91 protein-coding genes and 2 pseudogenes (1 of these 93 cut by a window edge) are annotated in these 115,343 nt (G+C 37.9%); 33 read left to right on the forward strand and 60 right to left on the reverse strand.

Going from position 1 to position 115,343, the window contains the following annotated elements:
* The 4 genes from J2Z23_RS05575 to rlmD form a co-directional block, all read right to left on the reverse strand.
* On the reverse strand, window positions 1-578 hold the 5' portion of the coding sequence (locus J2Z23_RS05575; protein WP_209973429.1) for a zinc-dependent alcohol dehydrogenase family protein. The gene continues 424 nt to the left of window position 1, outside the view; only the first 578 of its 1,002 coding nucleotides appear in the window; its start codon is at window positions 576-578; its stop codon lies beyond the left edge, outside the window.
* A 148-nt stretch (window positions 579-726) separates the two neighbouring features.
* On the reverse strand, window positions 727-1,233 hold the full coding sequence (locus J2Z23_RS05580; protein WP_238482626.1) for a sugar O-acetyltransferase: 507 nt from the start codon (window positions 1,231-1,233) through the stop codon (window positions 727-729).
* On the reverse strand, window positions 1,223-1,360 hold the full coding sequence (locus J2Z23_RS05585; RefSeq protein ID WP_209973431.1) for a hypothetical protein: 138 nt from the start codon (window positions 1,358-1,360) through the stop codon (window positions 1,223-1,225). The genes J2Z23_RS05580 and J2Z23_RS05585 overlap by 11 nt, the downstream gene beginning before the upstream one ends.
* A gap of 240 nt (window positions 1,361-1,600) precedes the next feature.
* A complete protein-coding gene (gene rlmD / locus J2Z23_RS05590; protein WP_209973433.1) occupies window positions 1,601-2,995 on the reverse strand; it encodes a 23S rRNA (uracil(1939)-C(5))-methyltransferase RlmD in 1,395 nt (464 codons plus the stop codon).
* 396 nt (window positions 2,996-3,391) lie between these two features.
* Here rlmD and J2Z23_RS05595 point away from each other — a divergent pair, with 396 nt between their 5' ends.
* The 3 genes from J2Z23_RS05595 (at window position 3,392) to J2Z23_RS05605 (ending at window position 5,652) form a co-directional block, all read left to right on the forward strand.
* Window positions 3,392-3,949, forward strand: coding sequence for an RNA polymerase sigma factor (locus tag J2Z23_RS05595; RefSeq protein ID WP_057994503.1), 558 nt, complete (start codon window positions 3,392-3,394; stop codon window positions 3,947-3,949).
* The gene (locus J2Z23_RS05600) at window positions 3,915-5,360 is read left to right on the forward strand and encodes an anti-sigma factor (RefSeq protein WP_209973435.1); all 1,446 of its coding nucleotides are present in this window, start codon (window positions 3,915-3,917) and stop codon (window positions 5,358-5,360) included. The genes J2Z23_RS05595 and J2Z23_RS05600 overlap by 35 nt, the downstream gene beginning before the upstream one ends.
* A gap of 82 nt (window positions 5,361-5,442) precedes the next feature.
* The gene (locus J2Z23_RS05605) at window positions 5,443-5,652 is read left to right on the forward strand and encodes a hypothetical protein (protein WP_057994504.1); all 210 of its coding nucleotides are present in this window, start codon (window positions 5,443-5,445) and stop codon (window positions 5,650-5,652) included.
* A gap of 123 nt (window positions 5,653-5,775) precedes the next feature.
* Here the strand turns inward: J2Z23_RS05605 and J2Z23_RS05610 are convergent, their stop codons facing one another.
* Window positions 5,776-6,660 carry a LysR family transcriptional regulator gene (locus J2Z23_RS05610; protein WP_064468755.1) on the reverse strand — a complete coding sequence of 295 codons (885 nt, stop codon included), beginning with the start codon at window positions 6,658-6,660 and terminating at the stop codon, window positions 5,776-5,778.
* 137 nt (window positions 6,661-6,797) lie between these two features.
* On the opposite strand from J2Z23_RS05610, the gene J2Z23_RS05615 reads away from it, so the two are divergent.
* A complete protein-coding gene (locus J2Z23_RS05615) occupies window positions 6,798-7,988 on the forward strand; it encodes a coenzyme F420-0:L-glutamate ligase (RefSeq protein WP_057981763.1) in 1,191 nt (396 codons plus the stop codon).
* 58 nt (window positions 7,989-8,046) lie between these two features.
* Here the strand turns inward: J2Z23_RS05615 and glgA are convergent, their stop codons facing one another.
* The 6 genes from glgA to cidR all read right to left on the reverse strand — a co-directional run bounded on the left by glgA (window position 8,047) and on the right by cidR (window position 16,446).
* Complete coding sequence (gene glgA, locus J2Z23_RS05620) at window positions 8,047-9,495, reverse strand: glycogen synthase GlgA (RefSeq protein WP_209973437.1); 1,449 nt, start codon at window positions 9,493-9,495, stop codon at window positions 8,047-8,049.
* A gap of 12 nt (window positions 9,496-9,507) precedes the next feature.
* Complete coding sequence (gene glgD / locus J2Z23_RS05625) at window positions 9,508-10,611, reverse strand: glucose-1-phosphate adenylyltransferase subunit GlgD (protein ID WP_057981761.1); 1,104 nt, start codon at window positions 10,609-10,611, stop codon at window positions 9,508-9,510.
* Window positions 10,612-10,744: 133 nt separating this feature from the next.
* Window positions 10,745-11,902 (reverse strand): glucose-1-phosphate adenylyltransferase, encoded by a 1,158-nt coding sequence (locus tag J2Z23_RS05630; protein ID WP_082881481.1) that lies wholly within the window; start codon window positions 11,900-11,902, stop codon window positions 10,745-10,747.
* Complete coding sequence (gene glgB, locus J2Z23_RS05635) at window positions 11,892-13,838, reverse strand: 1,4-alpha-glucan branching protein GlgB (RefSeq protein ID WP_209973439.1); 1,947 nt, start codon at window positions 13,836-13,838, stop codon at window positions 11,892-11,894. The genes J2Z23_RS05630 and glgB overlap by 11 nt, the downstream gene beginning before the upstream one ends.
* 496 nt (window positions 13,839-14,334) lie before the next feature.
* Window positions 14,335-15,357: a glycoside hydrolase family 15 protein gene (locus J2Z23_RS05640; RefSeq protein ID WP_057981759.1), complete on the reverse strand. Its 1,023-nt coding sequence runs from the start codon at window positions 15,355-15,357 to the stop codon at window positions 14,335-14,337.
* Window positions 15,358-15,549: 192 nt separating this feature from the next.
* Window positions 15,550-16,446: a cidABC operon transcriptional activator CidR gene (gene cidR, locus J2Z23_RS05645; RefSeq protein ID WP_057981757.1), complete on the reverse strand. Its 897-nt coding sequence runs from the start codon at window positions 16,444-16,446 to the stop codon at window positions 15,550-15,552.
* A gap of 116 nt (window positions 16,447-16,562) precedes the next feature.
* Here cidR and J2Z23_RS05650 point away from each other — a divergent pair, with 116 nt between their 5' ends.
* Both J2Z23_RS05650 and J2Z23_RS05655 read left to right on the forward strand, forming a co-directional pair.
* Entirely contained in the window at window positions 16,563-16,967 is a 405-nt protein-coding gene (locus J2Z23_RS05650; RefSeq protein WP_064468753.1) for a CidA/LrgA family protein, read from the forward strand.
* Window positions 16,933-17,613: an LrgB family protein gene (locus J2Z23_RS05655; RefSeq protein WP_057981755.1), complete on the forward strand. Its 681-nt coding sequence runs from the start codon at window positions 16,933-16,935 to the stop codon at window positions 17,611-17,613. Before J2Z23_RS05650 ends, J2Z23_RS05655 begins: the two co-directional genes overlap by 35 nt.
* Before the next feature lie 267 nt (window positions 17,614-17,880).
* Here J2Z23_RS05655 and J2Z23_RS05660 read toward each other — a convergent pair whose 3' ends face one another.
* The gene (locus J2Z23_RS05660) at window positions 17,881-18,390 is read right to left on the reverse strand and encodes a DUF3231 family protein (protein ID WP_057981754.1); all 510 of its coding nucleotides are present in this window, start codon (window positions 18,388-18,390) and stop codon (window positions 17,881-17,883) included.
* A 196-nt stretch (window positions 18,391-18,586) separates the two neighbouring features.
* On the opposite strand from J2Z23_RS05660, the gene J2Z23_RS05665 reads away from it, so the two are divergent.
* A complete protein-coding gene (locus J2Z23_RS05665) occupies window positions 18,587-19,165 on the forward strand; it encodes a TetR/AcrR family transcriptional regulator (RefSeq protein ID WP_057981753.1) in 579 nt (192 codons plus the stop codon).
* 78 nt (window positions 19,166-19,243) lie between these two features.
* Window positions 19,244-20,173, forward strand: coding sequence for an SDR family NAD(P)-dependent oxidoreductase (locus J2Z23_RS05670; RefSeq protein ID WP_209973441.1), 930 nt, complete (start codon window positions 19,244-19,246; stop codon window positions 20,171-20,173).
* 43 nt (window positions 20,174-20,216) lie between these two features.
* On the opposite strand, the gene J2Z23_RS05675 is transcribed toward J2Z23_RS05670, so the two are convergent.
* Entirely contained in the window at window positions 20,217-20,768 is a 552-nt protein-coding gene (locus tag J2Z23_RS05675) for a GNAT family N-acetyltransferase (RefSeq protein ID WP_209973443.1), read from the reverse strand.
* Between the two features lie 172 nt (window positions 20,769-20,940).
* Between J2Z23_RS05675 and J2Z23_RS05680 the strand changes: the two genes are divergently transcribed.
* The 4 genes from J2Z23_RS05680 (at window position 20,941) to J2Z23_RS05695 (ending at window position 25,517) form a co-directional block, all read left to right on the forward strand.
* A complete protein-coding gene (locus J2Z23_RS05680) occupies window positions 20,941-22,053 on the forward strand; it encodes a LytTR family transcriptional regulator DNA-binding domain-containing protein (protein ID WP_238482627.1) in 1,113 nt (370 codons plus the stop codon).
* Window positions 22,054-22,202: 149 nt separating this feature from the next.
* Entirely contained in the window at window positions 22,203-23,051 is an 849-nt protein-coding gene (locus J2Z23_RS05685) for an ABC transporter ATP-binding protein (protein WP_057981868.1), read from the forward strand.
* Entirely contained in the window at window positions 23,048-23,755 is a 708-nt protein-coding gene (locus J2Z23_RS05690) for an ABC transporter permease (protein ID WP_057981749.1), read from the forward strand. Before J2Z23_RS05685 ends, J2Z23_RS05690 begins: the two co-directional genes overlap by 4 nt.
* A gap of 391 nt (window positions 23,756-24,146) precedes the next feature.
* Window positions 24,147-25,517, forward strand: coding sequence for an aldehyde dehydrogenase (locus J2Z23_RS05695; RefSeq protein ID WP_057981748.1), 1,371 nt, complete (start codon window positions 24,147-24,149; stop codon window positions 25,515-25,517).
* A 164-nt stretch (window positions 25,518-25,681) separates the two neighbouring features.
* Here the strand turns inward: J2Z23_RS05695 and J2Z23_RS05700 are convergent, their stop codons facing one another.
* The 3 genes from J2Z23_RS05700 to J2Z23_RS05710 form a co-directional block, all read right to left on the reverse strand.
* The gene (locus J2Z23_RS05700) at window positions 25,682-26,401 is read right to left on the reverse strand and encodes a hypothetical protein (protein WP_209973445.1); all 720 of its coding nucleotides are present in this window, start codon (window positions 26,399-26,401) and stop codon (window positions 25,682-25,684) included.
* Between the two features lie 626 nt (window positions 26,402-27,027).
* Window positions 27,028-27,519 (reverse strand): NUDIX hydrolase, encoded by a 492-nt coding sequence (locus J2Z23_RS05705; RefSeq protein WP_209973447.1) that lies wholly within the window; start codon window positions 27,517-27,519, stop codon window positions 27,028-27,030.
* Window positions 27,520-27,549: 30 nt separating this feature from the next.
* Entirely contained in the window at window positions 27,550-28,305 is a 756-nt protein-coding gene (locus J2Z23_RS05710) for a class I SAM-dependent methyltransferase (RefSeq protein ID WP_057981745.1), read from the reverse strand.
* A 253-nt stretch (window positions 28,306-28,558) separates the two neighbouring features.
* Between J2Z23_RS05710 and J2Z23_RS05715 the strand changes: the two genes are divergently transcribed.
* From J2Z23_RS05715 to J2Z23_RS05730, 4 genes are all read left to right on the forward strand, one after another.
* Window positions 28,559-29,254: a response regulator transcription factor gene (locus J2Z23_RS05715; protein ID WP_057981744.1), complete on the forward strand. Its 696-nt coding sequence runs from the start codon at window positions 28,559-28,561 to the stop codon at window positions 29,252-29,254.
* Window positions 29,247-30,251, forward strand: coding sequence for a sensor histidine kinase (locus J2Z23_RS05720; protein ID WP_064468749.1), 1,005 nt, complete (start codon window positions 29,247-29,249; stop codon window positions 30,249-30,251). Before J2Z23_RS05715 ends, J2Z23_RS05720 begins: the two co-directional genes overlap by 8 nt.
* A gap of 141 nt (window positions 30,252-30,392) precedes the next feature.
* The gene (locus tag J2Z23_RS05725; protein ID WP_057981742.1) at window positions 30,393-31,154 is read left to right on the forward strand and encodes an ABC transporter ATP-binding protein; all 762 of its coding nucleotides are present in this window, start codon (window positions 30,393-30,395) and stop codon (window positions 31,152-31,154) included.
* Window positions 31,144-33,090 (forward strand): ABC transporter permease, encoded by a 1,947-nt coding sequence (locus J2Z23_RS05730; RefSeq protein WP_064468747.1) that lies wholly within the window; start codon window positions 31,144-31,146, stop codon window positions 33,088-33,090. The genes J2Z23_RS05725 and J2Z23_RS05730 overlap by 11 nt, the downstream gene beginning before the upstream one ends.
* Before the next feature lie 116 nt (window positions 33,091-33,206).
* Here J2Z23_RS05730 and J2Z23_RS05735 read toward each other — a convergent pair whose 3' ends face one another.
* From J2Z23_RS05735 to J2Z23_RS05750, 4 genes are all read right to left on the reverse strand, one after another.
* Window positions 33,207-33,983 (reverse strand): MerR family transcriptional regulator, encoded by a 777-nt coding sequence (locus J2Z23_RS05735; RefSeq protein ID WP_064468746.1) that lies wholly within the window; start codon window positions 33,981-33,983, stop codon window positions 33,207-33,209.
* A gap of 256 nt (window positions 33,984-34,239) precedes the next feature.
* Entirely contained in the window at window positions 34,240-35,061 is an 822-nt protein-coding gene (locus J2Z23_RS22555) for a methyl-accepting chemotaxis protein (protein ID WP_064468745.1), read from the reverse strand.
* Window positions 35,062-35,256: 195 nt separating this feature from the next.
* A complete protein-coding gene (locus J2Z23_RS05745; protein WP_209973449.1) occupies window positions 35,257-38,469 on the reverse strand; it encodes a DEAD/DEAH box helicase in 3,213 nt (1,070 codons plus the stop codon).
* 92 nt (window positions 38,470-38,561) lie between these two features.
* Window positions 38,562-40,844 carry an ATP-dependent DNA helicase gene (locus J2Z23_RS05750; protein WP_057981730.1) on the reverse strand — a complete coding sequence of 761 codons (2,283 nt, stop codon included), beginning with the start codon at window positions 40,842-40,844 and terminating at the stop codon, window positions 38,562-38,564.
* A gap of 174 nt (window positions 40,845-41,018) precedes the next feature.
* Between J2Z23_RS05750 and J2Z23_RS05755 the strand changes: the two genes are divergently transcribed.
* Together J2Z23_RS05755 and J2Z23_RS05760 are read left to right on the forward strand one after the other, a co-directional pair.
* Window positions 41,019-42,107 (forward strand): hypothetical protein, encoded by a 1,089-nt coding sequence (locus tag J2Z23_RS05755; RefSeq protein ID WP_238456219.1) that lies wholly within the window; start codon window positions 41,019-41,021, stop codon window positions 42,105-42,107.
* Window positions 42,108-43,331 (forward strand): amidohydrolase family protein, encoded by a 1,224-nt coding sequence (locus J2Z23_RS05760; RefSeq protein ID WP_057981728.1) that lies wholly within the window; start codon window positions 42,108-42,110, stop codon window positions 43,329-43,331.
* 431 nt (window positions 43,332-43,762) lie between these two features.
* Here the strand turns inward: J2Z23_RS05760 and J2Z23_RS22205 are convergent.
* The 3 genes and pseudogenes from J2Z23_RS22205 to J2Z23_RS05770 form a co-directional block, all read right to left on the reverse strand.
* Window positions 43,763-44,683 (reverse strand): annotated as a pseudogene (locus tag J2Z23_RS22205) (pectate lyase family protein); the annotation flags it as partial.
* Window positions 44,684-44,728: 45 nt separating this feature from the next.
* Window positions 44,729-45,232: pseudogene (locus J2Z23_RS22210) on the reverse strand (RICIN domain-containing protein); the annotation flags it as partial.
* 314 nt (window positions 45,233-45,546) lie between these two features.
* Window positions 45,547-48,639, reverse strand: a complete 3,093-nt coding sequence (locus tag J2Z23_RS05770) for an efflux RND transporter permease subunit (protein WP_209973452.1) — start codon at window positions 48,637-48,639, stop codon at window positions 45,547-45,549.
* 264 nt (window positions 48,640-48,903) lie between these two features.
* Between J2Z23_RS05770 and J2Z23_RS05775 the strand changes: the two genes are divergently transcribed.
* Window positions 48,904-49,743 (forward strand): TetR/AcrR family transcriptional regulator, encoded by an 840-nt coding sequence (locus J2Z23_RS05775; RefSeq protein WP_064468742.1) that lies wholly within the window; start codon window positions 48,904-48,906, stop codon window positions 49,741-49,743.
* Between the two features lie 81 nt (window positions 49,744-49,824).
* Here J2Z23_RS05775 and J2Z23_RS05780 read toward each other — a convergent pair whose 3' ends face one another.
* From J2Z23_RS05780 to J2Z23_RS05790, 3 genes are all read right to left on the reverse strand, one after another.
* Window positions 49,825-50,442: a trimeric intracellular cation channel family protein gene (locus J2Z23_RS05780; protein WP_057981725.1), complete on the reverse strand. Its 618-nt coding sequence runs from the start codon at window positions 50,440-50,442 to the stop codon at window positions 49,825-49,827.
* A 133-nt stretch (window positions 50,443-50,575) separates the two neighbouring features.
* Window positions 50,576-52,030 carry a vWA domain-containing protein gene (locus tag J2Z23_RS05785; RefSeq protein ID WP_064468741.1) on the reverse strand — a complete coding sequence of 485 codons (1,455 nt, stop codon included), beginning with the start codon at window positions 52,028-52,030 and terminating at the stop codon, window positions 50,576-50,578.
* A 284-nt stretch (window positions 52,031-52,314) separates the two neighbouring features.
* The gene (locus J2Z23_RS05790; protein WP_064468740.1) at window positions 52,315-53,841 is read right to left on the reverse strand and encodes a mechanosensitive ion channel; all 1,527 of its coding nucleotides are present in this window, start codon (window positions 53,839-53,841) and stop codon (window positions 52,315-52,317) included.
* Window positions 53,842-54,023: 182 nt separating this feature from the next.
* Here J2Z23_RS05790 and J2Z23_RS05795 point away from each other — a divergent pair, with 182 nt between their 5' ends.
* Window positions 54,024-56,222, forward strand: coding sequence for an ATP-dependent helicase (locus J2Z23_RS05795; RefSeq protein ID WP_209973455.1), 2,199 nt, complete (start codon window positions 54,024-54,026; stop codon window positions 56,220-56,222).
* 98 nt (window positions 56,223-56,320) lie between these two features.
* Here the strand turns inward: J2Z23_RS05795 and J2Z23_RS05800 are convergent, their stop codons facing one another.
* Window positions 56,321-57,361 (reverse strand): LacI family DNA-binding transcriptional regulator, encoded by a 1,041-nt coding sequence (locus J2Z23_RS05800; RefSeq protein WP_209973457.1) that lies wholly within the window; start codon window positions 57,359-57,361, stop codon window positions 56,321-56,323.
* A 26-nt stretch (window positions 57,362-57,387) separates the two neighbouring features.
* A complete protein-coding gene (locus tag J2Z23_RS05805; RefSeq protein ID WP_209973459.1) occupies window positions 57,388-59,844 on the reverse strand; it encodes a beta-mannosidase in 2,457 nt (818 codons plus the stop codon).
* Window positions 59,845-60,115: 271 nt separating this feature from the next.
* Here J2Z23_RS05805 and J2Z23_RS05810 point away from each other — a divergent pair, with 271 nt between their 5' ends.
* Window positions 60,116-62,350: an alpha-galactosidase gene (locus tag J2Z23_RS05810; protein WP_057981720.1), complete on the forward strand. Its 2,235-nt coding sequence runs from the start codon at window positions 60,116-60,118 to the stop codon at window positions 62,348-62,350.
* A gap of 437 nt (window positions 62,351-62,787) precedes the next feature.
* Here the strand turns inward: J2Z23_RS05810 and J2Z23_RS05815 are convergent, their stop codons facing one another.
* The 10 genes from J2Z23_RS05815 to J2Z23_RS05860 all read right to left on the reverse strand — a co-directional run bounded on the left by J2Z23_RS05815 (window position 62,788) and on the right by J2Z23_RS05860 (window position 72,017).
* Window positions 62,788-63,738 carry a glycoside hydrolase family 113 gene (locus J2Z23_RS05815; protein WP_420798612.1) on the reverse strand — a complete coding sequence of 317 codons (951 nt, stop codon included), beginning with the start codon at window positions 63,736-63,738 and terminating at the stop codon, window positions 62,788-62,790.
* A 31-nt stretch (window positions 63,739-63,769) separates the two neighbouring features.
* Complete coding sequence (locus J2Z23_RS05820) at window positions 63,770-64,603, reverse strand: carbohydrate ABC transporter permease (protein WP_057981719.1); 834 nt, start codon at window positions 64,601-64,603, stop codon at window positions 63,770-63,772.
* A gap of 2 nt (window positions 64,604-64,605) precedes the next feature.
* Window positions 64,606-65,484: a carbohydrate ABC transporter permease gene (locus J2Z23_RS05825; protein WP_057981718.1), complete on the reverse strand. Its 879-nt coding sequence runs from the start codon at window positions 65,482-65,484 to the stop codon at window positions 64,606-64,608.
* 305 nt (window positions 65,485-65,789) lie between these two features.
* Complete coding sequence (locus J2Z23_RS05830; RefSeq protein ID WP_209973460.1) at window positions 65,790-67,133, reverse strand: ABC transporter substrate-binding protein; 1,344 nt, start codon at window positions 67,131-67,133, stop codon at window positions 65,790-65,792.
* A gap of 293 nt (window positions 67,134-67,426) precedes the next feature.
* Window positions 67,427-67,564, reverse strand: a complete 138-nt coding sequence (locus J2Z23_RS05835) for a hypothetical protein (protein ID WP_165589558.1) — start codon at window positions 67,562-67,564, stop codon at window positions 67,427-67,429.
* A gap of 226 nt (window positions 67,565-67,790) precedes the next feature.
* The gene (locus tag J2Z23_RS05840; protein ID WP_209973462.1) at window positions 67,791-67,958 is read right to left on the reverse strand and encodes a hypothetical protein; all 168 of its coding nucleotides are present in this window, start codon (window positions 67,956-67,958) and stop codon (window positions 67,791-67,793) included.
* 11 nt (window positions 67,959-67,969) lie between these two features.
* On the reverse strand, window positions 67,970-68,392 hold the full coding sequence (locus J2Z23_RS05845; RefSeq protein WP_209973466.1) for a DUF624 domain-containing protein: 423 nt from the start codon (window positions 68,390-68,392) through the stop codon (window positions 67,970-67,972).
* A 160-nt stretch (window positions 68,393-68,552) separates the two neighbouring features.
* Window positions 68,553-69,566 carry a substrate-binding domain-containing protein gene (locus tag J2Z23_RS05850; protein WP_209973468.1) on the reverse strand — a complete coding sequence of 338 codons (1,014 nt, stop codon included), beginning with the start codon at window positions 69,564-69,566 and terminating at the stop codon, window positions 68,553-68,555.
* A gap of 106 nt (window positions 69,567-69,672) precedes the next feature.
* The gene (locus tag J2Z23_RS05855) at window positions 69,673-70,845 is read right to left on the reverse strand and encodes a glycoside hydrolase family 130 protein (protein WP_209973470.1); all 1,173 of its coding nucleotides are present in this window, start codon (window positions 70,843-70,845) and stop codon (window positions 69,673-69,675) included.
* Window positions 70,842-72,017, reverse strand: a complete 1,176-nt coding sequence (locus J2Z23_RS05860; RefSeq protein WP_057981713.1) for an AGE family epimerase/isomerase — start codon at window positions 72,015-72,017, stop codon at window positions 70,842-70,844. Before J2Z23_RS05860 ends, J2Z23_RS05855 begins: the two co-directional genes overlap by 4 nt.
* Before the next feature lie 528 nt (window positions 72,018-72,545).
* Between J2Z23_RS05860 and J2Z23_RS05865 the strand changes: the two genes are divergently transcribed.
* The gene (locus tag J2Z23_RS05865) at window positions 72,546-73,994 is read left to right on the forward strand and encodes a glycoside hydrolase family 5 protein (protein WP_238482629.1); all 1,449 of its coding nucleotides are present in this window, start codon (window positions 72,546-72,548) and stop codon (window positions 73,992-73,994) included.
* Window positions 73,995-74,330: 336 nt separating this feature from the next.
* A complete protein-coding gene (locus J2Z23_RS05870; protein ID WP_057981712.1) occupies window positions 74,331-75,491 on the forward strand; it encodes a serine hydrolase domain-containing protein in 1,161 nt (386 codons plus the stop codon).
* 127 nt (window positions 75,492-75,618) lie between these two features.
* On the opposite strand, the gene J2Z23_RS05875 is transcribed toward J2Z23_RS05870, so the two are convergent.
* Window positions 75,619-76,326, reverse strand: coding sequence for an MOSC domain-containing protein (locus J2Z23_RS05875; protein ID WP_238482630.1), 708 nt, complete (start codon window positions 76,324-76,326; stop codon window positions 75,619-75,621).
* Between the two features lie 164 nt (window positions 76,327-76,490).
* Complete coding sequence (locus J2Z23_RS05880; protein ID WP_057981710.1) at window positions 76,491-77,117, reverse strand: fumarylacetoacetate hydrolase family protein; 627 nt, start codon at window positions 77,115-77,117, stop codon at window positions 76,491-76,493.
* Between the two features lie 454 nt (window positions 77,118-77,571).
* On the opposite strand from J2Z23_RS05880, the gene J2Z23_RS05885 reads away from it, so the two are divergent.
* The gene (locus J2Z23_RS05885) at window positions 77,572-79,263 is read left to right on the forward strand and encodes a methyl-accepting chemotaxis protein (RefSeq protein ID WP_057981709.1); all 1,692 of its coding nucleotides are present in this window, start codon (window positions 77,572-77,574) and stop codon (window positions 79,261-79,263) included.
* Between the two features lie 180 nt (window positions 79,264-79,443).
* Entirely contained in the window at window positions 79,444-80,808 is a 1,365-nt protein-coding gene (locus J2Z23_RS05890) for an Asp-tRNA(Asn)/Glu-tRNA(Gln) amidotransferase GatCAB subunit A (protein ID WP_057981708.1), read from the forward strand.
* Between the two features lie 54 nt (window positions 80,809-80,862).
* On the opposite strand, the gene J2Z23_RS05895 is transcribed toward J2Z23_RS05890, so the two are convergent.
* The 3 genes from J2Z23_RS05895 to J2Z23_RS05905 all read right to left on the reverse strand — a co-directional run bounded on the left by J2Z23_RS05895 (window position 80,863) and on the right by J2Z23_RS05905 (window position 85,067).
* Window positions 80,863-82,473 carry an ABC1 kinase family protein gene (locus J2Z23_RS05895; protein ID WP_057981707.1) on the reverse strand — a complete coding sequence of 537 codons (1,611 nt, stop codon included), beginning with the start codon at window positions 82,471-82,473 and terminating at the stop codon, window positions 80,863-80,865.
* Window positions 82,474-82,632: 159 nt separating this feature from the next.
* Window positions 82,633-83,961 carry an outer membrane protein assembly factor BamB family protein gene (locus J2Z23_RS05900; protein WP_057981706.1) on the reverse strand — a complete coding sequence of 443 codons (1,329 nt, stop codon included), beginning with the start codon at window positions 83,959-83,961 and terminating at the stop codon, window positions 82,633-82,635.
* A 197-nt stretch (window positions 83,962-84,158) separates the two neighbouring features.
* The gene (locus J2Z23_RS05905) at window positions 84,159-85,067 is read right to left on the reverse strand and encodes a LysR family transcriptional regulator (protein ID WP_057981705.1); all 909 of its coding nucleotides are present in this window, start codon (window positions 85,065-85,067) and stop codon (window positions 84,159-84,161) included.
* A gap of 329 nt (window positions 85,068-85,396) precedes the next feature.
* On the opposite strand from J2Z23_RS05905, the gene J2Z23_RS05910 reads away from it, so the two are divergent.
* The gene (locus J2Z23_RS05910; RefSeq protein ID WP_057981704.1) at window positions 85,397-86,497 is read left to right on the forward strand and encodes a 5-methyltetrahydropteroyltriglutamate--homocysteine S-methyltransferase; all 1,101 of its coding nucleotides are present in this window, start codon (window positions 85,397-85,399) and stop codon (window positions 86,495-86,497) included.
* A gap of 196 nt (window positions 86,498-86,693) precedes the next feature.
* The gene (locus J2Z23_RS05915) at window positions 86,694-88,043 is read left to right on the forward strand and encodes an MFS transporter (RefSeq protein WP_057981703.1); all 1,350 of its coding nucleotides are present in this window, start codon (window positions 86,694-86,696) and stop codon (window positions 88,041-88,043) included.
* A gap of 74 nt (window positions 88,044-88,117) precedes the next feature.
* On the opposite strand, the gene J2Z23_RS05920 is transcribed toward J2Z23_RS05915, so the two are convergent.
* Together J2Z23_RS05920 and J2Z23_RS05925 are read right to left on the reverse strand one after the other, a co-directional pair.
* Complete coding sequence (locus J2Z23_RS05920; RefSeq protein WP_064468730.1) at window positions 88,118-89,098, reverse strand: Gfo/Idh/MocA family protein; 981 nt, start codon at window positions 89,096-89,098, stop codon at window positions 88,118-88,120.
* 160 nt (window positions 89,099-89,258) lie between these two features.
* On the reverse strand, window positions 89,259-90,056 hold the full coding sequence (locus J2Z23_RS05925) for a polysaccharide deacetylase family protein (RefSeq protein WP_057981864.1): 798 nt from the start codon (window positions 90,054-90,056) through the stop codon (window positions 89,259-89,261).
* Window positions 90,057-90,715: 659 nt separating this feature from the next.
* Between J2Z23_RS05925 and J2Z23_RS05930 the strand changes: the two genes are divergently transcribed.
* The 4 genes from J2Z23_RS05930 (at window position 90,716) to pgeF (ending at window position 95,498) form a co-directional block, all read left to right on the forward strand.
* The gene (locus tag J2Z23_RS05930; protein ID WP_064468729.1) at window positions 90,716-91,699 is read left to right on the forward strand and encodes an ABC transporter substrate-binding protein; all 984 of its coding nucleotides are present in this window, start codon (window positions 90,716-90,718) and stop codon (window positions 91,697-91,699) included.
* A gap of 221 nt (window positions 91,700-91,920) precedes the next feature.
* Complete coding sequence (locus J2Z23_RS05935) at window positions 91,921-93,402, forward strand: sugar ABC transporter ATP-binding protein (RefSeq protein WP_064468728.1); 1,482 nt, start codon at window positions 91,921-91,923, stop codon at window positions 93,400-93,402.
* A gap of 24 nt (window positions 93,403-93,426) precedes the next feature.
* Entirely contained in the window at window positions 93,427-94,476 is a 1,050-nt protein-coding gene (locus J2Z23_RS05940) for an ABC transporter permease (RefSeq protein ID WP_057994148.1), read from the forward strand.
* Window positions 94,477-94,739: 263 nt separating this feature from the next.
* Window positions 94,740-95,498 carry a peptidoglycan editing factor PgeF gene (pgeF, locus tag J2Z23_RS05945; protein WP_057981698.1) on the forward strand — a complete coding sequence of 253 codons (759 nt, stop codon included), beginning with the start codon at window positions 94,740-94,742 and terminating at the stop codon, window positions 95,496-95,498.
* A 308-nt stretch (window positions 95,499-95,806) separates the two neighbouring features.
* Here pgeF and J2Z23_RS05950 read toward each other — a convergent pair whose 3' ends face one another.
* Window positions 95,807-96,406, reverse strand: coding sequence for a hypothetical protein (locus J2Z23_RS05950; RefSeq protein ID WP_209973473.1), 600 nt, complete (start codon window positions 96,404-96,406; stop codon window positions 95,807-95,809).
* Window positions 96,407-96,527: 121 nt separating this feature from the next.
* Between J2Z23_RS05950 and J2Z23_RS05955 the strand changes: the two genes are divergently transcribed.
* On the forward strand, window positions 96,528-96,674 hold the full coding sequence (locus J2Z23_RS05955; protein WP_165589557.1) for a hypothetical protein: 147 nt from the start codon (window positions 96,528-96,530) through the stop codon (window positions 96,672-96,674).
* A gap of 189 nt (window positions 96,675-96,863) precedes the next feature.
* On the opposite strand, the gene J2Z23_RS05960 is transcribed toward J2Z23_RS05955, so the two are convergent.
* The 4 genes from J2Z23_RS05960 to J2Z23_RS05975 all read right to left on the reverse strand — a co-directional run bounded on the left by J2Z23_RS05960 (window position 96,864) and on the right by J2Z23_RS05975 (window position 101,636).
* Entirely contained in the window at window positions 96,864-98,468 is a 1,605-nt protein-coding gene (locus tag J2Z23_RS05960) for an FAD-dependent oxidoreductase (RefSeq protein ID WP_338018413.1), read from the reverse strand.
* 72 nt (window positions 98,469-98,540) lie between these two features.
* Window positions 98,541-99,527: a zinc-dependent alcohol dehydrogenase gene (locus J2Z23_RS22700; RefSeq protein ID WP_338018414.1), complete on the reverse strand. Its 987-nt coding sequence runs from the start codon at window positions 99,525-99,527 to the stop codon at window positions 98,541-98,543.
* 39 nt (window positions 99,528-99,566) lie between these two features.
* Entirely contained in the window at window positions 99,567-100,619 is a 1,053-nt protein-coding gene (locus tag J2Z23_RS05970) for a dihydrodipicolinate synthase family protein (protein WP_057981695.1), read from the reverse strand.
* Window positions 100,620-101,636, reverse strand: coding sequence for an NAD-dependent epimerase/dehydratase family protein (locus tag J2Z23_RS05975; protein ID WP_057981694.1), 1,017 nt, complete (start codon window positions 101,634-101,636; stop codon window positions 100,620-100,622).
* Between the two features lie 174 nt (window positions 101,637-101,810).
* Here J2Z23_RS05975 and J2Z23_RS05980 point away from each other — a divergent pair, with 174 nt between their 5' ends.
* The gene (locus J2Z23_RS05980; protein WP_238482631.1) at window positions 101,811-103,214 is read left to right on the forward strand and encodes a GTP cyclohydrolase IIa; all 1,404 of its coding nucleotides are present in this window, start codon (window positions 101,811-101,813) and stop codon (window positions 103,212-103,214) included.
* 225 nt (window positions 103,215-103,439) lie between these two features.
* Here the strand turns inward: J2Z23_RS05980 and J2Z23_RS05985 are convergent, their stop codons facing one another.
* The 10 genes from J2Z23_RS05985 to J2Z23_RS06025 form a co-directional block, all read right to left on the reverse strand.
* Complete coding sequence (locus J2Z23_RS05985; RefSeq protein WP_057981692.1) at window positions 103,440-104,246, reverse strand: carbohydrate ABC transporter permease; 807 nt, start codon at window positions 104,244-104,246, stop codon at window positions 103,440-103,442.
* Between the two features lie 31 nt (window positions 104,247-104,277).
* Window positions 104,278-105,210, reverse strand: coding sequence for a carbohydrate ABC transporter permease (locus tag J2Z23_RS05990; protein ID WP_057981862.1), 933 nt, complete (start codon window positions 105,208-105,210; stop codon window positions 104,278-104,280).
* A gap of 92 nt (window positions 105,211-105,302) precedes the next feature.
* Window positions 105,303-106,586 (reverse strand): sugar ABC transporter substrate-binding protein, encoded by a 1,284-nt coding sequence (locus tag J2Z23_RS05995; RefSeq protein ID WP_057981691.1) that lies wholly within the window; start codon window positions 106,584-106,586, stop codon window positions 105,303-105,305.
* Between the two features lie 501 nt (window positions 106,587-107,087).
* On the reverse strand, window positions 107,088-108,059 hold the full coding sequence (locus J2Z23_RS06000) for a glycoside hydrolase family 43 protein (RefSeq protein ID WP_209973475.1): 972 nt from the start codon (window positions 108,057-108,059) through the stop codon (window positions 107,088-107,090).
* A gap of 45 nt (window positions 108,060-108,104) precedes the next feature.
* The gene (locus tag J2Z23_RS06005; RefSeq protein WP_057981685.1) at window positions 108,105-108,998 is read right to left on the reverse strand and encodes a carbohydrate ABC transporter permease; all 894 of its coding nucleotides are present in this window, start codon (window positions 108,996-108,998) and stop codon (window positions 108,105-108,107) included.
* Window positions 108,999-109,038: 40 nt separating this feature from the next.
* Window positions 109,039-109,968 carry an ABC transporter permease gene (locus J2Z23_RS06010; RefSeq protein WP_057981859.1) on the reverse strand — a complete coding sequence of 310 codons (930 nt, stop codon included), beginning with the start codon at window positions 109,966-109,968 and terminating at the stop codon, window positions 109,039-109,041.
* A gap of 479 nt (window positions 109,969-110,447) precedes the next feature.
* Entirely contained in the window at window positions 110,448-111,299 is an 852-nt protein-coding gene (locus J2Z23_RS22220) for a type 2 periplasmic-binding domain-containing protein (RefSeq protein ID WP_238482632.1), read from the reverse strand.
* A gap of 32 nt (window positions 111,300-111,331) precedes the next feature.
* On the reverse strand, window positions 111,332-112,009 hold the full coding sequence (locus J2Z23_RS22225; RefSeq protein WP_238482633.1) for an extracellular solute-binding protein: 678 nt from the start codon (window positions 112,007-112,009) through the stop codon (window positions 111,332-111,334).
* Window positions 112,010-112,348: 339 nt separating this feature from the next.
* Window positions 112,349-113,770: a LamG-like jellyroll fold domain-containing protein gene (locus tag J2Z23_RS06020; protein ID WP_057981684.1), complete on the reverse strand. Its 1,422-nt coding sequence runs from the start codon at window positions 113,768-113,770 to the stop codon at window positions 112,349-112,351.
* A 113-nt stretch (window positions 113,771-113,883) separates the two neighbouring features.
* Window positions 113,884-115,323: a sulfatase family protein gene (locus J2Z23_RS06025; RefSeq protein WP_057981683.1), complete on the reverse strand. Its 1,440-nt coding sequence runs from the start codon at window positions 115,321-115,323 to the stop codon at window positions 113,884-113,886.
* Window positions 115,324-115,343 lie beyond the last annotated feature (20 nt).

Here is a 115,343-nt window from a genome sequence, read left to right on the forward strand (position 1 = left end):
CTTACGACTATTGGAAACGTGCCATAAACTTTCGCCATTTGCAACATCATTAAGCCGATATATCCGCCCCCGATCACTAGAACAGAAGCTCCTGGCTGAATGTTTATTCGAGAAAAGCCATGCAATACACAGCCAAGTGGCTCAATCATCGCTCCCTCTTCAAAGGACATTTCATCTGAAATCAGATAACAATTCGCAGAAGGAACCGCACAGTATTCTCCCATTCCTCCATCTCTCGTCACCCCAATTGCTTGCAAGTTTTCACAAAGATGTTGGCGGTTACTTTGGCAATACGCACATTCCCCACAATAGATATTCGGATCGATCGATACGCGATCACCCGCTTTAAATTTTGTTACCCTTTCTCCAACTTCGACAACTTCACCAGCCAATTCATGGCCTAAAACGATCGGATAGTCTACTGCTGCAGATCCTGGTTGACCGTGATAAATATGCTGATCTGTTCCGCAAATACCACAAGCTTTTACTTTTATAATGATTTCGTCTTCCAGTGGAGTGGGAATGGAAAGTTCCTTAACCTCCATCTCCATTTTGTTCGATAATACGGCTGCTTTCATCGACTATACACCACCCTTTATCATTTATTAAAAAACAATATTTTTGTTAAAAACTATGTTTATGAGAGGCTTTCAAATGAATAGTTCTGCTGTATTTGAAAAACAGATTTATCGCGATTATTATTTTTCCTATATATACTTCAACAAATTAAGTATTTTCAGTAATTTCCAACCCAACTTTATCTTTTTCTGTAATAGACCTGATTACTCTACATGGTACACCAGCCGCGATAACATTTGAAGGTATATCTTTTGTTACAACACTTTCCGCAGCAATAATAGTTTTCTCACCAATCGTCACCCCCGGAACAATTGTAACTGAACCACTAATCCAAACATTATCTCCAATTTTAATGGGCAGTGAACGTTCATAACCTTCTTTACGCTCAACCGCATCAAAAGCATGATTTGGTGTATATAGACTAACATTTGGACCAAATAACACATTGTTTCCAATCGCAACTTTGGCACAATCCAAAATTGTACAATTTGTATTTGCATAGAAGTTATCCCCAATTGAAATATTAGAACCAAAATCACAGCTGAAAGGAGATTCAATCCACGGATTTTCCCCTACAGAATGAAATAGCCTTTGAATAATTTTGCTTCTTTCATAACGGTTTGATGGGTTTATATTATTAAATTCAAATATCAAATCTTTTGCTTTTTCTCTCTCCGCGGTTAACTCCTTGTCCCAGCTTATAGTATTCTTGGTTCAACATTTTATCTTTAGCACTCATAGCAGCTTTTTCCTCTCTATCCTCTTTCCAATTTAAGTGCACTTCTTCACAACCGCTTCCATTTTATCATAAACTTTAAATATTATTTAATTTCTTCCCTGCCAACTTTTCATATTTCCACATCTTTTTATACATATCTGCCACAAGAAATTCCCGCTCAAGCTCATATCAAATAATCTAAATAGGGAAAGAATCGAGAGACATAGAAAAATCCCGGATTCCTGTTGAGGAAAACCGGGAAAAGTATTGGGTAAAATCTAAAATCCGGAATCATTATTTTAATTAGGCACCTGTATATGTCAATAACGCGCAACACTCCACATGATAAGTTTGTGGAAATAAGTCTACGGGCTGGACAGTTTCTAATTTATAGCCGAATGGAATAAGCTCTTTAAGATCCGTTGCGAATGTATCGGGATTACAAGATACGTAGACAATCCTTTCCGGTTGGGATCGACCAATTCGGCGCATGACTTTTCCACCAGCTCCCGAACGTGGCGGATCTAGTAGTAATAGCTCCGGTCTTCCAAAACTCTCTAACACTTGATCAATTCCCTTTCGAGCATCCTTAGCTAAAAAGTAGGTATTGGAAATACCATTATCTTCCGCATTTCGTTTAGCTGATTGGATCGATGTTTCCACAATCTCAATCCCAGCTAGTTTTCCTACTCTACTTGCAAAAGGTAAGGAAAACGTGCCAACTCCACAGAATAAATCTATCATCTTCTCTGTTGGTTGCGGCTGCCCCATCTCTAAGGCTAGTTCTACTAACTTCTGGGCTTGGGTTGGATTCGTTTGGAAGAAAGTATCAAACCAAAGACGGTAACGATACCCGAGCATTTCATCATAAATAAAATCACGACCAGATAAGATATGTGTCTTTTCCGATTGTGTCCGATCAGCCCAATCGGTATTTTCCATCCACAAAAGACTTTTCACTTGTGGAAACTTTTGTTCAATACGCTCAACTAGATCTCTTACCTCTTCATCAAGGTGCAGAAACGGATCTTCAGTGGCAAAAAGCGCCAGCATAATTTCCCCTGTTGCATAAGATTGACGCACCATCAAATGACGTAATAAACCTTTATGGGCATCTTTATCATAACCTTTTAATTGATGTTCTTTAGCCCACTCTGCCACTTCCATCGTTGCTTCAACCATTTCTTTTCCAGCAATTAAACAGGTTTCTAAAGAAATGATCTTGCGGAAATTGCCTTGTTCATGTAATCCCAGATCACCCTCAGGTGAAAAAGTAAATTCCATTTTATTACGATAACGCCAAGGTTCTTCCATGCCAATGGCATCTTTCACTAGGTTCGGATCAAAACCTTGAGCTTTCAATGCTTGTTTCACATGGTTGGTTTTTTGTTTTAGTTGGCCAGTATACTGCCAATGTTGCCACACACACCCTCCACAAAGGTCAAAATGGGGACATGCTGGTTCGATTCTTTCAGGATGTGCCTCGATAATCTCATCCGGAATAGCTTTCCTTCTTCTACGGTGGGGTTGATCCACAGTGACTTGCACCTTTTCTCCAGGTAATGTACGAGGTATAGTTAACTTTAATTTCTTTTTATTCCCATGTTCATTTTCTCGCCAGAAGACTGCTTGTCCTGAACCTTTTGCATCTAATTGGCGGATTTCTGTGACTAAAACTTCTCCCATCATCTCTTTCATTCAGGGTCCCTCCTCCTTGGAACAGCACAAGCGCCTTAAATCTAGGCGCTAGCTCTTCCAAATTCTATATATCTGTTTGATCATTATGTTCCAATTGTAAAAATTATAGGTAGCTCTTTTTACATACCTTCCTATTATAACGGATTGTGTCCCAAGAGGGAATGATGGATAAAATTGCATTCAAGCCCTCTATCTAGAGCTCATTATAAAAAGGTAGTTATTTCAATAAATGATATTGGTATTATTTATTTTAGAGACAATCATAGGTACGTTTTTACAACGTATATAGTTTGGAATAAGTTCCACTCTTAATTTATTGTTAGCTTTTTAATAGATAAAGGAAGTGTCACAAAAGCGTGGGCTCTATTCGTTATATAGAGTGAAAGGAGGTATTACATGAGTAGTGCAAACAAGGACTATGAAAAGATGGAAGAACTGTACGAGCTGTATGAGCAAAAAGTATACTATGTTACTTATTCTATCTTGAATAATATACAACAGGCTGAAGATGCAGTCCAAGAGACCTTTATTACTCTTTATCAGCACCTAGAAAAAATCGGTAACTTGAACACGGAGGAAATTAAGCGCTATATTCTGCGCATTGCGAAAAACAAAGCCATTGATAGTTATCGGAAAAATAAACGACAGATAATACTCTTAGAGGAATATCAAAAAGAAGCGACAGTAGTAGCAGATAAAAATATCGAAGAGTGGGAACAGCGTTTAATGTCTGAGGTTCAGATTGATACATTGCTAAAAACGTTAAAAGAGTCTTATAAACAAGTTTTTAAATACAAGGTTTTCTATGACTTAAACTATCAGGAAATTTCCAAGCTTATGGGAATGACAGAAATGAATGTGCGGAAACAATTTGAACGTGCTCGAAAACGAGTACTTACTATCATAGGAGGTAAGCCAAATGATGAATTCAGAAGACTCGAAAAAAATGGATGAAATAGCTGAAAAAATTGCTTTAGACGATTTTGACACACTAGAAGAGCCACACATGTTTTCAGATACCTACATGAACAAGAAGAAAATGTTTATGGAGGGAATTAAAATGAAAGGGAAACAGCCCCAGTCCAGAAGGAAAAGGAAGAGCATTTTAATTGCCGCTGCCTGTTTATTCATTGGCATGCCAACGACTGTCTTTGGTGCAGTAAAAGCATATGATATGATTGTGCAAAAACAAAATTATGAAGTAAATGTTTCCGTGACAAATAAAGCCGCAAAAAATGATAAACCATATAAGTTGGATGTCGGCTATTTACCGGAAAATATGGAGGAAATTAGTGAAGGTGCTATGAAATATTCCTTTAAAGATAACTACGCACAAGGCGGGTTTTCCTTCCTACTCTGGAGGTTAGGAGAGAGTTCAGATTTTTCAACTTTATACTCAAGAGATTTTGAGGAAAAGGAATTTAATGGCAAAAAAGCAGTGGTTGTCAATAGGGATATGGGCGATGATAATTTAACATTCGATAGACAAGTCTTTCTCTTATTCGAGGAAGAGGGAATTTTGTTAGAAAGTTACGTTGGAACGGATGTAACGGAAGAACAATTGATGGCCGTCATGGAGAATGTTTCCCTTAAACCAACTTCAGAAGAAAATGCATCCTACACACTGGATTATGATGAATTCCTTGCCAACCAAGAAAAAGAGGCCGCAGAGGAACCGGCAGAATTGAGTGTTATTCCATTAAAGAAGGATAGTCGTCAATTATTCAATGTCGGGCAAACAGTGCCCGTAACTTTAGAGCAAGTGGAAACTGGAATTATCAACAAACTTGATTATGTGATAGAGAAAGTGGAAGTCTTTGATTCCATTGAAGACTTTAAAGAAGAAAACTTTAATCCCTTTGGGCTAGGAACGCTAACTGAGAATAAGGCCTTAGACGAGACGAAGAAATTATTGCCATACAAACGTGATGTATATCAAGTAGGAGACGGTAAGGATTCGATTAACAAATTAATAGAATCACCTTCAGTAAACCTCAAATTTGTTTATCTGACAACAAAAGTGAAAAACAATAGTAAACAGGCAACAGAAGAAATCTATATGCATCCGTCCTTACAAGTGCTTAAATCGGAAAATAATGCATGGAATTATGCTGAAGAAGAAGGGATTGCCGAAAATAGTATCATGACAGGAGAGGTTGATTATCTAGAGCCACATGGAGATGGAAAAGGCTTTTACAATATTGGCAGTCTCCAACCAGGGCAAACAATGCAAATTAACTTAGGATATTTTGTAGATGAGGATAAACTGGATTCAATCTTCCTGGATGCTTTTCATTACAGTGGGTTTGGTGATACGGAAGACATGAATGCAGAAGATCGTTGGTGGATTGATATTAGGCAATAATAAAAAGGATAAGAACAAAATCATTGATTAATCAAAATTGAAAAGCTTATCCGGGATGCTTCTATGAAAGAGAGGTTATAGGATGGTGCTGAACCTTAAGGAAGTCTTAGATCCTCAAGAATTTTATCAATTTATCTCATTGTTAAAAGATATAGTGCCTTATCAACTGAAAGTCTCTCAAGCTAATGGGTGTGTCGAAATATTAAAACAGGAAGAAAAACAAGTCTATCAGCAACTTCAACAAGAGTTGAAACCCTATTATGATAAGTTAGATAAAGCTTGGTTTACTTAATTTTTTGAATCTAACGGGATTTTTAGAAAGCCCAATTTCCCTTTTAATTGAGGAATTGGGCTTTTTCCAATACTTGGAAAATCCTCCTTATTCTCCATTTACAGTTCTAATACTTTTTTCAATTCATTTTCCCTCTATTACCTCAACAAACTTCATGGATGCTGGCGATAAGGGGACACTTTCTAAAAAGCAAACGCCTACGCTTCTTTTTGGAATGCTTTCCGTAAGCTTAATTTCATATAACAAGCCATTATCCAGATATTCCATGGAAAACTCCTTTGTCACACAGGCGATTCCAAGATTGATTTTCGCAAATTCCAATAATAAGTCATGAGAACCTAATTCGAATTCTGGTTCAATTTGGATTCCTTTAGACCTAATATAATCCTCTATATATTTTCTTGAATTTGATTTAGGTTCTAGCAAGATCAAAGGAAATGTTGTGATTCTCTCCAAGCTTAAAGGTTCATTTAACTCATTTTTATACTCCTGTCCACATACAAAGATATCATGAATATCTAGACATGGAATTTGTTCTAAGCTCGGATCTTCAATCGGAAAGTTACAGATTGCCACATCAATACCACCCGATTTTAGCAGGGAACACATTTCTAAAGTCGTGCCATTGACGATCTTAAATTTAATATTGGGATAGCGATTATGAAAGGTTTCTAAATAGGGAAGCAAAAAGTGCCGGGAAATAGTATCGCCTACCCCGATTTTTAATTCACCTGTTGTCAGGTTTTTAAATTCTAAAATTTTTTCTTCGCCTGTTTCAATTAAATTAATGGCCGATTGGACATACTCAAAAAGAAGATGCCCCTCATTCGTGAAGGATACGCCTTTTGGTGTACGATTGAATAGGCGTATTTCTAATTCATTTTCCAGCTGTTTCATCGCCTGACTGACAGCTGGTTGTGTCATATACAATGCTTTTGCTGCCTTGGAAAAGCTTTTATCTTTTCCGACCTGGCAGAATACTTTATATAAATCTAACTTACTAATCATATAAGCACTCCTTATATCGGCCATTTGATATATTCATTTTACTTATATCATTATTATGTTGTATATTACAAGGGTGAGTTAATTAAATGTAAAATGTTTTTAGCAAGTTAACAAACTTTTTTTAAGGAGCGGTCATATTGGAAAGAGTAGTTGGAACAATAGCCAGAGGTCTTCGTTGCCCGATCATTAATCAAGGAGATCAAATCGAAGACATTGTTGTTGATAGTGTGTTAAAAGCAGCTGAGGTTGAAGGCTTTCAAATTCAGGATAAAGATATTGTCTCCATTACAGAATCAATCGTCGCCCGTGCTCAAGGGAATTATGCAACTGTCGATCATATTGCAAAAGATGTTCAAGCAAAATTCGGTGATGAACCGGTTGGCGTTATCTTCCCGATTTTAAGCCGAAATCGTTTTGCCAACTGTTTGCGTGGTATTGCGAAAGGGGCAAGCAAGATTTTTTTAATGCTGAGTTATCCTTCTGATGAAGTAGGAAACCATCTAGTGGATATCGACTTGCTTGATGAAAAAGGAGTTAATCCGTGGACAGATGTGTTAACGGAAGAACAATTCCGCAACCATTTTGGCTTTATCAAACATACATTTACTGGTGTCGATTATATTGAATATTATAAATCCTTGATTGAAGACTGTGGCACTTCTTGTGAAGTAATATTTTCTAACAATCCAAAGACCATTTTAGATTATACAAAAAATGTCCTTACTTGTGACATTCATACAAGAGAAAGAACAAAAAGAATTTTGAATGCAAATGGCGGAGAAAAGATTTATAGCTTGGATAATATTCTATCAGAATCTGTTGATGGTAGTGGTTTTAATGAAACTTATGGCCTTCTAGGCTCCAATAAATCAACAGAAGATGCAGTAAAACTTTTTCCACGGGATTGCCAGCCAATTGTTGATCAAATTCAACAGACACTTAAAGAAAAAATAGGCAAAACGGTAGAAGTGATGATATATGGGGATGGAGCCTTTAAAGACCCTGTTGGGAAAATCTGGGAACTTGCTGATCCAGTTGTATCTCCGGCTTATACCGCAGGACTTAATGGGACCCCAAATGAAGTGAAATTAAAATACTTAGCGGATAATAACTTCTCAAATCTAAGAGGGGAAGAACTTCAGCAAGCGATCAATGAATTTATTGATAATAAAGGGGAAGACCTTGTGGGGGCTATGGAAGCCCAAGGAACAACACCAAGAAAATTAACCGATTTGATTGGTTCTCTTTCTGACTTAACTTCAGGAAGCGGAGATAAAGGCACACCGATTGTCTTTATTCAGGGGTATTTTGATAATTATACGAGTTAATAATAAAGACCGAGTAAAGAGTGGATATCATTTACTCGGTCTTTTTTGCATTGATCTATCATCCCACAGGAAGCGCTCGAGTGGATAACAAGCTTTCATATATCTCCTTGTATTGCGTTGCCGAAGCCTCCCAACTGAAGTCGAGCTTCATCGCTCTTTCTACTAGTATTCTCCATCTTTTAGGCTGAAAGCAATATAACCAAACGGCTCTTTCAATCGTATAGAGCATGTCATGGGCATTATAGTTCGCAAATGAAAAACCATACCCCTCATTCGTAAATTCATTGTACGGCATGACAGAGTCACGCAAGCCTCCTGTTTCCCGGACAATCGGCAAGGTGCCATAGCGTAAGGCTAAAAGTTGACCGATTCCACAAGGTTCAAATTGTGAAGGCATTAAAAACAAATCAGAGCTGGCATAGATTCTCCGCGCTACCCCCTCATCAAAATGATTTTGAAAGGAAACCTTTTCTGGGTACTGTGCGGCTAATTCCCTAAAGGCCTGTTCATATTTCTCTTCTCCTGTTCCAAGCAATACAAACTGAACGCCGATGTTCATGATTTCATGAAAGACGTGGAGGACAAGATCCAAGCCTTTTTGCTCAACCAAGCGGGTGACCATGGAAATAACCGGAATTTCTTGATCGACAGGCAAACCTAGATATTCTTGCAACCTTTCCTTATTTTTCCACTTCCCTTTTATTTCTTCATAATTTTCATCAATAAACGGGTCTGTCACAGGATTATAAAGTTCAGCGTCGATCCCATTTAAAATCCCTTTTAGTTCATCCTTCCTTTTTCTTAAGAAACCGTCTAGCTGTTCACCATAATAGGGATCTTGAATTTCCTGAGCATAAGTCGGACTCACGGTCGTGACAAGATCTGAATAAGCCAATCCAGCCTTTAAATAACTGACATTCCCATGAAATTCTAGACCATCCATATGAAAATACAATTCACTTAAATCCAACAGATTGGCCAAAACGGACTTTGGATACACTCCTTGATAACGCAAATTATGTATCGTAAAAATCGTTCGGATATGACGATAAAATGGGTGGTGATGATAATGAGCTTTTAATAGAACACTAATAGGACCCGCTTGCCAATCATGACAATGGATAATATCTATTTGATCCTCTAAATAAGGCAAAGCCTCCAGTACCGCTCTTGAGAAAAACGCAAAACGCTCCCCATCATCAAAAAATCCATAACTGCCATGGCGCTTAAAATAATATTCATTATCTAAAAAATAGTAGCGGATCCCTTCCATTGTAATCTGTTCAATTCCACAATATTGTACTCTCCAGCCAACAGGTACCTCGATGCTCCTCACAAAAGCTAACTGTTGTTTATATTCAAAGGGAAGGTCTTCATATTTTGGTAAAATGACACTTACCTTTACATCTTGAGTCTGTAGAACCTTTGGCAACGCACCAATAACATCCCCAAGACCGCCTGTTTTAATAAATGGCACACATTCTGAAGCCGCGAATAATACATTCATAAATGCCCTCCATTAAACAATTTCCGATTTTTTAATTACCTTTGGTTCTACTTCACCGATCAAAGATGTTTTTTCGCTTATCCTCGCATGTTTATCCGCAATTATATTTTCTACATAGGCGCCTTCTGCAATCTCTCCTTTTTGCATAATAATACTATTTCGCACAATCGCACCTTTCTTCACGGACACTCCGCGGAATAACACACTATTCTCGACTGTTCCTTCGATTTCACAGCCATTAGCGATAAAGGAATTGGATACATTGGATGTCGCTGAATATTTGGCAGGGGCCTCATGTTTCACTTTGGTCGATATATTCCATTGTTCATAGAAATAAGCACGGATCATGTCGGGATTTAGAAACTCCATATTACTAGCATAATAGCTTTCCATGGAATGAATAAATGGCATATGCCCTTGAAAAGAATAGCCTTGGATATGCAACTGATCCAGATGAGCCTTAATCCCGTCTTTTAAGAAATCATCTTCATTGTTTTGAAAACATTGAGCAATCATTTCAATAAATAATGACTTTTTTAAGACATAGGTTTCCAAACAAATGGGATCCCCTTTATGTGGAATTGAATATAGTTCAATATCCTTCACACTCCCGTTCTCACGTAAACGACATTTATGATAGATTGGTTTTCGAATCAAGTCTCCGTCATAATGTTTGTATAAAACCGTGATATCAGCTCGGTTATTTTCATGTTGTTGAATCACAGCTTGATAATCTATTTTCCCAACATGGTAGCCTGGCGAAAGAATAATGAATTCTGCCGGAGAGCGGCGAAACATTTCAAGATAATTATAAAAGGCAGGAATATCTGCAGTTAAGTTTTTATCTGGATGATCAGAAGGAAGGATAAACAGACCACCATTATGTCTGTCCAAATCCCACTCCTTTCCAGCCCCTAAATGATCCATAAGTGAGCGGAATTTTCCGCTTGTGAATACAGCTACCTGTTTGATCCCTGCATGTCTATAATTAGACAAAGTAAAGTCAATTAAGCGATAACGGCCTGCAAATGGGACCGAAGCCAAACTTCGTTGTTCCGTTAATTTTTTTAAAAATGTCTTTTCATTCATTAAATTAATAATCCCCAAAACTTTCATCTCCAACGCCCTTCCCTTATAAGATGTGTGCTAAGAAGTAAGATTAGTACATGCCAAAACAGACGATCATATGCAAACCGGATGGAAAATCACCGTTCAGCTACTGTCATTTTAAAGGCTTATAAATAAAGCCTTATAACACATTTTGTACTTTTTCAGAGACGACTTGGCAATTCCCGGACAGAGTAATTTCCTTTGCCGGATTGGCGGACCCAATGACAGCCCCATCTTCAATTACTGTCCCTTTGCCAATGATCGCTCGCTCGATCTTTACGTTCTTCCCAATCCTTACATTTGGCATAATCACGGAATCCTTAACTAAGGAACCTGCCCCAATATAGACATTGTAAGAGATGACTGAGTGTTCAACCGTGCCGTATATAATGGAGCCCTCATTAATAAGGGTTTGACTAATCTTAGCTTCTGGGGCAATATATTGAGGTGGATGGTTTGCATTCCCCGCATAGATTCGCCAGTTGGGATCATCTAGTTCAAATCCGGTCTTATCATCTAAAAAATCCATATTTGCTTCCCATAAACTTTGAACTGTCCCTACATCTTTCCAATAGCCATTAAATCGATAAGCGTATAATTTTCTTTGATCAGCAAGCATTTTCGGAATGATATCTTTACCAAAATCATTCGATGATGTCTCATCTCGAACATCTTCGGTTAAATAATGTTTAAGCCATTTCCAATTAAATAAATAAACCCCCATAGAAGCAAGATTGCTCTGTGGAAAGGAAGGTTTTTCTTCAAATTCAATGATTTTATCGGTTTGGTCTAGATTCATAATGCCAAAGCGATGAGCTTCATTCCAAGGTACTTGAATGACCGCAATTGATGCATCTGCTCCCTTTTTTATATGGGCTTGAAGGAGCTTGTTATAGTCCATCTTGTAAATATGGTCGCCAGATATGACAAGGACATACTCAGGATCATATTGATCAATAAAATGAGAATTATGGAAGACGGCGTTTGCGGTCCCTTTATACCAATGATCACCATCTTGACCTTTATAGGGAGGGAGTACAGAAACACCTCCAGAGCGACAATCTAGATCCCATGCTCTTCCCTCACCAACATAATGATTCAAGACATGAGGCTGATATTGTGTTAACACCCCAACCGTATCGATACCTGAATGAGTACAATTACTTAAAGTGAAGTCAATAATACGGTATTTTCCACCAAAGGGAACAGCTGGTTTTGCGATTTCCTTTGTTAATCCTCCAAGTCGAGTTCCTTGTCCACCTGCAAGTAACATAGCTATCACTTTTTTAGACACTATAAAAACCACTCCTCCGTCGTTTTTTTGTTTGTTTCATGAGGACAATCATTCCTAGTGGGGGAACGGTAACTTTCATACTATATCGTTGGTTATGATATGGGACTTGATCCACCTTTATCGCCTTTGGGTTATGTTGATTGGAGCCTCCAAACATCGCCAAGTCACTATTAAAAACCTCAATATAACTGCCATTAGATGGCACACCAATCGTATAGTGTTCATAAACATTTGCACTGAAGTTACAGAGGACAATACAATAATCCCCCTTTTTCTTGCCCTTCCTCATAAATGTGATCACACTTTGTGTTACATCATTTGGATCAATCCATTCAAACCCTTCCTGTTCATGATCTAATCGCCATAAACAACTTGTTTTTTTATAAAAATGACTTAATGCTTTGAAATACACTGAGAATTTTTTGTGATATTCGAAATCAAACAGGTTCCAGTCAAGTTGCTCCAAGTCTTTCCATTCATCGAATTGGGCAAATTCGCTCCCCATAAAATGGAGTTTTTTTCCCGGGTGTGTAAAGAAATAGCCATATAATAAGCGAAGTTGCGCAAACTTTTGCCAATAATCCCCTGGCATTTTATTTAGTAATGAACGTTTACCATGGACAACTTCATCATGCGAAAAAGTAAGAACAAAATTCTCCGAAAATGCATAAAAGAAGGAAAAGGTTAAAAGATGATGATGGGCTGGGCGCTCTGCTATGTCCATTTCCATATAGCGAAGTACATCATTTGTCCATCCCATGTTCCATTTGTAGTTAAATCCAAGACCCCCTGCATAAGTTGGAGCGCTCACTAGTGGATAATCCGTTGCCTCTTCAGCCATCATCAAAATTCCCGGATATTGTTCAAACACAACTTTATTTAATTTTTTTATAAACGTAATCGCTTCAAGATTTTCTTCTCCTCCTAAATGATTTTTCAAGGAAATCGACCCAGCATTATCATGATTCAAATAAACCATGGAAGAGACTGCATCAATGCGAAAGCCATCTATATGAAAAACATCCAACCAAAACATGGCATTTGAAATAAGAAAACTTTCCACTTCTGGTTTACTAAAATCAAAATTATATGTTCCCCAGTTCCTCCGCTCCGCTCGCTCAGATTGGATAGGCTCATATAATGGGGTGCCATCAAATCGTCCAAGACCATGTGCATCTTTGCAAAAATGGAGAGGAACCCAATCCATAATAACGCCTATTCCATTCTGATGACATTGATCGACAAAATACATAAAATCTTCTGGAATACCAAAACGACTTGTGACCGAAAAATAGCCTGTAATTTGATAGCCCCATGAACGATCATAAGGATGTTCCATTAGAGGCATACATTCAATATAGGTGTAGCCGTGCGCCTTCACATATGTAATCAGCTCACCTGCTAACTCACGATAGGAATAAAAACTGCCATCAGCTTTCTTTTTCCATGTTCCCAGATGTATTTCATAAATGAGCATTGGCTGGTGATAATGATCTTTTCTCTTTCTTTGTTCCAACCATTTCTGATCTTTCCAATGATATGTATCTAAATGGTAAATAATTGAAGCGGTTTTAGGTCTCCTTTCTGAATAAAATGCATAGGGATCAGCTTTAAGCACGATTTCCTTCTCCTGTGTCTTTAGTTCGTATTTATACAAACTTCCTTCTTTTAATCCCGGAATAAATATCCCCCATACTCCTGAGTGCTTGATCCTGTTCATAACTGTCTGAGAACCGTCCCATTGATTGAAGTCTCCTACAACAGACACCGATAAGGCATTAGGAGCCCAAACGGCAAATCGCACACCTTTGACCCCATTCACGGTCATGATATGCGCTCCTAGCATTTTATATGATTCATAAAGTGTTCCCTCATGAAAAAGATATTGCTCATAATCACTTGGGAGCCATTCCTCTGTACCACCTATCAATTCTTGCAATATAACACCTCCACTATCCTATTGAACTTTCCCCAGAAATATTCCATATTTTATTTTTATTAAGAAAAGCGCCATTAACGCCACGGGCAGACACATACCCTTACGCTTTTTCTCCTGCTCCGCTATTAACGTCACGGTGTGCTGCTGAAAGTTTACCAAGAGCTACCTCTCTACGTAACTACAAAGCGAGGGGGGATTTTGTGCTTTGCTATATGAAGTTACTTGTACTTAATTTTTCAAAAAATTTCTTACATAATCTATTTCGTTGCGAAAAATGCGAATCCTTCGATGAAAAATCGCTAGTTTTGTCATGAAACGCAGAAATAACGGATGACACAGATTTAGATCTTAGTGGGGTTGCTTTCCAATACATATGGCACTAGCAAGTGTAGATTTATATGTATTTTATTTAACTAAGCCATGACGCTCATTCAATAAAAGTACAAAACAAAAAACCTTAGAAGTGTTTTTCTTTACACTTCTAAGGGTTCTTATTTTATAAACTACTACTAGGTATAGCTGTTTGAAAGGTTTGTACTCTTGTCAAAAATAAATAGGACAGGGCAACTGACCAAGCCAGTGGTGTATTTCCATTTGCCTCATTTTTTCCACCAATATATAATTCGGGTACTTCCCAGTTCTCAGGAATGTTACGGAGCGTTTTTTCCACATATTCATTCGCTTTATCGTTCATTCCCAGTTCACTGTAACATAAGCCAAGCCATGGAAATCCAAAACACCATTCAGCTTCATTTCCTTCATTATAATAATGATCATATTCATACCGAATACAGCCTCTTTCTCTTTCCAAACGTTCTGATACTTTCTGAACGATGGTAAGAGCCGTGCTCCGATCAACCAATCGATACGGGAAGATCAATGAAAGTAATGCTAAATCCACTTCCTTTGTTTCACTCTCACGCGGTAACAAAAAGCGTAAAGTTTCTTCTCCTTTTCGAATGAGATCCTCTGGTACATGGACTAAGATTTTGACCGCTCTTAATCCAGCCACACAGGCACCGACACTAGAGGCGTGTAACTCAATATTTTCCTCCCACATTCCATTATCCTCTGCTTGCCAATACTGTAAGCATTCTAGATAATGAACAAGTTTTTGCACAATCCGTAAATCTGCCTCATCCCTAATCACTTTGCGGCCATACTTTATGCCTTCTCCCACTCCCCATAAAAACGCACCTACAGCATCGTTTTGGGCATGACCCCATTCTACATCGATCTCTTTTAAATCCGTTGAATAGCGGGAGTGAATATATTCAAATAAATATACTGGTTTCTGTTCTGTATGAATATCAATTTTCCATTCATAGTCTTTGAATAAATCAAATAAAGCGTGGTAGGCCTTTTCATAGCGTTCAGACCGGTCATGTAGAAACGGTAAAACTGTATAGACGACATCACGAATCCATACATAATTGTAATCCTTAGAAAGACTGGCCGTGTAAGCACCATTGGGCAAACGCATTTTATCAATCACTTGAAGAGCCATCTCCATATTCATCGTGAACCACCTCCAATGAGTTCTCATGTAGCTCATTGTTAACATTTTCCCATTTTATAAACCCATATTTTAAGTTTTCAATTAGGAATGAGAGAAACCGCTGAATGAAAGCGCTCTGTACCATATTATATGTATAAGCCTTTATTTGGGGAGTCTCCTTAGGAAAAAGGGCGATCGTCCCCAATAAAAAGTTCACTCCTCATCCTCAATCCCCATAAATGCCTTGGTATAACGAATCCACTCCCTAGCCGCAAAAGATAAATAGCGATCTTTTCTCCAAATAATACCTAATTGCCAAGGGATAACTGGTTCAATAAGAGGGATGACAGCTACTTGCTCTTGATTTACTTGTTTAGAAACCGTTTCAGGGAGCAGAGCGATCCCTAAGTTCGCAACAACCATTTCACTAATCAAATCCCATTGTGAACTTTCACAAATAATATTCGGATGGAAACCTGCTCGTACACATTCTGTAATAATCCGATCATGCAAGGTAAAATCTCTGCGGAAAAAGACAAAAGATTCTTTCTCTAATTCAGCTAGTTTAACCTCTTCCTTTTTGCTTAAGGGATGATTAGGGTGAACCAATAACATTAGCCTTTCATTCACAAAGGAAAAATAGTGAAATCGCTCCCGATCCACTGGCAAGACGATCACTCCTAAATCAAGCGTGCCATTTTGAACATCTTCCTCTATCTTCACTGCCCCATCCTCTACAAGTTGAATAGATATATTAGGATAATCATCGTGAAAAGCTTGAATTACATTGGGAAAATAACGTGAACCAATCATGGGGGGCAAGCCAATATGAATGGAACCTTTTTTCAAATTCATCAAATCATCTAATTCTGCGGATAAATTTTGAAAGGATTTAATAATGTTCTGTGCCTGAATCAGAATAATTTCTCCGGCATCTGTCAATTTAACTTGTTTACCCGATCGGTCAAAAAGAGTGACACCCAATTCCTCCTCTATATTTCTAACCATTTTGCTAATGGTTGGTTGAGTGACATATAACTTATTGGCCGCACGAGTAAAGTTCCCTTCCTTTGCTACTGCCACAAAGTACTTCAAATGCTGTATATCCATTTCTCTCAAACCCTTCCATTACTTTTATGAATGATTCACATTCTAATTATTCATTTTACCTATATATAAGTTCCAACTATACTTATAAGTGAAGACATCTTAGAAAGGTAGGCATTATGAAAAAGTTATTCATCGGTGTCACACAAATTTTACTATTATTTAGCTATACTTTAATTATGGAAAAAATATCAGCCCTTCTTCATTTAAAAGTACCTGGAAGTATACTAGGGTTAATTCTATTGTTTATTTTACTACAAACTAAAGTTATAAAGCTAAAATGGATTGAAGTAGGAGGGAACTGGTTAGTTGCTGAATTACTTCTATTCTTTATTCCTTCTGCGGTTGGGGTTATTCAATATAAACAACTTTTAATAAATAATGGTATACAAATTATCGTAGTAATCTTTGTCAGTTCCCTAGCTGTGATGATTGGTTCAGGTCTATTAGCTGACAAATTAACACGTCAAAAGGAGGTTAAAGTGAACCATGCTGACACTGCTCTTCCTCCTGCTCACCATTAGTTCCTATTGGGGAGCCAAGTTATGCTATAAAAAAACAGGGAAAGCCTTTTTAACACCGCTATTAATTGCTCCCTTAGTAATTATCGCCTTATTATTTCTCTTTCAAATTGAGTATAAAACATATAATCAAGGCGCGAAATGGCTAACCAATATGTTGCAGCCTGCAACAGTTGCTTTGGCAATCCCACTGTATCGTTATTTTCCGATCGTAAAAAAACATTTACCTACGATCGTACTAAGTGTCACTCTAGGATCTTTATTAGCTCTGTTCGTATCTTTCTCTATGGCCTCTATTGTCCAGTTAAATAAAACCTTACTTACGAGTATTCTTCCTTATTCCATTACAACACCCATTGCCATGGATGCCTCGGAGAAATTAGGTGGTATTCCTACCGTTACGGCTGTCTTTGTGATTATGACGGGGATCTTCGGTATGATATTCGGTCCGTGGGTGATTCGACTCTTTCGATTAAAAAGCGATATCGCCAAGGGCATCTTACTGGGAACAAGCTCACATGGATCAGGTACAGCGAAAGCTTTAGAATTAAGCCCTATTACAGGTGCTGTTTCCAGTGTATGTATGGTATTAGCTGCTCTCGTAACCTTTTGGTTATCTCCATGGATATATTTAAACCTGTTAAGCTAAACAAGTGCAGATTAGCACAATTAGCTCAGCCATCAATCATTATATTCAATGTGCAAATGAAGTTATTTAACAAACAAAAGCATGCAAGCTTTTATGAAACAGTCTTGTGCAAGGACTTTCTCTAACATTCGTACTAGATATTGGTAGCATTTCCTTTCACAATGATCGCTTTAAGTATAAACCTTTTCTTAGGATGATTAAAATGGGGCTTACCCGGAACGGAAGCCCCTAAATTTCCCATTATGCTTAAACAAGATTGAGGTGAAATCAACAATCGGCTGTATACTGATGAAGAGGTGGAGGTACTAACCATCCCTTCTCCTTATTTAAGCGAAGAACTTTCGCACCGAACGCTGCCTTTTGTGTATGCATTTGACCGAACATCATCGCAATATCTTCACGGATAGATTCTCCCATGATTGTACTGCATGCGACCAAGCCAGCGGCCACGTCTTTTGCTAATGAAGCGGAGATTTCTTGGTCCATAAAACGTGCTCCTACTGGGATACTTTCCAAGTTTGCCTTAGGGCGCTCAGGTGGAGTCGGTGGTAAACCAACACCATTCTCCTTTAATAAGGCTTCAATTTGTTTGACTTCTTGTTGCTTTTGCTTCAGTGCCTCTTCTAATAGCTCATAAAGATCCTCATCACCAGTATGATTTAAATGTGTTTGATAACAAGCAATCATTCCCTTTGCCCCAACTAAAAAAGACCATATGCCAAATACTTCACCATAATGCATTGGTTCGTTTTTTGGGTTCCCACTTAAAATTCCCATAGTAGCCTCCTTAATTTCATGACTGTGCTCTTACATTTGCACAATCTTATCCTTCCTCCAGGCTCCACAATCCATTCATAGAAAGCAGCCTTTCGTCAAAATTGCCAGTTTTTATTAATCCTCTTATATCTATTGACACTGAAGAGTTTCTCACAGTACAATTAAATTGAACACCGGTCAATAATTGGAGGTCACAATGTCACCACGTAAATCTGTTCAACAAGAACTAACCCGTGAAATGATTATGGATGCAGCAAGGGATTTATTTATTGATAAAGGATACCAACATATCTCTATGAGGCAAATTGCCAAAAAATTGGGATATAGTCATGGAGCTATTTATTATCATTTTCAAAATAAGGCGGAGCTTTTTTATGCTTTAGTTGAAGACCATTTCAACATGCTCGAATTAGAATTGAAGATGATTATGGAAGAGCCATTGGACCCTAAGGAAAAATTACGAAGAATCTTGCTTGGATTTATACGCTTTGGTTTAACTCATCAAAGCCATTATGAAATTATGTTTTTAATTAAAGATGAGGAAGTACGAAATTTTATTAACCAAGAGCCAAGCAAAACATATGAGGTGTTTGCCAATAGTGTACAGTCTCTATGTGATAAGTCCGTAACCATTCAAGAAATTTGGTCCATATTCCTTTCTTTACATGGCTTTGTTACCCATTATCTCCGTCATATTGTCGACTATGAGGATGTAAAGGAAATGGCAAAATTACATGTAGAATTTATTCTAAAAAATTTTAGTAACGAAAAGTGAAAGTTTCGGGTTATCACCTTAACTTTCTTTTTATCCTTTAATTTGAACAGCGGTCAATTAATAATTGGAGGTCTTATTATGAAAAAAGTACTTGTATTAGGAGCATCTGGAGGAATGGGATATGCACTTGTTCAAGAGCTAGTACAAAGAGGAATCGAGGTAAAAGCATTTGCCCGTTCAGAACAGAAACTTAAAGCCTTATTTGGGCATCAAGAATTAGTCAAGATTTGCACAGGTGATATTTTCAATTTGAATGAGCTGCTCAGTGCAGCCGAGCAAGTTGACACAATTTTTCAATCAGCTAACTTACCTTATGAACAATGGGACGAAAACCTATTGCCATTTTTCGAAAAAATTCTCCAAGTTGCTAAAACCGTAGGAGCCAAATTAGTACTCGCAGAAAATATTTATGCTTACGGAAGATCGATAGGTAGTAAAGTAACAGAAGACACGCCAAAAAGGCCCCATACAAAAAAGGGGGAAATTCGCTTACAGGTAGAAAAACGAATAAAGAATTCGAATGTTCAAGCTTTATTTGCCCATCTTCCAGATTTTTACGGTCCTAATGCAGAAAATACGCTCTTACACATTACTTTCAAAAATGTGATTCAACATAAGAAATCTCTATTTGTTGGTTCAAAAAAAGTAGCTCGTGAATTCATTTATACACCTGATGGAGCGAAGGCGTTGGTTAATCTAGCTTTACAAGATAAAGCCTTTGGGCAAAACTGGAATATTCCTGGATATGATGTGATAACGGGAGAAGAAATCCTCCAAATTATTCGCGAGATAAATGGCTATAAAAAGCCAGTCTTTCCTATTAGTAAAGGGATCGTTAAACTAGCTGGCCTTTTCGATCCAACTATGCGTGAAGTAGTAGAGATGTTCTACTTAAACGAAGACCCCGTTGTGCTAGATGGGGCCAAATACGAAAGGGAAATAGGTCCTCTTCCCCGTACTTCCTATCAGGTGGGCATCAAACAGACGTTAGAATACATGCTCTTATAAAAATGATCGTGACAACAAGTGCTATAACAACCACTTGTTGTTTTTATTTATTCATTCCCTCCCATTCACTTTCTAATAAACCATAAATAACTCGGTCATGATACTCCCCATTGAGTAATTCGTAATCTCTTATCATCCCTTCCCTTGTAAAACCTAATCGTTCTGGAATCGCCTTACTCTTAAAATTTTTAGGCGCCACATGAATTTCCACTTTGTGCAACTGGAGATCGGAGAAGGTGTGTTCGATTAAGCAAGCACATGCTTTTGTTGCCAATCCTAGCCCTTCAAATTCTTTCCCTAACCAATAGCCAAGTTCTGTTTTTTTATTTCCCCAGTCGATGTACAAAAAGCCTATGGAACCAGCTATTTGTCCTTTGTACCAAATCCCAGCCCAGTAACCATCATTTGCAGCTAATCTATTAAGCGATCTTTGGATAAAATTTTTTGTGTCTTGGATTTCCTTTGTGCTTGTAGGAAATGCTAACCATTTGCCAATGCTTTCTCGACTGCTGTTGATTAAAGCAAATAATTCTTGCTCATGTCTTGGTTCTAATATGGCGATATATGTATTAGTATCTATAATCGCTTTATACATTTTTCCCCCTCACCTTCTCTCAACTATGGCTATTATAACTTAAAGTTCCGAAAAAACTTTACATTTAATCCAATTAAAACACATAAATTTCCCAACTAAATTCGACAATATTTCCCGGGAAAAGATTATTCTCTACAAAATCATAACTGGATAGCTATTCTCGGTTATAATAATGAATAGTTATCAAATAACTTTAATTTTCTACTATGATTATGATGGACAAGGTGATGATGTTATGAGTAGTATTTTATCCATAAAAAATATTGAAAAACAAGATGGTCACACTATAATCTTCCCTGCATTTAGCTTAGATGTTCAGAAGCAAGGAGTGCTAGCCATCCATACGAATACAAATGTGCGAACTGTTTTAATGAAAATGTTTATGGGGGAAACACCCATTTCAAATGGAAAAATATACGTCAATGGCGTTTCCATAGAATCAGCCAAAAAGGAGTTTTTCGCCTATGTAGGCTTTTGCAATTTGAATGATGGCCTTTATGAAAGATTACGAGTGAAAGACCATTATTCCTTCTACCGAAAGCTATATCATTCTACTTTAACAATCGAAGAAGGACTGCGAATGACCCAACTAGATATAAAGAAAAGTGAAAAGGTTCAGCAATTATCCTTATCTGAAAAACGGCGGATTCAATTTGGACGCCTCCTTTTTCAAAATCCACTTTTATATATATTTGAAGAGCCTGATCAAAATGTAGATTTGGAAACCAAACGAGTATTTATGAAAATCATACGTAATTTAAAACAACAGGAAAAAGCAATCCTAATCTTTACAAGTAATATGGAATCAGCATTATCAGTCACTAATCAGGTATATCGGTTAGATGAAACAGGATTACAAAAACTCGATATTGTATCAGAGGAAGAGGAAAACCAAGAAGGAAATCTCATAGATGAAAAGGATGAAGAAATTATTGTACAGCCTGTTCATTTCGAAAAAATCCCAACTAAGATAAATGATAAAATCGTTTTATTTGATCCTCCTGAAATTGATTATATTGAAAGCGGACAAGGACACTCCCTTATTTATATAAAAGGAGAATCTTATCCCAGTATGTTTACTTTGACAGAATTAGAGAAAAGACTTCAGCTATATGGCTTCTTTCGCTGTCACCGTTCTTATATTGTTAATTTACAAAAGGTTCGGGAAGTTATAACGTTTACGAGGAATAGCTTTTCATTAGTACTCATGGATGAAAATAAGTCTTCCATTCCATTATCTAAAAATAAAATGGTTGAGTTAAAAGAAATTTTAGGTTTGAAATAAGGATGCATCCATCACTTCAATACTCCATTCACCCTACAAATAGCTCCTTTCATCGCGGATATAATGTCTGCTCCTTCATTGTTTATTATGATAAGGGCAACATGTTAAGAGCAAGACCTTACGAGGAGCTTGCGATGGAGGATGAACAAATGGAGAACATTATTGAAGTAAAAAACATGGCTAAACTGTTTTCAAACCAAACGGCTTTAAAAGATTTATCCTTTTATGTAAAAAAGGGAGAGACATTTGGTTTCTTAGGACCAAGTGGATCAGGGAAAACCACTACGATTAAAATTCTTACAGGCCAACTAGCCCAAACGGATGGGGAGGCTCATGTTCTAGGTGTGACTGTTACAAAATTAAAGGAACCAGCTTATCGTAAAAAGATTGGTGTGTTGACAGATAACAGCGGGCTATATGGACGTCTCTCTGTCTATGACAATTTAAAACTTTTCTGTGATCTTTACGATGTGCCTTATAGTCGAATCGAAGAAGTATTGCAAATGGTTAATTTACAGGAAGCCAAGAAGAAAATTGTTTCCAAATTATCAAAAGGAATGCTCCAGCGGGTTACTTTAGCACGAGCCTTCTTACATCGGCCAGAGCTATTATTCCTAGATGAACCCACTTCAGCTCTCGATCCTGTAAACACAAAGCATATTTATCGTGGATTAGAAAGCTTGAAAGCACAAGGAACAACGATCTTTCTCACAACCCATGATATGTATGAAGCCGAAACACTTTGTGATCGTGTCGCTTTTCTCAATAATGGGGCTATTCAATTATTGGGGGCTCCTAGTGATCTGCGGCAAACATTTGCAGACCGTACTTTAACCATTGTGTTAACAGATGGTCAAGAGGAAGTTATTGAAAAAGGACCTAATGGTGCAGAAACCTTATATAAATTAATGTCCGCTAATAAAGTAGAATCCATCTTTTCAAATGAACCTACACTTGGTGATATTTTTGTAGAGGTAACAGGGAGGAATTTAGCATGATTTTTTCACTTAAACGTTCAATGGCCATTTTTCAAAAGGATTATAAAGATGTCATAAAAAACTATTTTGTATCTACGTCAGCCCTTATGCCAATACTTTTGGCTGCATTTTATGGACGAATGGGTGTTGAAACGATTAGTGGGCATTATATGGTGTTTAATTTAACCCTTTGCTTAGTTGCTGCGTATGTACAATGTGCTTTAATTGCTGAGGAAAAGGAAAAAAACACTTTACGTGGGCTAATGCTTTCGCCAGCAAGTACTTTGGAAATTTTAGCTGGGAAAAGTCTATTAAGCTTTATCGGCACAGCCATCATTATCCTTATCTCAGCCTTTCTAATAGAATATAAACCTATGGATCTAGTTGTGATTTCTTTGGCAATGGTCTTATCCATTTTGTTTTACATCGGCTTAGGAACATTGCTCGGCTTATTAACAAAATCTGTTATGGAAGCTTCTGTCGTTATTATGCCGTTCTTTGGACTATTCTCATTTGGATCAGCATTACTAAATATGGCGGACAAGTATCCTTTTCTAAAAGTGGCGGAATATCTCCCAAGTGTCCAATTAATCGACCTAGCAACGGAAAGCCAAGCTGGTGCCGGTTTCCTAGATGTTTGGCCAAATCTCTTAGTCATTTTTGGTTGGGTGGTCGCTGTTTCTGCCTTGGTAATCACAGTATATCAAAGACGGATGGTTGACTAATAAACTTTCCCTCGGGGCTAGGACAAAAGTGTTTTCACCAAAGATAACCGAACTACTAAGTGCATATAACCCGCTTCGGAAATATACTTCACTTTCGGGGCGGCAGGTGATTCCACTGCTAGCGCACTCAGGGGGATCTCACCGATGCTTTTTCAACGAATGAGTTGTTCTAGTGCCGGCGTTGGTCACAGGACGTGACCAACGCCGACCTCCCGCAGAAATTTACGTATATTCCTACGCTATGTTAATGCATTGTTCGTCTTTGATGCTTAACATTTACATTATGTCCCAGCTTCTTCTTGTTTTTTCACCCCAAACAAAACCAATCCATTTTCAGAAGTGATTATAGTATCATGAATGAAGAGTACATATGTCAGGAGGAGCTATAATCATGCAAGATATTCCACAACTAGTTCAGCTACAAAGGGCTTTTTTCGATTCTGATGCTACAAAAGAGAAATCCTTTCGTTTAGAGGCACTCCACAAATTACGTGCTGGTATTAAACGCTATGAAAGAAAGCTGCTGGCTGCCTTACAAGCAGATTTACATAAATCAGCATTTGAAGCTTATTCAACGGAAATTGGCATTGTATTAGAAGAGATTCGTTTTACTTTAAAACATTTACATCATTGGATGAAACCTCAAAAAGTGCGAACCCCTATGACCCATATTGGCTCGACTGGGTTCACATTTGCAGAACCTTACGGCGTTAGTTTAATCATTTCACCTTGGAATTACCCATTCCAACTTTCGATCGCTCCTCTAATTGGGGCAATTGCAGCAGGTAACTGTGCCGTTCTCAAACCTTCTGAATGGACTCCCCATACAACAGCCGTATTAGCAGATATGATCAAAGAGCTTTTTCCTAAAGAATATATTACCGTTGTACCTGGTGATGCTCAAATAAGCCAAGCTTTGTTGGCTGAAAAATGGGACTATATCTTTTTCACAGGCAGTGATGCTGTTGGAAAGATTGTCATGGAGGCTGCTTCCAAGGAATTAACCCCTGTTACACTAGAATTAGGTGGGAAAAGTCCTTGTATTGTTCATCATGATACAAATCTTCCGCTTGCAGCTAAACGAATAGCCTGGGGAAAATTTATGAATGCGGGGCAAACTTGTGTAGCGCCTGACTATCTCTATCTCCACGACAGCGTAAAGGATGAATTTATTAGTTGTTTTCATGAAGCTATCCATGATTTATATGGGGATAAGCCCTTACAAAATCCCCATTACACTCGGATCATCAATATGAGGCATTTTGAACGTCTTCAATCCTTTTTAGTTAATATGGAAGTCATTTGTGGTGGGGAGACAGATAAACACTCCCTAATGATTGAACCTACTGTTCTGAACAATATCAGTTGGGAAGATGCCATAATGAAGGAAGAAATATTTGGACCAATCCTTCCGATATTAACCTATTCACAAATTGATGACGTAATAGCAGAAGTTCGCCAACACCCCAAACCGCTAGCTCTCTATCTCTTTACAGATAGCCAATCGATTCAAGAAAAAGTGTTGCGCAAACTTTCCTTTGGGGGAGGTTGTATTAATGATACTATCTATCATATCGCCTCACCGTATTTGCCTTTTGGTGGGGTTGGGCAGAGTGGAATCGGAACATACCATGGAAAAGCTAGCTTTGACACCTTCTCGCATCAAAAAAGTATACTGAAACAAACAACGCGCTTTGATCTACCCTTTCGTTACCCGAATATGAAAAACGGATTAAAAAAGTTAAAGTTTCTCTTAAAATAATTAGCTACTCTCGTTCTTAGTAATATAACAAAGAATCGAGACAATAAACTTGATATTTATGTCCCCACTGCTAATACAGTGGGATTCTAATATTACACTTCACCCCATACTATTTCTATCTGACAAAATATTATTGCATTTAAAACACTGTAGGAATATTACTCTCAATAAACCGTTCTTATTCTAAGACTTTCTAACTGTAATGCCTCGGAAAGAATACGAAAAAAAGCTTCATAGAATGAAGATTCATCTAGATACTGAAGATAATTTTCTTGAAGATGAGCCATTATTTCCTGCCCTGTGGCACAGTCAAAATGATAAAATTCAACAAGGGGAAAGTAGCTACTATTTCCTATCGGTATTAATGTTCCGACGACAATATCCCGTTCTTGAATAGAAGGAATAGGAGCGTCTCGGAGCATAACTTTGACTATTTCATCTGTTAAAAGATTCGTCACTCTCCACTCTTGTTGATGATATTGGTAATCAATACGATAAAAACTTGGTTTAGCCTTTTCCCATTCTCTTAACCAATGACAAACAATTGGCGACCGGGATACATTTTGAGCAATGAAATGGTTAATATAATTTAAATCCTCACGATATCTTGCTGTATATAAAACTTTCGACCAAAATAAATTAAATTCTAAAGTATAAGATTTTTTTTCTGTTAGATTATAGCTTTCCACGAATTCCCTTATAATAGGCTGGGAAATGATATATTCCTCTCTTAATACAAAATCAGTAAATTGCGTATATACATCGTCTAATAGTTCATTTCGTACTTCATTTGTAAGTGGATAGTCATGGCGGAACTTACTAGCGTTAGTTCTTGATTGAGTAAAGGCAACCACTTTTCCATCCCTTTGCTGAGTTGATTGCACGCATACCCTTCCCTTCCTAAAATGACATAACGGTAATGTTCTATACTTAGAGCAAGTTTTTTCAATAAATGTTCCCTTCTCTCTCTTTTTAAAACCTTTCATCTCCATGTCTGCGCTTTCAGTAACCACTATTCCACAATCTTACTATGATCAACTTTCTGATCAAGTGTAAAAATTCCATATATACTGTAAAAATCCATAAAAAGACAAAATCGTACCAAAGATCCCTTTAAAAAGTCTTATATTGTTATGAATCCTGAGGTTTGGGTCACTTTATGCTTTCGCTGGTTTCTGCTCTACTCCAATTAACATTTCCGGTTTTTCGTAGTTATATCGATCAGATGCCGCCGCAGTGTTAGCTTGTAAGAAAAACACACAAATTATAATTAGGATAAAAATTGGTTTTTTCCATTGAAGTAACCTCACTTTCAAATTTAAAAGACGAGGAAGTTTCTAACCTTGCTAGCAATGAGCATGCTCTTTAATAAGAAAAACCCATCTCCTTTAATTTAGTAGATGGGTGGTTAGACTAGTTATAGATAGGGAATATTTACTTACTTTTACCCAAATTAGCGAAAATTCACACAATGTAAATTTCCCTAGAAACTGGGTATATGTTTATTTCGCTATAATTGCTTAATTTCCCAATTTCTATAGTGATATGTTTGGATTCCGAATTCTCCAGTACGAAGCCATTGAAAGGCCTTGAGGACTAATGGAGAAGCATTTTCTTGAGAAATTTCCCTTTTCGAAACCCAAACGGCTCCAAGAGAATCTTGTCCATCAAACTGTTCAGGCTCACTTATTTCACCGCCAATTTTGTTAACTAAATAGAAAATAGCGATATGATGAACAGCAGTGTAGTCCTTCCAGTCCCATGGTAACATGAAATCAACTGCCCCTATTTGTTCCTTAATCTCAATATCAATCCCCGTCTCTTCCTCAAACTCTCTTCTTAAGGCTTGGAAAAGGCCTTCTCCATCCTCTAAATTTCCTCCAGGAAGATCAAAGCGATTTTTATATGGACCACCACTTTTATTGATCACTAGCAGTTTTCCATTCTTAATTAATATTCCATAAACACCAAAGGCTCGATGGAATTTCTCCACACTAACCATAAATGGCCCCCTTTTACTGCCCCTATCATTTCACGGCTTTCTAAGCTTAAAAACAATGAAATCAGCGCATCGAAAATCCTCTTTAAAAGTTGGATATTTCTCCAACATTTCTGGCGATGGCTTTGGTTCGATAAGACCATCTATTAGAAAACCAGATTGAATCGCTGTATTCACATAGCTTGTCAATGTACGATGAAATAGAAGGATCTTCTCCTGCTCACCCATTCTTTGTTCATAGGCTCCCTCATAGAAATACTGATCTACATTCCAATGCATCTTTTCACCGTTTTGATCTTTCTCCCAGCCACTATTAGGAGTCACAAAGCAAGGATGCAATAAAGAGAAAATAAAAACCCCTCCCTTTACTAACAATCGATACATTTCCAAAAACACCTTCTCATAATCAGCAAGATCTTGAATCACCATATTGGAGACGATGAGATCAAAGCTTTGATCCTCTAGAAATGAAAGATCTTCGCAATTCCCATACTTATAAATAATCTGCTCAGATCCAGTTCTTTCTTTGGCAATTTCCAACATTCTCTTAGAAAAGTCAACAGCCGTTACATTTGCCCCAGCCTTCGCTAATAGTCTGCTTAAATAGCCCTCCCCACATCCGGCATCTAAAACTTTTTGATTCTCCACTTTATCCATAAGCGAAAATAATGTGGGATTTAAAAAGATTTCTTTATGACGATCACCTTGTTCAGTATGCATCTCAGAATAAGCGTCCGCAAATTGATCCCATCTTTTTATCGCTTCTTCCGTCCCGATATTTCTTGCCATTCTTATCACCTTACTTCAGTATGATATTCTACCCGACTATAAATATTCTCTATGTTGCAAATGATCTCCTTTATTCAATCCGTAAAAAGTATGTTAGTATAGGCAATCATCGTAAAATAGTACATACTAAGGAAATAGGTAGGCTTCAATGGGATCTTATATTAGTTAGTTTTATTATATAAAGAATGGTTAAATCACTGATAAGCTGAACTCCCCCAAAATTTATTACTTACTAAAAGTGTGGTGTTTTCAATTGTTTAAACTTCTTCTTATTGAAGATGATGCAACTCTATTCCGCGAAATAAAAGATAGATTATTGCAATGGTCTTATACTGTGTATGGGATTAACGATTTTAGTACGGTTATGGAAGAATTTACAACAGTAAAGCCTGATTTAGTCATAATCGATATCCAGTTGCCGAAATTTGATGGATTCCACTGGTGCCGTATGATTCGTTCTCATTCGAAGGTCCCGATCATCTTTTTATCATCACGTGACCATCCTACAGATATCGTCATGTCCATGCAGCTTGGTGCAGATGATTATATTCAAAAGCCTTTCCACTTCGATGTGTTAATTGCAAAAATTCAAGCTGTTCTACGTCGGACCTACAATTATAATACAGATGAAATTTCACTTAAGACATGGAATGGAGCAACGGTTGATTACGAGAAAAATATGATTCAAAATGAGGATGGGTCAATTGAATTAACCAAAAATGAAATGTTCATTTTAAAAGTGCTCATTGAACAAAAAAATAAGATTGTAAGTCGTGATGAACTCATCAAAAGCCTATGGGACGATGAACGCTTTATTAGTGATAATACATTAACTGTAAATGTCAATCGGTTACGGAAAAAGCTTGAACAGCTTAATTTAGGAGGCTATATTGAAACAAAGGTCGGACAAGGATATCTTGCTGTAGAAAAGGACTTTTTATATGATTAAACAATTTATTATAGAAAGATGTAGTTGGATTTTTCTATTTCTTTTTCTTCAGTTACTGCTTGTCTTTGTTGCTTATCTCGATCCCGCCATTCCGTTAACACCCATTCTCTACATTATCTTTTTGTCCTGTTTGATTATTATTATATTTGGGATTGTTCGTTACCAAAAAGAAACAAAGTTTTATAAAAGCCTAAATGATTGGGAGCCCAACCTTGATTTAAGTACGATTATTCATGCGGAAAGCCCCTTTGAACAAATCGTAAAAGAAACGTTAACAGACCAAACGCAAAAACTTAAAAATGAAGCTGCCATTCATTTCGTTAATTTAGAGCAGGAAAAAGATGATTTATTGTCGTGGATTCATGAAGTTAAGACCCCATTAACAGCCATGCAATTAATTATTGACCGTTTAGAGGATGAGGTAGTCAAAACACAATTAACTCATGAATGGGTACGCATTCACTTACTCCTTGACCAACAATTGCACCAAAAACGTATGCCATTTATTGAAAATGATTTACATATTGAAAAAATCGATGTAAAATCAATCATTTTCAGAGAAATTAAATCCTTACAATCCTGGTGTATGCAAAAGGGGATTGGTTTTGACGTAGACCTAGAGAAAAGAGCCATACTAAGTGATAGTAAATGGTTAGCTTTTATCATCAGACAGCTATTAACAAATGCGATTAAATACAGTGAATCAACTGATATTCTCATCAAGACCTATCTGCAAAACGATCATATTCATTTAGAAATTCGCGATTTTGGACGTGGAATTGCCCCAAAAGACATGCCAAGGATTTTCGATAAAGGCTTTACTTCTACATTGCAACATCGGGACAATGCCGCAACAGGGATGGGATTATATTTAGCTAAAAAAGCAGCACATTCATTATTGATTCAAATCCGTGTTACCTCAGAACTCCAAGAGGGAACAACTATTACACTTATATTTCCAAAAGCAAATAAATTTCAGCATATATTAAGCATGTGACAACAATGTCACATGCTTTTTCAATTTGTTCGCCAAATCGAAGGAAAACAAAAGAGCCACTCTTTATAATGAAATAAAGTGAACCAATTAGTGGGACTTTCTCATCCTCACTGATTTAAGAAGATCAATGGAGGTATTTTAATGAAGATTTTAGAGGCGAGCAAAATATACAAGAACTATGGTAATAAATTGAATAAGCAAGAAGTGCTAAAAGGTATTGATCTGAGTGTAGACCAAGGAGAATTTGTCAGCATTATGGGGGCATCTGGGTCAGGCAAAACAACATTACTAAATGTACTGTCCTCGATTGATAAGGTCAGTAATGGAACGATTAAAATTGATGGTAATGAAATGACCAACATGAAGGAAAAACAATTGGCTACTTTTCGGAAGAATCATTTAGGCTTCATATTTCAAGAATATAATCTATTAGATACATTGACGGTCAAAGAAAATATTCTTTTGCCTTTATCTATTACAAAAATAGCCAAAAGAGAAGCACAGCGAAAGTTCGAAACGGTTGCCAAGGAATTAGGAATATATGATGTAAAAGATAAGTATCCGAATGAAATATCAGGGGGTCAAATGCAGCGCACCTCTGCAGCCCGATCTTTTATTCATCAGCCGGATATAATCTTTGCTGATGAACCAACAGGGGCACTAGATTCAAAGTCTGCTGCTGATTTGTTAAACAAACTAAGCGCATTAAATCAAAAACGACAAGCTACCATCATTATGGTAACGCATGACCCGACAGCTGCAAGTTTCGGTAGTCGCGTTATTTTTATAAAGGATGGACAAATTTATTCACAATTAAATAAGGGCGAGCAATCTAGGCAAGACTTTTTCAATGACATTATCAAGACACAGGCTTTATTAGGTGGGATACAAAATGAGTATTAATCAAATCATTCTTCGTAGCTTGAAGAAGAATATTAAAAATTATTATCTCTATGTGTTTGCCTTAGTCTTTAGTGTTGCTCTTTATTTTGCCTTTGTCACCCTGCAATACGATCCATCCATGGACGAAGCAAAAGGATCGATTAAAGGGGCAGCAGCGGTCAAGGCAGGATCCGTCCTCCTCGTCTCCATTGTCACTATTTTCCTCCTATATGCAAATAAGCTCTTTATTAAGCGTCGTAGTAAGGAGATAGGCTTATTTCAGCTAATTGGATTGACGAGAAATGAAATATTCCGTCTCTTAAGCGCCGAGAACGTGATCCTTTATTTTGGTTCCTTACTGATCGGAATTTTCATTGGATTTTCTGGTTCAAAATTAATCAAAATGATTTTATTTAAAATAGTGGGCCTTGAAACAAGCACTACACTGCAATTTTCTATAAAAGCATTGATTCAAACACTTATCGTTTTTGCGGTGATCTACCTTTTTATCTTGTTGATGAACTATATGTTTATCAAAAGGCAAACGATTTTATCTTTATTTAAAGTGGTTTCCTCCTCAGAAGGAAGGGTGAAAAAAGTTAGCCTATTTGAGATCATTTTGGGGGCATTGGGGATTATTTGTATCCTGTCAGGCTATTATATTTCGTCAAAGTTATTTAACGGAGATTTTGCAAACGTGAACGAACTCTTTTTCAAGATGATTTTCATTCTTGGCTCAGTTATTATCGGCACATACTTGTTTTATAAAGGATCTGTTACATTCATCACGAACATGATTCGAAAGGGGAAAAAAGGCTACTTAAATATAAATGAAGTGTTATCCCTTTCCTCGATTATGTTTCGCATGAAATCAAGTGCCTTTTTGTTAACCATTATTACAACCGTGTCTGCGCTTGCCATTGGCTTATTATCGCTAAGTTATATCTCATATTATTCTGCGGAAAAGAACGCCGAAAGCAGTGTACCCACACACTTCTCATTTACAACAGCAAAGGATGCAGAAGCATTCAAAGAGACATTAAAGGGGAAGAATATCGACTATATTGAGACACAAATCGATGTCATTCAAGCAGATGTAAATGTAGAGGAAATATTGACAGTTAGTATGGAAGGGATGAACTTTGATCCGAATACGTTGACCCTCCCCGTTATCAGTGACAAAGCCGTTAAAGGGTTCGATCTAAAACAGGACGAAACGCTTTTTACGGGGACCAGTGATGCCCTAAATAAAATGATGTCCTTCAAAACTTCGGGGAACATCGAGTGGAGCGGACAAAAAGAAACAATTCCGCAAAAATATATCGGATTAGAAGATAAATATATCATCCCTTATAATTTTACAAACGGTGGACTACCTACTGCCATTGTCGATGCTAAAACCTTTCAACGTATGAAGAACGATCTTAATCCAGATCTCCAGATGGATTCCTCGCTATTTGTCGGAATCAATCTGAAAGACAAGCAGAAATTAGAAGAGGCCAATAAGCTATTTCAAAGCCTTAGTTTTGACGAGAATGCCCATAATTTTTCTCAGCTGCAAGTAAGCAATAACCAGAAAATGAACATGGGATTAATCATGTTTATCGTTGCCTTTTTGGGACTCACCTTTTTAATTACATCTGGTTGTATCCTTTACTTTAAACAAATGGATGAAAGTGAAGATGAAAAACCTCAATATACAATCTTACGAAAACTAGGCTTTACTCAAGGTGACTTGCTAAGAGGCATTCAAACAAAACAATTCTTTAACTTTGGAATCCCTCTCGTTATTGGTCTTTCCCATAGTTATTTTGCTGTTCAATCTGGTTGGTTCCTTTTTGGAACAGAGCTGTGGACACCTATGCTGATTGTTATGGTAATCTATACTGCTTTATATTCTATCTTTGGAATGCTTTCCATCTTTTATTCCAAAAAGGTGATTCAACAAGCATTGTAATAGCAGGAAATGAATAATAAATAATGCCAGTATCCAAAGCTCTCCATAACCTAAAATTCGGCCTGGGGTCCACTTCTAAGTGGTCCTCAGCCGAATCATTATTTTTATTTGGGGTCTTATTCCTTATCTGGTGTGTATATTCCCACTTGAATCATATAATGCTCCATTGCTTGCTGTAACCATTTTTCCTCTTCCTCCGTATATGGAGAAGGAATAATTTTTTCAAAGTCTTCCACAGCTAACTCACTTAATTCTCCGAGGACACCCATAGCCTCTTCTCCAACAAACTCCATAGTGGCCTCCATATGTTTTTCAACTAACTTTTGGACTTCAGGATCATCAAACGGGCGATTCATTAATCTTTTAATCTCATTAGACAGTTCAATAAACTCTATATCCAGCGCCAACATTTCTTCTTCCGTCTTGTCAAACAATTGATCTATCACTTCATTTGGTGCAAGTTGCTCAATCCAAAGCCGTTGTTCACTCTCTGTTTGGATATTTTGGACAAGGCTCATTAAAATATCACTGTTCACTTCCTCTACTTCTTCTAATAAAGTAACTGTTCGATCAATCGCCTTTAAGGCTGTTTCAATGTGATCTTTTTTCTCCACAAGAGCCTGCTTTTGAGTTTGTAAACTTTCCTTTAAACTTGAGTCATAACGCTCCTCATTCATCATCGTAGCGATTTCCTCTAGACGATAACCTAGGAATTTAAACACGATGATCTTCTGCAATTTAAGTACATCTTGATCTGTATACAAACGACGTCCAGACTGTGGGGCTTTTTCAGCTTTGAGCAAACCAATTTCATCATAATAATGCAATGTTCGAATAGAGGTACGCGTCTTTTTGGAAAATTCACCAATTAGGTATTTTTTATCTTTACTCATCTTCTAATCCCTCCAGGTTTTTCATTATCTTTATCATAGCTCCTCCAGTAACTGGAGATGCAAGGATAAATTTAGAACAACCCAAATAAATTTTGGAGATGGATTATCTTTATGAGCAAAGGTTTCACATAAGCGGAGTGTTTTGGGAGGGAGGTCAATATAGATTATAATAGAGTATCTACCGTTTTTTAGAGTTCAACACATAAACCTTTTCATTGACACATCAACACATGAACCGTCTACTGGACAACAGCATTTATGAAATAAGCTCCTCCATATATTGCCTTAATTTATTAGATGTGGCAGATAGCTTTTCAATTTCAGACATGAATTCTGTAACAAGTTCCGCTTCCTCTTGAGAAGCCTTTGCAATTTCACTAAAATCCGCTTGCATACCCTCAATGGATTCCTTTATAGAATTTAACGTTTCTTCGATATTAACTGTGGCATTTTTGGAATCAGCCGATAATCTTCTCACTTCATCTGCCACAACTCCAAATCCTGCCCCTGCACTTCCCACTCTTGCAGCTTCAATCGCCGCATTCAAACCAAGAAGATTTGTTTGCTCACTAATTTTCTTTATCGTGCCAGTCACTACATTAATATTTGAAGAATGTTCCACTGTAAGTTTTGTATTCTCCGCAATTTGTTCAGTAGTAGCTGATAACTCTTCGGAATGAGCTGCAATTAGCTGGACCTTTTCATGCAGTGAATCTGCAATCGAATCCATGTTTTTTACAACTTCAGTAAAAAATTCCTGTCTTTTTGTACTGACCGCTGCATTTACCGCAGCAATAACTTCTCCTTGATCATTTTTTATTGGAAATGAAATACTATCAAATGGAATTCCATATTCCTCTGCTGGTACTTTTACCGTTGTAGTTCCTTCTTTATTCACCTTTTTAAAGTTTAAATACCCATCTGGCAATGGGTCTCCCGGTTGATGCCCAAAATTTAAATCAGCACTTGGAGAATAATAAACATATTTTTCATGATCAAATACGGTTATCATCGTTTCCTCTCTTAAAATATTCTTAAGATAGGGAATGGAAGCGATAAAAGCCTGTACCTTATCCATATTAGCACTCCTTTAATAGTTTTCTAGTATAATATCGACATATCCCCCATGAACTAAAGTCTATTTGTCCGTAAAGATATGAATAATTAAATGAAGGATAGGGTGCTATCTAGAAAGGATAAAGGGACTATTATTATCCTAGAAGTAAAATTTACTATCTATATATAGAAGAGAGCTGTTATATCCTATAACTGATTAGCCCTCTTCATCCCTCCCCTTCTGGATCATCAAGATTTCTCGTATATCCTCTTCCGTAAGTAAGGTTGAATAGTGCTTGCTTGAATCCATCATTTCTTCAATAAGATGTCGTTTTTTTTCTTGTAGTTCATTCATTTTTTCCTCAATTGTGCCGCGTGCTACTAGCTTGATCACTTGGACAGTCTTTGTTTGACCAATTCTATGAACACGATCTGCCGCTTGTTCCTCCACAGCCGGATTCCACCAAGTATCATAGAGAATAACTGTATCGGCCCCTGTAAGGTTAAGACCTGTCCCACCAGCTTTTAAGGAAATAAGGAAAATTTGCCGCTCTCCCTTATTAAATTGATGACATCTTTCCAACCTAACCTCTGCTGGGGTTTGGCCATCAAGATAGAAATATGACTGTCCTTGCATTGCTAATTCACGGCCAATAAGTTGAAGCATCTGTGTAAACTGCGAGAAGATCAATACTCTTCTTCCTGAAGACCTTGCCTCCTCTAAAAGCTGAAACAGTTGCTCAAACTTCGCAGAGCTTTCCTTATAACCGTCCACGAATAAAGCCGGGTGACAACAAATCTGCCGCAAGCGTGTCAAACCAGCGAGAATTTTAATTTTATTTTTTCTGAACGTATCTTTGTCCAAATGTTTTAACGTATCATGTCTTAATTTGGCCAAATAAGCAGCATAAAGTTTTTTCTGCTCTGGAAGCAATTCCACAAATTTCAGTGATGTCGTTTTCTCGGGTAATTCCGCTAGTACATCTACCTTCGTCCTGCGGAGCAAAAAAGGACGAATCCGCCGGATGATCTTTTTCCTTGAAAGATTACTGTATTCTTTTAATCCTTGAAACAATTCAGGAAATACGACATGAAAAATTGACCATAATTCCTCTAATGAATTTTCAATCGGTGTTCCAGTAAGGGCGAAATAATGATTAGCTTGCACTTTATTCACTGCTTTTGCGGTTTGGGTAAACGGGTTCTTAAATGCTTGTGCCTCATCGAAAAATACTGTATGAAAAGACTGTTTTTCATACCATTTAATATCTGTACGTAACAACGGGTACGAAGTGATTACCACATCAAAAGTTGAAACATCCTGCTGTAGGGCGATCCGCTTCCCCTTCTGCCCATCGATTACAACTACATTTAAATCTGCTGCAAATGTAGCCAACTCATTCAACCAGTTATAGGTAAGGGAAGATGGACAAATAATCAGTACAGGATGCTTGCTTTTACGAATATTTGACCGTTCCGATAAAATAAATGCAATACTTTGCAAAGTCTTTCCAAGTCCCATATCATCAGCAAGAATTCCACCAAAACCAAAGTGGGCGATAGCCTTCATCCATCGGAAGCCATGTTTTTGATACTCATGTAAGGTCGACTCTAATGTTTTCGGGACTTCGAAGTCCAGTTGCTCCGGATCTTGCATAGCGTTTAGAAATTGTTGGAAAGACTCCTCCAGCTTCATAACGTCTGGGTCATCTATCGAATCCATAAGTTGAAAGCCACGAACAACTGGGATATGAAGACCGCTTTCCAAGTCTTCATCTTGAATCGGAGCAGCACGAAGGAATCGCTGAATTTCTTCGAACTCTCTCGTTTCAAGAGATAGAAGAGCCCCGCTGCGCAGACGATAATACTTCCGTTTTTCTTCAAGAGCAGCTAACACTTCACGTATTTCCCTTTCAGGAATGCTATCCAATTCAAATTTGAATTCCAACCAATTCGTCCGTTCTTTTTTGAAGCCGACTCTAATCCGCGGATGGGCTTTCTCTTTAAAAACCCGACTACGAACAGCGGTCGTCGCATATACTTGCACAAGCTTCTCCATTTTCGGAAGCATGTGATACAAAAATTCATATTCTAATTCTTCATTATGCAAAAAGTAGCCGCCCTCTGTTTGGGCAAAGGAACTTTCCTCCATAAGTTGAAGGATAGCCTCTTCTTTTTCCAAGTCTCTAAATAATACAGGCCCAATATCCGCTTGTCGCTCCAATGGATGGATAACAATCCCACCATAATGGAATTCTAATCCAGCAAGAAGTCGATTTTTGATACGATCTAAAAATAATTTAGCAACTAGTGGGGTACTGGAAAAGCCTTCAGAAATATGCCCAGCTAGCTGGACCTTACCTAGTCTTTTCAAACCAGGCACAACTTTTTCAATAAAATCATGGATCTGACTTTTAGGAATGGAGATTCGATTGGCGCGAGAAGATGAGAGCATTTGTTCTAACTCTGATAGACGGGTACAATCCTTACGATCTAGTAAAATCACCTTACCCTCTAAGAGAACGGTTCGATAGACGTTTAACACTAGCATTTGCTCCAAACCTTTAATCCTGAGGGCATAATCGTTGTCTGTCACCTCTGAAAGATCAAATTGGAGCGGTAATGGCTCTGTGGATTGCTGAAAGCCGTCAAATTGCTTCCCATTATAGGCTACTTTCACTAAAGGAGCATTAGCCAATAAGGGTACTAAACGTTCCCATGAGGAAGGGGGAATAAGTAGAATATCCTGACTGAACTCCCATTCCGTTTTGTCCGGTAATGTATCTACATACATCTCTTCATCTTGTACTACTTGAATAAGTTCTTGGAGAACAGCATCTGTCGTCCGCAGAAAACAAAAACGCTCCCGATCATAAATTAAATTAGCGGAAAGTTGACTTAAATTTCCACTACTTATATCTTCTAAAAATTTTCGGAGATTTGGCACATAACTCGATCCTACTTTCACTTCAATACCTAACATACTTTGTCCATGGTTAACGATGACGGGCTTACAGATAAAGGTAACGTCTAGTATTTGCCTGTTCTCAAAATGAAGTTGCTGTTTTCTAGATTGTTTTTCTTCTTGGTGAAATAAGTGAAACAGACCTTCTGTAAGAACAGGACTGGGATCTGTAGGAATCGGGGCATGTTGCTGCTCATGAAGGGCAAATAAGACAGCCGCAATATGCTGACAATCGTGCTTGAAAGCAGGCAGTGGCGGACAGCTACATTCCGTTCGAATGCTACCATGCCGATTCTTTTCGATTGCGACATGAAAGTCTTCTACTCCAGTCACTATTGCTTCACAACGAGTGGAGTCGTTTCTTTTAATTATTACTTTATTCGCTTCATAATAAGCTTTACCTCTTTTGAAGGAGGCAGTGCCACATCTTTCGATAATTTTTTCTTGCGTTAATGTACAATTCACGTGTTTGCCTCCCTCTAAGAAGTTTGCCTTTAATAAAGAAAGTATTTTAAATGTAAAGATGGAATCCCTCTTTTTTACAAAGTCGGAAATTCCTATTCTCCCACCGTAAAATGTTGCCATTCATATGGAAGCATCGCTTGGTATTTTGGTTGTAAAAACCGATCATCAATCAAAGCAATGATGCCATGATCTGATTCAGTCCGAATTAACCGCCCACCTGCTTGTAACACCTTATTCATTCCCGGATAAACATACGAGTAATCATATCCATTTTGACCGATCGCTTGGAAATAATCCTTGATAATATTACGTTCCAGACCTATTTGCGGCAATCCTACCCCAACTATAATCACGCCTTGCAGTCGTTCGCCTTTTAAATCAATTCCTTCAGAGAAAATTCCTCCTAAGACGGCAAAGCCGACTAGCCTATCTAACGGATTTTCATTTTCCTGGAAGGCCTCCAAAAAAGCTTCGCGCTGCTCCTCGGTCATACCCCCATCTTGCACAATCGTCTTCACATCCGGTGTCAGTGTAATAAATTGCTCGTAGACTGTCCGCATATATTGATATGAAGGGAAAAACACGAGAAAGTTACCGGCCCGTTTCTGTAAAATCTGAGAGATAAATTGCACCATTGGTTCAACTGTACGTTCCCGATCTCGATACCTTGTTGATAAGGGCTGGATCATAACATCTATATTTTCGCGGTCAAAAGGGGACGGGATAGAGAGTACATAATCATCTTCTTTCCCACCCAATAAGTTCATATAGTACCCGGCAGGAGTCAAAGTAGCTGAAAAGAAGACTTTGGAGCGGAACCCCTTGCCCATCTGTTTTAACTGTGCTGATGGGTCTAGACAAAATAACTTTAATTCTACCTCACTACCAGTTACAGTTAGATAACTGGTAAAGCGCTGATCATACAGGCGGGCAATTTTCACAAAAGCATTCGCTTCGAAATATGTTTCCAATAAAAGCTCATCCACTTCTTCACCTTTTGCTAATTCTTCCTCAGCTTTAAAGACAAACGCATCCACCACTTGTACAAGTTTGTCATCCAGCGACTTCTCAAGCATTTGATTCTGCTTTTTCTTTTCTAGTAAGTGATCATTCACTTTTTTTGCCGTCTTGGCAATCTCTTTAAGATCTTTTTTGTACAAGCGATACAAATCAAGAAAATGGGATTTGACGATAGTAGCTGAGTACATTTCCCTTGCTCGGTCAACTAGATTGTGGGCTTCATCAACTAATAACACAGTCTTTTTCTTGTCTTCTTCAAAGATCCGTTGCAAGGATACCCTAGGATCAAACATATAATTATAATCACAAATGACCGCATCTGCGGCATACGCTAAGTCTAATGAAAACTCAAATGGACAGACCATATGTTTACGAGCATATTTCTCAATCACTGGTCTCGTTAGCATCTTTTCATGTTCCATAATATCGGATATGGCGCCATTGATCCGATCGTAATAACCATCAGCAAACGGACATTCCGTTTTATCACATTTCACTCTATCTTGAAAACAAATTTTTTCCTTTGCTGTAATCGTCACGACCACAATTTCTAGTTTACTTTTTTGTAGAAGCCGAAACGCTTCTTCAGCAGCTGTACGCGTAATCGTCTTTGCGGTTAAGTAAAAAATCCGCTCCACATGCCCTTCTCCAACGGCTTTTACCGCTGGGAATATAGTTGAAATTGTTTTACCGATCCCTGTTGAGGCTTTCGCGAAAAGTGTCTTTTTCTCTCGAATGGTTTTATAAACTGAACCGGCAAGTTTTCTTTGACCTTGTCGATATTCTTTAAACGGAAATGCCAAAGCTTTCGCACTAGCATTCCTTTTTTCCCTAAGAGCCAACCTTAAGCGTGCATAGGAAGCGTAACGAGATACGACATCTAGGACGAATGATTCTAGTTCTTCCCTTTCCATTATCCGTTGAAATCTCTTTTCTTCTCCTGTTCGCACTTGAACGTACGTTAACTGGATATGCATTTCCGTTAAATCATGATCTTTCGCATATATATAAGCATACAGAATCGCCTGCGCCCAGTGCACAGGATGTGTTTCCTCTGTCACTTTTTCCAGTGGCATGGAAGTTGATTTTATTTCGTCGATGGTGATCACTCCATCTTCATCTATTAGTAGACCATCACAGCGCCCATCAATTTGGAAAGTGAGATCATCAACCGTCACTTCAGTCTTCAAATACACTTCTTTTTGATCTGTTTCACGATAAGTCTTTTGTATTTTTTGGTGGATTTTTGTCCCCTCATGTAAAGAAGAAGCTGTCCGGAACCCAGTTTCAATACTCCCACTTCGGAAGGTATATTCCACAAGCGTTCTGACGGCTATTTTGATGATTTGTGTCATGTGATCACCCATTCGTTATTCTTCATTTTATTTTAGCACAGAAGGCCCTCAATAGAAACGTACGTTTCACTTCGAAGATTTTTTCCATGTAAATATCGTAACGGAGACTTTGCTAGGCATACACACAATTTCCTTAATGTCATAGCTTATATTAAAAAGCTTGGAGGAAATGATATGGAGATCGAACAAAACTCTAAACCGAAGGCACCAAAATGGCATATCTTTCAAATTATTGGCATTATGATTGTCATACTATCACTTCTCGCTCTCTTTCTTGTTCCAGACTCTTTATCCCAATTATTCGATACGATTATGAAGGAAGTGAAACCTGTTGTCGTAGATACCTTTTTAACAAGTGAAGTAGGTATTGCAGTCATAGTCAGTGTGATTCTAGGACGAGTATTGGAGAGGCTCGGTTTTACAGATGGACTTATTCGCCTTTTTGTTCCTCTCATGCGTTTGTTTAAAATCAACCCAGCTGTAATCATTCCTAGCGCTTATAATATATTAGGCGATATTAACGCAGCCGGAAAAATTGCTGGTCCGATCCTTGTAAAGGCGCATGCAACAAAGGCTGAGCAGAAAATAGCAGTGGCGACTATGATTCAGTCACCTCAGTCTTTTGCTACTTTTGTACTTGGGTTGATCGCATTATCCATCTTCGGGATTAACGCCTTTCCTCTCATTCTATTAGCAATTTTCGCGCCTCTAGTTGTCGTACCGTTCCTTTTAGCCAAAACAATTTATCGGGATACGAGAAAAGTAAATTTAGATGAATTACCACGATTCACACCGAAAACAACCTTTATGAACACGATTTTTTCTTCTGCCAAGGAAGGAACTGAATTGCTTTTGCTCATCATTATCCCAGCTGTTACGATTGTGTTTATTTTCATCGGCATTTTAAAATTCTCTGGTGTTTGGGAACCAATTGAAACGGGGACGGCTTCCCTATTAACCATGTTAAGTATTGAACCTAATACCGGGATTGTTTCTTTCTTAGTGGCTCCTACTCTTGCTGTCGCTCAGCTAGCTGAAGCTGCCACAACAATCGATCCACGCTTCATCGTCGGATCCTTTGTATTAGCCAATTCAGGTCTACCTATCTATGTCATTGTTGGCCAAATTCCAGCAATTTGGGCTGAATCCTCCCATTTAAGTGAAAGAGAAGTGATCGAGGCTGCAGTGATTGGAATGATCATCCGCATTGCCACTGCCTGTGTGCTTGGTTATTTTCTTACTCCTTTTTTGGTGGGATCTTAAATGGAGAATGCCTATTTGCTTCGAGCAGGTAAATTAGTGACAGTTGGAAAGATGGGGACGTTGTATGATGGTGCCCTGTTAATTGAAGGAGGCAAAATCACAGGAGTTGGGAAATGGCAAACCTTACGGGAACAATTTCCTTCCTTAGTAACTATCGATTATACTCGTGATGTTGTCACTCCGGGTTTAGTTGATTGTCATACCCATTTACTTGAGTTTGCTCCTTCCTCTTTGTATCCCATTACAGAAAAGACCCATTTTCTTGCGGGAAAATCGTTACTCCTCCAGGCTTTAACAGCAGGTATCACAGCACTTGGAGAGCAAATTTGTGGCCATCCCGATTGTAATTTTTCAATTGCTGATTATCGAGAATTGGCGCAGGATTTACCAATCGATATTTCGTTTGCCCCGACAAGTATCTCAATCGGTTTTGAAAAATTAGCCCATTTTTCGGCAGTTACAAAATCAAAGGGAATCCAACAAGCAGACTTAACTCGCCCAACCTTAATTCAAGATCTAGCGAAGCAAAGTGATTATCCAGGGGAAAATCTTTTTATTAATGCCACTCCAGCAAACTTTATAGCGGAAAAGGTTCCACGAGCTGGAGAAATCATCTACACATTGGCAGAGTTAAAACATATAGTAGAGATTTTCCATGAATATGGGAAACAAATCGGTGTACATGTCGCTGGAGAACAAGCGATTGACATGGCTTTAGAGGCAGGGGTTGATGTCCTTCATCACGCCCATGGAATAACCCCTAGACAAGTAAAAATGGCGAAACAGAAAGGCACCCAGATTGTCGCCACTCCAATGGGAGGAACCCATCTAACACCCAATTCTCCCGAAAATATTGTTCATTTAGTTGAGCAAAAGATTCCAGTCTCAATTGCAACAGATGCTTATTTACCTCCTTATCCTGGGGTAGATTGGCTACCCTTTAATGACCAGAGTTTACAAGGCCCAGATGTACTAATGAAAATTGCTCAGCCTGCGATGCAAGCTTTACATGAAAATGGCGTTAATGAAAATGAGGTACTTGCTTTGATCACTGCTAATCCAGCAAAGCTTCTGGGGAAAGAAGCCAAATTTGGGAAATTAGAGGTCGGCATGGATGCGAACCTTTTGGTGACAGAGGGGATACCAGGGTTAGAAATCACAGACAAGGAAGCAATTAAAAAGGTGTATTTTCAGGGAAAGCATGTAGTAGATCGTAGAGGATAATTAGTAGAATTATACTTTAGGAGTTATCCAAGCATTGACACAAATGTTGGATAACTCCTATTTAACAGATTTTCGAAAGAAGTCTCCATCTTCTATCGTGTGCAGGGCGTAGCCCAACGATAAGGTGGAGATGAATTTCGGTTGGCGTAAGACAAATTTACTTTGCTATTCACAAAAATACGGCATAATAAGTACGAGTGTTCTTTGATAACTGGATATATAGGGTTGCGCAGAATCAAATACACGAAAACCAAGTTGTCCTTCTGTGCGTAAAATATCCAAAGTAACGAAAGAACCTCTGAAACTGTCGGACATCTACCGCTGGAACAGCGGGAAGCAAGGCTCAGGGAGATGGAAGGTTGCTTTCATCATGGAACTGAGAAGCTCCCACTTCAAATTATCATTAGAAAATTAAGTGGTGAGTAGTTCACTTAAGGATTAATTTTTCCAACTCCAGCATTCTGCCTCACTAAAACTTTCACTTCCCCAACTGGAGTTAAAGTATATTGATAAGGTGGATTATAGGTTACAGTTGAGGTAATCGGCATATTGCCCGTACTATTTGTGAACATATTATTGCTTACATCCCAATAGCCAATTTCTTTGCTATACAGAGAAACAATCGGATCTTTTGAATTTTCAAAATGATTATTCTCAATTTTTAATGTTGCACCCATCCTTGAATTAATACCGGTATCAATAATATTATCGTAATAGTTATTAAATAGATGTCCCTGTCCAAAGCGGAACAATGGTAAGCGAGAATTCACGTTTGACCAATAATTATGATGATAGGTAATGCGTCGATCATAATCATCACTATCAGAGGAACCTATTAAAGAGGTCTTCCAACTATCGTGAATATGATTCCATGACACCGTTATATATGCAGCGTCTTTTTTCACGTCAATTAATCCGTCATAATAATCTTTATCCGCATTCAAAGTATTATACAACTCATTATGGTCAATCCATACATTTCTTGCCGGACCTTCAATACTGATTGCATCTTTATCACCAATATTCACATGATGTATTTTTAAGTTGCGGATAATTATATTATTAGCCCTCCAAATTTTTATCCCAATACCTTCTAACTCACCTTTTGTTCCGCTACCGTATATAGAAATATCATTTACATCTTTAATATCAATTTTGGATAAGCCTGCAGAGTTACCTTGGGTGATTTTCCCATTTACATATATTTTCAATGGTTTATTTGGATCTTTATTTTTTATAGCGTTTTGCAGATCGGTTCCGGTGTTGACCGTGACGGTAACTGCATTCTCCCCTTCACCGCCAGTTGTCCCACCATTTAAAGTGGCAAATCCCATTAAATCAGTTAATGGCGCATTACTATTTTCGTCAGGAGGAATTACCTCTCCACTTGAACCAACCTCAACGATTTTCCAAAGTTGATTATCAGCTCCATGAAAATCCCATTGGGCAATATTTGCACCTGTCTCCAATGAGTGCTCAAATACTTCTAATGCTTTTCCACTATTCCTATTAATTATTTTATAATCACCATCAGCAACATGCTCGATTTTCCAATCATGTGCCGCACTTTTACGTTCCCTCATTTGTACAATTTTAGCACCATTTTCCTTAGATTTGTCTTGGACATACACTAATTTATTACTGAAGAAACTTTGGATTTGATAGTAACCATCGTCTGTGCCACTAATTTTCCATTGCTGTACCTCTAAATCATTGCGGTCCCACTGCACTAATGGTACATCATCATCACTACTCCAATCATAAACATCCAATACTTTTCCACTATTTTTGTTAATGAATACGTATGATTTGCCTTCATCAAAATTCGCGAGAGCGCTTACTGAAAATAACATTAAAAATCCCAAAAAGACAATTGTACTGAAAAGAGTTTTTCTAAACATTTATCTTTGTCCACCTTTCATTTTTTGTAATGGCTTAGGAACTTGTTTTCTCGGTTGTCCATTCTCATGGTGGGTGAAAGATATTACCCATCCTTGTTCACCCCTTATTTATGGATTGTGTCAATTGTATAGTGTTTTCTATATTAATTGAATAATCATTTTATTTGGATTACCTGTTGGCATTGTCATCCCTTATACGGAATAGATTTTACGAATGTGAGAGCGCCGTCTATCTGAGTTTATGATTATCACTCTCTTTGACACAAAAAAACAGCCCTGTAAGATATTCACACATCTTACAGGACCATTCTTTATTAGTTTTCCTCTACTTCTTTACGATTTTTCTTGAATAGTTTCGATAAAATCTCATACACAATTGGTACAATAATCAAAGTTAGCAAGGTAGAGCTTGCTAGACCACCAATAACGGAAATGGCTAGGCCTTTCGAAATCAGACCACCACCGCCTCCTGTACCCATAGCTAACGGAATTAATGCTCCAATAGTGGCAATAGCCGTCATAAGAATTGGTCGTAGACGGGTAGCGCCCGCTTCTAAGATCGCCTCACGCATGTCCATACCATCGCGTTCCATCCGCACAATTCGATCAACTAATACAATCGCATTTGTGACGACAATTCCTATAAGCATTAGAAGCCCCATCATCACCGATACGGAAATCGTTTCGCCGGCAATTAATAATCCAACAAATGAACCGATAACGGCAAATGGTAACGAGACAAGGATTGAGAATGGCGCAACTCCTTCACCGAATGTCACGACAAGGATGAAATAGACAATCGCAACCGCTGCTAGCATTGCAACACCTAATTGTGTAAAGGTTTCAGTCATATCTGCTGCAACCCCACCAACATCAATAGTGACGCCTTTTGGTAATTCTAATTTATCAATGGCTTTATCCACTTCGGATGTAGCTTTAGAAATATCATCGCCAATGATTGTTCCTGAGACCGTTGCATAGTATTCCCCTTTACTCCGCGCAAGCGTGTTTAAGGTAGTACCTTCCTCCACTTCGACAAGATCAGAGAGTGGCATCGTTGTCCCAAGTGCTGTCTCCACAGGTGTATCGAGAATATCGTCTATCGATTTTGGCTGTTCAGCTTGCTCTTGCTGAACAATTACTTTCATTTCATGCCCATCTTTTTCAATGGTTGTTAAAACTTCCTCTTGTGTTGTTGGGCTTAGCATCATCACAAGTTGACCAGCTGTTAACCCATATTGCAACAATTCATCCTGTTCAACTTTAAAAGTATATTCCACATAAGCATCTTCTGCTGTAGAGGAAACATCTTCTAAGCCATCATTTTCCTTCATTACATCTTCTAGCATTTTAACAGAATCATTAAGTCTATCTAGATTTTCACTATAAAGTGAGTAACTAATTTCATTAGTAGACATTCCCATAGAAGAGAAATCTTGGCTCTTCCATTCACCAGATTGATCAATATCAAACACATAGTTTTCAATTTCTTTGCGAACTTCAGGGAAGTCTTTCATATCTGGATCAAAGATAAGGTACATTAAAGCACCACCTGATCCGCCGCCACCCATCATCGCAGACATGGAGTCCCCACTGTCTGTAATGGACAACTGTAAAATATCAATATCATCCCGTTTTAATAGCTCTTTCTCGACAGCTTCTACATTAGCTAAAGTATCATCCTTTAACTCACCCGTTTCAGGTGTGTACGTTAAATACATTACCTTTTCTTCCTCACTGCCCATAAAGCTAAATCCAATGAGAGGTGTTAATGTCAAACTACCAATTAGTAAAGCAATGGAAATGATAGACGTGATAGCTTTATGTTTTAACGTCCAGTTTAGAATACCTTTATACCAATTTGCTAATTTACCTGTTTCTTTGTGTCGACTCTCTAACTTTTCACCGTATAGCTTCTTCTTAAATAAGAAGTGGGATAAAGCTGGAACGATTGTAATCGCCACAATCAATGAAGCACCAAGAGCAAAGGTCATCGTTAAAGCAAATGGCATAAACAGTTCTCCGACCATTCCACCAACAAAGATTAATGGTGCAAAAACAGCAACTGTTACTAATGTTGATGAAGCAATCGGTTTAAACATCTCGATCGTTGCTTCCCGAATAAGAGCTCGTCCTGTTAATTTTTCTCCTTTTAGATGGAGTCGTCGATAGATATTTTCCACAACTACAATCGAGTCATCGATCACCCGTCCAATCGCAACAGTGATCGCACCGAGTGTCATCATATTTAAGGTAATATCCATCCAGTGCAATAATAACATCGCCATAAAAATGGAGACTGGAATCGAAACGATGGAAATAATCGTCGATTTAAAATCACGTAGGAAGAGAAGAATAATTAATACGGCAATTAATCCCCCGAATAATGCTTTTTCGATCATCGTTGCGATCGAGTCTTCAATCGGCTCTCCTTGGTCAAGGGAAATATCAATGACAAGGCCGTCAATGTTTTTTTCTTCCTCTTCAATTAACTTTTTCACTTCATTTACGACATCAACCGTGTTGGCTTCTTGTCCCTTAACAACTTGGATCGCAATCGCATCTTCACCATTCGTACGGGACACAGATTCTACCTTACCAACTAATTCAACTTTGGCAATATCGCTAAGTTTAACGAAAGGAGATGGATTCGTTTCTGAAGGTGTAACAGGAATAAGCATGTTCTTTAGTTCATCAACTGTCATGAACTTCCCGTCAATCGCAACAGCTTGCTCCCCTTCATCAAACTCATAAAGTCCTAAGGAAACAGCCATATCACTTGCTTGGATCATGTCTTTGACAGTATCCTCAGTTATATCCAGTTCAGCCATCTTCTTATCATCATAAGTAAGATCAACTTCTTCGATATGTTGACCAGTGATTGAAGCAGAGGCCACACCATCTAACTTCTGGATTTTCGGAAGAACAATTTCTTCAACAGTGGATGTCAGTTCCACAATGTCTTCCTTTGTACTACTTACACTAAGCGCCACGACAGGCATCATACTATTTATGTCAATCGCCGTAATTTCAGGAGCCTCTGCCCCATCCGGCAATGTCACATCATCTAAAGCGGACCTTAATTCTCGATTCGCCTCATCCATATCAATTCCATAATCATATTCCACTTGAATACTAGACATGTTAGAATAAGAGTTGGAATAAACAGCTTTTACATTTTTAAGATTTTCTATTTTCTTCTCTAATGGCATGGACACTTCTTCCATAACCTTTTCCGGAGTGGCCCCAGGATAAACATCCATGACCATTAAATAAGGAATCGAAATATCAGGAATGGTCTCCGTCTTCATTCGGGTTCCTGAATAAAGACCAAACACTACAATAATAATGGTCAGAAGCCATACGGCTAATTTATTTTTTATGACAAAATTGACTAAACCCTTCACTACAATACCTACCCCCAATTGACATTTTAAACTTATTTCTCTATAATAATGACTAATCGGTCACTTGTCAACAAGAAAAGACCAAGGTTCCTCATAGCAAGTTTGCTTTTTTTGACATGAATTTTGTTGTTGATGACGCAACCAGAAAGTTTCCAACCCATCGGGCGATAGGGCAAGACAGCATTTGTACCCTAGGACTGAGACACCCTTAGAGAAAAGTGATATTTACTTACCTTTTTAAAAAGTTAGAGGAGAAACATAAAAATGCTAAAAAAACAATTGATTATGGAAAAGGCATTGGAGCTTTTTGCTGAACAAGGATTTGAAGCTACTTCCGTCCAGCAAATTACCGATCATTGTGGAATCTCCAAAGGGGCCTTTTATCTTTCATTTAAATCCAAAGATGAATTGATTTTAACATTAATTGACCATTTTATGAGGCAGATCACTTCAGATATTGACTACCTGGTCAAAAACTCACCTGCTGATCAACTTCTATATCAATTTTACTATACTTTCCATACATATTTTCACAAACATATGAACTTTGCGCGAATTTTTATGAAAGAGCAAATGCAAACTTTGAATCAAGAACTGATTGTGAAAATGCATGAATACAATAAATTACACGAAAAAGCCATTTTACATATGATTGAGCGGTTGTACGGCGACGAGGTCAAACAAACGAAATATGATCTCATTTTCTGTATCAAAAGCTTTATGAAGATGTATACAGAGCTATTTTTATTTGAAAATATCCAATTAGATTTTGCACTTCTTTCGCAAACACTTGTAGAAAAAACCAATTTATTAGCCGAACATATGACACTTCCTTTTATCACAGAAGATTACAACCTGTTAATTGATCATGGGAAAAACCTTGATATCACGAAGGAACAGTTGATCACAATCATCGACAAAAACCTAAGTGAAATGGGAGATTCACTTGAAAAAGACTCACTTCTTCTACTTAAGCAGGAACTAACAGCCCCTTCACTAGGCTTAGCTATTACCAATGGGTTAATCGAAAACATCCGCCATGACCCTCATTGTAAATGGGTCGCTTATTTGTTGAGGAACTATTATCAAAAACAAGGAAAGTAAAATTGACACAAGGAGAAGGCGGTTTTGCCTAAACAGCAAAACCGCCTTCCTCTTTTTATAAAGATGCCAACTTATTATTCTCTACCCTTCACCTAGGCGATCGCCATTTATTTTTCGAGGTAGATTCCATTTATAGTAAACAGATAACATTCTGAATAGAACAATGAAAGCTAGCAACAAGTATGTGGAGAAAGGGTTCCGGATAAGACCTAAACCAATAGAGAGTCCCCCTAATGCAGCCCATAAAGCATATATATCGGAGTGGAAGATCATTGGTTTTCGACCAGCAAATACATCCCGTAACATGCCTCCTCCTGCTCCCGTTATTGTAGCTGCAATAATAACAGCAATAAGTGGTGTATCAATGGACACCGCATATCTGGCCCCTTGGATAGCGAAGGCTCCCAACCCAATCGCATCAAAAAAGACAACCCATCTTTGCCAACGTTTCATCCATTTAGTAGGAATAATAAATACCATTATAATGATGACAAAAGCAACGGCAAATAGTAAATCTTGTTGCCATATATTGACGATCGGGATCCCAATCAAAAGATTTCGGATCAAGCCACCACCGAAAGCAGTCGTGTAACCTAAAACAAAAACACCTAATATGTCATAATCTTCTTCTATCGCTATTAACGCTCCACTTACAGCAAAAGCGAGCGTACCAATAATATTAAGGATCTCCCATGTCACGGTTATCCCCCCCTCTAATAAGTTATCATTCCCTTATTATAAGCAAATGAATAACCATTAGGCTACGTGATTAACTATACTTATTACTTCTTTTTAGAAAAGGGCTTACTGAGCTACATGGAGATGAACAAGTTTATTGCTTTTTCTTCAATTCATCCATCCTCTTCTGATAACTGTCAATTTTTTCCACGATACGATCTACTTCTGAATCAACTAAATCCAATTTTTCGTCCGCTTGTTCTTCTATCAAGTTTGTGTAATCTTTCGCTTTTTCCTCAACAAGAGTTTCAAGCTCGGCTTGCTGTTGTTCATCAATCAGTTCTTCCTTTTTTAATAGTGCAACCGCTCCAGAAATCCGCAAGTTTTCGACACGAATAGCATCTTTAATCTTTTCATGATATTTATGAACTTTATCCCGTGCCATTGTGTGCGGCCACCCAATTGGCTTTTGGTAAATAAGTGACACTAAATCTAAATCAGACGGGAGCCATATTTTCGTCATTTGTCCAGTCATTTCTTCTAATGTATTAGCACTCAGATAACTACCATTACCAGCTTTTGCTACTGCTTTTAGTTGGGACTCAGCTTTGTTGTCAACTTGAAATCCAATTACATTCACTTTGCCAACAGGATGTTCTTGAGCAAATTTCTTTGCTTCTGCAACAGGATCTCCCCCACATGTTTCTTCCCCATCACTCACAATATAAAGAGTTATATCTTCATTAGTAGCTTCATGATCTTTTCGCGCAGCAGCAATCGCTCCAGCAAGTGGTGTCCATCCCTTTGCAAACACTTTATCAAGCGTTTTTTCGAATGCATCGTCATTGTATTTCCCAAGTGGGTATACTTCCTCAATTCCTGTACATGATAGTTCTTTATCACGATCTTCTTGTGTACCTTTATGGCCATAAGCATAAAGCGAAACATCACTTTTTTGCCCCATCGTCTGAGCAAAGCTACTTACAGCACTTTTCGCAACATCCATTTTCAATCGGCCCTCTGTAGGTAGTAGCATACTAGAGCTAGCATCTAGCAAGATTATTGCATTGGTAGGAGCTTCCTCTTTTGTCCCCCCATCGTTCACTTCATACGGCTCTGGTAATAGTGGTTCCTTAAATGTTGGCGAATATGTAAACAGGGGTTCCACTAGATTTTTATACTGTGAACCGCCTAAATAAGCAATCAATACTTCATGAATCACTTGCGGATCCTTCTCATTCTGCAAAAAACTGCCTATCTCTTCTAAAAATTCAGAGCGGATTTGGGCAGGTACTTCTCTTGAAGCCCACATAGATGTTTCTTGTTCAACAGTAAAATCCTTGGTCAAACGCCCAACTGGAAGGTCGATCATCTCTTCCACCGACATGGCGATAAGCGATTCAGAAGATGGTAGCTCAATCGCTTCCGTCGCTTTTTCTTGCGCCAAGCTAGGTTCAGACTCTTCCATTTCCTTCTTTTCTACAGAAATTGTCTCTTGAACTGGAGTCTGTTTTGCAGTATCTATCTCTTTCTTACTTTTTACCTCTTTCGAAGCACAACCACTTATGATAATGGAAATTAATATAAACGCCAAAAAGTACCGTTTCAAATCTTCCTCCTCCTTATCGCTGAATAGCACGACTACTATACCACAGCACAAAAAATTACCCAATAGGTCTTAATTGTGATTTTTCAGACTACAAGGAGATCCATAAAGACCTTCTCACTGACAATCCAATTTCCATGTCTTAAATTGTAATTAACATCCTTTAAGACAAGGTGCTAGGTGATGAACAGACAGGATTAATCACCTATTAAAAGCAAAAACGACCAAATAGGATGAAGATTTTCATCCTATTTGATCGTCCAATATCACTTATTCCCTTTAATTGATTATTCTAGCTCACTATTATTTTTCACTTTCGTTTCTTCAATTGTCTGATCAAACTTCCGCAAATATTTACTCGCAAATTCCTTTCCTCCAAGACCAAAGGCTAGGCCAAAGGCAAGAGCAAGGGCTCCTAGTATTAAAATGAAGGCAGATGCGACAATAGATGTAGCAATTCCCAGTTGGGTCAACGCCATAAAGACAGCCAATGTAATAATCGCATACTTTGCAAACCCAGCCAGAATCTTAATCGCCGGCCCATGAAGTAGATTAATTAAAATCTTTTCAACAATATTAGCTAGGATCAAGGCAATACCTAGAATAAGGACTGCAGCCAATACATTTGGTAAGTATGCCGTAATAGCAGCTGCAATATCAACTAGGAAATCAAGCTTAATAAGATATAGAGCTTGCACTGTTAAGAAAAAGATAATTAAAACTTGTACTATATATCCGACAACAGTAGATACCTGCATTTTGGTTTTATTCGCTTTAGTCTGACCCATTGGCAACTTAGCAGTAAGATTATCGAAACCTACACGGTGTAAAAAGTCGCTAACAAATCCACCAATGAACTTGCCTAACCAAATGCCAACAAATACTAATGCAATGGCAATAAGGATATTTGGAATCATATTCATGACTTCATGAAGCATACTAATGGCAGGTTCTGTAATACCTTTTAAATCCAACTTCTCCAATGCTGCAATCGCTACTGGAATGAGAATCAAAATAAAGACAAGATTTCCGATAAAGGTAGCTAAACTAGAATCTCCAAATATCTTATTCATTTTCAATTTGCTTACGAGTTTCTCAGATCCAACTGCTTGTAAAAGGTTTACAACAATATTTTTCACCATTTTCGCTACAAACCAACCGACCGCAAAGATAATCGCTGCAGCAATTAGTTTTGGAATAAAAGCTAAAATTGTTGCCAACAAACCACTAAATGGCTCTGAAACCCCTTGAATATTTAAAGCATCCATAACACCAGGAATAAAGATTAATAGAATAAGATAAAAGGCTACTTTTCCAATTGTTGTTAAATATTCGTCCGCCTTTTCAAGCGTATTCGCTAATTTTAATTTCACTAACAACTCATTCACACGGATTTTTTTACTTCCGCGCACAATTGCCCACTGAGCAATAGTTCCAATCACAAACGCCAACGCAAGAATTAAAGCCGCTTTAAGAACCGCAGGAATAAACGCTAAGAAAGTCGAAACTAAATCTGTTAATGGGTTTGCAATCATATTTAAGTTAAGAATATTAAAGAACAGGATTAAGACGAAGACGAGTAAAATATAATAAATGATTTTACCAATTATTTTGTTTGAGTCGACAGGCGGCTCTCCAGGTCGAACCTTTTTATAAAGTTTTTCATCTAATTTTGTCTTTTTTAATGCCTTTTCCACTCCACCAGCTATAAGCTTGGCAAGCAGCCAACCAACTAATAATACCAAAATCGCAATGACAAAATTTTGTACACTGTGAAGGAAACCAGATGTTGCATACATATCGAATATGTTCATTTTTTCCTCTCCTTACTTATTTAGCTAAATGTGTCTAGTGGTTATATTACCTATTGTTTTTTGAACTAAACTTCTATTTGGAAGATTATGTGGGATAGAGATACCTTTAATAGAGTTCTATTCAGTATGTTAAAATAATAATAATCAATAGAGTCAGAGAAACATTAGAAAGGATTTTTACGATGCCTGTAGGGGAAGAGTTTTTCAATCGAAAGAGAAAAGAATTAGGAGTCTCGCTGAATGATGTACAAAAAAGAGCCGTTTTGAATATAGAAGGTCCATTACTTCTTTTAGCTTCACCTGGTTCCGGAAAAACAACCACTCTTATTATGAAAATAGGCTACTTAATCGAAGAGGTTGGATTAGAACCCGCTCGTATAAAGGCAGTGACTTTCAGTAATGCATCTGCAAATGATATGAAAGAGCGGTACCAGCGTTTTTTTCCCACACTCCCACCTGTTGAGTTTTCGACAATTCATAGTCTCGCCTTCCAGGTCGTTCGGGAGTATTTTTATAAAAAACAGATTCAATATCACATCATCGAAGGTAGCGATCCTAGTCGCTTCAATAAAAAATTGCTTTTACGAGATTTGTTTAAGGCAGTCAATCATAAGTCCATTACAGATGAGCAATTAGAAGAACTGCTCACTTATATCAGTCTAATCAAGAACAAGCTAGTGCCTCAGGATAAATGGTCCACAATTTCCTGTGATGTTCCAAATGCATTGCAGATTTTCCAAAAATACGAACGGTTTAAACGGGCTGGAACCGATCAACTATTTGTTGACTATGATGATATGCTGACGATTGCCAATCAGGCGTTTAGAAAAGATCATGCTATATTAGCAAAATACCAACAAAAGTACGATTATCTTTTAACAGATGAAAGTCAAGATACATCATTCGTTCAGCATGCAATTATTGAGAAGTTAGTGCAAAAGCATCAAAACCTATGTGTCGTGGCAGATGATGACCAATCTATTTATAGTTGGCGAGCAGCCGAGCCACAATATTTACTTAATTTTCAAAAGGTGTATCCAGATGCCCAAATTTTGATGATGGAGCAGAATTATCGTTCTTCTCAAGATATCGTGAGTGTCGCGAATACATTTATTAAGCAAAATAAAAATCGCTATAATAAAAATATGTTTACTGAAAATCCCACTCATACACCGATTACGTTAAAAACATTAGCAGATTACCAATACCAATCTGACTATTTAATAGATCAGATTTCAAAGGAAGAGAATCTGCGTGAAATCGCGGTGTTATATCGCAATAACGCTTCCTCCATTTTACTTTTGGACGCATTGGATAAAGCACATATCCCTTTCTATATGAAAGATGCTAATAATCGTTTTTTTAGCCATTGGATTGTGGAGGATATTTTAAACTTTATGCGGTTATCGTATGACGTGAAACGAGTAGATATTTTCGAACGGATTTATTCTAAATTCCATCTTTACCTAAAAAAATCGCATATCCAACAACTGAAGCGACCAAGCCATGAATCGGTCTTTGATCGTTTGCTAAAATCGACAGACTTGCAGGAGTGGCAGAAGGAAAAAGTGAAGGCTTACCAAAGTCGCTACCACCAAATGCAGAAGAAGACTCCCTTTCAAGTAATTTTAATGATTCGCGAAGAGTTTGGTTACGAAAAAGTTATGAAGAAGATGTCAGAAAAACTTGGTTTTAAAATGGATTATTTATTAGAGGTATTAAATACATTGGAGGAAATTGCAAAATCCACCCAGTCAATGGTCGAATTCGCCAATAGGTTAGACCATTTAGCCTCTTTACTAAAAACATCCAAATATAACAAACAGCAAAACGCCATCACACTCTCCACTTTCCATAGCGCGAAGGGATTGGAATTTGCAAAAGTGTATATGATTGATTTAATCAAAGGCGTCATTCCGACGCAATCTGAGGAGGATCAACTTGAGGAGGGTAAGAGTGAAGAGATGGAAGAAGCTGTGCGTCTTTTCTATGTTGGCATGACGAGAACAAAAACGCATTTAGAGCTACTCTCCTATTCCAAACGTTTTGGCAAAAAAGTCAGTCCATCCAAGTTTGTTAGAGATGTCAAAAGAATTATTTCCCCTGAAGAATTCCAAAAGTCACATCCTACTAAAACAGCGATTCCCAAAAACAAAGCAAGACAGCAAAAAAATGGGAACGCTGATCAAACAAATGCGATCAAAGACCCCGCGAAGTTTCTTGTCGGACTGAAAATCAAGCATCGCATATTTGGAATAGGCGAAATTACTTATCGAACAGATGATACGATGAAAATTCGCTTTGAAAAATACTCCAAAACTTTGTCGGTCGACACCTGCCTAGAACATGGATTAATCGAAGCAGTGGATAGCATATCCTGAAATGTACTGAAGATCGTTAGTCTATTTTAAAAGTTCAGCTCCCTTTGTTTTCTAACTTAGGGAACTGAACCTTTTTATGCCTTATCATTAGGCGCATCCTATTTTACCAATGGCCTTGTTGACTCTCTCAAAATAACTTCTCCTTCTAACAATACCTTTTCATAGGGCGCATCTTTTTCTCTTAATCTTCTGATTAACATTTCAACACCGCGTTTTCCCAAATCCTTTTTGGCAATTTTGACTGTTGTTAATGTCGGGGAATACCGGTAAGAAACTTCTTTATTATCGAAGCCAGTGACAGACACATCATCAGGCACCTTTACCCCTTTTTTCTCCAATATACCAACTAAATTTCGTGCAATTTGATCATTTGCGCATACAAACGCTGTTGGGAAATGCAGTTGGCCTTGTCTTTCCTCAATCCATTGACAAAGCATAAGGGTTCCCTCACTTAAATTCGTTAAACTTGAATCAAATCTAAAGTTTTGATCCAATATTTCTAGTGCCTTTCGGAAGCCGATCCATCGATCATAGAAACTTCTTGAATAATGAATATTCCCGACAAAGTGAATCCTTTGGTGGCCAAGACCTATTAAGTAGTTTGTCATTTTCTCGCTAGCATCGACATTATTATTAAAGACCGCATCACAGGAAAGCAAATAATCCTCATGGTCGATCATAATGACCGGGATTTCCATTTGGCTTACCTGCAGCATAAGAGGGGTGGTCACCATACCAATCGTAATGATCCCTACATACCCCTTAGGATTAATAATAGCTTTTAAATGGTTCGGATTTTCTTCTGTGACAACAACCATTCCAAATCCGTGTTTTTCAAGTCCTTCCGAGACCCCCTTCATCACCCTTCCCCAGTAAGAAGATGTTGGGGTTTGTTCCCGAATATTTTGCAACAAAACAAGCACTGTCTGTTTTCCAGAAACGCTGAAGCTATTCTCCAGCGTAATCTGACTTGTCCTTTGTTTTCTTTGATTCACATAGCCTAAATCACTCGCTACACGTAAAACTTGCTCGCGCATCTGTGCACTTACTCCGTCCTTCCCAGACAATGCCCTTGAAACAACATATTTAGATACTCCTAAATAATCGGCAATAAGTTGCATCGTTACTTTCTTGCTCATGGAGTCGATCTCTCCAATAAAAATATTTAGTTTGCAATATTATAAATGCTACGTACAATAAGACGATCTTGAAAGGTTCGCGATGAAAGCTTTTGACTTAAGCTCTCCTTTTTCACAACTATTTTTTTGCTTCGATCAGCTGATAAGTCAAAATAATTTTCATTAAAGATGCAGTCTGCTCCATCTAAATCTAGCTCAACGTATTTAGCAAAGCATGCGGATGAAAGCTCAATCTCGAAAGTATCATCCGTCTCTTTAACCTGATGATGAATTTGCGGATCTAAGAATTCAAAGTGTTTAGCCTTTGTGAATAAAACCGTTGTAGTGGAATAGAGTTCTCCATCTATATATAAAAGCGCCTCAAGATACACACGTCTCTTTTCAGCCAGTGTTAGTTGATCTGCAAAAGATAGAGCTTCTAATTTCTGAGCTGTTAAGGAAGGAATCTCTTGAACTGTCGTTCCTTCTTTAAGTATTCGGGAACGGTTTGTCTTTAACTTCCACTCAACCTTTACCGTCTTACTTCCTAGCGTGTCATTCGTTACATAAATATCCGCCTCTGTCCCTTCTTCTTGAATCGAAAGTAAGATAGGATCATAGAACTTCTTGGCGAAATAATGCAATGCTTTCCAGCGCCCTTCATAATCTATGCTCGACCATGAAGCCACTGGCCAACAATCATTAAGCTGCCAATATAAAGAACCCATGCACCTCCCGCGATTTCTCCTCCAATGTTCCACCCCATATTTGATCGCTTCCGCCTGTTGAATTTGCGATACATACAGTAAGGAAGGGAAATCTTTTGGATATAAGAAATTCTCCGATAAATAAGATAAGATCAATCCATTAGCTCCATCATTTTTTTGGTGTTTTTCCATGACATAGGAAAAAATATTACGATCTTCCTCTTCCGTGAATGTTTCAATTGTTTTAATAGACGGAAAAGATTGGAATCCAAACTCAGAGCAAAATCTAAAATGATATTTTCGGTATTCCGTAAATGGTTTCCTTCCATGCCAAACATTCCAATAATGCATATCTCCCACATCTGGATTGCGCGGCTGATCAAATCCCCCACCAGAAGATGGAGAGGATGGCCAATAGAATGTTTCAGGGTCTAGGTTTTCCATTAACTCTGGAAGCATCACTTCGAATAATTTAATATAATCTGTCCGGAATTTTGAACGCTCTGGCCAGCCCCAATATTCCCAACCTTCTTCCACTTCGTTATTGCCACACCATATTCCTAAACTAGCATGATGACGAATGCGCTTTACATTATCAATAACCTCTTGTTTTACTGTCTCTGCAAATCCTTTCGTTACGTCATAAGCACTACAAGCAAACATGAAATCTTGCCAAACAATCAGACCATATTGATCACATAATTCATAGAAGTAATCAGGAGGATAGTAACCCCCACCCCATATTCTAATCATGTTAAAATTCGCTTCCACACAATCCTGAATAAGCCGCTCCGTTCGTTGCCTTGAAGTTCTCGGAATAAGACTATCCTCAGGAATATAATTGGCTCCTTTTGCAAATAGCGAAATACCATTCACACTAAATTCAAAAGATTTACCCCATTGATCAGCTTCATGTTTAACTTCAATGGTACGCAAACCTATCTGATACTTCTTATGATCCACAATCTTCCCTGCAGCCGTTGCTGTGATTTGGATATCATATAGTGGTTGATTTCCATAACCTTTAGGCCACCATAACTTCGGTTCTTCAATCAAAAAGGGAAAATTCTCCTCATTCATAGCCTTTTTTACATTTTGAGTACTGATATGACCATCAGGACTTGTTACTGTTATTTCTAATTCGATGTCCCCCTCTAATAATCGTTCTATTTGAACCCTAACATTTACATCAACATGATTTTCAAAATGTTGTTGTGTAATATAGACATCATCAAGGTAGCCAATATTGCGCCCAACAAGCGTAATACTGCGCCAAATACCAAAGTCGGGAATTTTTGGGCCCCAATCCCACCCAAACATACTATGAGCCTTACGGGCATAGGGATAGCCTGGGATTGCATGTTCCACCCCAACTAATGGCTGTTTCTTCTGTCTTTCCTCTATAAATTTCACCGGAGAAGCAAATTGAACTTTAATGCTGTTTTCCCCTTGAAGCAATACTTCTTTTACATCCATCTCATATGTCCTATGCATATTATTTGTGCGAGCTATTTCATTATCGTTGATATAGATGGTAGCAAATGTATCTAATCCTTCAGATAGCAAAATTATTTGATCTTGTTGAAGAAACTCTTCCGTTAAAGTAAATGATCGTTTATATTCATAAGACTTTTCTGCAATACGATAAGCTTCTATTTCATTATCACGATAAAAAGGATCTGCGATTTTCCCGAGGGTTAATAAGTCATTCATAACAGATCCCGGAACAGTCGCTGTTAGCCATTCTTCCTCACCTATTTCCCGCATTTCCCAAATTCCATCCAAAGAAAACTCCATTAAACTCAACACCTTTGTTATTTTTGTTATTTCAAAATCCGCTTTGTTAGGTAGATTATAACACGCTTTAATTATAAAGTTAACGTTTAATCATAAAATACTTTTATCTTTTCTTATCTTAACTTATTAAAGATAGATTATCGTTAGTGACCATTCGATACAAACAGCTTTGGTTAATTATATTTAGGTTATTGTTAACCTAAATCCATTGTATTGACCCTTACGACTTGCTATAATTAGCCTAATCATATAAAACACGGGGTGAAAAAGCTTGGGTATTAAAATTAATCAAGAAAACAAGGAATTTCATTTATACAACAAAGAGGTCAGCTATATTTTTCGCGTTTTAGAAAAAAGTTATCAACTCGAACAACTGTATTACGGAAAAAGAATAAGGCATAGGGACTCATTTTCACATCTTATCGAGAGGGAGGTTCGTCCTTCATGTAATATGTTTGAATATGATCACACTTCTTCGTTAGAGCATATTAAACAGGAATATCCTAGTTACGGAACAACAGATTATCGCTACCCCGCTCATATGATCACAAATAATATCGGGAGCTCGATCACGAATTTTAAATATGTACGATATGAAATGGAGGAGGGTAAAAAACCTCTAGATGGCTTACCCGCAACATATGTCGAACATCAGGATGAAGCTGATACATTAAGGATCATCTTATTTGATCAAGTTCTTCAGGCAACCTTAATATTGAGCTATACTATTTATAATCATCGCAATGTCATCACTCGCCATGCCAAGTTTGTGAATGAAGGAAATGAAGCCTTTTTCATAAATAATGCAATGAGTGCCAGTGTTGATCTACCAGATGATCAGTATGAAATGGTTCATCTTAATGGCGCCTGGGCACGTGAAGGACATATTGAAGCTCATAAATTAACGAAAGGCATTCAATCCATATACAGTTCTCGCGGTGCGAGTAGTCATGTTCACAACCCATTTTTGGCGTTAAAACGGTTGAGCGCAACAGAAGACCATGGTGAGGTTTATGGCTTTAGCCTTGTTTACAGCGGAAACTTTCTTGCACAAGTTGAAGTAGATCCCTATAGCGTTAGCCGTGTCCTCGTTGGAATCAACCCATTCCAATTTACGTGGCGTCTAAATCCAACTCAATCATTCCAAACTCCTGAATGTGTAATGGTTTATTCTGATCAGGGTTTAAATGGAATGAGCCAAACATACCATCAATTATATCGGGAGAGATTAGTACGCGGCTTTTGGCGAGATCGCACCCGTCCCATCCTGATTAATAACTGGGAAGCGACTTATTTTGATTTTGACGAAGAAAAAGTCTTTGGAATCGCTGAAACAGCTCACCAATTAGGTATTGAGCTATTTGTTCTTGATGATGGTTGGTTCGGAAAGCGGGATGATGATACAAGCTCTTTGGGAGACTGGTTCGAAGATAGAAAGAAGCTCCCTAATGGGATTGAGGGTTTATCAGAAAAAGTTGATCAATTAGGAATGAAATTCGGCCTATGGTTTGAACCAGAGATGATTTGCAAAGATACAACACTTTACGAGCAACATCCTGACTGGCTGATCTCTACACCAAATCGTCGTGAATCACATGGGCGAAACCAGTTTGTTTTAGACTTCTCTAAGAGTGAAGTAGTCGAGCATATTTTTCAGCAGATGGATACCATTCTCGAAAAATCAAAAATCTCCTATATAAAATGGGATATGAACCGTTATATTACCGAGGCTTACTCGACTAGCCTTGATGCTGACCAGCAAGGAGAAATGTTTCACCGTTATATTTTAGGAGTTTACCAACTTTACGAAAAGCTTATCGAAAAATACCCAAACATTCTTTTTGAATCATGTGCAGGTGGTGGCGGGCGCTTTGACCCTGGCATGCTATATTATGCACCACAAACTTGGACAAGCGATGATACGGATGCAGTTGAACGCTTAAAGATTCAATATGGGCATTCCATGGTATATCCATTAAATGCAATTGGCAGTCATGTTTCAACTATTCCAAATCACCAAGTTGGCAGAAGAACTCCTATCGAAACAAGAGCAAATGTCGCCTATTTTGGCACTTTTGGATATGAGCTTGATATTACAAAGCTCACTGAAGAAGACCAGCAAAAAGTAAAGGAGCAAGTTGCTTTTTTCAAAGCAAACCGTCATTTACTCCATACAGGGGACTTCTATCGATTGCTGAATCCTTTTGAAAGTAACGAGACTGCGTGGATGGTTGTATCTCAAGATCAGAAAGAAGCGATTGTTGGCTATTACAAGGTACTCGCTAAACCAAACGAGAAATATAATAGGCTAAAACTAAATGGCTTAGATCCGAATAAACTTTATACTGTCAATGGCCGAAACTCAAGCCATTATGGTGATGAATTAATGAATATCGGCATTCTCTTAAATCAGGATTACACAGACCGCGCCGATGAATATTGGCAGCGCGATCATCCAAAAGATTATGATTCTAATTTATTTATCTTAAAAGAAAAAACTAGATAATTGCCGATCCGATTTTAAAAAAGGAGCCTCGAGAAAGTTATCATTACAACCTTTTGGAGGCTCCCCTATTATGAGCTACTACTCTATTTACTAACAAAAGCTTGCTTTCACAGCCTATTAACCACGAAACTCCCTAACTTAACTTGTCTAAAAACCGATAACTCCCCCAACGAATGCTAGCAGTTCTTCCACGTAGGCATTCTACTCTTCAGTCACGACGACAATTTACTTACCACTTCCCTGAATTTTTCACTCACTTCAATCATTTCTCTAGTACTAATTTACAATTCATTCATATGTTCCGAGCTGTTTACTCCATTACGTTTCATACATCTAGAGATTTTCCCAAGCTAAACAAAAAGACTCTCCTAAATGTGAGGAGAGTTGAAAATGAACAAAAACCGCAAAACCACTGATATTTTGAATGTAGATATCCTTTACAGAATTTTTGAATAATGCGCATGAATCACTTTCTCAGCTGGCTTTCCAAAAACACCATATCCTTTATCATTTACTGCATTGGCTTCAGCATCTAACACGGTATTCCAATCCCAAAGACCGAATCCCTTTACCCAATCTCTTTGTTCTGTTTTCGCAAACATTTTTTCGTAAAAATCTTTTTGTTCTTCCAAACTAATATCTCCAACTAATTCCCAATCATTCGGGATATAGGATGAGCCTAATCTGCTTGGACACCCAGCTTCGGCGAAGAAGAAAGGTTTATTATAAGTTTTGACAACTTTTTCAATACGGTCAAGCTGCCGGTCCCAATCATCAATTGGGTAGTATCCACTTGACGAGATTACATCCACTGCATCCCACCAGCTTACATTTTCCTCTTGATATTTATCCGTATTATACGTAATAGGGCCTGAATAAACTTCTCTTACATCCTTAATTAATGCTCGCCATTCTTCAGAACGTCTTTCCGCTTGCACCATTTCACAGCCCACTATCAACATTTCACATTTCGTTTTCTCCGCTATTTCAGCATAGTGTAATTGATAGGCCGTATAGCTCGCAAACCATTCATGCCATTTCGGTTCACAAGGTATATCATGGTCAAAAAAGTTAATATGCGCGCGCCATGTTCCGATTCGCGTATTGACTGTCGGCTTCAAAATTACTTTTAGACCTAATTCTCGGGCATAACTAATCATAGAGATCAGTTCATCATCCTCAACCATATGAGAGCCCTTATAATCTATTTCAATGGATTGCGCCGTATCTTGCAAAGCAGCTAAAGAAAAAATAACATATTCGCTATTCGTTCGCTCTTTCATCAAACGTAGAGATGTTTTCGCTTCTACTTTGTAAAAATCACCCTTTTTACTGTCCCAACCAAAGGTAAAACCTTTAATAAACTCCATCAAAATACCTACTTCCATTCTATGAATATCATTTCACCAATCATATCGACTACTTAACTGAGCCTGATGTAATTCCGTTATAAATATGCTTTTGCAATGTCACAAAGGCAATCAGCGTTGGAATAATCGCGATCATAACCCCAGCACAAATAACTTCCCATTCCGATCCATAAGGACCCTTAAATTTGAATAAGGCTGTAGAAATAACATGCAAACTTGTCTTAGGCATATACAAAAATGGTGTGTAAAAGTCATTATATACATTAACACCCTTAATGATAATAACTGTCACAATAGCTGGTTTTAATAATGGCAAAATAATTCTCGTATAAATATCCCAATAGGATGCCCCATCAAGCATGGCAGATTCATCCAAGGAATTTGAAATGTTTTGCATAAACTGAACAAAGATATACACAGCTATAATATCTGTACCAAGATATAATAATATCGCGGCCCACCTTGTGTTAAAAACACCAAGAAAGGAAATGATTTGGAATGTCGCCACTTGCGTTGTTACCGCAGGAATTAATGTAGCTAAGAGAAAAGCTCCCATTAATAGCGCGCTTCCCTTAAATTTAAAACGATTCAATACATAAGCAATCATTGATCCTGTTAGAGTAGATCCAATAATTGCTGCCGCTAAAATAATCGCCGTGTTTAAAAAGCCCTTTAACATATTCCCTTCCGTAAAAGCACGCACATAATTATCAAAATTCATCCAATCCTTCGGAGGTGTTAAAGGTCCTGTTGTAGTATACTCTGCTCCTGTTTTAAATGAAGCAAAAAATACAACAATAATCGGTACCACTGCTACGAGTACCCCTAGAACCAAGGATCCATATTTAAATATCACACCAAGTATTCTTTTAAAATTATCCATCTCTAGGCCTCCTCGTTAAAAAACTTTTTCTGAACTATCGTTACTACAATAACAATGAGTAACAACACAACAGCCATCGCAGAACCTAGACCAATTTTCCCGTATTTAAAGGCTGTATCGACTGTTTGGATAACGAAGGTCTTACTTCCATTTGATCCACCAGTCATGATATAAGGAATCTCAAAGGCACTTAATGCACCACTAATGGCAAGGATTAAGTTTAATTGGACAATCATCTTAATACTCGGAAGAATAATATATCTAAATTGATGCCATTTATTGGCCCCATCAATTTGGGCCGCCTCATAAATCTCACTATTAATAGAAGAAATAGCTCCGAGGAAAATAATGAAGTTAAAGCCCATATATCTCCATACTGAAGTACCAGCTAAGGAAATATTAATAATGTCCGGGTTTCCAAGCCATAACTGAATGGAATCACCTAAACCAATAGCATTTAGAATCGTATCGAAAGTTCCATCTGGTCGAAAGAAGAAAAGAAAGATAAAACCAATTGCAACCCCATTCAATAAATAAGGAAAAAACAAAACACCTTTAAAGAAGTTCTCAAATTTCACCTTAAAACTTAAAATGGTAGCAAAATATAAAGCTAACCCCATTTGTAAAAATGTTGCGACGAAATAATAAAGACTGACTTTAAAAACCGAAAAATATTCCGGATCCGTGAAGATCGTTTTATAGTTTTCAAGACCAATAAATTCTTTTGCTCCAAAACCGTCCCATTTTGTAAAACTGTAATAGAACATATTAAATACTGGCAGGTAAGCAAAGGTAATTAATAAAACAATTGGTATAAATGAGAAGGCGATGATAATAAACCTTCTTTGCGCCTTATATGAAAGATTTGAAAACTTAAACAAGTTTTCCCCTCCTACCTCAGGTAAAAATATATCGTCATTTCCCCTTTTTAAAGATTTCTATTTCTCTATTTCTCTATTTTTCTATTCATTTCACAGACTTTCAATTAAATATTAGTACCACTAGCATTTCGATAGAAGGTTGCGATCTGAACCCACTTTTATTAGCCCTCCAAAGTTACAAAACTAATACATCCTTGCGACCACTATTTCTTACCTCGCATACCTTATTGCCTAAGGCTTGAGTTAATAGCCTTCCCGCCTTTATTAGAGGCGGGTACGATGCTTCATCATGTCAAAATGCTAGATTATTCTTCTATAACTTTCTTTGCCGCAGCATCCCAATCTTCATTCCATTGTTCCATAATTTCATCATAGGTCATGTCACGATTACCAATTGCTGCTTCGATAATAACCTTCTTTTTGTCTTCCAACCAAAGTCCAACTTCTGATTCTTTATCAATCTCATCAAGTAACCCTTCCTCCCCTTCTTTAGCAGGAGCTAATAGTTGGAATTCAATTCCCTGTTCCTCATACTCTGCTAATTCACTAGGAAGAGGTACATCATAGGCAGCATTAATTCCCCCCGCTTGTTCAACCGCATAGCCCGAGTCGTTAATAAACCAATCTAACCAGGCTAGAGCCGCATCTTTATGCTCACTATTTTTATTAACTGTAATATTTAAATCAGCACCTAATGGGAAAATAACTTTATCCGCATTGGTCGGGAATGGCATATAGCCGATATCCTCTGCATGCTCACCAGCTTCTTCGATTTGCTCAATCGCCCATGAACCTAAGACCATCGTCGCGATTTCGCCATTATTCATCATCACTTTAGATGCTTCCCAGTCTGTTGTTAAAGGGTCTTTTTCAATAAGGCCTTTTTCCGCAGCATCATACATAACCTTGTACAATTCATAATGCGGTTTACCTGGATCAAATGGGCTCTTTTCTTTAGGCATCACCTGGTTATAATACGCAACATCGCCCGCAACCGTTGTAATAGTACCTTCCCATTGAGTAAGTGGCCAACCGGCCGCATAGTTTGTATACATTGGAATGGCATCCGTATTATCTTTTACTTTTTGTAAAGCAGTAATAAATTCATCAGGAGTTGATGGCAACTCTTCAATCCCCGCTTCAGCAAAAACAGCTTTATTGTAAACAATACCTGTATATGTGACAGCTATCGGAATACCATATACAGTTCCATCTACCGCTCTCTCTTCAACGCCACGGTATTCTTCTTTCATCTCGTCTAATTTTCCAAGAGGTTCAAAATAATCAGGTATATTTTCAATTGGGATTTGCACCGGAATTAACAACACATCCCCATACTCTTTCGTATTCATACGTGGCATAATCTCACCACCATAATCTGTTAACGCTTCAAATTCAACGTTCACATTGGGGTAATTTTTATTAAATTCCTTTGCATAGTCTTGAAATACTGTATCTACAATATCTGTCCTTTGTGTAATAACCGTAATATCACCTTTAATTTCTTCAGGGTCTTTCTCCTTCCAGCTCAAATCCGCCTCTTTATTCCCACTATCTCCTTGATCACTTTCACTATTATTAGAGCAAGCAGTTGTAAAGGTAACCAAAATAGCTAATAGACCTAACACCAATAACCTTCTTAACTTCATAAGCCTATTCCTCCTCATGTCTATTATTTAAGTTAACGTTAAGCTTATATCACTATCTTATACTGGAACCGTTTGCCTGTCAATCAATTTTCATTAAGGAGATTACAGCAGACTTACTAATTACTTATATTCTGTTTTACTTACTGAACCCTCACTTTTCTACTGCAATTCAAATAAACTATTACCAATAACTTATTTCATAAAGCTATTTTAAGTAAAAAAAGAGATATCCAAGTTTATACTTAACCATTGGATATCTCTTATATTAATTTCTAATTGATTTTAAACAATTATTATGTTGCAAACGAATGTTTTCCATATAAATTATTTGCTAAGCGCCAATCAATGAGAATGAGAATGAGATTGACACTTAAAACAAATCCTGTCTGCAAATGGAGGAAGACTTCATTTAATGATGTATTTTCTCTCAACCCTCTATCCTTTCTGCATTTTATAATTTTAAATCAGAAATAAAAGCAGCCTGCTTACTTCCCCGTTATTTTAGGTAATTATTTAATTTGTTTTTTCTGTTTCCAATAACTTCCTAGTAATAGTAAGGTCATAGCGCCGTAGTATAGGATAGGTCCTTCTCGGGTAAGCCCTTCTCATGAGTACATAGCAAAAAAAGAGCGAAATAATGATGATTTCACTCTGAGCTTAAGATATTCCACTCTCTTCTATAAGTTTGTGCATAACAATATTCACGGCCATTCCGTATAGAAATGGCGCAGTAATCAAGAAAAACAAAAAGTTTATATAGGCCGCTACTAATAATATTAAAATTACAATTAACACATAGATTGATGTCATGAAATGTTTGACCATCGAAATAAATGCTAGAATAACAACTTCTTTACTACTCCAATTTCTGTAGCCCAAATAAAATATTGTATACGTAAAAATAACCATATTAAAGCTATTAAGTAAATAAACAGGATTGTTAAAATTAATGCAAGATTATTTTCCATCTTATTTAATAAAACTAATGATGAATAGGAAACAATCATAATAATCGCAAAGAGAAACGAAAGAAGTCTTTTTGATTTATAATTTCTAAAATGCCGAGAAAATACTTGGCCCACGTTTTCCTTTTCTTCATTATTCTTTTGGCGTAGTTCCTCCATCGTTCGCAATAAAGCTGTACATGCCGGGACCAAACTATAAATCACAAATCCTTTCAAGATAAACACCCAAAAATAAAAACTAACTTGAAAATATTGATATAGTTTTTGAAAGACCCCTAATGCCCTTTTTTCCAAAATTTCACCCTCAATTTAAAGGTTTAGGATTCTCCTAAAAGGTAAATTTAGTTTTTCAAAGTAAACAGAGTATTAGCTCAGAAAAACGTTTGGAAGTGTAAAAACATATATAGGAATTAATGATTAGTCACTTTCTTAATCAAGACAAAAAACAAGGGTATTACCTTGCTTTTTGTTCCATGACCGAATCCCGATAAATAATGTTACCTTTTACAGAAACACGCCCATTATTTTCGTCATTTCCCTTTATTTTTTCAATGATAAAGCGCACGGCTGTTTTTGCCATTTCCTCCACATTCACTTCAACAGTTGTTAACCCCGGTTCCGTAATCGTCGCATATATATCATTATCAAAACTAACAATTGAGCAATCCTCAGGAATTTTATATCCCGCTTTCTTTAAAGTTGAGATGAAATTGAAAGCCACTTGATCACAATTACAGACAAATGCAGTCGGGAGATTCTTAGGAACCTCAATGTCAATATAAGTTCCCTTCTCATCTCGGTCATTAAGGATATATTCCGGATTCATCACTAAATGATGTTCCAATAGTGATTTATAATAACCAAGAAACCGATCCTGTATACTACTTGTGGAATATAAATTACCTACAAATCCAATTTCTTGATGACCCTTACGAATTAAATAATTAGTTAATTCATATGCCCCAAAGAAATTATCTGTTATGACAGAATCAACATCGTCATACTCATCATAAAAATCCAATAATACAATTGGTATATCCATCCCTTTAATCTCTTTTAAATACTCTTTGTCCATTTGTCCAAGTACGATAAAACCGTCTACCTTTTTCTCATAGTATAAATGAGGTAATCGTTTATTTCTTTCATCTTCATCTGTTAACAGATGCATTATTCCTGAATAGTTATATCCTTCAAGGACTTTGGAAATATGTTGGTACATTTGTAAATAAAAAGATTGATTGGCTCCCGCGAATCTTTCCGGAATAATTACACCAATATTATAGGAGTACCCGTCACGCATTGATTTTGCAGCAGCATTAATTCGGTACCCCATTGTTTCGGCCACAGTTTTTATTTTTTCTCGCAAATCATCACTTACACCATCTTTATCGTTAAGAGCTTTCGAGACAGTAACACTACTCACATTCATTTTCTCTGCTATGTCTCTCATTGTCACATTTTTCTTCATTGGCCATCCTCCCGTACACCAAGTCATTACTTAAATATTACTAGAACTTAAGTATATTCACAATTTAATTTGTAAGATAGGTGAACGGTATGCTCCATTCTCACCCTCATTTTAAAAGTGATCGATTGCTCTCAATTAGATTTTTCCTTTGCTTAGCGCAATCCAGAGAACGAAGTGGATCCCTTGGTGTATGAAATGTATAATCTACCAATCGCTCTATCGTTGTTTTGGCAACATGGATGCGCGTATCACTAGATGCATAATAAATAAATACTTCACCTTGATCATTTGTAATAACACCGTTACAGAAGACAACATTTGATACGTCACCTACACGCTCATCATCAAATGGGGCAATAAAATACCCCCCTGGTTTAGCGATAACCTTGTTCGGTTCATCTAAACTTGTCGCCAAAACATATAATACATATCTGAGCCCAGCAGCTGTATTCCGCACACCATGGGCAATGTGGATCCAACCTTTATCGGTTTTGATCGGGGCTGGTCCTTGCCCATTCTTTTCTTCTGTTATCGTATGATAACGTCTCTCATCCATTACAATTTCCTGATCAATCACTGGATCCAAAATATCTTTACACAGACCAAAAGCAATACCTCCACCACTACCTGTTGCAATAAAACCATCCTGTGGGCGTGTATAAAAGGCATATTGACCATCGACAAATTCAGGATGTAGCACAACATTTCGTTGTTGCGGAGATGGAGTTTGTATGTTTGGTAGTCTGTCCCACCTTTTCAAATCCTTTGTGCGAACAAGAGCCGCTTGAGCAACTGCACTGGAAGTATCATGCTCAGGAGCAGAAGGGTCTTTACTTTCCGAACAGTAAATCCCATAGATCCATCCATCTTCATGCTGAACAAGCCGCATATCATATATATTTGTTTCACTTTCGTCAATATCATCCCATACTAAAGGTGTATCGATAAATCTAAAATTATCAACACCATTATCACTTTCCGCTAGGGCAAAAATTGATTTACGATCTACCCCTTCAAGACGGACAACGAGATAATACTTCCCTTCAAAATAAATGGCCCCCGGATTAAATGTAGCATTCACACCTAATCTTTCTAAAAATAGAGGGTTTGTCTCTTTACTTAAATCAAATCGCCAATGAATCGGCACATGATGGCGTGTCAGCACAGGGTTTTCAAAGCGATCATAGATACCATTATAGAAAGTTCTATCCAAATGATTTTCCTTCGAAAGTAATTTTTCCTGTTCTGCAACTAATTCGTAATATTTTTCATGGATCAATCTACTATCATCCTTTCCATTATTTCTAAACAAAATCTTCCGTTATGATAAGAGGCCTTCCATGGATCACAAATATTTCTTTCTGTTGGATTCCCCTTAACATCCACAGACCAATACCATTCGCCACCTTCACGCTTATCGATAATATTTTCTTTCGTATAGTCCCAAAGTGAATGAACGAGTTTCAAAAAACTTTCGTCCTTCGTCCGCTCATAAGCATTATAAAAACCCACTATTGCTTCAGCCTGAACCCACCATATTTTCGTACGGTCGATTTCTCCATCGACTTCCTCATTCATAAGTGAACCATTATCCTCTATGGCATAATCGGCAATATTATAAGCAATATCTACCACCATATTAATATATTCTTCCTTCTCTAAGTTAAGTGTTTTAATCGCTTCATCTATTAGCCAGCTTGCTTCAATATCATGTCCAAATGATTGAACATCGGCGATACTTTCCCAGTTTTCATTAAAAAACACACCTAAAAATTTAGACTTCTGATCGTAAATTCTTTTGTAATGGATTTCTAGCAGATGATGTAATCTTTCTTTTAATTCGCCGTTCGGCCATACTTTATATAGATTCGTATACGCTTCTAATATGTGAATATGGGTGTTCATTGTAATTTCAGCTAACACCCCATTTTCACTTAACTTTTCATTGGAAACAGCGTTCCACTGGCGATCGAATTCTTCCCTATACGCATTTCTCTTTTTAGAAAAGCCTTTCTCTTCTATTACTTTGAATAACTCAATGGCAAGCTTTAGCGCATTCTCATTTTTAGATGCGCGATAATATTCACTTAAAGCATATACACCAAAGGCTTGCGCATAAATATGTTTACTCGTATCCTTTGGGTCCCCTTTGTAATCAAGCAACCAAAACAACCCTAAATCCTCATGGTCATACACTTTCTCAACAAGGAAGTGATAAAGATGATCAGCATAAGTTAAATAGGTCGCTTCTCCCGTCACACGATATGCCGCAGAAAATGTCCATAGAAAGCGCGCTGTGACAATTCCACCTTTATCTGCCTTTTCATCCTTCTGTAAATGAAAATCAACTTCCCCAACCATTCCGCCATTTTCATCATCCTTCAGCTTCATCCAAAAGGGTAAAATATGCTCTGTAAGTTCTCTTTTTACCTCTTGATAAAGTTTATTCATTCTATATCCCCCTTTTGGTTCAACGTTAACTTTACATACAAATATACTTTTACAGTTTTTATTTGTCAATATTACTTTCTCCTCGAGAAGATTAACAGATGAGGATAAACCTTATACCAATCCATGTAAATGGAAATATATAATCTTTATCTAATTCATTTCTCTATACTCTTCATATAAATTACCTACCATTACTTACAATTACAAAAATAGAAATAATGCAAACTTCCTAGTCAATCCAATTGTTATAAGTCTAATTTATTATTTTTTCAAAAATTCCCATAATTAGGTTTCCATCTCCTCTCAACATGTTAGAATAGATTCAATTAGTTAGGTTATCGTTTAATTAACTTTCATTTCTGCTAAAAGCCATTTGTTTTTACCTCTTTCCTTATCAAAAGAAAGGAGTGAATTAATTCGAGTAAGAGTGAGAGTGAGAGTAAGAGAAAGAGATAAATAAAATTTATTTATGAGGTGATTATGTTGGCATGTAAAAGGAAAACTTTAGTTTCAATTCTATGTCTTTTCATGTTATTCTCTACTTCACTGTTTACTTCTACTTCAAAAGCGAATGCAGCAAACGGGTTTTATGTAAACGGAAACACACTCTATGACGCAACAGGTACCCCTTTTGTGATAAGAGGAATCAATCATGCTCACTCTTGGTTTAAAGACGACACAGCAACCGCAATACCTGCCATTGCAGCAACTGGGGCGAATACTATTAGAATCGTATTATCGGATGGCAGCCAATATAGTCGGGATGATATTGATGGCGTGAGGAATCTAATATCATTGGCTGAGGAAAATAATCTAATTGCTATGTTAGAGGTCCACGATGCTACTGGAAAAGATGATATCAGCTCATTAGATAGTGCGGCAGATTATTGGATTAGTATAAAAGAAGCACTTATCGGCAAGGAAGACAAAGTCCTAATAAACATCGCAAATGAATGGTACGGTACTTGGGATGGGGCTAGTTGGGCGGATGGCTACAAACAAGTGATTCCCAAATTAAGAAATGCAGGACTTAACCACACACTAATAGTAGACTCTGCTGGCTGGGGGCAATTTCCGGAGTCCATTCACAATTACGGAAAAGAAGTATTCAATGCTGACCCCCTACAAAATACAATGTTCTCTATTCATATGTATGAATATGCTGGTGGGGACGCTTCTACTGTCAAAGCAAATATTGACGGTGTATTAAATCAAGGTCTAGCCGTAATCATTGGAGAATTTGGACATAGGCATACAGACGGAGATGTAGATGAAGCAACAATTATGAATTATTCCCAAGAGAAAAATGTTGGCTGGCTCGCATGGTCGTGGAAAGGTAATGGCATGGAATGGGATTATTTAGACTTATCCTATGATTGGGCCGGAAATAACCTAACCGACTGGGGAAATACCATTGTAAATAGTACAAACGGCTTAAAAGCTACATCTGAAATAAGTCCAGTATTTGGAGATGGAGATGACGGTGTAGGCGACGGTGGTCCTGGGGATTCTAACGGAACTGAAACTACGCTTTATAACTTCGAAACCGGGACAGAAGGATGGAGCGGCGAAAATATAGAAACTGGACCTTGGTCAGTGAATGAGTGGGCAGCAAAAGGTAACCACTCTTTAAAAGCTGATGTTAATTTGGGTGATAACTCTGAACATTATCTATACCTAACTCAAAACCTAAATTTTAGCGGAAAGTCACAACTCACAGCGACTGTAAAGCATGCTGATTGGGGAAACTTCGGGGATGAAATAAATGCAAAGTTATATGTAAAAACAGGATCAGATTGGCAATGGTTTGATGGAGGAATTGAAAAGATCAATTCTTCAATTGGAACTATTATAACCTTAGATTTATCATCGCTCTCAAACCCAAGTGATATTAAAGAAGTTGGTGTTCAGTTTACGGGTTCTTCAAATAGTAATGGCCTAACAGCTTTATATGTTGATAACGTTACCATTAAATAATGAATGCGATGAATAAATTAATTGAAAGCAGAAAGGATTCCTTAATAGAATAAGATATTCACAGCTCAAGTTGACTTTAATCTCCACCGCATCGGCATGATCATTCATGTTGATGCGGTATATACAAACAGATCCTCATCTCCCCCCCTCTTGACTCCTCCAAATAAAATGGACTTTCTGGATTTTGATCAGTAAGTAACCAGCATAAATAAAAGCTACTAGCTATGCAATTTACTCCCTCCCTGATAAATCTGATATTCTTCATATTAGGAGGATTCCCCATATCTTAAAGAGAATTATCTTTAAGATAGCATTATTATAGGAGGAGTGAAGACTTTGAAACATTTACAAACAAAACTACAATTTCTTTTACAAAGCTTTGTTGAAAAGGGACCTGCTGGTTGCGCTTTAGCTGTTCACCGAGAAGGTGAAACGATTTTTGAAGACTTTGTCGGGGTTGCTGATCTTGAGACTGGTAAACCCATCACAGCGGATACTATTTATCGTATTTATTCCATGACAAAAGTTGTCACCTGTACGGCAGCACTTCTGTTATATGAAAGAGGCGATTTTTTACTAAATGATCCATTAGAGGAATACCTACCAGAATTCAAGAACCCACTCGTTTACCGAAAGAGTGATACAGGAGAAATATACAGCTCAGCCGCTTCAAGGTCGATTACCGTAAAGGATCTGTTCACGATGACATCAGGATTGACTTATCCTGGAGAAGGCAATGAAACAGAACGCCAAGTAGCAAAAACGATGCATTTACTTGAGCAACAAAACCAAAAAATGACGACACGTCAAGTTTCCCAAGCTTTAGCCGCAATCCCACTTGCTTTTGATCCTGGAACGAGATGGCATTATGGACTAAGTCATGATGTACTCGGCGCCTTGATTGAGGTTATATCAGGGAAGAGTTTCGGGCAGTTTTTACAAGAGGAAATTTTTGATCCTTTGAAAATGGAGGATACATTCTTCCGTATTCCAAATGCAAAAAAAGAACGACTTTGTTCGAATTACAAATTGGACGAACAAGGAAATTTAATTAAAAATACACAGATGGATGCGAATATTCAAACCGCTGCTCAGTTTGAAAGCGGAGGTGGAGGATTACTGTCCACATTACATGATTATAGTCGTTTTGCCCAAATGCTGGCCAATGGTGGAACATTGGATGGAGAGCGAATCATTGGTCGGAAGACGATCGAGCTAATGGCGACTAATCAGCTTCGTCCAGAAAATCGGAAGGATTATAATTGGAATTATCTTTCAGGTTACGGGTATGGTCTAGGTGTTAGAGTTATGATCGATCCTGCTTTAGGTGGGGCCAATAGCTCGCTTGGAGAGTTCGGTTGGTCCGGCTTACTGGGAACTTGGGTAACCATTGATCCTAAGGAAAAAGTCTCCGCAGTCTATATGCAACAAATGCTACCGAACTTCGAAGGCTATCATCAACCAAGACTTCGCTCTGTCATTTATGGAGCACTTTGACTGATCCCTTTGGGACATCAGCCAGCTTCCAGATGTTTATCCAGATTGGAAGCTGGCTGAAAGTTGTTCTAATGCTCTAGTGAAAAAGGTGAAGGAATTTCCTTAACTAAACGATGAAGTGCCTGAATCATTCATTTGGTCCTAAAACTCTTTTTCGAATATCTTTAACTTGCCTTTTATCTACCCGATCCGCTAAAGTTTTCCTCCAATTCGTAGCAAGTAATTCAATGTTCGCTAATTCCTGAGCGAGCTCCATATTTTGTTTATCAACATGCATTACATAATTGCATTGGGCAATCGTCCATTCTGGATGAGGACGTTCTAAGAGAATTAATTTATCGCCTTCTTGCACAGTACCTTCTTGCAATACACGGAAATACCAGCCTGTTTTTCCAGTGTTTTGAATAAGCAGCGCCAATTCTTTTCTTTTAAATCGACGAGCAGGCTTCCAACATGGTTGTCTCGGTTGTGAAACTTGTATCATTACTTCTCCAACTTGAAAAGTATCCCCGATGGAGATCTGTTCTTCTTTCACATACTCCAATGAGAAATTTTCTCCCATTCCACCCGGCCTGATATCAGCCGTTTTCAATTCTTCCTGCCAATACAAATAATGTGAGGATGGATAAGCAAAAATAGCTTTTTCTGGTCCACCATGATTTTTTAAATCCGCTTGTCCATCTCCAGATACATTTGTTTTTCCAACCCAAATTGGGCCATGAACAGGTTCTTTAAAAATCCCACTTGTCCATTCGCGTTCCATCGGTTCTATTGCTTCCTTTTGTCCTACTGTTTTTGGTTTGCCTATGAAAATCTCCTTTAATAAAATATCCAAAACTAGCCCCCTCCCTCTCTATTTCCGTCAATCACCTTACAATATGGTTGAAATCCAATTCCTTATATATATGATCACAAGTCCACTCTAACATTACTTTTGGAAAGAATGAGAGAACTTAAAATATTTATAGCGAAAATCCCGTTTTTAAAAAAACAGGAAAATCAACTCATATGAACACGAAAGCTTCCTTTTCCTTCCTTCCCCCAGTACAATTCGTACTTTTCACCATTGGAAATAGGGCCAACCCCTTCGGGAGTTCCCGTAAATATAATATCTCCTTTTCTTAAGCCAAAATTTGCTTGAATATACGCTAATATAGTTTGAAAAGAGAAGATCATGGACGTTATATTTCCGTCTTGAACAGTTTGTCCATCACGTAATAAGGAAAAGTTCTCTTTCTTGCAAGCAGCTTCCCCAGGAAAATCCCAAAAATCTGTTACAATAGCTGCATTCTTAAAGCCTTTCGCTAAAAGCCATGGATGTCCTTTCTTTTTTAATTCGGATTGCACATCTCTTAATGTCAAATCAATTCCAAGCGCCATTTTCGTTACTACTTTATCGACCTGAATATCGTCATCTGGCAAATCTTCTCCTATGTATAAAACAATCTCAAGTTCATGATGAATAGCCCCTTTATTTCCCGGATAATGGATCGCTTCACCATTCGCAAGCACTAAAGAATGTAATGGCTTAGAAAAAATTAATGGTTTGTCTGGCACAGCATTTCCCAATTCCAACGCATGATCAGCATAATTACGACCAACACAAAATATATTACGGAATTCCATTTTCAACACCTTCTTTATGGTATTTAGCAACTTGAAAGTTATTTCCTATAAAAACTAAGGTAGATGCTATTTCAAATATAACAGGAAAATACTTGTTACAGTTGTGAAACTTGCATGATTTCCTTTCTATTTAAAGTATAGTGCAAATGATCATAATTTTTAAAGCATATTCTCGCTCCATCCAAATCTTAGTTAGACATTCGCATCTCTTTTTTCTCCAACATTTCACTTTTCCACCGTATATAATTCTTTCCTTCTAAATCTCCAATCTATTCCTTCCTTTGTTTCATGCTCTTTCCACCTCTTTCTTTAATGCCTTACCACAGTGGGGGACAGTCCCCATTTTGGAAAAAAGAGGGAATATATAAATTATGTCCAAATTTGTCAATTTCTGTCGATAAATATTTAAGGGATTGATTTTTCCCAAAAATGTAAAAAGGAAGGAAACATATATATGAACAAGTTATTTACATTCAAGAGTATCAAGACGAAGATGATTGCGGGGTTTTCCATCGTTCTTTTACTCGTGATTTTATTGGCCATTTATAATACCCGGATCACAATGAACAATAATAAAGCTGCCAAAAATGTTAGTGAACAAGAGCTTCCATTATTAATGGCGAATAAGGGATTGGTTACATCTTTATCCAATCGGGTAGCTGTTGCTCGTGGATATATCCTATTTGGTGGAGATTATAAGGACCAATTCAATGCCTATACAGAAGAAGGAAAGAATTACGAAAAAATCATCCGCGAAACAGATGATTCAGAGAAGTTTAATGAACTGATTAACCAAACAGTAGAATGGCGTAATTTTATCCAAACAGATGTATTTGATGAATATGACAATGGGAATAAGGACTTAGCTAGAGAAAATTTACAAAAGAGTAATGTCTTTATCAATGAATTAATGATTGAATATGAAAAGTTAGCTGAAGAGAGTGAAAGTTCCATTTATCAAACAGAAAAAAGTCTCATTGCCAGTGGGGAAACAACTGTATGGCTTCAATTAGGTATAAGCATTTTAGTCATTATTATCAGTTTGGTGATCGCCCTTATTACAGCGAATGGGATTTCAACTCCTATTAGAAAAGTAATGGACAGAATGAAACAAATAGCTGAAGGCGATCTAAGCCAGCCGCCATTACAAATTCAAACGAAAGATGAAGTGGGACAATTGACTATTGCGACTAATGAAATGATGCAGAGTACTCGCGAATTGGTTAATAAAATGAATGAAGTCTCAGACTCTGTGACAAGTCAAAGTCAGGAACTAAAGCAAGGGGCAAACGAGGTAAAGATGGCTTCCCAACAAGTAGCTTCTACAATGCAAGAATTAGCCTCTGGTTCTGAAGAACAAGCAAATAGTGCAAGTGATATGTCTTCCATTATGAGTTCTTTCACCATGAAAGTGGAAGATGCCAATGAAAAAGGAGCACAGATTCAAAGCTCTTCCAATCAAGTGCTTAATATGACTGCAGATGGTCGACAACTTATGGAAAGCTCTTATGAGCAAATGACTAAGATCGACCATATTGTGCAAACTGCTGTACAAAAGGTTAAAGGATTGGATGAACAATCCCAGGAAATATCACAGCTTGTTTCCGTTATCCAAGATATTGCGGATCAAACAAACTTATTAGCACTCAATGCCGCGATTGAAGCAGCAAGAGCCGGGGAGCACGGAAAAGGTTTTGCAGTTGTTGCCTCAGAAGTTAAAAAACTAGCAGAACAAGTTTCCGTTTCGATCATCGATATTACAGAAATCGTGGATCGTATCCAAAAAGAATCGAACGGTGTTGCTACATCATTATTAACAGGCTACGCCGAAGTAGAAAAAGGAACAGCGCAAATCAAAACAACAAGTACAACCTTTACAGAAATAAACCAATCCGTTATAAGCATGGTTAACGATCTAAAAGTGATCACAGACAACATGGCTACCATCGCAGGACAAAGTCAAGAATTAAATAGTACGATTGAAGAAGTCGCCGCCATATCCGAAGAGTCTGCGGCTGGCATCGAACAAACCTCCGCCTCCACTGAACAAACAAGCAGTGCCATGGAAGTAATAGCTGGAAACACCCAACAACTGAACCAATCAGCGGAAGAACTTAACCAATTAGTACGCCAATTTAAACTTTAAAAAGCGGGGACTGTCCCCCGCCGCATTAACGTATTAACTGACTGGGGGACTGTCCCCAGTTTATGGTTAGTACTCTTTTATACATCCGCTTTCTCTTCTATGATATGCTTGGTTCGTCTTGGTTAGTCCTCAATAACGCTTGTTTGGACTGAACGATCATAATTTGTGGAGGTTGGTTGAATGAAGAATGTTTCAATTCTTTCACTAAAAGAAGGGTACAAAAAGAAGGAGTTTTCTCCCGTAGACATTACCAAAATGTATTTAGATCGCATACATCAATCCCAAGATTTGAATGCTTATATTACGGTTACAGATGATATTGCCCTAAAACAGGCGGAAATTGCCGAGAAGAAATATATTGCCAATGAAGCTACTGGCATTTTAGAAGGCATTCCTCTTTCCTATAAAGATAATCTTAATACAAAGGGAATCCGCACAACAAGTGGATCTAAAATTGATGAGGATTTTATTCCAGATGACGATGCCGATATTGTTCATACTCTGCAAAGAGAAGGAGCAATCCAACTTGGCAAAGTAAATATGCATGAATTCGCTTTTGGAATTACTTCTAATAATCCTTTTTACGGTTCCGTTAAAAATCCTTGGAATAAAGAATATGCACCAGGCGGATCGAGTGGAGGGTCTGGAGCTGCTGTTGCTGCCAAATTAGGTCTCGCATCGATTGGAACTGATACAGCCGGATCTATCCGCATTCCTGCCGCTTCTTGCGGAGTAATTGGGTTAAAACCAACACATGGTCTTATAAAGGCTGGAGGAGTCAAACATATTTCTTGGACCCTTGATCATATTGGGCCACTTACACAAACAATGGATGATCTAGCTATAATCTTGGAAGCTATGACAGGAGGACAATATACTTCAAGTCTAAAAGAGGATATCCGAGGTATAAGAATCGGTGTACCGAAAAACTATTTTAACGAGGGGATTGAGGAGAACACAGCTAGACTCTATCATAAAGCTTTGCAAGATTTAGAGAGTCTTGGCGCCGTTTTAATAGAGATCGATATTCCGTTTTCTTCCGAAGATCTTGCCCTTTCTTTCGGCATTGGTATCGCGGAAGCAGGATTTGTACATGAAAAATCAATTGTATCAACCTTAGATTCTTTTGGTCTAGATGTGAAGGCTTCTCTAGAGCATAGCCATGCCATTACAGCTCTTGATTATATTAAAGCCTTAAAAAGAAAAGCACAACTGACAGAGCAATTTGAACAGCTTTTTGAACAAGTCGATGTGCTGGCCACACCAACAACCCCGATCACTCCACAAGGCATAGGAGAAGAAATGGTGGAGGTCAATGGAGTAACAGATAGCGTATTTAACACGATGATCCGGATTCCAGCCGTATTCGACTTAACCGGACAACCGGCCATCTCCATCCCATGTGGACTTGCAGATAACGGGCTTCCTGTCGGCTTACAACTAGCTGCAGCCAATCATAACGAAAAAATACTCATCCATGCGGGATACGCATACGAACAAGCCTTTTTAAAAACCTTTTATGATAAGAGAAATAATCTTATATAGTAAGGGGACTGTCCCCCGCCTAGGTAACGCGTTACTAAGGTGGGGGACTGACCCTTATTTTAGTGGCATGTATTTTAGCCATTTTTTCAATTTATAACTGCTAAATATATATCCTATAATGGCAACGACAGATAAGCCAAGCGCTATTTTTATCGTTAGCGGGTTGGATATGGACACGCCAATAATAATACCTATTAATCCTAGTAGGGTTAATTGAAATAGCTGGCTTTTACGATTTTGATAGATTGTAAATTTAAATTGTCTTCTTTGTTCGTACTCTTTTAATCGTTCAAATGTCTGTGGTAATTTTAAAAATTCTGTAACTGAATGAAAGATCCTGAATACTGGTTGTGACTGGATCCATTGCCAAATAAAGGACCATTTATTCCCTGCATTCATGAGCCATTCCATGAAAACAGGTTTACCTAGTTCAAGAACTTCTTCATCTGGCGCTAAATGATGAATAATGCCTTCAATCGTCATAAAAGAACGTCCAAGGAAAACAAAACGAGTAGGTACCTGAATAGGAAGAGCTTGGATCATATCATTAAGCTCCGATTTTAAAGCCAATAGATCCATTTCTGTTAATTGAGTAGGCTGGAGGTTCATCCATTCAGCTAGTACCTTTTCCATAACCCTAGTATCTGCCTCTGGGAGTAAAAATCCTAAACGAGACAGACAATCAACAGCTTTCGTATAATTTTTTGCTAAAAAACTTTCAATCAAACTTTGAAAAGCGAAGGCATCATTGTTGGATATTTCCCCTACCATACCGAAATCTAATAAAATGATCTGCCCTTCTTTTGAGACAAGGACATTTCCTTGATGTGGATCAGCATGGAATTTTCCTGCCTCTAGCCATTGTGGAAGAAATACTTTTATTAGACGCTGAGCTAACTGCTTACGAGTAATTGGTAATTTCTCGATCGCCTCAAAGTCGGTGATTTTTATTCCATCGACCCATTCCATTACCAATACTTTAGATGTACATAATTCTCTATAGACCGTGGGAATCTTAACAATTTCCAGTTCATTAAAACGCTCCCTAAAATAGAGAAGGGTTTCTTTCTCTTTCGAAAAATTTAGCTCCCGTTCAATCACTTGCTTCAACTCAGAAAACAGGATTTTCAGATTAATAAATCCCTTAGGAAGGGGAACAAAATGATTAGCAAACCAAATCACGATACCTAACGTACGGAAGTCCGTTTGAACAATGGAATGGATATGAGGGCGCCGCACTTTAATTGCTACTGTAGATCCATTCTTTAGGACGCCTCTATACACTTCCCCGATGGACGCGGAAGCAATTGCCTTTTTTTCAATCGAAAGTAACTTTTCTTTATAACTACTTCCCCATTCTGCTTCAAGTACCTGTTGAATTTCGCTCCACTCGGAAGGGGGTACGTGATCGGTAAGATCTTCTATTTCCTTAATAAATGCCTCTGGCAATAGATCCGCACGGGTACTAATAATCTGTCCAACTTTAATAAGCAAACCCTCTAATTCAAAAAGTAGTCGTCGAAACCTTCTTCCAATACTTCCCCACAAATCCTCCCAGTCCGCTTCAGACTTCCTACTCAATTTATACCAATAAATTTGAATAATTATAGTCATGAATAAGGATAACACCTTGAACATCCGGGCAAATTTACTTTGATTTTTCATTCTCCGCTCCTTTTCTCTTCATTGGCGACTTTCATATATTTACTTCATACTTCACCAATAGAATACAATTCTCCTTCCCCTTTTAAAAAAATTTAAAAAACGGATCGGGGACAGTCCCCCAATCCGTTAACGCGTTAACAAAACGGGGGTCAGTCCCCGTTATTTAATAAAATATGCAGATTTTTCAAAGAAAAAGGCTAGGTAATCATCGTTGGTATAGTTCCCCATATAAAGGTATTGGTTGTTAGAAGCTTTGGCCATTCTTTCATTTAGCTCAATACCTTCTATTAGTTCACCTGTTTCAGGGTTTAATTTTAGTACTTTTGTTGGTGTAGAGGAATCTTCACCATCAACCTGGGTTAATAGATATAATGTGTCATTGATAAGATGGGCAGCAAATATAAAATGCTGTCCAAAGTCAATAGACCAAGCCTCTTCTCCTGCCTCTATATCCACTGCAATTAAGGTTGTATCCCCATTATCAAAATCAAGATTTTGGTAGATGACTGTTGAGTCTGTGAAGACGGGATAGGGAGCAACAGGTCCGATCATCCTGCCAGGAAATTCAAATTCGTTCAATGGATCTCCTGTTTCCGCATCATATCCATGAAAAACACTATCAGAATCTAGGATATATAGAGCATCACCTGAGAAAAATGGAATTGAGTAACGTAAAGATTCCGGTAAACTCTGTTTCCATATTTCATCTCCAGATTCCTGCTCCGCTGCTATTAATTCTGAGTCATCATTAACATAATAGAAGTAGTCATCTTTAAAAGCTAATTGATAAAGGGGGTCTTTCCCATTCTGTTTTAGATTCCCTATCTCCTTTTCCCAAATAAGCGATCCATCCTGTAAATTATGTTTGTGAATAGTGAATTGATCAGCGAACAGCATATCATCTGGCTCTGAGCGAAGACCTGCAGCAAAATAAATGGCATCATCGATCACATAATATTCACTTAGATTATTATATTTTTTCAAATCAATTTTATAGACGGACTCTCCGGTTTCTTTATCCAATGCCTCGATAAATGCTTCTTCCCCTTCATCCGTTTCATTATTAACTAAAATATAGTCATCTGTCATCACATTCGGCCTTCTAAACGGGAAAGGCACCTCGCTCTTCCATATTTCCTTCATATCCTTCGTATAAGCGATCGTCTCATCGGATTCTGTGTTGATAAAAAATCTATCGCCATCTAAAAAGGCGTGATTTTCTATATTCATCTCTGTTTCAATCTGAATCCAATTTTCCTGATCATATTCATCGATCGATATACTTTCGAAATCTTCAATAGAACCTAATAATGTGTTCGGGGCTTCTTCCTCTTCCTTAGACTCTTCCTCAGCCCCCTCCTCAGTATCATTCTCCTTCTCAACTGTTGTATTTTCGTCCTTTTCATCATCCTTAGTGCTAGTATTACTTCCACAGCCTGCCATGACTAAAAGCAAAACCATACTCAACAATAAAACGAATTTCTTCATAAAAACATCCTTCTAATTTTATGTATTTTAGACTTCTCTGCCAAAAACTATAAGTCCACCGAACTATTTACCCTTTTAATCAGCCTATCAAACATTGAGAGTCTACTTTTCCATAATTATAGTTCTTCTCGGGGGATAGGTATCGCTTTTCTTTAACACATTAACAAGCTGGGGGACAGTCCCCTTTACAGTCCCCTTTACACATAAAAGTCAATAATTCGCTTAAGTTCTTCTAAATACAGCTTAGCCATGCGGCTTAGTTGGGCCTTTTTGTGTACGATCCATCCGACGGAGATGACTTCTCCTTCTTCGAGCGGGACAGATACAATATTTGAGCCATTTAGGTCAGCGCTTAAGATGCCCGTTGAAATCGTATAACCATTTAGCCCAATTAATAAATTGAACAAAGTAGCTCGATCACTTACTTGAATGCTCTTTTTGCTAGGAATTGTGCTAAATATTTCCTCCGAATAATAGAATGAGTTATATTCCCCTTGTTCAAAAGTGAGACGCGGATAGTCTTCTAAATCCTCTAACGTAACAGACTCCCTACTTGCTAGCGGATTTTGAGAGCTCACAAAAATATGTGGTGAGGCTTTAAAGAGCAAATTAAACTCAAGTCCCTCTTCTTTAAGCAATTGCATCATTACTTTTTCATTAAACAAACTAACATATAAAATACCGATTTCACTACGAAGAGTTTTAACATCTTCGATAATTTCATATGTTCTCGTTTCCCGCATTGTAAATTGATATTTATCTGAACCATGTTTTTTAATCATTTCAACTAAAGCATTTACCGCGAAGGCATAATGCTGTGTCGAGACTGAAAAAAGTTGCGGAGAAGGGGCCGTATTAAAATAGCGACGTTCTAACAGTTCTACTTGTTCCACTACTTGTCTAGCATAACCAAGAAACTCTGCCCCATCTGGTGAAAGAGTTATACCTGTTGATGTTCGAGTAAAAATATTTTTTCCTATTTCCTTTTCAAGATTCTTAATTGCCTTTGACAAGCTTGGTTGTGAAATATAGAGCCTACGTGCTGCCTCATTCATCGAACCACTTCTAACAATTTCAATCACATATTTTAATTGTTGTAAATTCATTTTTCGTCCCTCATTGTTCAACACTATGTTTATTTATGCGAAAACCACTATCCACTTATGTTTAAAAGAGAAGAAGAGGGCAATTTAGTTTAGGCTACAGTCAGTTTCTAACAATCATCAATAAACTCATCATAAATGGAAATTTAAGAGAGAGCAAGACTACGATAATAGAAAAGAGTATAGAAATTCTCACTTAACCTATAACCATTGGTTATAACCAACTATATCTTTTTCCACTTAGACTATACTATTTTCCCATGTTAGAATTCAATATATTCAATATAAAAGTTCATTTTAAATTTTTTACTATTAGGAAATGGGGGAGTAACATGCAAACAAAAACGACAACGATTTTCCGCGCTGACCAAGTCGGCAGTTTATTAAGAACCGAAACAATAAAAAAAGCACGATTACAGAGGAGCGCTGGTGAAATCACAGCTGAGCAATTACGTGCTATTGAAGATAATGAAATCAAAAGAATTGTAGTAAAACAAAAAGAAATCGGTCTTCAAGCTGTAACAGATGGAGAGTTCCGCAGGGCTTGGTGGCATTTTGACTTCTTAGAAAATTTAGTTGGAGTTGACGGCTATTGGGCGGGAAGCGGCATTCAATTTCAACAACAGCAAACTAGATCTCGCGCAATTAAAGTGACAAATAAACTAGATTTTGCTAATCATCCGATGCTAGATGATTATAAATTCCTTCATAAAGTAGCCGGAAATCATGTTGCAAAATTTACGATTCCAAGTCCAAGTATGCTCCATTTTCGCGGTGAAGTGGATCCAGCTGTCTATCCAGACGAGGAAGAATTCTTTGATGATTTAGCAAAAGCTTATAAAAAAGGGATAAAAGCCTTTTATGATGCTGGTTGCCGCTACCTCCAATTAGATGATACTGCTTGGGCCTATCTATGTTCAGAGGAACAGAAGGAACAATTACGAGCAAATGGAAAAGACCCGGAATACTTGGTCAAAATGTATCTTGATACATTAAATAAAGCGGTAGCTGACCGCCCAGAAGATTTAAAAGTGACGATGCATATTTGTCGTGGGAATTTCCGTTCTACTTGGATTTCTTCGGGTGGTTATGAACCAGTTGCAGAACCATTATTCGGAAATTTGAATATTGATGGATTCTTTTTAGAGTATGACAATGATCGTTCTGGTGGATTCGAGCCCTTGCGCTTTGTAAATCGGCCGGACTTAAACATCGTTCTTGGTTTGATTACATCAAAGCACGGTAAGCTAGAGCCAAAAGAAGATATTATTAGACGAATAGAAGAGGCCTCCCAATTTGTTAATCTTAACCAACTGTCACTAAGCCCGCAATGTGGATTTGCTTCAACTGAAGAGGGAAATTTATTGACTGAAGAAGAACAATGGGAAAAGCTTCGTTATGTAGTTGAGCTTGCCGAAGATGTTTGGAAATAACCGTAATACTGCCCTATGGATTTAAATCATAGCGTCATATTTTAAAATATAACACTTGGATGTGTAATGAACGGCAAAAAAGAGTCTCCTATAAAAACGCCGTTCTCTCTATGTGTTAGAAGAAGGCGCCTCTATAGGCGCCTTCTAAATTTAGTTGTTCCAATATTCTAAAAATACACTCAACAAGGAGATTGACATGCGCGTTGTTCGTACAGCTCACATTATAGCCGAAAGTAAATTTAATAAGTTTCACCTGCTAGTATTTTTATGGTGTTTTTATGCGATAGCCTTTGATGGATTTGATATTGCTCTATATGGAATCGGCTTGCCTCTCATGATGGATGACTTCGGATTAACAACTGTAGAAGCGGGAAAGATTGGTAGCTATTCATTAATAGGAATGATGATTGGGTCCTTCGTGCTTGGTTCTTTATCCGACATAATCGGACGTAAAAAAATACTCGCCATTTGTATGGCATTATTCAGTTTGTTCTCGTTGTTTGCTGGTTTAGCGCCAAATGAGAATGTCTTCTTAATTATGCGTTTTATTTCCGCCTTGGGAATGGGTGGGTTAATGCCAGCCGTGATTGCAATTATGACTGAGTATTCCCCTAAGAAAAATCGAGCTTTAACAGTGGCTTTAATGTATTGTGGCTATTCAATTGGAGGAATTTTAGCCTCTCTGATTGGCATGTATGCAATGGAAAGCCTAGGTTGGAGATTTCTATATTGGCTTGGTATTATTCCTTTGTTAACTTTACCTTTTTTTCTCAAACAATTTCCTGAGTCATTATCCTATACTGTTCTGCGAAAACAAGGAGACAAAATCGCCAGCATTCTTAATAAGGTCGACCCAAATGGCAATTTTCAAGCAACAGACGATTTTGAGTATGCGGCTGTTCAAGAGCAGGCAAAGGGCTTCCCAGTGAAAAAACTTTTTTCAAATCGACGTCTTGTCAGCACATTGGCTTTTTGGACGGCTGTCTTTAGCTGCCTGCTTATGATTTACGGTTTAAATACTTGGTTACCTAAAATCATGCAAGAATCAGGATTTGGTATTACTTCAAGCCTATCATTTAACCTTGTATTGGCCATTGGACAAATTGGTGGCTCCCTACTCGGTGGAATCTTAGTCGAGCGAATTGGTCATCGAAAGGTACTGTTAGGTATGTTCTTAATGGGGGCTCTTTGCTTCGTATCCCTTAGCCTAACCTCTCACACCCTATTACTATATGGATTAATCGCTCTTGGCGGCGCATGCACGGGTGGGACCCAAAATTTAGTTAACCCTTATATATCTGAATTTTACCCACGTGAAATTCGCGCAACAGGACTCAGTATCACAGTTGGCATTGGCCGCATCGGAGCCATATTAGCCCCTGTCCTTATCGGACTCTTACTTGCGACGAACGTAGCACCACAAAACGCCTTTATGGCATTTGCCGTTCCAAGTATTCTAGGAGGTATCGCCTTCTTATTCGTCCAAGAGAAATATGGAAGCTTTGATAAAACCACAAACACATCTCAACTCTCTAAAGTTGGATAATATTTTGGGGACAGTCCCCCGCTGCGTTAACGTATTAACGAGCTGGGGGACTGTCCCCGCTTTTGTCCCCGCTTTTATTTGTATTCTAAACCCCATTGCTTGCGTAATGTGTCCATGGTTTTCATGATATCATGCGTTTCGTCTAGAGGCATGATGGCACTTTCAAGTTTACCTTCTCGTAGACAGCGCATGGCTTCTTCAGCTTCAAAAATATAGCCTTGTAGTTTGCGATCATCTTGAAATTCGACTACTTCCGATCCTGCCTGATGTAGATAGGCACCATCTCCGAAGAGGAAATTAGGTAAACGGATGTATCCTTTAGTGCCATAAATAATAGCATCATTGGCTAAGTTGAGTCTTACTCCAGAGTTCAGCATCGCTGTTTTTCCATCTGGATACTCGAAGAGAGCAGAAAAATGCTCATCTACTCCTGTTTCTCCCAGATGGGCACTACTTTTAATTTCAGTTGGCTGCTGACCAAAAATGAAAGATGCGAAGGAGATTGGATAAATTCCAGCATCGAGCATCGCTCCTCCTCCAAGTTTCTTATCTAATAACCGGCTATTTGGGCTCCAACCAACATCAAAACCGAAATTCGCGGTAAGCATCCGAACCTCACCAATTTTCCCTTCTTCTAACCAATTCTTCGCCTGTACTATGGCTGGTAAGTATCTTGTCCACATTGCTTCCATTAAGAATGTATTATTTTCCCTTGCTGCTTGGATGAGCTCTTCTGCCTCTGCTGCATCCATCGTAAATGGTTTCTCACATAGAACCGCTTTCCCAGCTTTTAAGCAATTTAATGCACATTCTTTATGTTGTGTATGTAAGGTTCCAATATAAACAATCTCAATCTCTTCATCTTGTAAAAATTCATCATACGAATCATAAGGGCGCGCAATATTGAATTCGCTTGCAAAACTAGCCGCCTTTCCCTCTGTCCTTGATGCTACAGCCACCAAATCTGCATTCTCCGAGTGAACTAGATCAGATGCAAATTTTCGAGAAATATTCCCTGCTCCCATGATGCCCCATTTCACTTTATTCTCTGTCATGTCCCATTCCCCTTTCAATTGTCTATGAATCTATTCTAGTTTGTATCTAACAATAACACAAATTTCTTCTGATCATTCTAAATTATAAAACGAATTTAAAACTACTTTTAAGACAATACATTGAAATACATTATGAGTTTAGATTGATTTATTATCTTCTTTACAGTTCAATCTGACTGCCACCTTTTACTTCCACAATATCCCCATCTACATTAAGCCATATAGAGATCGCAGATGGATTGTAAACAAACTGACTATTAGCAGAAAATTTAAGCTGGTGAAAGGCATTAAGATAATCAACAATCTCTATATTAGTTGCATACCAAATATCAGTCTGCCTTCCTACGGTTTGGCAAAACGTTTCGATAATATCCCAATTATGATCATTGTCAAACTCATAACTATGCCCCCACACATACATCATGTATAAATATTGTTGTTTGTGCAGTTGTATAAAATTCTCTCCACGCTTTAAAAGATCTTGATTATGATGACAAGTAGGATGCCATTCTAAAAAATCATCTGGCATCGAATAATGACCTGTACTATGAACGGTTCTTGCATACTCAATTCCTAAATATGGTAATAGCTCCTTTATATATTGATTATATGAACCGTTCGGATAAGATAGTCCTCTAACCGTGTACCCGACAATATTTTCTAAGTCTTTACGATCTTCCAATATTTCTTCTAGCAATGCCTCTTTTGGTGACCGTGCAATTGTTGGATGTGTAACTGTATGGGCGGAAACTTCATGTCCCGCGTATACTGCTTTTATTTCTTCTAGCCCAATTCGGTCCCCTTTGCCCAATAAACCAGAATTAAGATGGAATGTTCCTTTAATTCCATTTCGGTTAAATACCTCAACAAGCTTACGATCAGCTGCCTTTCCGTCATCATAGCTCATTGTTAGAACCTTATGCTTTCCATGTGGAAAGGACATCGTTATCTGTGGCATCTCCATTATTCCTCCTACATCGATTGAATACTCTCTAAACTATTTCTCCCTCTTACAGAAATTTCCTGCCTAGCTTTTACTAAAAATCCTTATAATGACATTATCAATATTAAATCCCCAAAAAATATTTTTCTGAAGTAAAAGGCTAAAAGTCCGCATAAGATATAGAATAAATCGTTCGTAAAAGACATCCATTAAATAGTTCCTCATTAAGTTTAGAATTTCCTATTCTTCCATAATCCATATTGGTTAATCTCTTCATTTATTCATATTCTCTTCCCTCCCATTCATCCCAAAGACCAGAATCCTCACCATTGTGCCAACATCTATCAAAATGAGTTCAAAATAAACTTATAATCTAATTTACTCTCTTCCTTAGATGTCATATAATGAAAGTGCATAAGAAAGTTTTAGCTTTATCGCTAAGATACGATAAATTTACGTGAAGGCTTGTTTAGTATTTTACTATCTAACTTTTTTAGTGAAACGTTTAGATTGAGATTGGGATAGTGCTACTGATTTCCTGAAGATAGCCCATATTTCAACTGCAAACGCCAACATGCCTTTTCTCTAAATTTTCTAGGAATCGAATAAGGTAGGCCTATTTAAAAGCGGCTTCATTTTATTACGATAAAATATAAAAAGGGGAGTTCATTCTCATGAAGAAAAGTTTAAGTGTGCTAGCCATCCTAATTTTGATGTTAGTGCCGATACTAAGTGCATGTAATTCAGAATCACAGAATGAGGATTCAAGTAGCGATTCAGGTGAAAAGTCAAGCTCAGAGAAACATAAAATTGGGATACTTGCACCTGCTGTTACTCATGGTTGGGTCGCGGCTGTCGCTTACCATGCGGAAGCACGTGCAAAGGAATTATCTGATGAGATTGATTATAAAATCCAAACAAGTTCGAATGCGGAAGAAATGACATCCCAATTGGATGATTTGATGACTTGGGGTGCGGAAGCGATTGTAGCTTTCCCTCAGTGGGAAGGAATGGAAATTCCTATCCAAACCGCTCTTGACGCCGGAATTAAAGTGGTAAACTTTGATATTGAGATTGATGCTGACGGGGTTTATCGTGTGTCTGGCGATAATGAAGGTATGGGGGTTGAAGGCGCAAAATATATTATTGATAAAATTGGTACAGAAGGCAATGTCGTTGTGCTAGAAGTTCCATCCTCTGGTTCTGTTTCAAAATTAAGAAAACAGGGTTTTATGAACACAATGGAAGAAATGGCTCCTGATATGAATATCAGCACATATGCCACTCAATTTACACGTGAGGATGGTTTGAAAGACTTTGCGGATATTTTAACAAGCAATAAACAAATTGATGCTGTCTATTCTATGGATGATGAAACATCCATTGGCGTTCTACAGGCAATTAGTGAAGCTGGAAGAGATGATATTAAAGTTGTGACTGGCGGAGGCGGCATGCAAGAATATTTCAAGATGATGCCTGAAAATGAAGATATTTGGATTCAATCCGCCCTTTACAGTCCAGCTATGGTAAAAGATGCTGTTGATGTTTCTCTGCAATTATTAAATGGAGAAGAAGCTGATGAAGTAACAATTATCCCTACGACTGTTGTCGATCGAGATAATTACGAAGAATTCATTGACGAAGAATCTCCGTATTAAGGAGAAAAGCGCAAACGCCTGTTTAGCGACGTAATTTACTAGAGAGGCCTTGAGCCAAATTCAATTACGGCAAATTGTTGATTCCTAGACTTTTCATTATATGATAATTAATTTTGCCTTCCCCTCTATAAGGGAATTGATTTTCCATAAGACAAAGAATTGATGAGGGATTATGGCCTTGCCATGGTCTCTCTTTTAATCGAAGGTATGGAAGTGATCGTATGAAAATCGAAATGAAAAATATAAGAAAATCTTTTGGAACAAACGATGTACTTAAGGATGTATCGCTGAGTGTTCAAGGTGGAGATATCTGTGCCTTACTTGGTGAAAATGGTGCAGGGAAATCAACTCTTATGAATATACTTGGTGGTGTCCATCAAATGGATGCCGGTTCTATTCTAATCGATGGAAAACCTGTAAAGTTTGATACACCAGCCCAATCACAAGCAGCTGGCATTGCTTTTATACATCAGGAATTAAATTTAATCAATGACTTACCCATCTATGAAAATATGTTTCTTGGTAGAGAATTAAAAACCAAAACAGGCAGTCTAGACTTGACACGTATGTATAACGAAACAAATGAAATGTTTAAAAAGATGAATATTGATTTAGACCCGGAAAAAATGGTTCGAGACCTAGATTCTTCCTATAAACAAATTGTCGAAATTTGCCGAGCAATGATGACAAATGCTTCCATTATTATTATGGATGAGCCTACCACCTCTCTAACCGATCAGGAAATAGAACGAGTCTTTACAATGATGAAAACATTAACGGAGCATCAGGTCGGCATTATTTTCATTTCCCATAAATTAAATGAGGTCATGCAGTTTTGCAGCCGTTATCTCGTCCTTCGTGATGGAAACCTTGTCGCTGAAGGAAATGTAGGTGACGTGACAACAAGAGATCTAGCAAGATTTATGGTTGGATTTGATGTAAGAACAGAGCCTTTATTAAGAAAGAAGAAGATAGGGAAAGAAATTTTACGGGTGGAAGGACTTACAGATCCGACGGCCTTTAGAGACATTCACTTTTCCATTAAAGCCGGAGAGATTGTCGGCTTCACAGGATTACTTGGTGATGGACGTAGCGAACTTTTTCAAACTATCTTCGGAGCGAATCATCCTTCGGCCGGAAAGATCTTCTTGAATGGAAAAGAAGTCATTATTCAAAGTCCAAAACAAGCGATCAACAAAGGTATTGCCTATCTTCCAAGAAATCGTAAAGAAAATGCCATTATTAAAGATATGGATATTTTTGAGAATGCTTCGATTGCCACTTGGCCTAAGTTTTCTAATCGTGGGAAAATCGCGACAAAGAAACACCAGCTTCTTTTCGAAAAGCAAAAAGAACGGCTACGCTTAAAAATGGGGAAGCAGACTGACAATATCACCAGTCTTTCTGGAGGTAATCAACAAAAAGTGGTCCTGGCAAAATGGTTAGCAGCTGATCCACAGTTATTAATTTTGGATAATCCAACTCAAGGTGTTGATGTTGGGGCGAAAGAAGATATCTATGATATTATCCTAGATCTTGCAGACAACAATATAGCCGTTGTCGTTCTTTCTAGTGAAGCAGCGGAAGTTATCCGTATCTGTGACCGTGCACTCGTGATGTATCACGGTGTAATTCAAGGTGAAGTAATGGGAGACGAAATGAATGAGCATATGATTATGAACCTCGCTACGGGCGGGAATTGATCAGCGAAAAGGAGGGGAAAATGAATGACTGATAACCCTAGTTTAAAAAACAGACGGAATTTTTTTACATGGTTTAAATATAAATGGCATAATGAACCCGTATTTAGTACAGCGATCGCTCTAATTGTGATGATCATTATCCAAACATTAGTATTAGGTTTTAATTACGATTCATTTGGTAGTTGGTTTCAATCCTGGTTAAATAACTGGATTAATATTTTAAGAAATAATGCAGGTGTTGGAATTATCGCCCTTGGAATGACTTTTGTCATTATGACAGGGGGTATTGACCTAGCAGTCGGTTCCACTTTGGTTGCTACAGGTGCCTTTGCTATGGTTCTATTGGATACTAGTACAAAGGGAATTTTGGGTAGCCTTGGAATAACAGGTTTTCCAGCAATACTCTTAACGATTGTGCTTGTCATCCTTATGGGGTATTTACTCGGTCTCTTAATCGGCACAAGTGTAACTAAAGGGAATATTCCCCCTTTTATTGCGACTTTAGGTGCGATGATGATCTTCAGAAGTGTCACACAACACTTTATGCAAGGTTATAATCCGAAGGTCCCGATTGAGTTCACTCAATTGGCAAGCTTTAAGATTGGCAACTATATGATTATGCCGATTGTGTATTGGGCGATCATCGCTTATATTTTATATTATATTTCCAAGAAGACAGTCTTTGGGCGACAAATCATTGCTGTCGGCTCAAACGAAAAAGCGGCTAAACTTTCTGGTATTAATGTAAGTAAAGTAAAGCTACATGTATACGCCTTGATGGGTGTTCTAGTTTCGATTGCGGCTATCATCCAAGTTTCGCGAATTGGTTCCATGGATTTTTCCAATGCGGGACGGGGAATGGAAATGGATGCCATCGCGGCGGCTGTCGTAGGTGGCACAAGTATGCTTGGTGGTAGAGGGTTTATCTTAGGTACGGTCTATGGGATGCTGATTATAGCCGTTATGAATAATTTATTAAATTTATTTGGTGTTCCGCCCTTTCTTAGGGAAGCCTTTAAGGGATTTATCGTGATTGCAGCCGTGCTTTTACAAAGAAAGGAACAAGCAGCTTAAATTGGGCATGATACATTCTGTATATTATCAGAAAAAAGGGGCAGAAAGCTTGCCCCTTTTTCGGCACTAACTGGTCTCAATCTCTTCAATTTTATCCTTATGATTTGCTCTCACTAACCACTTAAAATATAGGTGCCTGACCCTACTGTACTTAGCATATCCTCTCAGCCTTGATCTCCATGAAGATGTTTACGAAGAATAATTCCATGCACCGCTTGTTATTGGGATAACTTTAAAAAATTAAGATAAATAAGGTGATACGCTTGAATATAAAAATGTATGTTCAGAACGAAAAATGGATTGCGGGAATGACAATGAAGGATATGACAGAGCCCGAGCATTTTAATATGGCCCTTCATGCTTGTCAGAATGAAAATGCAGTCTTGCAAAATCGTCAGCAATTGGCCAACTTTTTAAATTGTGAATTGGATGACTTCGTTTGTGCTGAGCAAACACATAGCGCCAATTTCTATCAAGTAATCCATCCAGATAAAGGGCGTGGGGCTGATAAATTAGAGACTGCCATTCCAGCAACAGATGCGCTTTACACATATGAACCAAATCTTTTACTATGTAGTTTTCATGCAGATTGTGTACCCGTGTTTTTTTATCATGAAGTACGTGGTGTCGTGGGAGTCATCCACTCAGGATGGCAGGGTACTGTAAAGGAGATCTCTTTGAAATTATTTAAGCATCTTATTCAGGTAGAGCAATGTGATCCAAAGGATTTTCATGTTCAAATTTGTCCGGCACTCAGTCAAAGGAAATTTGAAGTGGATGAAGATGTCTTTGTACAATATAAAGCTTTAGGATATGCAGATAAGTGGATCGAGTATCGTCATCAAACTGGCAAATATCATATTGATAATCAACAAACTGTGAAAGAACAGTGCTTATTAGCAGGCATCCCAGAAGACTGCATTCACATAGATACTACCTGTACGTTTCAAAGTCCCGCTGGTTTTTCTTACCGCCAAGACAAGCAAAGCGGAAGACATCTTTGCTTTATTATGAAAAAGTAGAAATGAAAGCCAAAACTCCCCAAAAGGCGCTCTTGGCTGCTAGCTAGGACGCGGGTCATGCAGATGGCCCGCGGCGCCGTAGCCGTGCAGTACGCACTAGTCCAGACAAAGAACAGGACTGTTTTGAGTCTGCCAATAAACGAGCGCGAACTTTGCCTTTCCATTCTCCATCCACTGCGTGGTCACAGCTAATGCTATTCTCACAGTCATATCGCCATTTTGGGGATTTTTAAAGTTGTTAGGCAAGGGAGAAACAAACAAGCTTATTCCAAATAAAAGATGAAATCGCCTATCCTCCTGATCCTTCATTAATCAACAAGCCTTATACTTAAAAGCTTTTTTGATTTAGGCAAATAATGAATCACATACACTCTTCCTTCTTCAATCCGCCTGAATCCCTTTCCCCTATACCTTTCTGAGAATTCTCGCCCATCAGCAAGGGTGTATTCATAAAAGGTATGTTCTCCTCCTGAACGGATAGCAAATTTTTCAATAACCACCTCTTCTGTCACCGTATTGCCCGTTACATAGCTGGTTATATCAATGAGATTACCTTTTAAGTTATGAGAAAGAAGACCCCCTAAACCAATCAATATTAATGCTAGTAAAGGGCCAAGCCATGCTAAACGCTTCGGATCAGCAGCTTTCCCGCTTATAATAAAATAGATACAAAAAACAATGAGTGCCGAACCTAGTAAGATTAAAAGAAGACCATACATATTTATGAATAAAACATCGTAGGCGATGAATTTTATAAATTGTCCCCTATCCTCCAGGCCTGATAACTGCCATGAAATAAAGAGAATGAACGATATCACAAGTACGACAACAATAGTCTCGATTGCTGTATAATCAGACTGTTTTTGCCTTCTTCCCATAAAATTTTCCAACCCCTTAATAGTTATCAATACCGTTCCGACAAAGATTTCTTCAATCATTTTTATTCCATAAAAATATATCAATAGCATATTTACGGCTATTACGGGAACAAATAAGAAGAGCGATAAAGTGAAGAGTAGGAGTGATCACATGTCGCAACAAGCAAATGAACAGCAAAGAAAAAAGCCTACCAAAGCACCCTCGAGCAACCCTGACAAATTCGGAAAGTTGATCGGAGGACAAACAGGCGAAATGACTTTCATGATGCAGTATCACTTTCACGGTTTAATTCCTTAATGCTGTTCTCTTATGGGGTTCAGTAAACGAACCCCATATAATCTTGCTCAGTATTATATAGTACAAGCCATTACTTTCCTAGTTACTAAAAGACCTTTTTATCCCACTCCCTTAAGTTTGTATTTCTATCAACCTAGTCTTCGATTTTTCCATAAAAAATAATCCGCAGTAAGGCGGATTATTTTAAAATTATTTGCCAAAAGTCGACTCCATGCGTTTAATCGGATCATCCTCAATTTCTTCTGACCAATCTAATACTTGTCCGTAGCGGAGAAGTTCTGTTCGTAGCTCATTATATCGTACTGCTTGTACACCCACTTTGTTTTTTAAAGCAAGTATCGCTGCTAGCCCAGCAGATTGCCCTAATATCATAAAGACAGGTTCCATACGAATGGCACCATAAGCAATATGGGAACTTGATAAACAAACAGGAACAAGTAAATTCGTGCATTCACTTGACCGCGGGCGAATCGAACGATATGAGATAGAAAACGGAGCAGTTGGCACTTGAACATCTCCTTCATTGACACACCGTCCATCTATCACCACTCGGCGACAATTATGGGAATCCATATGATAAGAAGCAAGGCCAATAGAATCATGAACAGTTGATTGTCCCAAACAATTATGATCTGTCATTACATAATCGGAAATCATCCGTCTTGCTTCACGAATATAAAGTTGTGGAGGCCAATGACCCGTTTCCATAAATTCATCTTCAGGAAGTCCCCATTCAGCCACTTCCCTGCGAATATTGACTGGCACTTGTTCATCATTTGCGAGAAAATAAAGAAGACCTAGATTATAATTTACGTGTTTTTGAAAAATTTCCTCACGTCGTTCATAGCTTCCTGCTGGCCAATCATAGTTCATGCCAATATAATCAGTCGAGAAAGCACCAAAATTGTTTAAATCAGACTTTCTGTTTGGCAGCATAGTATGGAGCTTCATCACATCCCATATACCCGAGTGAATATATCGTAATAACAGTTGATATTGCTCGGCATAGTAATGAACTGGTTTCGGAAAAGGAAGCCGATTTTGGGGGTCGTTCGTAAGACAAATTCGAAAGTTATAAGCTTGAATACGGTGATCCCCTTGCCCCTGATAACCTAGTAAGGCTGGATCATTCTCCGTTATTCCCGGTAAGAGCCCACTCTTGGCATCTCCCTCCACTTTATAAGGATCAATCCATTTTTCAAATTTATGATGGGGAGCGCCAAATTGAATGCCATTATAAATTTCTTTATATGTCGCATTGGCTTCCCTTCCTACATAATAGGATATACCCGCCTTTGCTAATAAATCACCTTCATAACTACAATCTATAAAAATATTAGCTTGATAACGAGAACTATCCTCCATCATGATTTCCGTTATCTCCCCATTTATCTTACATACCTTTTCTAAATGTTGACGATAATATACGGGGATATTATGCTCCTTCACCCATTTATGAAAAACATATTGAGCTGCTTTTGGCTCGAAATTCCATTGCTTTTCCTTCTGATAATAATAGGCAATCTCTTGATAGAATTCTTTAGCAAGCCCCCCAACAGCCTCTTCTGCACCAAGATCAGTGGCTCCTAAACCACTAGCTGTCATCCCACCAATTTGTTGACTAAATTCTGCAATCGCTACCGAGTAACCTGCGCGAGCGAGCTGGACAGCCGCTGTAATACCTGCTGGTGTTCCTCCATAAATTATGACATCCTTTTTAATCATTCTTGCCTTCAAGTTTCTAACAGTTGGCACATAATAATGAAGTTGGTCTAACCCCAATATCTCCACCACTTTCCCTATTTCGCTACTTTATTTAGGAACAAGCGCCCACATTTAAGGCGCTATAGTATGATCAAAAAATGATTAATAGCGAATTATCTTTGTTAACGTACTCGTTTTTTTATTACGTAACTGTGCAAATTCTTCTAGTACATCATTAAATGCAATCTCTGTCTTTAACAATGGCTGGACATCGATTCTTCTTTTATCTACTAATCGAATATATTCGGCAATATTTCTCCCTTCTGTCCAGCGAACAAAACCATACGGATAATCAATCGCTTGCTTCTCATATACTTCATCATAACGTCCAGGTCCGCCCGCTCGCGATATAAGCAGCTCTGCCTCTTTTCCGAACATAAGATTTCTTGGAAAGTCAGGTTCCACATCCCCTACAATTACGACCTTGCCCTTATTTCGAATCCACTTTAGGCTCTCATAAGTCAGAGGGGATCTCTTCCCACCTGTACAAAGCAAAACGGCATCAGCCCCATGACCGCCTGTACTCCTAAGGATCTCCTCCTCCATTTGCTCCATACTGGAGAAAGCCCTTATCCCTTTATCATGAGCTAACATTGTTACACGCTCTTCGTATAAATCACAAGCAATTACATGATAAGCTGCAGCATTGGCAATCTTAGCAATCATTTGTCCAAGCATCCCTAATCCTACGACTACAATCGTTTCGCCAAATTGCAACTTAGCAATTCTCAGTGCATGAATCGCAATTGCCCCAATTCCCGCAAGTGCAGCCTCTTTTGCCTCTACAGTTTTCGGGACTTTCGCATACAGAGTACGTGGCACAAGCAAATATTCACCATGGTGAACATATGGTGCACCATAACAAGCAACAAGATCACCTTTTTTCACATTATTAATCCCTTCCCCACATTCCACAACTTCCCCCATTGCACTGTAGCCAAGGGGAACCTCTCGATCAGAACTATTCTCAATCATTCCTAATTCCGTACCTGGGGATATGACAGAATACTTGGTCTTGACCAAAATATAAGCCGGTTTGAGTAAAGGAATTTCCCCTTGTGCAATTTCTATTCGTTGATTTTTTGCCACTATTTTACGCACGACGAACACACTCTCCTCTTCTTATACTTAGTCCAACCAATTTTTAAGATGATGTCGTACAAACTCATCATCATTCAGATGCGGATATGCCGCATAGACACGGTCAATTTCCTCAGCTTGACCGGGACTCAACCTCTCCTTATCTAACAAACATTCATTTCCCTGTAATAGTCCTTGTCTTGTTAAAACTTCATTAATACCGGCTATACAGCCTTTAAACTGATTCTTCGCATCAAAGAATGCAGCGTTTGCATCTGTAATCTCCTGGCCTAAGGTCAAAAGCTCACTAGGAATTTCCCCCTGATCTTTTACAGATTGAATTTGTTTGAACAATTCAACAGTCTTTTTTGTCCAAACGGCCCAATGCCCAAGCAAACCACCAACGATTGGCTTTTCTACCTTCTTACCGGCCACATCAAATCGATATGTTGTTAATAAATCATTCACGATATTATCATCATTTCCAGTATAAATTGCAATTTCTTCGTTCCTCGATGATTGGCAAACAGCACGCACAACATCAAGAGATTGATAACGGTTAAAAGGAGCAATTTTAATCGCATGGATATTTGGTATTTCTGCGAACTCTTTCCAAAACTCATAGGACAACACTCGCCCGCCAACAGATGGTTGTAAATAAAAACCAAAAATGGGAATGACTTCAGCGATCCTTTCCGTTCTTTTTAGAAGTTCTCCTTCTGAATAGGATGTTAATCCTCCCATACTTAGCAAACCGAAATCATACCCGATCGCTTTAATAAACTTTGCCTCTTGAATTGCCTGTTCGATTGGACCACTAATTCCCCCGACTTTAATAAATATTTCCGATAGTTGAGCTTTTTCAATTTCCTCAATCGCTAAAGACATTACTTTTTCATATAGATTGAACCGAGGATCACGAATTTCGAATTGAGTTGTATGAACACCAACCGCCACTCCACCTGCGCCTGATTCGATATAATAACGGGTCAGTGCACGTTGTCTTATCTCATCGAGCTTTCGGTCCTTTGTAAGGGCTAGAGGGTGAGCAGGAATAACAACTCCATCATGCAGCTTTTCTTTTACTTGTTGATTTAACATTTAAAAAGCCCCTTTTCGTTCTTGAAAATGTGTCGGCTTATCATGGATTTGGCCATTATTCATTAGCCAGATTGAGACCATATCAATCATTTGCTGAATGGAAACTTTTGGATAACCAAATAATTGGTGGGCTTTAGCCGCATTATTTAATAGTGCTGTTTGTTGCTCCTCATTTTCAAATTGAGGACGCTCGCCAAAGCGCTTTCCAAATTCCTCAGCCAGCCAACGTATTGAAATTGTCTCTGGCCCTGTTATATTTAAAATTTGTGGTGGTGTTTCACAATGTAGGAGAGAACGAATCGCATATTCATTAGCATCTCCCTGCCAAATGACATTTACATTCCCCATGGCTAAATCAATTTTCTTACCGGCTAATACTTGCTTACCAATCTCTAATACAACTCCGTAGCGCATATCAATCGCATAATTTAAACGAAAGAATAACATTGGTGTCCCGTTCTTTCGGGAAAAATAAGTTAATATTCGCTCACGTCCTAAACAAGATTGAGCATATTCGCCGATCGGTTCAACCACCTTATCCTCCGTACAATCATTGTTCAACACCTTCGTCAATGGGTAAACATTTCCTGTTGAGAAAGCGACCATTTTTGAGGAAGCAAATTTTTCAGCTAATCGGCCGGGTAAATAGGTATTCATCGCCCAAGTAAAATGTTCATTACCAACCGTGCCAAATTTATTCCCCGCCATATAAATTATATTTTTAACATTCGGTAAAGACTGCAGGGCTTGGTCGTCTAACAAATCGACAGCAATGGTTTCGATTCCAAAGTCCTCTAACTCCTTTTTCAAGTTCCCTGACGAAAAGCGCGAAACACCAATAACCCGTTTCCCAATTCCAGCTTCATCTATAGCCCTTTTCGCCAATTTAGCTAAAGTTGGACCCATTTTCCCTCCCACACCTAAAATTAAGATGTCTCCATCAATATTTCTAATGTCCTGTAGTAATTGTTCTGAAGGCTTTGTCATAAACTCCTCTAATTCTGCAATTGTCTTCATTTAAACACCCCTATCCTATATTTGTATTGTCCTAATAAATAAACTACTTATTTCGTATTGTATGAATAGACCCATTAAAAGACAAGTCTTATAAGTGTCTTTTAATGAATTATAATAAAAACGCTATCAATCTAATGAAACCAGACTTTGACAGCATATAAATAAAAAAGTAATATGGGAGATAAAGAGACAAAAGCGACCTATAAAGGAGTAGAACTCATGACAACTCAACACAATGCTTCTTACGATTCTGAGATCCAGATCGGCATTATTGGCCCCCAGCCCCTTATCGAATTAACAAGCGAAACATTAAAATCTTTTCCAAACTTCCAGCCTCAATTTTATAATTTTAATTCTCTAAACTTTAATTCTGAGGCACTCAAAGATTTAATGAGTCATGTCGATGTTATCTTGTTTACTGAATATCATGTATACGAGCTGGCCAAACAACAAGTTGAGTTTAGTATTCCAGTTCATCATGTCCCTCTCATGGGTACTGGTCTTTATCGTTCCTTATTTCTATTGCAAAATAGTTATGGATTAAAGGGCCTATCCGTTGATACGGTAGAACTGAAATATGTAGAGCAAATTTTATTAGAGCTTGGTGAACAGGCAAAAGAAATATATATCTACAAAAAACATTCCCAAGGGTCAAAGATCCAGAAAATCATTGAATTTCATCGTCAAAACTATCTTACATACGACACGGTTGCCTTGACAGGTATCCAAGAGGTCGCAGACGGTTTAGCAGAACAAGAAATCCCCTTTGAATGGGTTACACCTACACAACAAGATCTGATTGTTTCTCTTGAACGTGCTCTTTTAGCAACCGCTACTCGCCGTAACAAAGAGGCACAAATTGTATTTGGGCTAATTAATATCGATAACTTCAAAGGAGTTGTAGAAAGATTCACATCTGAGCATGATGTCCAATTATTGAAACTAAATATTCAACAAATGTTACTCGATTATATGAAACAGCTTGATGGCCACCTTATCAACCTAGGAGGAGAGGAATACTCCTTTATTACAACAAGAGGGATTTTCGAACGAGAAACAAGAGGATATAAATTCATCCCTCTTCTCCAAGATACAAAAAACGAACTTGATATTACTCTTAGCATGGGCATTGGCTTCGGCAGGACTGCCGCAGAAGCCGGAAACCATGCCCGGCTAGCCCTTCGTCAATCAAAGGAATTAGGAGGCAATGTTTGCTATATTGTTCGAGAAGACCGAAGTGTTCTAGGTCCTGTCGATATTACGACCCATACCCAATACGAAAGATATGACTTAGCGATTACAGATGCAGAGCTATTAGAAAGAGCGGAAAAGGCAGGGATGTCTGCTGCCTATATGACAAAACTAATGGCACGTGTCGCCCGCTATCGAAAGTTTGATTACACCGCTCAAGAATTGGCTTCCACTTTAAAGATTACTGTAAGAAGTGCACACAGAATTCTATTGAAATGGATGGATGCAGAATTAGTAGAAATCGTTGGGGAAGAAAAAGTTACACATAAAGGGCGTCCCCGCCGGATTTATCGACTCAGTTTCATTGACGATGACGAACTCTTTTAAGAATCGGACTGGTGGCCTTCTCCCCCAGTCCTTTCCAGAAACTTTCTGACTAAATTCCCATTCGGTTAAGGGGATTATTCCAACTTTTTTGTAGTGGGTAGATCTCTCTCCATTATGAACATGCGCTTTTCCCTTATTCTAGTAAATAATGGTTAATAGCTTCTGAATCCTTGAATCGATCATGCCATTGATAAGATCTTACGAATTTATTCCTCTCATCAGTTTCTACTTCAACCCTGACATCTGAATACCTTCTGTAAAATAACGTTGGAAGAAGAGGAATATCAAAAATGTTGGCACAAATGAAATAGCTGATCCTGCCATCTCTATTCCAAAGTTTCCTTCTTTACCAAGCATAGAAGCTAAACCAAGAGTAATCGGGAACATTTTCTCTTGCGTCAAATAAATTAATGGTTGGAATAAATCATTCCAGTTAGAAATAAAAGAGAATGTGCCTACAGTTGCTACGACTGGTATTGATAATGGCAATATCACCTTAAAAAAGATTTGAAAGTCATTTGCTCCGTCGATATATGCTGCCTCCTCAAAATCATTTGGGATCCCTTGAAGGAATTGTCTAACAAGAAATACTCCCATAATACCCCAAAGTTCAGGAATAATTAATGCATTAAATGTATTAATCCAGCCAAAATCAGAGAACATAATATACTTTGGAATAATTAGCAGTTGTTGTGGAATCATAATGACTGCCATAAAGATCCAGAAGAGAACTTCTCTTCCAGGAAACTGTTTTTTTGCAAATATATAGCCTAATACTGCACAAAAGACCATTTGACTTATCACAGGGATAATCGTCACGATGACTGAATTCATAATCCAACGTAAAAAAATACCATCTCTAAATATATAAATATAATTTTTAAGGGTAGGTTGATCAGGAATCCAAAATAACGGATCCATTTGCGCATACTGCGCATCTTTAAAAGAGCCTAATATCATAATAATAAAGGGTAATAAAAAGCAAGCTCCTAATAGTAATAATGCCGTATATGAAATGATCTTCTTAACCATGGTATAACTCTCCTTCCAAAAACCTAAGCCATTAATAAATATTTGTTTCTTTCCCTAAATACTTTCTTTGGATAAGTGAAATAATCAAGATGATTATAAATAGAACATAAGACAAAACCGATGCATAACTTAAGTTCAAACTTGTAAAACCCTGTTCATATAAATAGTAGACAAGCGTAGTCGTTGAATAATTTGGACCGCCACCTGTAAGTAAATAGGCTGAATCAAAGATTTGGAAAGAACCGATGGTTGTTGTGATCAATACATAAAAATGAATAGGCTTTAATAGTGGAAAAGTAATACTACGAAAAATTCGCAAGGCTGAAGCCCCATCTATTCGAGCAGCTTCATACAATTGTTTTGGAATAGATTGTAAGCCTGCAAAATAGTAGATCATTGTACTCCCACTTACTTTGAAAATACTTAATCCTGCCAACACCATTAAGGCTTGATCAGAAGCCGAAAAGAATAGCTGTGGTTTAATTCCAATAAAACTAATTAAATAGTTCACTAGTCCATCTGGAGTTCCTCTAAATAACCAACCCCAGATTCCAGCGATTATAACGAATGAAGTCACAACAGGTAGAAAAAATATCCCCTTAAAGAAACTAGCTATTTTTACACCTGAATTAATAATGAGAGCTAAGATTAAACCAAGTGCCATTGTAGGTAATATATAATAGATGGAAAATAGAACAGTATTCCAAATGGCTTTCCATGCTAATTTATCGGTTAATAAATTCTGCCAATGTTTAAGTCCAACAAATTCTGGATCCCCAATTATTTTCCAATCCATAAAAGTTAAATAGAAACTTAATAAAAATGGATACACTTGGAAAATGAGAAAATGGATCATGATAGGGGTCAAGAAAATATAGACGATGGCATTTCTCTTCAGTTCCTTTTTAAGTCGTTCACCCAATGGAGCCTTTTTCTTCTTTGGAACATATACAGTTTGATTCATCTCAGTATTTTCCACTATCCTCACCTTATTTCTTAAAAAGTCAGTAACAGAGAGTTTGAGCAATTGCCTCAACCCCCCTGTCAACCTAGCCATTATTTCTTGTCTAACTCTAATTGAATTGCTTCTGCTGCCGCATCCGCCGCTTCCTGTGGTGTTTTCTTCCCTTCCATCATTGTTTGCAGTTCAGATTGGATAAAAGGCATGATCGTTCGCCCGGCAGGATGGATGACTCCTGGCAATGCATATTGGGTATAAGTTGCAAGTTGACTTAAATATGGTTCATCATCAAATATTTCCTTTGCCGATTCACGGGTTGGAATATATTGAGTCACTTTATTAAAGCGTTTTTGATTTTCTGTATTCGTCATCACCTTAATAAATTCAGCTGCTGCGGCTGGATTATCTGTATTTACAGGGGCTACAAACATCCCAGTCGTCCCATATGTCACTTGTTCTTCCCCCTTTAGCGGTGGAGCAATGACAAAGTCAAACAAATCTTTACTTAGTAAGTTCGTAACTGAAGTACCTGAACCTTGGACTGCTAACATTTTGCCACTATCCCATAAAGCATCATGTTCCATTGCTGTAATTGAATCTTCAGGAATCCAACCTTCTTTATACATATTGTTCAAACGTTCCCAAGCCTTTAAACTCTTTTCATTATTAATTAGGACCTCATTATCTTCATTAACAATATCTCCACCAGCTTGCCATACATATGGATAAAGTGTTCCATTCATAGAACCCCCTCCAGCAAAACTCATTGCATAGTAACCTTTATCTTTTGCCTTCTTAGCCCATTCATCAAACTCTTCCCATGTTTTTGGCAAATTTTCCGGATCTTCTCCAATATCCTTCACAATATCTACGTTATAAAAAAATGTATAAGCCTCTTGCAAAATCGGTAAACCATATAACTTATCCTTCCATGTTGTTGACACTAATGCAGTATCTACAAAATCATCCATATCTAAATCTTCTAAATAGGGATCAAGCTCAAGCAACATACCTTCATCCGCATATTGTGGCATTTGATCAGGTATCGCATAAAATACGTCAGGACCATTATTCGCAACCAATGCCGTTAAAATCTTTTGATCACGATTCGCCCATGGGATTTGTTCAAAATTTACTTTCACACCAGTCTCTTCTTCAAAGGAAGAGATAATTTCATCCCACATTTTCCCCTCCACCTCTTGATCCCCAGTGTAAGGATGGGCCCAAACGGTAATTTCGCCAGACAGCTTCTCATCTGATTCATTGCCTCCTTTTGATTCTGTTCCTCCCGCACTAGATTGACTACTGTTTCCAGAACTACAACCAACAAGGAAAATTCCGATCAAAAGAATAACTGATAACAAACGAAAATTTTTCATGAAACAAAACCCCTCTCTTTAGATTATAATTGTGCACATCTGACCCTTCACACCACATAGAATGCAAATTACCGCTTCTAAAAAGCTCCTCATTTTTAATTCGACATTTGCAAGCGCTACCAAATTAACTATAGAAGCTTAGGGCTTAAATGGAGGAATCACCCTATGTGTTGGAAGAACGCTATTCTCTAAACATTCAAATCTTGTATTTTGAGTTTATAATCTTTCCTGTAAAGAGACAAGTCTCTAAAGCGTCTTTAAATAAAGTCAATTCAAAGGTTTGAAAAAAGGGCTTAATTCTAGGACCACCAAATGCAAGGACATAATCCTTTGTCATAGGTAGGACTGGCTTAATATATGTAGAGGAAGGATCGCAAGATGAAGAAGGTTAATGGTAATGATCATTATTACATAGCCATTTACAATAGGGCCAGCCCTCCAAAAAGAGGCTGACCCATTCGTTTAAATATAGCCATACAATCGAGAGCTATTTCTAATATTCTATTCAGATTCACTTTCGCCTGAGGGTACCTGAATGGATACTGATGTAGAGAGGGGAACTCCAAAGTCAGGCGTACCATCCGCTTTCCATCCGAATTTTTGAATGCGGGTACTCCGTCGATCACTACCACCTTCCGACTCGGAAATGGCATGATAAACAATCCAATCTTCCGTCCCATCTGGAGATTGAGAAAAACCATTATGACCTGGGGCAAAAACGCTATTCTCCACTGATTTTTTGAAAACAGGAGCAGGCGATTTATCCCATGACTGAGCATTCATTACATCACTTTTTGCAGAAGCAGTTAACATCCCAAGCGAATAATCATCCGACCAAGTGGTACTTGCCGAGTAAATTAAGAAAAGTTTCCCATTTCTCTTCAACATAACAGGCCCTTCATTAATCGCCATCCCCCCTTGCATTTCCCACTCGTATTCCGGTTTCGATATCATGACATTTGGTCCGATCAAAGTCCATGGATCCGTCATTTCTGCAATATAAAGGGCAGAGCCATAAGCTGGAAACTGCCCATATCCCGCATATACAAAGTATAAACGCTCATTATGCTCGAAGACTGTTCCATCTAATCCGGGATATTCAGTGTTGACATAGCCTCGCTCAATCCACTCACCTGCAAACGGATCTTGTGAGGAATTTTCCAAAACAAAAATTTTCCGTGTCATATCACCTTCTTTTCCGACCTTTCCATCATTCGCAGTAAAATATACATACCACTTTCCATTTAATTTATGAATCTCCGGGGCCCATAGAAAGTGGCTATTGATCCCTTCTTTTGGCGGGGTCCAAATTGTCTTCCGCTCTCCATTGCCAATCCCGCTTAGGGTTGGCGACTTCCATAGATCGAGGTGTGTTCTTCTCGTCACCATAAAATAATACATATCATCTTCTTTATAAACCCACGGATCTGCTCCTGGATCCAATAATGGATTTTGAAAAGTACTTTTAATCATGAGATTACCTTCTTTCTCTTTAAAATTTATTTATTATAAAAACAATTATCCTTTAATCGATCCAATCATTACGCCTTTGACAAAGTGCTTTTGTACGAAAGGATACATGACGAGCACAGGTATACTAGCTACGATAATTAAAGCATACTTAATACTTTCACCTAACATCATCTTTTCGTCTAATCCAAATTCACTGCTAACTTCGTCCGTAATATTGGCCTGACTAACAAGAAGAATTTCTCTAAGTATAAGCTGTAAAGGGTACAGTTTGTCATCCCGTAGATAAATTAGAGCGTTGAAAAATGCATTCCAATGGCCCACTGCATAAAAAAGTAACATAACGGCCATGATCGGTTTGGATAACGGGAGAATCACTTTCCATAGCATCTTCCAATTAGAACAACCATCGATCATTGCAGCTTCCTGAAGCTCCCAAGGAATACTTGTCTGAAAATAAGTACGCATAACAATCAGATTATAGGTTGCAATCGCATTCGGTATAATCATCGCCCAAAAGGTATCGACCATACCTAATTCTTGTACGACCAAATAGGTTGGAATCATTCCCCCACTAAAGAACATTGTAAAGGTTATAATAAACATAATGATGTTTCTACCTGGTAAATCTCGCCTTGAAAGTGGGTATGCGGCTAATGTTGTCAGTATAATATTGACGAAAGTACCACCAATCGTATAAAAAATAGTATTTCTATAGCCATTCCATATGTCCCTATCTTTAAAAACTTCCTTATAAGCATCTAATGTAAAATCAACAGGAAAAAACCACATTTCACCACTCATAACTTTCTCAGGATTACTAAAAGAAGCACTAACTATAAAAATTAATGGATATAATATGATGACCGAAATGACAGCAGAAATAATGAGCACTCCGATATCAAATACTTTCCCATCCGAGATCTTCTTAGATTGTTTCACCGCAGGCTCCCTCCTTCACTGACATTTTTCAAATTTCCTCCTACCATAGGCTTGTCTCTGCCTTTTTCTTTGCAAATTGATTAATACCTATTAACAAAATAAAATTTATAACCGAATTAAATAAACCAATTGCAGCACTATAGCTAAAGTCCCCATTGAGAATACCGTTTCTATACACAAATGTCTGGATGACATCACTCGATTTCATATTTAAATTATTTTGCATTAGGAGAATTTTTTCGAAACCCACATTCAAAAAGTTCCCTACATCCAAAATAAGTAAAATAATAATTACAGGTAAAATCCCTGGTATGGATACATGGATAATTCTCTGAAACCGGCTTGCTCCGTCCATTTTAGCTGCTTCATACAATTGTGGATCGATTCCAGCTAACGCTGCAATATAGATAATCGACTGCCAGCCCATACTTTGCCAGATATTTGACCCAATGAATAATGACTTAAACCATCCTGGCTTTTCCATAAAAGCGATAGAATCGATTCCTAAAGCATTGAGCATAGTATTGACGATTCCACTTGCCGGGTTTAAAAATAGGCTTAACATTCCAACAATCACGACTACGGAAATAAAATGGGGGATATATGTAATATTTTGGACCCACTTTTTTAACGCATTACTCCGAATCTCATTAATCAGTAAGGCCAAAAGGATCGGGATCGGAAATGCGATTAGTAGCGAATAAATACTTATTGAGAACGTATTCCATAGTAATCTACCGAAATAATAAGATTCAAAAAACCTTGTGAAGTTTTCAAAACCAACCCATTCACTTCCTAGAAAGCCAAACGAAGGATTAAAGTCTTTGAAGGCAATTTGTAAACCATACATCGGACCATATTGAAAAATAATATACCAGGCAATCGGCAACAAGAGCATAAGGTACAAATCATAACTTTTAACAACTTGTTTCCATACACTAGTCTTTTTTAATATTGGTTGGGAGTTCACACTCGATTTATTTTCTTGAGATTTCGCCCTTAAATTACTCACTTCTTCCGTACCTCCCTCTTAAGTTATTTTTTAGTGAGGCAGGGACATAACTAAAATGCTAAGCCCCAAAGTAGAACCATGTATTATCTTTGCGAAGGAAATATACCTGCGGGAGGTCGGCTAGTACTGTCACGTTCTGTGACCAACGCCGACACTAGAACATCGTGTTCGTCGAAAGGCAACAGTCAGTGAGCCCCCGGAGTGCAAATGAGAATCAAAGGCTAAGTACACGCCGTCCTGGCGGCAGGCTCAAAGCGCAACTTCCTGTTGCTTCACCTACACTAGTACTTCCTTGTACGTTGCAACGCCTTCGTGACCTACATCCGTATGCCTGAGGAAGCCCACCAGCCGCCTGCGGAAGGCAAAGTATATTTCTGGAGCAGTTATATGTGCCCCATTAGTTTGTTTTTTCCCTAGTTTTGTCCCAGTCTCAAACACTATTGCTCTTTAAAGTTTTTATCATAAGCTTCCTGATAAATTTCTTCTAATCTTTCTAGACCCATATTTTCTATCGTGGAAACGTACTCATCCCACTTATCAAAACTCAAATCACCATTAATAAATTGGGAACTTGTTTCATTATAATAAGCATCCATATCTTGACGGATTTGATTCACTTCTTTGGTTGTTTTCTCATCAAATAATGGGGTACCATAAATAATTTCTGGTAAATAGGGATCGAACTTTTTCTGTGCTTCTTGTACTGCCTCTGAGTTAATGGCTGACGAATTATATTCCGTTATATATTGCGGTGCTCCTCCCCCAGGAAATGGAGTAACGTTTTCGAGATTTGCGTCTTCTTCTATATACTGAGGTAAACCATTATCATCATAGTTAAAGGTTTCTCCCTCAACTCCATATCTAAAGAAAATAGAACCTTCCTTACTAAAGAAGTAGTCGATCCATCGAATCGTTGCCTCAGGATATTCGTTGGCAGATGTAATAGCAAACGTACCAAAATCTCTTGCTAGCGGCGATGCCTTGACTAATTGATCTCCGAAAGGCCCTTTTATCGGTGCAATACCAATGTACTCATAGTCTTTATATTGAGTACTCATATCATCGCCCTGTGTATGGGACATCCCTACTTTTCCTGTAGACAATTTAGCCGTGTACTCTGAAGGGGAGTGTGATAAAACATCTCGATCTAATAATCCCTCTTTGTAAAGCTTGTTTAGGAATTGTAATAGATCTTTATATTTATCATCCGTCTTCCAAATATGGACTTTATCATTCTCAATATTTATCGTATTTCCCATGTCCTGCAATAATCCCCAAGAACTTGCCATATTATTTACTAATGTAGGAAAGTTACGTTCGGTTAATGGAATTTCATCTTGCTTGCATTCCCATTCGGATCATCATTTTTAAAGGCAGTAAGAACATCAACCAATTCCTCAGGTTTTGTCGGTTCTTCTAATCCTAATTTATCTAACCAATCTTTATTAACCCAAAATTTCTCCGTTCTTGCGGCATCCAATTCAACAATAGCTGGTAAAGCATAGATATGACCATCTGGAGCTGTAATGGATGACTTAATTTCTGGATATTGCTCAAATAAAGCCGTTAAATTTGGTGCATACTCCTCAAGTAAATCTTCAAGCGGAATAAAAAGCCCTGACGAACCGTATTTTACGGCCTCCGCATGTGAAATTTCAGCCTTATAAAAGGCATCAGGTAGTTTTTTAGCAGCGTATTCCAGGTTTTTCCTTTCATCAAAACCATCCTGTGGAACATCATTCCATTCTATTTTTATATTCGACAGCTTTTCAAACTCTTTGAAAACAGACATATCCTTATAGGGACCGTTTACAGGAGAACGTCTGGCAAAGAACTTTAATTCAATCTCTTCATCAACAATCGGCATTCCTTCCTTATTAAAATTGTCTGAAGGGCCTTCACTAGCATTCCTCTCACTTGTTTCCTGTGCCTTTGAACAACCTGCAATGATTAGAGTGACCAAAACTAAAAACAAAACTAGTGATAAAATTTTATTCAACTTACTTCCCCCTTTTCCTTTACTGTCTATGACACTCCTACCAAGGTCCACAAAATGTAATCGGATACATTTCTTTTGATTTATTCCTTTCACTTTAGGTTTTTCAAGATCCCCCTCCAACTTTTTATCCCTTTCTCTGTATAGAGTAATTGAAATATCGTGGATAATGAATGTTAATTTGTTAGGTGACCAGTTGGCAATTTGTTAGGATTTAAATATAGTATTTTTAAGCTTGATCCATGTTAACACAAGGTTTCAGATAAAATTCAGAAAAAACTCAAGCGTCCTCTATCAATAGAAGACGCTTGTTATAAAACCTTAAATCACCATTACTTCCATTTATCTTCTTTCAGTCCAAAACAGATAATCTACATCCTCCTCTTGTAATGGCACTGTATAAATCCGGCAATCCCGGAATATCCCATTAAATATCGCTTTACCAGCTGACTCACCAAATGCATCTGTATCAAATCGAGCCCCAAGACCACCTGGATTCGGGTGATTTTCGATGAAAGGAGATTGAAAAGAGTTTGTCTCAGCCAATTTTCCATCTATGTACAAGTTTAAATTACCCTCATTGAATACGACGATTACGTTATACCATTTATTTGTTTCGAGCGACTCTGCCGAAACAGTTAGTTGGTTACCATTACTGCGGACAGCTGCCTCTAGTTTCCCGCCTTTGATGCGAATACCCAAACCACTCTTGTCTCCGCCTTCATCATATAAAACCTGCGTTCCAACAATGGTATCAGCTTTAAACCACATCGATACCGAACGCATATAAAACTCATTATGCATAAAGCCACTACTTGAATGGGTAGCCAAAGATACATAACTATGGAATACGGTTGGGTAATAAGCTTCCAATGAAAAGTGATTCATTAACTGAAATAATTCATCTTCCCCTAAAGGAAAAACCGTAGCATGGCGAATTTGATATGGGAAGCGATATTTTGTACTATCAAGCTCATCAGACCAATCAACAAGATTGGTAGATTCCTTTATCCCAAACCTTCCATATTTCCAATAATCATAAATTAGGAGCCATTTTTGCTTATTCTCGATTTTTAATATTTCGGGTCCTTCGGTATAATTCGGGGTAATAAAGTCACTAATCACCTCATATGGACCGCTTAAATCGGCTGATACAGCCAGCTTATTCGCAATTGGCTGAGGACGCTTTTTAGAGTCATAGACGGCACTTTCGTCTTTAACAAACATATAATTTGTTCCGTTCCATTGTTCAATACTAGCATCAATCGTTTGAAAACCAGGATCAAAAAATAACGTTGTTTCAGAAAAAGTATCCCAGTCCGATGTACGACAACAATAATGTTTATTATGACTCATATCCTCTCCAACACTGGAAGCCCAATAGAGTAGATAATCCTCTTCTTCCGGATCATAACTAAATTCCGGTGCCCACGAATTTTGAACGTTATGATAGTTAGTCATAACCTCTATTGCTTTTTCATCTTGCCAAGTTATTAAATCCTTTGATTTAGCATATCCTAAAAACTTCCCTTTTGGACGAATGGTAAAGACTAGATGCCAAAATCCATCTTTTCCTTTATTGATAAAAGGATCACGTAATATTCCTTCTCCAATAGATGTCGACCAAACCGCATGATTTTGATTAAGTTCATACCAATGTAAACCATCGCGGCTATATGCGTAATGAAGTCTCTCATTTTTATTCGTTTGCATAGGACCTGATCTAAAATAGGCAATTAAATAGGCCGGTGATTCTATAGCCATCATACAACTCTCCCTCTATATAACTAAATGATCTTCCTAGGTTTCCAAATCCCTCATTATCTGTGTTATCATCCGCCAAGGTAAATGGTAAAAAGTCGAATTGTATTTAATGATTACCATGCTGCTTCTTTTTCTGGTAAGGGATCGATTGTTTCCAGCATTCTATCGTGCAATCGCTGAAACAATTTCATTTTGACTGATTGATAATCTGGATGATTCCAGCAGTTTGAAGATTCATCTGGATCTTTATCTAAATCATATAGTTCTCCGTCATCCATTCCATGATAGATAACAAGTTTGTAATTTTCTGTTCGCAGCATGGTCGCTAATATTCTTTGCCCATCATCCCCTCTCCTATCATCGTAAAATTCACAATAGACATCATTTCTATGATGCTCCACATTTGCATTTATTAATAAATCCCATAAAGATTTCCCTTGCATACCTGTATAGCATGGTTGTCCACTTGCTTCTAACAAAGTGGGTGCGATATCCACCAGCTCAACCATTGTTTTCATTCGTCTATTTCCACGTATTTTACTTGGATAGGAAATAATAAATGGGACCTTAACCGCCGGATCATAAAAGTGTGGACCTTTTAAATAAATTCCATGATCCCCTAGCATTTCTCCATGATCTGACATAAAAATGATGATGGTATTTTCCAACTGTCCAGTTTCCTCGAGGACATTCATTATTCTTCCAACCTGCTTATCTATTAAATCTACCATCGCCCAGTAGGCAGCTTTTAAAATTTTATGATCTTTTTCACTCATTTTAGAGGCAGGAAATAACCCCTTTACTCCATATGCTCCGTCATGATCAATTTGTTGAAAAATTGGTTTTTCGTCCAATTCATTCTCCCTATAATTAGGTAGGGGGATCTCATCAAGCATATCTATATAGCGCTTCAGATATGCTTCCGGTGGGTCGAATGGATGATGTGGGTCAAACATATTTACCGAAAATAGCCATGGATTTTCAAAATCGGCATTGTTTTTAATAAAATTAATGGCTTTTTGGGCACACCATGTTGTTTGATGATTCTCCTCCTCAGGGCCGTATTCGATATACGGCATCCCTTCAACCTTTCTTTTTTTAACCTGCACATCCTTTTCTATGAGCCAGTGCTGATAGTCATCAGAAGCCCAATTCCGATTTGGATGATGTGACCAATTAAATTCTGTATAGCCGTCATTTATCCGACGTTCCCTCGTAGTAGAAATAGATGGATTACAGGCTGAAATATGTAACTTCCCCGCCAAACCACATGTGTACCCTGCAGCCGCCAATAACTTTGTAACGAGAATTTCATCATTAGGAATCGATTGTCCGTTTTGCCTGGTTCGGTTTGTCCTCGGGTACCTACCAGTAAGAAAACTTGCTCGACTTGGGGTACAAACTGTGCTATTGCTATAGCATTGTTCAAATAAGACCCCACTCGTTGCTAACTTATCAATATTTGGTGTATGTACAAATTTATTTCCGTAACAGCCAAGTGTATCAAAACGTTGTTGATCAGTAGTTATCCAAAGAATGTTTGGGTGTTCCATTTTTCAGCCCCCCATATTTA

It is taken from the genome of Lederbergia galactosidilytica, assembly GCF_017873565.1.
Classification (GTDB): domain Bacteria; phylum Bacillota; class Bacilli; order Bacillales; family Bacillaceae_C; genus Lederbergia; species Lederbergia galactosidilytica.

Coding starts and splice junctions, on each gene's coding strand:
- rlmD (WP_209973433.1), bottom strand. CDS start 2,995: ATGAAAGAGATGATGGGAGAAGTTTTAGTCACAGAAATCCGCCAATTA.
- J2Z23_RS05595 (WP_057994503.1), top strand. CDS start 3,392: ATGAGTAGTGCAAACAAGGACTATGAAAAGATGGAAGAACTGTACGAG.
- J2Z23_RS05600 (WP_209973435.1), top strand. CDS start 3,915: ATGATGAATTCAGAAGACTCGAAAAAAATGGATGAAATAGCTGAAAAA.
- J2Z23_RS05605 (WP_057994504.1), top strand. CDS start 5,443: ATGGTGCTGAACCTTAAGGAAGTCTTAGATCCTCAAGAATTTTATCAA.
- J2Z23_RS05610 (WP_064468755.1), bottom strand. CDS start 6,660: ATGATTAGTAAGTTAGATTTATATAAAGTATTCTGCCAGGTCGGAAAA.
- glgA (WP_209973437.1), bottom strand. CDS start 9,495: ATGAATGTATTATTCGCGGCTTCAGAATGTGTGCCATTTATTAAAACA.
- glgD (WP_057981761.1), bottom strand. CDS start 10,611: ATGAAAGTTTTGGGGATTATTAATTTAATGAATGAAAAGACATTTTTA.
- J2Z23_RS05640 (WP_057981759.1), bottom strand. CDS start 15,357: ATGAATATGGAGATGGCTCTTCAAGTGATTGATAAAATGCGTTTGCCC.
- cidR (WP_057981757.1), bottom strand. CDS start 16,446: ATGGATATACAGCATTTGAAGTACTTTGTGGCAGTAGCAAAGGAAGGG.
- J2Z23_RS05650 (WP_064468753.1), top strand. CDS start 16,563: ATGAAAAAGTTATTCATCGGTGTCACACAAATTTTACTATTATTTAGC.
- J2Z23_RS05655 (WP_057981755.1), top strand. CDS start 16,933: ATGCTGACACTGCTCTTCCTCCTGCTCACCATTAGTTCCTATTGGGGA.
- J2Z23_RS05660 (WP_057981754.1), bottom strand. CDS start 18,390: ATGGGAATTTTAAGTGGGAACCCAAAAAACGAACCAATGCATTATGGT.
- J2Z23_RS05665 (WP_057981753.1), top strand. CDS start 18,587: ATGTCACCACGTAAATCTGTTCAACAAGAACTAACCCGTGAAATGATT.
- J2Z23_RS05670 (WP_209973441.1), top strand. CDS start 19,244: ATGAAAAAAGTACTTGTATTAGGAGCATCTGGAGGAATGGGATATGCA.
- J2Z23_RS05675 (WP_209973443.1), bottom strand. CDS start 20,768: ATGTATAAAGCGATTATAGATACTAATACATATATCGCCATATTAGAA.
- J2Z23_RS05680 (WP_238482627.1), top strand. CDS start 20,941: ATGAATAGTTATCAAATAACTTTAATTTTCTACTATGATTATGATGGA.
- J2Z23_RS05685 (WP_057981868.1), top strand. CDS start 22,203: ATGGAGAACATTATTGAAGTAAAAAACATGGCTAAACTGTTTTCAAAC.
- J2Z23_RS05690 (WP_057981749.1), top strand. CDS start 23,048: ATGATTTTTTCACTTAAACGTTCAATGGCCATTTTTCAAAAGGATTAT.
- J2Z23_RS05695 (WP_057981748.1), top strand. CDS start 24,147: ATGCAAGATATTCCACAACTAGTTCAGCTACAAAGGGCTTTTTTCGAT.
- J2Z23_RS05705 (WP_209973447.1), bottom strand. CDS start 27,519: ATGGTTAGTGTGGAGAAATTCCATCGAGCCTTTGGTGTTTATGGAATA.
- J2Z23_RS05710 (WP_057981745.1), bottom strand. CDS start 28,305: ATGGCAAGAAATATCGGGACGGAAGAAGCGATAAAAAGATGGGATCAA.
- J2Z23_RS05720 (WP_064468749.1), top strand. CDS start 29,247: ATGATTAAACAATTTATTATAGAAAGATGTAGTTGGATTTTTCTATTT.
- J2Z23_RS05725 (WP_057981742.1), top strand. CDS start 30,393: ATGAAGATTTTAGAGGCGAGCAAAATATACAAGAACTATGGTAATAAA.
- J2Z23_RS05730 (WP_064468747.1), top strand. CDS start 31,144: ATGAGTATTAATCAAATCATTCTTCGTAGCTTGAAGAAGAATATTAAA.
- J2Z23_RS05735 (WP_064468746.1), bottom strand. CDS start 33,983: ATGAGTAAAGATAAAAAATACCTAATTGGTGAATTTTCCAAAAAGACG.
- J2Z23_RS22555 (WP_064468745.1), bottom strand. CDS start 35,061: ATGGATAAGGTACAGGCTTTTATCGCTTCCATTCCCTATCTTAAGAAT.
- J2Z23_RS05750 (WP_057981730.1), bottom strand. CDS start 40,844: ATGACACAAATCATCAAAATAGCCGTCAGAACGCTTGTGGAATATACC.
- J2Z23_RS05755 (WP_238456219.1), top strand. CDS start 41,019: ATGGAGATCGAACAAAACTCTAAACCGAAGGCACCAAAATGGCATATC.
- J2Z23_RS05760 (WP_057981728.1), top strand. CDS start 42,108: ATGGAGAATGCCTATTTGCTTCGAGCAGGTAAATTAGTGACAGTTGGA.
- J2Z23_RS05775 (WP_064468742.1), top strand. CDS start 48,904: ATGCTAAAAAAACAATTGATTATGGAAAAGGCATTGGAGCTTTTTGCT.
- J2Z23_RS05790 (WP_064468740.1), bottom strand. CDS start 53,841: ATGAACATATTCGATATGTATGCAACATCTGGTTTCCTTCACAGTGTA.
- J2Z23_RS05795 (WP_209973455.1), top strand. CDS start 54,024: ATGCCTGTAGGGGAAGAGTTTTTCAATCGAAAGAGAAAAGAATTAGGA.
- J2Z23_RS05800 (WP_209973457.1), bottom strand. CDS start 57,361: ATGAGCAAGAAAGTAACGATGCAACTTATTGCCGATTATTTAGGAGTA.
- J2Z23_RS05805 (WP_209973459.1), bottom strand. CDS start 59,844: ATGGAGTTTTCTTTGGATGGAATTTGGGAAATGCGGGAAATAGGTGAG.
- J2Z23_RS05815 (WP_420798612.1), bottom strand. CDS start 63,738: ATGGAAGTAGGTATTTTGATGGAGTTTATTAAAGGTTTTACCTTTGGT.
- J2Z23_RS05820 (WP_057981719.1), bottom strand. CDS start 64,603: ATGGATAATTTTAAAAGAATACTTGGTGTGATATTTAAATATGGATCC.
- J2Z23_RS05830 (WP_209973460.1), bottom strand. CDS start 67,133: ATGAAGTTAAGAAGGTTATTGGTGTTAGGTCTATTAGCTATTTTGGTT.
- J2Z23_RS05840 (WP_209973462.1), bottom strand. CDS start 67,958: ATGGTCAAACATTTCATGACATCAATCTATGTGTTAATTGTAATTTTA.
- J2Z23_RS05850 (WP_209973468.1), bottom strand. CDS start 69,566: ATGAAGAAAAATGTGACAATGAGAGACATAGCAGAGAAAATGAATGTG.
- J2Z23_RS05860 (WP_057981713.1), bottom strand. CDS start 72,017: ATGAATAAACTTTATCAAGAGGTAAAAAGAGAACTTACAGAGCATATT.
- J2Z23_RS05865 (WP_238482629.1), top strand. CDS start 72,546: ATGTTATTCTCTACTTCACTGTTTACTTCTACTTCAAAAGCGAATGCA.
- J2Z23_RS05880 (WP_057981710.1), bottom strand. CDS start 77,117: ATGGAATTCCGTAATATATTTTGTGTTGGTCGTAATTATGCTGATCAT.
- J2Z23_RS05885 (WP_057981709.1), top strand. CDS start 77,572: ATGAACAAGTTATTTACATTCAAGAGTATCAAGACGAAGATGATTGCG.
- J2Z23_RS05890 (WP_057981708.1), top strand. CDS start 79,444: ATGAAGAATGTTTCAATTCTTTCACTAAAAGAAGGGTACAAAAAGAAG.
- J2Z23_RS05895 (WP_057981707.1), bottom strand. CDS start 82,473: ATGAAAAATCAAAGTAAATTTGCCCGGATGTTCAAGGTGTTATCCTTA.
- J2Z23_RS05900 (WP_057981706.1), bottom strand. CDS start 83,961: ATGAAGAAATTCGTTTTATTGTTGAGTATGGTTTTGCTTTTAGTCATG.
- J2Z23_RS05905 (WP_057981705.1), bottom strand. CDS start 85,067: ATGAATTTACAACAATTAAAATATGTGATTGAAATTGTTAGAAGTGGT.
- J2Z23_RS05910 (WP_057981704.1), top strand. CDS start 85,397: ATGCAAACAAAAACGACAACGATTTTCCGCGCTGACCAAGTCGGCAGT.
- J2Z23_RS05915 (WP_057981703.1), top strand. CDS start 86,694: ATGCGCGTTGTTCGTACAGCTCACATTATAGCCGAAAGTAAATTTAAT.
- J2Z23_RS05920 (WP_064468730.1), bottom strand. CDS start 89,098: ATGACAGAGAATAAAGTGAAATGGGGCATCATGGGAGCAGGGAATATT.
- J2Z23_RS05925 (WP_057981864.1), bottom strand. CDS start 90,056: ATGCCACAGATAACGATGTCCTTTCCACATGGAAAGCATAAGGTTCTA.
- J2Z23_RS05930 (WP_064468729.1), top strand. CDS start 90,716: ATGAAGAAAAGTTTAAGTGTGCTAGCCATCCTAATTTTGATGTTAGTG.
- J2Z23_RS05935 (WP_064468728.1), top strand. CDS start 91,921: ATGAAAATCGAAATGAAAAATATAAGAAAATCTTTTGGAACAAACGAT.
- J2Z23_RS05940 (WP_057994148.1), top strand. CDS start 93,427: ATGACTGATAACCCTAGTTTAAAAAACAGACGGAATTTTTTTACATGG.
- J2Z23_RS05955 (WP_165589557.1), top strand. CDS start 96,528: ATGTCGCAACAAGCAAATGAACAGCAAAGAAAAAAGCCTACCAAAGCA.
- J2Z23_RS05970 (WP_057981695.1), bottom strand. CDS start 100,619: ATGTTAAATCAACAAGTAAAAGAAAAGCTGCATGATGGAGTTGTTATT.
- J2Z23_RS05975 (WP_057981694.1), bottom strand. CDS start 101,636: ATGAAGACAATTGCAGAATTAGAGGAGTTTATGACAAAGCCTTCAGAA.
- J2Z23_RS05980 (WP_238482631.1), top strand. CDS start 101,811: ATGGGAGATAAAGAGACAAAAGCGACCTATAAAGGAGTAGAACTCATG.
- J2Z23_RS05985 (WP_057981692.1), bottom strand. CDS start 104,246: ATGGTTAAGAAGATCATTTCATATACGGCATTATTACTATTAGGAGCT.
- J2Z23_RS05990 (WP_057981862.1), bottom strand. CDS start 105,210: ATGAATCAAACTGTATATGTTCCAAAGAAGAAAAAGGCTCCATTGGGT.
- J2Z23_RS05995 (WP_057981691.1), bottom strand. CDS start 106,586: ATGAAAAATTTTCGTTTGTTATCAGTTATTCTTTTGATCGGAATTTTC.
- J2Z23_RS06000 (WP_209973475.1), bottom strand. CDS start 108,059: ATGATTAAAAGTACTTTTCAAAATCCATTATTGGATCCAGGAGCAGAT.
- J2Z23_RS22220 (WP_238482632.1), bottom strand. CDS start 111,299: ATGGCAAGTTCTTGGGGATTATTGCAGGACATGGGAAATACGATAAAT.
- J2Z23_RS06020 (WP_057981684.1), bottom strand. CDS start 113,770: ATGGCTATAGAATCACCGGCCTATTTAATTGCCTATTTTAGATCAGGT.
- J2Z23_RS06025 (WP_057981683.1), bottom strand. CDS start 115,323: ATGGAACACCCAAACATTCTTTGGATAACTACTGATCAACAACGTTTT.